This window comes from Jiangella endophytica, from assembly GCF_003427025.1.
GTDB lineage: Bacteria > Actinomycetota > Actinomycetes > Jiangellales > Jiangellaceae > Jiangella > Jiangella endophytica.
Map to the genome: position 1 here is coordinate 55559 of NZ_QVAI01000007.1, position 115343 is coordinate 170901.

Annotated in this window: 91 protein-coding genes and 1 pseudogene (2 of these 92 running past the window's edge); 49 read left to right on the plus strand and 43 right to left on the minus strand. The window is 73.2% G+C overall.

The window, feature by feature from the left end; genetic code table 11:
* From DZA62_RS16015 to yczE, 3 genes are all read right to left on the minus strand, one after another.
* Nucleotides 1-458, minus strand: the beginning of a protein-coding gene (locus tag DZA62_RS16015) for a DUF4328 domain-containing protein (protein ID WP_116949920.1). The gene continues 577 nt to the left of window position 1, outside the view; 458 of the gene's 1035 nt are visible here — the first part of the coding sequence; the start codon lies at nt 456-458; the stop codon falls past the left edge of the window.
* Between the two features lie 62 nt (nt 459-520).
* Nucleotides 521-1657, minus strand: a complete 1137-nt coding sequence (locus DZA62_RS16020; protein WP_116949921.1) for a cystathionine gamma-synthase — start codon at nt 1655-1657, stop codon at nt 521-523.
* Nucleotides 1658-1668: 11 nt separating this feature from the next.
* On the minus strand, nt 1669-2277 hold the full coding sequence (gene yczE, locus DZA62_RS16025) for a membrane protein YczE (RefSeq protein WP_116949922.1): 609 nt from the start codon (nt 2275-2277) through the stop codon (nt 1669-1671).
* 64 nt (nt 2278-2341) lie between these two features.
* Between yczE and yczR the strand changes: the two genes are divergently transcribed.
* Both yczR and msrA read left to right on the plus strand, forming a co-directional pair.
* Nucleotides 2342-3802: a MocR-like transcription factor YczR gene (gene yczR, locus DZA62_RS16030; RefSeq protein WP_198663833.1), complete on the plus strand. Its 1461-nt coding sequence runs from the start codon at nt 2342-2344 to the stop codon at nt 3800-3802.
* 60 nt (nt 3803-3862) lie between these two features.
* Nucleotides 3863-4531 (plus strand): peptide-methionine (S)-S-oxide reductase MsrA, encoded by a 669-nt coding sequence (gene msrA, locus DZA62_RS16035; RefSeq protein WP_116949924.1) that lies wholly within the window; start codon nt 3863-3865, stop codon nt 4529-4531.
* A 7-nt stretch (nt 4532-4538) separates the two neighbouring features.
* Here the strand turns inward: msrA and DZA62_RS16040 are convergent, their stop codons facing one another.
* The 5 genes and pseudogenes from DZA62_RS16040 to DZA62_RS37590 form a co-directional block, all read right to left on the minus strand.
* On the minus strand, nt 4539-5357 hold the full coding sequence (locus tag DZA62_RS16040) for a DUF3152 domain-containing protein (RefSeq protein ID WP_116950122.1): 819 nt from the start codon (nt 5355-5357) through the stop codon (nt 4539-4541).
* A 64-nt stretch (nt 5358-5421) separates the two neighbouring features.
* Complete coding sequence (locus DZA62_RS16045) at nt 5422-6207, minus strand: hypothetical protein (protein ID WP_116949925.1); 786 nt, start codon at nt 6205-6207, stop codon at nt 5422-5424.
* The gene (locus tag DZA62_RS16050; protein ID WP_116949926.1) at nt 6204-6722 is read right to left on the minus strand and encodes a SigE family RNA polymerase sigma factor; all 519 of its coding nucleotides are present in this window, start codon (nt 6720-6722) and stop codon (nt 6204-6206) included. The genes DZA62_RS16045 and DZA62_RS16050 overlap by 4 nt, the downstream gene beginning before the upstream one ends.
* 156 nt (nt 6723-6878) lie before the next feature.
* A complete protein-coding gene (locus DZA62_RS37585; protein ID WP_408618989.1) occupies nt 6879-7382 on the minus strand; it encodes an Ig-like domain-containing protein in 504 nt (167 codons plus the stop codon).
* A gap of 21 nt (nt 7383-7403) precedes the next feature.
* A pseudogene (locus tag DZA62_RS37590) lies at nt 7404-8192 on the minus strand (S1 family peptidase); the annotation flags it as partial.
* Nucleotides 8193-8528: 336 nt separating this feature from the next.
* Between DZA62_RS37590 and DZA62_RS16060 the strand changes: the two are divergent.
* Entirely contained in the window at nt 8529-8990 is a 462-nt protein-coding gene (locus tag DZA62_RS16060; RefSeq protein WP_198663836.1) for an NfeD family protein, read from the plus strand.
* Nucleotides 8991-9017: 27 nt separating this feature from the next.
* Here DZA62_RS16060 and DZA62_RS16065 read toward each other — a convergent pair whose 3' ends face one another.
* Nucleotides 9018-10385, minus strand: a complete 1368-nt coding sequence (locus DZA62_RS16065) for a cystathionine beta-synthase (protein WP_116949927.1) — start codon at nt 10383-10385, stop codon at nt 9018-9020.
* A 52-nt stretch (nt 10386-10437) separates the two neighbouring features.
* Between DZA62_RS16065 and DZA62_RS16070 the strand changes: the two genes are divergently transcribed.
* From DZA62_RS16070 to DZA62_RS16080, 3 genes are all read left to right on the plus strand, one after another.
* A complete protein-coding gene (locus DZA62_RS16070) occupies nt 10438-11430 on the plus strand; it encodes an SGNH/GDSL hydrolase family protein (protein ID WP_116950124.1) in 993 nt (330 codons plus the stop codon).
* Between the two features lie 137 nt (nt 11431-11567).
* On the plus strand, nt 11568-12791 hold the full coding sequence (locus DZA62_RS16075) for an acetyl-CoA C-acetyltransferase (RefSeq protein WP_116949928.1): 1224 nt from the start codon (nt 11568-11570) through the stop codon (nt 12789-12791).
* A gap of 108 nt (nt 12792-12899) precedes the next feature.
* Entirely contained in the window at nt 12900-13130 is a 231-nt protein-coding gene (locus DZA62_RS16080; RefSeq protein ID WP_069115362.1) for a DUF4287 domain-containing protein, read from the plus strand.
* Nucleotides 13131-13278: 148 nt separating this feature from the next.
* Here DZA62_RS16080 and DZA62_RS16085 read toward each other — a convergent pair whose 3' ends face one another.
* Nucleotides 13279-14079, minus strand: coding sequence for a Bax inhibitor-1/YccA family protein (locus DZA62_RS16085; RefSeq protein WP_116949929.1), 801 nt, complete (start codon nt 14077-14079; stop codon nt 13279-13281).
* A gap of 274 nt (nt 14080-14353) precedes the next feature.
* On the opposite strand from DZA62_RS16085, the gene DZA62_RS16090 reads away from it, so the two are divergent.
* The gene (locus DZA62_RS16090) at nt 14354-16042 is read left to right on the plus strand and encodes a DUF3352 domain-containing protein (RefSeq protein ID WP_116949930.1); all 1689 of its coding nucleotides are present in this window, start codon (nt 14354-14356) and stop codon (nt 16040-16042) included.
* Between the two features lie 15 nt (nt 16043-16057).
* Here DZA62_RS16090 and DZA62_RS16095 read toward each other — a convergent pair whose 3' ends face one another.
* From DZA62_RS16095 to DZA62_RS16110, 4 genes are all read right to left on the minus strand, one after another.
* Nucleotides 16058-20716 carry a DUF5724 domain-containing protein gene (locus tag DZA62_RS16095; protein ID WP_116949931.1) on the minus strand — a complete coding sequence of 1553 codons (4659 nt, stop codon included), beginning with the start codon at nt 20714-20716 and terminating at the stop codon, nt 16058-16060.
* Between the two features lie 2 nt (nt 20717-20718).
* Entirely contained in the window at nt 20719-21123 is a 405-nt protein-coding gene (locus DZA62_RS16100) for a hypothetical protein (protein WP_116949932.1), read from the minus strand.
* 179 nt (nt 21124-21302) lie between these two features.
* The gene (locus DZA62_RS16105; protein WP_198663837.1) at nt 21303-25043 is read right to left on the minus strand and encodes a S8 family serine peptidase; all 3741 of its coding nucleotides are present in this window, start codon (nt 25041-25043) and stop codon (nt 21303-21305) included.
* Nucleotides 25044-25430: 387 nt separating this feature from the next.
* Nucleotides 25431-28331, minus strand: coding sequence for an ATP-binding protein (locus DZA62_RS16110; RefSeq protein WP_198663838.1), 2901 nt, complete (start codon nt 28329-28331; stop codon nt 25431-25433).
* Nucleotides 28332-28485: 154 nt separating this feature from the next.
* On the opposite strand from DZA62_RS16110, the gene DZA62_RS16115 reads away from it, so the two are divergent.
* The 3 genes from DZA62_RS16115 (at nt 28486) to DZA62_RS16125 (ending at nt 30165) form a co-directional block, all read left to right on the plus strand.
* Nucleotides 28486-28980 carry a MarR family winged helix-turn-helix transcriptional regulator gene (locus DZA62_RS16115; RefSeq protein WP_116949935.1) on the plus strand — a complete coding sequence of 165 codons (495 nt, stop codon included), beginning with the start codon at nt 28486-28488 and terminating at the stop codon, nt 28978-28980.
* Between the two features lie 126 nt (nt 28981-29106).
* Nucleotides 29107-29409, plus strand: coding sequence for a hypothetical protein (locus DZA62_RS16120; protein WP_157987710.1), 303 nt, complete (start codon nt 29107-29109; stop codon nt 29407-29409).
* Between the two features lie 15 nt (nt 29410-29424).
* Nucleotides 29425-30165 (plus strand): class I SAM-dependent methyltransferase, encoded by a 741-nt coding sequence (locus DZA62_RS16125; RefSeq protein ID WP_116949937.1) that lies wholly within the window; start codon nt 29425-29427, stop codon nt 30163-30165.
* On the opposite strand, the gene DZA62_RS16130 is transcribed toward DZA62_RS16125, so the two are convergent.
* Together DZA62_RS16130 and DZA62_RS16135 are read right to left on the minus strand one after the other, a co-directional pair.
* Nucleotides 30143-30805: a GntR family transcriptional regulator gene (locus DZA62_RS16130; protein ID WP_116949938.1), complete on the minus strand. Its 663-nt coding sequence runs from the start codon at nt 30803-30805 to the stop codon at nt 30143-30145. The genes DZA62_RS16125 and DZA62_RS16130 overlap by 23 nt on opposite strands.
* A 51-nt stretch (nt 30806-30856) precedes the next feature.
* Nucleotides 30857-32182 (minus strand): FAD-binding oxidoreductase, encoded by a 1326-nt coding sequence (locus DZA62_RS16135; RefSeq protein WP_116949939.1) that lies wholly within the window; start codon nt 32180-32182, stop codon nt 30857-30859.
* A gap of 47 nt (nt 32183-32229) precedes the next feature.
* Here DZA62_RS16135 and pdxR point away from each other — a divergent pair, with 47 nt between their 5' ends.
* From pdxR to DZA62_RS16150, 3 genes are all read left to right on the plus strand, one after another.
* Nucleotides 32230-33642, plus strand: a complete 1413-nt coding sequence (gene pdxR / locus DZA62_RS16140; RefSeq protein WP_116949940.1) for a MocR-like pyridoxine biosynthesis transcription factor PdxR — start codon at nt 32230-32232, stop codon at nt 33640-33642.
* Between the two features lie 365 nt (nt 33643-34007).
* Nucleotides 34008-34499 carry a MarR family winged helix-turn-helix transcriptional regulator gene (locus DZA62_RS16145; RefSeq protein ID WP_116949941.1) on the plus strand — a complete coding sequence of 164 codons (492 nt, stop codon included), beginning with the start codon at nt 34008-34010 and terminating at the stop codon, nt 34497-34499.
* Entirely contained in the window at nt 34496-35122 is a 627-nt protein-coding gene (locus tag DZA62_RS16150; protein ID WP_116949942.1) for a hypothetical protein, read from the plus strand. The genes DZA62_RS16145 and DZA62_RS16150 overlap by 4 nt, the downstream gene beginning before the upstream one ends.
* Here the strand turns inward: DZA62_RS16150 and DZA62_RS16155 are convergent.
* The 4 genes from DZA62_RS16155 to DZA62_RS16170 all read right to left on the minus strand — a co-directional run bounded on the left by DZA62_RS16155 (nt 35112) and on the right by DZA62_RS16170 (nt 42158).
* Nucleotides 35112-36098: an NAD(P)-dependent alcohol dehydrogenase gene (locus DZA62_RS16155; RefSeq protein WP_116949943.1), complete on the minus strand. Its 987-nt coding sequence runs from the start codon at nt 36096-36098 to the stop codon at nt 35112-35114. The two genes, DZA62_RS16150 and DZA62_RS16155, sit on opposite strands and share 11 nt — an antisense overlap.
* Before the next feature lie 99 nt (nt 36099-36197).
* Entirely contained in the window at nt 36198-36896 is a 699-nt protein-coding gene (locus DZA62_RS16160; protein ID WP_116949944.1) for a TetR/AcrR family transcriptional regulator C-terminal domain-containing protein, read from the minus strand.
* A 25-nt stretch (nt 36897-36921) separates the two neighbouring features.
* Nucleotides 36922-37278 carry a hypothetical protein gene (locus tag DZA62_RS16165; protein WP_116949945.1) on the minus strand — a complete coding sequence of 119 codons (357 nt, stop codon included), beginning with the start codon at nt 37276-37278 and terminating at the stop codon, nt 36922-36924.
* A 152-nt stretch (nt 37279-37430) separates the two neighbouring features.
* Complete coding sequence (locus DZA62_RS16170; RefSeq protein WP_116949946.1) at nt 37431-42158, minus strand: CehA/McbA family metallohydrolase; 4728 nt, start codon at nt 42156-42158, stop codon at nt 37431-37433.
* Nucleotides 42159-42567: 409 nt separating this feature from the next.
* Between DZA62_RS16170 and DZA62_RS16175 the strand changes: the two genes are divergently transcribed.
* The 11 genes from DZA62_RS16175 (at nt 42568) to DZA62_RS16225 (ending at nt 54280) form a co-directional block, all read left to right on the plus strand.
* Complete coding sequence (locus tag DZA62_RS16175) at nt 42568-43770, plus strand: dipeptidase (RefSeq protein ID WP_116950125.1); 1203 nt, start codon at nt 42568-42570, stop codon at nt 43768-43770.
* The gene (locus DZA62_RS16180; RefSeq protein ID WP_198663840.1) at nt 43767-45419 is read left to right on the plus strand and encodes an ABC transporter substrate-binding protein; all 1653 of its coding nucleotides are present in this window, start codon (nt 43767-43769) and stop codon (nt 45417-45419) included. Before DZA62_RS16175 ends, DZA62_RS16180 begins: the two co-directional genes overlap by 4 nt.
* 44 nt (nt 45420-45463) lie before the next feature.
* Nucleotides 45464-46417 (plus strand): ABC transporter permease, encoded by a 954-nt coding sequence (locus tag DZA62_RS16185; RefSeq protein ID WP_116949947.1) that lies wholly within the window; start codon nt 45464-45466, stop codon nt 46415-46417.
* Nucleotides 46414-47301 carry an ABC transporter permease gene (locus DZA62_RS16190; RefSeq protein ID WP_116949948.1) on the plus strand — a complete coding sequence of 296 codons (888 nt, stop codon included), beginning with the start codon at nt 46414-46416 and terminating at the stop codon, nt 47299-47301. The genes DZA62_RS16185 and DZA62_RS16190 overlap by 4 nt, the downstream gene beginning before the upstream one ends.
* 3 nt (nt 47302-47304) lie before the next feature.
* Complete coding sequence (locus DZA62_RS16195; RefSeq protein ID WP_116949949.1) at nt 47305-48480, plus strand: M24 family metallopeptidase; 1176 nt, start codon at nt 47305-47307, stop codon at nt 48478-48480.
* Nucleotides 48477-49343, plus strand: coding sequence for an alpha/beta fold hydrolase (locus tag DZA62_RS16200; protein WP_116949950.1), 867 nt, complete (start codon nt 48477-48479; stop codon nt 49341-49343). Before DZA62_RS16195 ends, DZA62_RS16200 begins: the two co-directional genes overlap by 4 nt.
* Nucleotides 49336-50364, plus strand: a complete 1029-nt coding sequence (locus tag DZA62_RS16205; RefSeq protein WP_198663841.1) for an ABC transporter ATP-binding protein — start codon at nt 49336-49338, stop codon at nt 50362-50364. Before DZA62_RS16200 ends, DZA62_RS16205 begins: the two co-directional genes overlap by 8 nt.
* On the plus strand, nt 50351-51367 hold the full coding sequence (locus tag DZA62_RS16210; RefSeq protein WP_116949951.1) for an ABC transporter ATP-binding protein: 1017 nt from the start codon (nt 50351-50353) through the stop codon (nt 51365-51367). Before DZA62_RS16205 ends, DZA62_RS16210 begins: the two co-directional genes overlap by 14 nt.
* Nucleotides 51368-51381: 14 nt before the next feature.
* On the plus strand, nt 51382-52605 hold the full coding sequence (locus DZA62_RS16215) for a dipeptidase (RefSeq protein WP_198663842.1): 1224 nt from the start codon (nt 51382-51384) through the stop codon (nt 52603-52605).
* A gap of 25 nt (nt 52606-52630) precedes the next feature.
* On the plus strand, nt 52631-53350 hold the full coding sequence (locus tag DZA62_RS16220; RefSeq protein ID WP_116949953.1) for a GntR family transcriptional regulator: 720 nt from the start codon (nt 52631-52633) through the stop codon (nt 53348-53350).
* Nucleotides 53351-53431: 81 nt separating this feature from the next.
* A complete protein-coding gene (locus DZA62_RS16225) occupies nt 53432-54280 on the plus strand; it encodes a hypothetical protein (protein WP_116949954.1) in 849 nt (282 codons plus the stop codon).
* Nucleotides 54281-54284: 4 nt separating this feature from the next.
* Here the strand turns inward: DZA62_RS16225 and DZA62_RS16230 are convergent, their stop codons facing one another.
* The 4 genes from DZA62_RS16230 to DZA62_RS16245 form a co-directional block, all read right to left on the minus strand.
* Nucleotides 54285-55595, minus strand: a complete 1311-nt coding sequence (locus DZA62_RS16230; protein WP_116949955.1) for an FAD-binding oxidoreductase — start codon at nt 55593-55595, stop codon at nt 54285-54287.
* A 41-nt stretch (nt 55596-55636) separates the two neighbouring features.
* Nucleotides 55637-56758 (minus strand): RNA polymerase sigma factor, encoded by a 1122-nt coding sequence (locus DZA62_RS16235; protein ID WP_116949956.1) that lies wholly within the window; start codon nt 56756-56758, stop codon nt 55637-55639.
* Between the two features lie 38 nt (nt 56759-56796).
* Nucleotides 56797-57138, minus strand: a complete 342-nt coding sequence (locus DZA62_RS16240) for a YciI family protein (protein WP_116949957.1) — start codon at nt 57136-57138, stop codon at nt 56797-56799.
* Between the two features lie 68 nt (nt 57139-57206).
* The gene (locus tag DZA62_RS16245; RefSeq protein ID WP_116949958.1) at nt 57207-59150 is read right to left on the minus strand and encodes a beta-galactosidase; all 1944 of its coding nucleotides are present in this window, start codon (nt 59148-59150) and stop codon (nt 57207-57209) included.
* Between the two features lie 78 nt (nt 59151-59228).
* Between DZA62_RS16245 and DZA62_RS16250 the strand changes: the two genes are divergently transcribed.
* Entirely contained in the window at nt 59229-60236 is a 1008-nt protein-coding gene (locus DZA62_RS16250) for a LacI family DNA-binding transcriptional regulator (protein WP_116949959.1), read from the plus strand.
* A gap of 6 nt (nt 60237-60242) precedes the next feature.
* Here the strand turns inward: DZA62_RS16250 and DZA62_RS16255 are convergent, their stop codons facing one another.
* On the minus strand, nt 60243-61232 hold the full coding sequence (locus tag DZA62_RS16255) for an aldo/keto reductase (protein ID WP_116949960.1): 990 nt from the start codon (nt 61230-61232) through the stop codon (nt 60243-60245).
* A 90-nt stretch (nt 61233-61322) separates the two neighbouring features.
* Here DZA62_RS16255 and DZA62_RS16260 point away from each other — a divergent pair, with 90 nt between their 5' ends.
* From DZA62_RS16260 to DZA62_RS16290, 7 genes are all read left to right on the plus strand, one after another.
* Complete coding sequence (locus tag DZA62_RS16260; RefSeq protein ID WP_198663843.1) at nt 61323-62354, plus strand: LacI family DNA-binding transcriptional regulator; 1032 nt, start codon at nt 61323-61325, stop codon at nt 62352-62354.
* A 265-nt stretch (nt 62355-62619) separates the two neighbouring features.
* Nucleotides 62620-63930, plus strand: coding sequence for an ABC transporter substrate-binding protein (locus DZA62_RS16265; protein WP_116949962.1), 1311 nt, complete (start codon nt 62620-62622; stop codon nt 63928-63930).
* A 2-nt stretch (nt 63931-63932) separates the two neighbouring features.
* Nucleotides 63933-64901, plus strand: coding sequence for a carbohydrate ABC transporter permease (locus DZA62_RS16270; protein WP_116949963.1), 969 nt, complete (start codon nt 63933-63935; stop codon nt 64899-64901).
* A gap of 1 nt (nt 64902) precedes the next feature.
* On the plus strand, nt 64903-65766 hold the full coding sequence (locus tag DZA62_RS16275) for a carbohydrate ABC transporter permease (RefSeq protein ID WP_116949964.1): 864 nt from the start codon (nt 64903-64905) through the stop codon (nt 65764-65766).
* 31 nt (nt 65767-65797) lie between these two features.
* Nucleotides 65798-66751 (plus strand): dihydrodipicolinate synthase family protein, encoded by a 954-nt coding sequence (locus tag DZA62_RS16280; RefSeq protein WP_157987712.1) that lies wholly within the window; start codon nt 65798-65800, stop codon nt 66749-66751.
* 2 nt (nt 66752-66753) lie between these two features.
* On the plus strand, nt 66754-67758 hold the full coding sequence (locus DZA62_RS16285; protein WP_116949966.1) for an NAD(P)-dependent alcohol dehydrogenase: 1005 nt from the start codon (nt 66754-66756) through the stop codon (nt 67756-67758).
* Between the two features lie 30 nt (nt 67759-67788).
* Nucleotides 67789-69021 (plus strand): MFS transporter, encoded by a 1233-nt coding sequence (locus DZA62_RS16290; RefSeq protein ID WP_116949967.1) that lies wholly within the window; start codon nt 67789-67791, stop codon nt 69019-69021.
* Here DZA62_RS16290 and DZA62_RS16295 read toward each other — a convergent pair.
* Nucleotides 68991-69770, minus strand: coding sequence for a GntR family transcriptional regulator (locus DZA62_RS16295; RefSeq protein ID WP_116949968.1), 780 nt, complete (start codon nt 69768-69770; stop codon nt 68991-68993). The genes DZA62_RS16290 and DZA62_RS16295 overlap by 31 nt on opposite strands.
* A gap of 194 nt (nt 69771-69964) precedes the next feature.
* Here DZA62_RS16295 and DZA62_RS16300 point away from each other — a divergent pair, with 194 nt between their 5' ends.
* The 4 genes from DZA62_RS16300 to betC are packed head-to-tail and all read left to right on the plus strand — an operon-like array spanning nt 69965 to nt 74130.
* Nucleotides 69965-70792 carry an ABC transporter permease gene (locus DZA62_RS16300; protein ID WP_198663845.1) on the plus strand — a complete coding sequence of 276 codons (828 nt, stop codon included), beginning with the start codon at nt 69965-69967 and terminating at the stop codon, nt 70790-70792.
* On the plus strand, nt 70789-71562 hold the full coding sequence (locus DZA62_RS16305; RefSeq protein ID WP_116949969.1) for an ABC transporter ATP-binding protein: 774 nt from the start codon (nt 70789-70791) through the stop codon (nt 71560-71562). The genes DZA62_RS16300 and DZA62_RS16305 overlap by 4 nt, the downstream gene beginning before the upstream one ends.
* Nucleotides 71563-71564: 2 nt before the next feature.
* Nucleotides 71565-72575, plus strand: a complete 1011-nt coding sequence (locus DZA62_RS16310) for an ABC transporter substrate-binding protein (RefSeq protein ID WP_157987713.1) — start codon at nt 71565-71567, stop codon at nt 72573-72575.
* Nucleotides 72576-72594: 19 nt separating this feature from the next.
* Nucleotides 72595-74130, plus strand: a complete 1536-nt coding sequence (gene betC, locus DZA62_RS16315; protein WP_116949971.1) for a choline-sulfatase — start codon at nt 72595-72597, stop codon at nt 74128-74130.
* Nucleotides 74131-74140: 10 nt separating this feature from the next.
* Here betC and DZA62_RS16320 read toward each other — a convergent pair whose 3' ends face one another.
* From DZA62_RS16320 to DZA62_RS16335, 4 genes are read right to left on the minus strand one after another with little or no spacing between them, the layout of a single operon-like run.
* On the minus strand, nt 74141-74962 hold the full coding sequence (locus DZA62_RS16320; protein WP_116949972.1) for a carbohydrate ABC transporter permease: 822 nt from the start codon (nt 74960-74962) through the stop codon (nt 74141-74143).
* On the minus strand, nt 74959-75888 hold the full coding sequence (locus DZA62_RS16325) for a carbohydrate ABC transporter permease (RefSeq protein WP_198663846.1): 930 nt from the start codon (nt 75886-75888) through the stop codon (nt 74959-74961). The genes DZA62_RS16320 and DZA62_RS16325 overlap by 4 nt, the downstream gene beginning before the upstream one ends.
* Nucleotides 75885-77195 carry an ABC transporter substrate-binding protein gene (locus DZA62_RS16330; protein ID WP_116949973.1) on the minus strand — a complete coding sequence of 437 codons (1311 nt, stop codon included), beginning with the start codon at nt 77193-77195 and terminating at the stop codon, nt 75885-75887. Before DZA62_RS16330 ends, DZA62_RS16325 begins: the two co-directional genes overlap by 4 nt.
* Before the next feature lie 27 nt (nt 77196-77222).
* Nucleotides 77223-78533, minus strand: a complete 1311-nt coding sequence (locus tag DZA62_RS16335; RefSeq protein ID WP_198663847.1) for an enolase C-terminal domain-like protein — start codon at nt 78531-78533, stop codon at nt 77223-77225.
* Nucleotides 78534-78680: 147 nt separating this feature from the next.
* Here DZA62_RS16335 and DZA62_RS16345 point away from each other — a divergent pair, with 147 nt between their 5' ends.
* The 8 genes from DZA62_RS16345 to DZA62_RS16380 all read left to right on the plus strand — a co-directional run bounded on the left by DZA62_RS16345 (nt 78681) and on the right by DZA62_RS16380 (nt 87923).
* Nucleotides 78681-80612, plus strand: coding sequence for a DUF6259 domain-containing protein (locus tag DZA62_RS16345; protein ID WP_157987714.1), 1932 nt, complete (start codon nt 78681-78683; stop codon nt 80610-80612).
* Nucleotides 80609-81445, plus strand: coding sequence for an NAD-dependent epimerase/dehydratase family protein (locus DZA62_RS16350; protein ID WP_157987715.1), 837 nt, complete (start codon nt 80609-80611; stop codon nt 81443-81445). The genes DZA62_RS16345 and DZA62_RS16350 overlap by 4 nt, the downstream gene beginning before the upstream one ends.
* 2 nt (nt 81446-81447) lie before the next feature.
* A complete protein-coding gene (locus DZA62_RS16355; protein WP_198663848.1) occupies nt 81448-82224 on the plus strand; it encodes an IclR family transcriptional regulator in 777 nt (258 codons plus the stop codon).
* Nucleotides 82221-83144, plus strand: a complete 924-nt coding sequence (locus DZA62_RS16360) for an aldose epimerase family protein (RefSeq protein WP_116949978.1) — start codon at nt 82221-82223, stop codon at nt 83142-83144. Before DZA62_RS16355 ends, DZA62_RS16360 begins: the two co-directional genes overlap by 4 nt.
* A 98-nt stretch (nt 83145-83242) precedes the next feature.
* Nucleotides 83243-84250 (plus strand): glycosyltransferase family 2 protein, encoded by a 1008-nt coding sequence (locus tag DZA62_RS16365; RefSeq protein WP_116949979.1) that lies wholly within the window; start codon nt 83243-83245, stop codon nt 84248-84250.
* Nucleotides 84247-85386, plus strand: coding sequence for a glycosyltransferase (locus tag DZA62_RS16370; protein ID WP_116949980.1), 1140 nt, complete (start codon nt 84247-84249; stop codon nt 85384-85386). Before DZA62_RS16365 ends, DZA62_RS16370 begins: the two co-directional genes overlap by 4 nt.
* A complete protein-coding gene (locus DZA62_RS16375) occupies nt 85383-86291 on the plus strand; it encodes a lysylphosphatidylglycerol synthase domain-containing protein (protein WP_116949981.1) in 909 nt (302 codons plus the stop codon). Before DZA62_RS16370 ends, DZA62_RS16375 begins: the two co-directional genes overlap by 4 nt.
* A gap of 3 nt (nt 86292-86294) precedes the next feature.
* Complete coding sequence (locus tag DZA62_RS16380; protein ID WP_116949982.1) at nt 86295-87923, plus strand: DUF2142 domain-containing protein; 1629 nt, start codon at nt 86295-86297, stop codon at nt 87921-87923.
* A gap of 1426 nt (nt 87924-89349) precedes the next feature.
* Here DZA62_RS16380 and DZA62_RS16395 read toward each other — a convergent pair.
* Complete coding sequence (locus DZA62_RS16395) at nt 89350-90957, minus strand: ArnT family glycosyltransferase (RefSeq protein ID WP_198663849.1); 1608 nt, start codon at nt 90955-90957, stop codon at nt 89350-89352.
* A gap of 104 nt (nt 90958-91061) precedes the next feature.
* Between DZA62_RS16395 and DZA62_RS16400 the strand changes: the two genes are divergently transcribed.
* Entirely contained in the window at nt 91062-91430 is a 369-nt protein-coding gene (locus DZA62_RS16400; RefSeq protein WP_116949985.1) for a J domain-containing protein, read from the plus strand.
* 274 nt (nt 91431-91704) lie between these two features.
* On the opposite strand, the gene DZA62_RS16405 is transcribed toward DZA62_RS16400, so the two are convergent.
* Nucleotides 91705-93459 carry an AfsR/SARP family transcriptional regulator gene (locus DZA62_RS16405; RefSeq protein ID WP_157987716.1) on the minus strand — a complete coding sequence of 585 codons (1755 nt, stop codon included), beginning with the start codon at nt 93457-93459 and terminating at the stop codon, nt 91705-91707.
* 16 nt (nt 93460-93475) lie between these two features.
* Nucleotides 93476-96499, minus strand: coding sequence for an AfsR/SARP family transcriptional regulator (locus tag DZA62_RS16410; RefSeq protein ID WP_198663850.1), 3024 nt, complete (start codon nt 96497-96499; stop codon nt 93476-93478).
* A 163-nt stretch (nt 96500-96662) separates the two neighbouring features.
* On the opposite strand from DZA62_RS16410, the gene DZA62_RS16415 reads away from it, so the two are divergent.
* Together DZA62_RS16415 and DZA62_RS16420 are read left to right on the plus strand one after the other, a co-directional pair.
* A complete protein-coding gene (locus DZA62_RS16415; protein ID WP_157987717.1) occupies nt 96663-98009 on the plus strand; it encodes an MFS transporter in 1347 nt (448 codons plus the stop codon).
* A complete protein-coding gene (locus DZA62_RS16420; protein ID WP_198663851.1) occupies nt 98006-98797 on the plus strand; it encodes an HAD family hydrolase in 792 nt (263 codons plus the stop codon). The genes DZA62_RS16415 and DZA62_RS16420 overlap by 4 nt, the downstream gene beginning before the upstream one ends.
* Here the strand turns inward: DZA62_RS16420 and DZA62_RS16425 are convergent.
* From DZA62_RS16425 to DZA62_RS16475, 9 genes are all read right to left on the minus strand, one after another.
* Entirely contained in the window at nt 98778-100550 is a 1773-nt protein-coding gene (locus DZA62_RS16425; RefSeq protein ID WP_157987718.1) for a CapA family protein, read from the minus strand. The genes DZA62_RS16420 and DZA62_RS16425 overlap by 20 nt on opposite strands.
* 124 nt (nt 100551-100674) lie before the next feature.
* Nucleotides 100675-102234 (minus strand): right-handed parallel beta-helix repeat-containing protein, encoded by a 1560-nt coding sequence (locus DZA62_RS36400; protein WP_198663852.1) that lies wholly within the window; start codon nt 102232-102234, stop codon nt 100675-100677.
* Nucleotides 102235-102272: 38 nt separating this feature from the next.
* The gene (locus DZA62_RS16445; protein WP_116949993.1) at nt 102273-103088 is read right to left on the minus strand and encodes a carbohydrate ABC transporter permease; all 816 of its coding nucleotides are present in this window, start codon (nt 103086-103088) and stop codon (nt 102273-102275) included.
* Nucleotides 103085-104035 (minus strand): carbohydrate ABC transporter permease, encoded by a 951-nt coding sequence (locus DZA62_RS16450; RefSeq protein ID WP_116949994.1) that lies wholly within the window; start codon nt 104033-104035, stop codon nt 103085-103087. Before DZA62_RS16450 ends, DZA62_RS16445 begins: the two co-directional genes overlap by 4 nt.
* The gene (locus DZA62_RS16455; protein WP_116949995.1) at nt 104032-104865 is read right to left on the minus strand and encodes an inositol monophosphatase family protein; all 834 of its coding nucleotides are present in this window, start codon (nt 104863-104865) and stop codon (nt 104032-104034) included. Before DZA62_RS16455 ends, DZA62_RS16450 begins: the two co-directional genes overlap by 4 nt.
* Entirely contained in the window at nt 104862-105530 is a 669-nt protein-coding gene (locus DZA62_RS16460; protein WP_116949996.1) for a glycerophosphodiester phosphodiesterase, read from the minus strand. The genes DZA62_RS16455 and DZA62_RS16460 overlap by 4 nt, the downstream gene beginning before the upstream one ends.
* Nucleotides 105531-105548: 18 nt before the next feature.
* Nucleotides 105549-106898: an ABC transporter substrate-binding protein gene (locus tag DZA62_RS16465; RefSeq protein ID WP_116949997.1), complete on the minus strand. Its 1350-nt coding sequence runs from the start codon at nt 106896-106898 to the stop codon at nt 105549-105551.
* Between the two features lie 263 nt (nt 106899-107161).
* Nucleotides 107162-107962 carry a DeoR/GlpR family DNA-binding transcription regulator gene (locus DZA62_RS16470; RefSeq protein WP_116949998.1) on the minus strand — a complete coding sequence of 267 codons (801 nt, stop codon included), beginning with the start codon at nt 107960-107962 and terminating at the stop codon, nt 107162-107164.
* A gap of 116 nt (nt 107963-108078) precedes the next feature.
* The gene (locus tag DZA62_RS16475) at nt 108079-109650 is read right to left on the minus strand and encodes a TIGR03767 family metallophosphoesterase (RefSeq protein ID WP_157987721.1); all 1572 of its coding nucleotides are present in this window, start codon (nt 109648-109650) and stop codon (nt 108079-108081) included.
* Between the two features lie 263 nt (nt 109651-109913).
* Between DZA62_RS16475 and DZA62_RS16480 the strand changes: the two genes are divergently transcribed.
* Nucleotides 109914-110498 carry a DUF47 domain-containing protein gene (locus DZA62_RS16480; protein WP_116950000.1) on the plus strand — a complete coding sequence of 195 codons (585 nt, stop codon included), beginning with the start codon at nt 109914-109916 and terminating at the stop codon, nt 110496-110498.
* Between the two features lie 11 nt (nt 110499-110509).
* Nucleotides 110510-111457, plus strand: a complete 948-nt coding sequence (locus DZA62_RS16485; RefSeq protein ID WP_116950001.1) for an inorganic phosphate transporter — start codon at nt 110510-110512, stop codon at nt 111455-111457.
* 57 nt (nt 111458-111514) lie between these two features.
* On the opposite strand, the gene DZA62_RS16490 is transcribed toward DZA62_RS16485, so the two are convergent.
* Nucleotides 111515-115343, minus strand: partial view of an ATP-binding protein gene (locus DZA62_RS16490; protein ID WP_116950002.1) — the 3' portion only. The gene runs 1754 nt beyond the window's last position; 3829 of the gene's 5583 nt are visible here — the last part of the coding sequence; its start codon lies off the right edge, out of view; its stop codon occupies nt 111515-111517.

Sequence of the window (115343 nt, forward strand, 5' to 3'; positions counted from 1 at the left end):
TCGATGTCGGACGCGCGGCCGTTGCCATAGAGGTTGAGCGCCGGGATGACGAGATTCGCCAGCGGGATGAACCAGCCGCCGATCGCCCAGCCGGGTCGGCGCACGCCGTCCTGAGCGCCGAGCAGGCGGGCGTTCTTCGCGTGCCGGTACTGCCACACGATGAACACCACGGCGATCGCGAGGAACACCAGGACCCACAGGAGGCCGGCACCGCCCACGAACGCGTCGGCGTCCTCGGCCCGCCCGCGGTCGATGCTGCCGGACTCCTGGACCTCGTTCACATAGCCGATGCGCCCGGCGTACGCCCCGATGGACAGCACGCTGGCCACCGAGATGACCACGAACAGCACCGTCAGCGCGGTGCGCAGGCCGCCCAGGCTGGACGGCTCACCGGCCGGCGGCGGGGGTGCCCACTGGGCGTCGCCCCACCGCTGGTCCGGGTGGTCGTTGAAGCTCATGCATCTCCCCGATCCGTGCGGCGTCGGCTCAACCTAGCGGTACGGGGCAGTGGGGGGAAGGGTCAGCCCAGGGCCTGGCCGAGGTCGGCCAGGAGGTCCTCGACGGTCTCGATGCCGACGGACAGCCGGACGAGGTCGCCGGGCACCTCGAGCACGCTGCCGGCCGTGCTGGCGTGCGTCATGCGGCCCGGGTGCTCGATCAGCGACTCGATGCCGCCCAGCGACTCGCCCAGCGTGAACAGCTTCGTCCGGTTGCAGACGTCGACGGCGGCCTGCTCGCCGTCGGCGAGGCGGAACGAGACCATGCCGCCGAACCGGCTCATCTGCTTGACGGCGACGTCGTGACCGGGGTGGCCGGGCAGGCCCGGGTAGAGCACCTGCGAGACCCGCGGGTGCCGTTCGAGCAGCTGGACGACGCGTTCGGCGTTGTCGCTGTGGCGGTCCATCCGCACGGCGAGGGTCTTGAGGCCGCGCAGCACCAGCCAGGCGTCGAACGGCCCGGCGACCGCCCCGATCGCGTTCTGGTGGTAGGCCAGTTCGTCGCCGAGGGCGGAGTCGGCGACCACCAGCACACCGCCGACGACGTCGGAGTGGCCGCCGCAGTACTTGGTGGTCGAGTGGACGACGACGTCGGCGCCCAGCGCCAGCGGCTGCTGCAGGTACGGAGTCGCGAACGTGTTGTCGACGACGAGCAGCGCGCCGGCGTCGCGCGCCACGGCCGCGAGGGCGGCGATGTCGGCGACGCTGAGCAGCGGGTTGGTCGGGGTCTCGACCCAGATGACCTTGGTCTCGGGACGGACGGCGGCGCGCACGGCCGCGGCGTCGGTGACCGGCGCCGCGCTCCAGCTGACGCCCCACGGCTCGGCGATCTTGCTGACCAGACGGAACGTGCCGCCGTAGGCGTCGTTGGGGATGACGATGTGGTCGCCGGGCTTCAGGACGGCCCGCAGCAGGGTGTCCTCGGCGGCCATGCCGCTGGCGAACGCGAGGCCCCGGACGCCGCCCTCGAGCGCGGCGATGCACTCCTCGAGCGCGGTGCGCGTCGGGTTGGCGGTGCGGCTGTACTCGTACCCCTCGCGCAGACCGCCGACGCCGTCCTGGGCGTAGGTGCTGGTGGCGTAGATGGGCGTGATGACCGCACCGGTCCGGGGGTCGGGGTCCTGGCCCGCGTGGATGGCTCGCGTCTCGAATCCGTGCACGAGATGCGACTCTACGTCGCCGAGGTCGCCACGGCGACGCGAACCGGCTCACGGACCTGCAACTTCGGCAGCAGCAGATGCACCAGCGGGCCGATCGACAGCGCATAGACCACGGTCCCGACGCCGACGGTGCCGCCGAGCAGCCAGCCGGTGGCCAGTACGACCACCTCGATCGAGGTCCGGACCAGTCGCACCGAGCGGCCGGTCCGCCCGACCAGCCCGGTCATCAGGCCGTCGCGCGGGCCGGGGCCGAGCCGGGCGCCGATGTAGGCCGCGGTGGCGACGGCGTTCAGCAGGACGCCGGAGACCATGAACACGATCCGAACCGCCAGCGGCTCCGGCGCCGGCAGCAACCAGATCGACGCGTCGGCGGCCAGCCCGATCAGCAGCGCGTTGGCGATGGTGCCGATGCCGGGCTTCTGTCGCAGCGGGATCCAGAACAGCAGCACCACGACGCCGACCGCGATGACGACGGTGCCGATGGTGAGGCCGGTGCGCTCGGCGATGCCCTGGTGCAGCACGTCCCACGGGTCGAGGCCCAGCCCGGCCTCGACGAGCAGGGCCATGCTGAAGCCGTAGAGGAGCAGGCCGGCGAAGAGCTGGGACAGGCGGCGGGTCATCACGTGGACATAATCACCGACAAGTGGCCTGTCCTTCCATAGCCAATCGTGACAGAGTGGACTGGTGCGCACGGTCACAGGACCCCAACTGGCGGCGTTGATCGGCGACCGGTCCGAGGCCGGTGGACCGGCCTACGCCCGCGTCGCGGAGGCGATCCGGCGGCTCGTCCTCGACGGCCGGCTGCCGTTGGAGACCCGGCTGCCCGGAGAACGGGAGCTGGCGGCGGCACTCGGCGTCAGCCGGACGACGGTCACCGCGGCCTACGACGAGCTGCGCGGCGGCGGCTACGCCGTCAGCCGGCAGGGCTCGGGCACCCGGACCGCGCTGCCGCCGTCGCGCGTCGTCGACCCGCGCGGCGGCACGAGCGGGGCCGCACCGTGGTGGACGCCGTGGGCGGCCGACGGCTCGGACCTGCTCGACCTCGCGCACGCCGCCCCCGAGGCCCCCGCCGAGGTGCGCCGGGCCTACGACGCCGCGCTCGAGCAGCTACCACGACACCTGCCGGGCTCGGGCTACCACCTGTTCGGGCTGCCGGAGCTGCGCGCGGCCGTCGCGGACCGGCTGACGGCGCGCGGCCTGCCCACGCTGCCCGAGCAGGTGCTCGTCACGTCCGGCGCCCAGCACGCGTTCACTCTGGCACTGCAGCTGGTCACGGGGTCGGGCGACCGCGTGCTGGTCGAACAGCCGACGTACCCGAACGCGCTGGACGCGATCGGCCGGCACGGAGCCACGGCCGTACCCGTCCCGCTGGCCGCCGACGGCTGGGACCTCGGCGCCGTCGCGGCCGCCGTGCGCCAGACCGCGCCCCGCCTGGCCTACCTGATGCCCGACTTCCACAACCCCACCGGGCTGCTGGCCACCGACGCCGAGCGGCGTGAGCTGGGCGCCGTCCTGACCCGCAGTCGCACGCTCACGGTCGTCGACGAGACGCTGGTCGATCTGGCGCTGGACCAGCCGGTGCCGCCGCCGCTGGCGACCTATCTGCCCGACGACCTGACGGTGACGGTCGGCAGCGCGAGCAAGACGCTGTGGGGCGGATTGCGGATCGGCTGGGCCCGGGCCGGCACCCCGATGATCCGCCGGCTGGCCGCCGTCCGCGCCTGCGTCGACATGGCCTCGCCGGTGGTCGAGCAGCTGGCGGTGGCGGAGCTGCTCGGCGGGCTCGACGCGGCCCTGCCGGCACGGCGGGCGGAGCTGCGCGCTCGCCGCGACGCTCTGGTGACGACGCTGGCCGAGCGGCTGCCGTCGTGGCGGGCGCGGGTGCCGTCCGGCGGGCTGGTGCTGTGGTGCGACCTCGGCACACCGGTGTCGAGCCGGCTCGTGGTGGCGGCGGAGCGGCACGGTGTCCGGCTCGCGGCCGGCCCGCGCTTCGGTGTCGACGGCGCGTTCGAGCGGTGGCTGCGGCTGCCGTACACCCATCCCGCCGACGTGCTCGGCTCCGCCGTCGAGGCGCTGGAGCAGGCCTTCCGGGCGGTGACGGACGGCGGCGGGGCCGCCCCGGACCCCGTCGACGCCGTCGCCTGACGAGCAACCGGGAACGCCGCGGCCCTCCCGGTTGTTCGACTGAACGGAGGTGTTGTGCGAATGTCGCTGTTCGATCGCTTGGTCAAGACGAGGAAGGTCGGTCCCGAGGAGGCGCTTCCCGGCCGCGACGCCCGCCCGTTCGGGCTGTCCGGCACGCACACCGTCCTCGGCACACCGATCGAGGCCGAGCCGCCGACCGGCTACCAGGAGGCCGTCTTCGGCATGGGCTGTTTCTGGGGCGCGGAGCGGATCTTCTGGCGGCTGCCGGGCGTGTGGAGCACGGCGGTGGGTTACGCCGGCGGGTACACGCCGAACCCGTCCTACGAGGAGGTGTGCACCGGCCGCACCGGTCACGCCGAGGTGGTGCGGGTCGTCTTCGACCCCGCCGTCATCAGCTTCGAGGGACTGCTCAAGGCGTTCTGGGAGGAGCACGACCCCACCCAGGGCATGCGGCAGGGCAACGACATCGGGTCGCAGTACCGCTCGACCGTCCACACGACGTCGCCGGAGCAGCTGCAGACCGCGCTCGCCTCACGCGACGCGTATGCGGCCAAGCTGCGGGCGGCCGGCCACGGCGACATCACCACCGAGATCGAGCCGCTGGACACGTTCTACTACGCCGAGGACTACCACCAGCAGTACCTGAGCGACGCGAAGAACCCGAACGGCTACTGCGGGCTCGCCGGCACGGGCGTGTCCTGCCCCATCGGCACCGGCACGTCGCTCTGACCGGTGCTCAGGGGAACGGCCAGCTGTTGGCCACGCAGCCGTCCAGACCGTAGGTCTGCTGCAGCATGACCGGCGCGACCTGGCCGGGGCCCGGGCACTCGACGTGGCCCTCGCCCAGGGCGTGGCCGACCTCGTGGTTGACGACGTACTGGCGGTAGCCGGCGACGTCGCCGTCGTAGTGCGGGACGGCGGCCGCCCAGCGCAGCCCGTTCAGCACGACGTTGTCGCCGTTGCGGCAGGACACCTCGCCGCGCGTGCGCAACGGAGCGCACAGCTGGTCGGTGGTGCCCGGGCTGGCGACCAGGATCCGCAGGTCGCCACCCGCCGGCACCCGCTGGAACGAGAAGTGGCCGTCGGCGATCCAGCTGCGTGGGTCGGCCAGCGTGGTGTCGACCACGGCGGCCACCTCGATCGGGTCGAACGGCAGCCCCGTCTCGACCTCGACGGTGTAGGTGAGCAGCGTGCCCACGGTGCCGGCCCGGCCGCTCTGGCCGGGCGTGACGACGAACGTGCCGGGCCCGGTGGCCGGGACCTGCGGCGTGGCCGGGACCTCCGGCGCGGGCGGCGACGGCGTGGTCGACGGCGCCGGGCGGGCGGCCGCGAGGACCACGAAGGTCTTGGGTGCGTGCGGCTCCGGCGGCGGAGTGGCCGCGTTGCCCGCCATGGGCTCGCCGTCGGGCATCAGCACCCAACCGGCGAAGCCCAGCGCGACCAACGAGACGGCCAGACCGGTGAGACGGCGGCCCCGGCGCCGGCGCGGAGGAGATTCCGGCGCCCGGCGACGCCCCCGGTCGCGATGACCGGCGCGACGCACTCGGGAGGCCATGCGGATCATGCTCTCACACGGTTCTCGGACCGATCTCAGAGCCGCCGGACCCGTTCGGACCGGATCACGGCAGACACGTGGCGGCGGGCGTCGGCCCGGCCCCGACGCCGAAGCCCTCCTCCCCGACGTGGAACGTCGCCCCGGTCACGGCTCGGCCAGCCTCGTCGTATCCACGCACGACATACGGCAAGGGCCCGTCGCAGGAACCGTGCTCGCCGCGCAGCCGGGCGTGGTCCAGCGGATCGAACCAGAGCCCGTCCCACACCACCGCCTCCTGCTCCGGCCGGTCCCCGTACTGAACGGTCACCCGCGTGACCGGATCGGCATAGCGGCCGGCACCCAGGCCGTCGTCGGCCACCAACCACGCCCCTTCCCGATCCGCCCCGGGGGCCCGCAACAGCGGGACACCGTCTCCGCCGGCCGGGAGTGTGCACTCGACCCAGCGCTCGCCACCGGACTCGGAGACCACCCAGGTGGGCGACGCCGGCTCGGTGAGCTGGATCCCGCGTACCGAATCCCAGTCGGCGGCGAAGGCCGGATGCGCCGGGCCGGGATAGCAGGCGTCGACGGCGGCTGCCACCTCGTCGCCGGTCAGCTCGCGCCACCCGGGCGCCGGCGTGACGCCGGCCCCGGCGACCGCGATGCCGGGCGAGTCGTCGCCGTCGCGGCCGAGCCCGAGGACGCCGACGGGCACGGCGACGGCGGCCAGCGCGCCGGCGGCCACCGCGCTGCGGGCGGCGGTGCGGCGCCGGCGGGCCCGGCGCACCGCGACGGCGGCCAGGCCGCGCACCGGCAGGGCGTCGTCGGCGATGTCCTCGAGGGCGGCTCGCAGGGTCGTCTCGATGCTCATCGGTGCAACTCCTCCACGTCGTCGGTCCGTTCGTCGAGCTCCGGCACGAGGGAGCGCAACCGGGCCAGCGCCCGGTGCGCCTGACTGCGCACCGTCCCGACCGAGCAGCCCAGGATCTGCGCGACCTCGGCCTCGGGCAGGTCCTCCAGGTACCGGAGCACCAGCACCGCCCGCTGCCGCGGCCCGAGCAGCCGCAGCGCGGAACGCAGGTCCAGGCGCCGGACGGCGTCGGGGGCGCGGTCCGCTTCCGGCCGCTCCGGCACCACCGGGCCGAGCACCTCGGCCCGGGCGGACCGGCGCCGCCACCAGCGGGCATGGTCGTGGTAGATGATGCGGCGGACGTACGCCTCCGGCTCGTCGACCTTCCGCCAGTGCCCGGCCAGTTTGGCCAACGCACCCTGCACGAGGTCCTCGGCCCGGTGCCGGTCGCCGGTGAGCACCACGGCGGCCCGCAGCAGCGCCATCGATCGCGCCGCCACGAACTCCGTGAACTCGCGTTCCGCCGTTGGGTCCACACTCACCTCTCGCGCAGTCGTCTCTCCCTCAGCGGGTGCCTGACACCCCTAAGACGACGCGGCTGCCTCTCCACTATGCATGCCAGCAGACGACGACGGCGGCGCCGCCCGCGAAGGGCGGCGCCGCCGTCGATCAGGAAAGCGCTGGGCGGGGCGTCAGCTCCGCGCCGCCAGCCGCTGCCGGGCGACGAACGCCACGACCGCGCCGCCGGCCAGCAGCAGCGCCAGCGCGGCGCCGGTGCCGGCACCGGCGCCGGTGTCAGGCAGCTCCTCGCCGTCACCCGGGTCCTCGCTCGGGGTGGACGTCGGCTGCTCGGTCGGCTCCTGCGTGGGCTCCGCCGTCGGCTCCTGGGTCGGCTCCTCGGTGGGCGTCGCGGTGGGCGACGGGGTGGGCGTCGGCGCCTCGCCCTCGACGGTCACCGTCACGACGGCCGCGGCGGAGTCGATCTTGCCATCGTTGGCGATGACGTAGAACGTGTCCTCGCCCTCGAAGCCCGCCGCCGGGGTGTAGGTGAGCGTGCTCGGGTCGTCCTCGAAGGTCAGCTCGCCGAACTCGGGCGCGTAGACCTTGAACTCCAGCTCGTCGCCCTCGGGGTCGCTGCCGGCCAGCTCGATCGTCACCGGGGTGTCGATGGTCGTCTCGGCCGCGGTGGTCTCCACGACCGGCTCGGTGCGGACGTCGGCTGTCTCGGCGATCGCCGCGGCGACGGCGCTCACCTGCGTGTAGACGCCCGGGTAGTTCGGCCGGGCGCAGCCGTTGCCCCAGCTGACGATGCCGACCTGCACCTCCTCGCCGTTCTCGTCCTCACGGAACAGCGGGCCGCCGGAGTCGCCCTGGCAGCTGTCGATGCCGCCCTCGGCGTAGCCGGCGCACAGCTCGACGTCCGCGGAGAAGCCCCAGCCCTCGTCGTCCGGGTAGGCGGCCAGGCACTCGTCGTCCGACACGAACGGCACCTCGGCCTCGAGCAGGAACTGCTGCTGGTCGCCGCCCTCGCTGTCGGCGCCCCAGCCGGCCACGGTGAACGTGCCCTCGTCGTACTCGTCGCTGGTGGCCAGGTCGAGCGTCGGGACGTCCTCGACCGGCTCCTCCAGCTGGATCAGCGCCCAGTCGGGGTACCCGCCGCCGATGCCCTCGGCGTTGGCCGACCAGACGTACTCGCCGCCGACCTCGATGATGTTCTCGCTGGCGAGGTCGACCGAGCCGATCTGCGCGGTGATGTCGGTGTTCGGACCGGTGCCGGGCGAGACGCAGTGCGCCGCCGTCAGCACCAGGTCCGGCGCGTACAGGGCGCCGCCGCACAGACCGCCGCCGATGTCGAGACGGACCATCCACGGGTAGTCGCCCTCGGCGGCCGGGTCACCGCCGACGATGCGCGGCAGGACGTCGAGCGTCTCGAAGGCCTGGTCGAGCAGGGTGACCGCGGACTCCGGCGTCTCCTCGGACGACGCGACTCCGGCGGTGCCGAGCAGGCCGGCCCCGGCCAGTGCGGTGGCCAGCAGCGCGCCCGCGACGCGGACACGGTGACGCAAGTGGTAACGCAACGATTCTCTCCGATTCGGCACGTGGATTCACATTCGATGATCAATGTTCACCGGAGCGGGGCGGAATTCACCCGACCCCGGAACGCGGGGAACGGTACCGGAAGCCGGCCCTGTCGCGGACCCGACATCACCGTTCCGACCTGGAATTTCACCGAGCCGGACCGGCTCGTGGGACATTGCCCCGATTCGTCCGCGACTGGGCTCGCGACACCGCGCCATCGCGTCAATAGACACAAATGCGGCGTTGGTCAATAAACTTCGGCCATGCAGTCGATGTGGGACTGGTTCAGCGAGCATGCCTGGGTGCTGGGGTGGGCCGGCACCGCCCTCGTCCTGGGCACGATCGAACTCACGACGCTCGACTTCTTCTTCCTGATGCTGGCCATCGGCGCGGCCAGCGGTGCCATCGCCGCCGGCATGGGCGCGGAGTTCATCGTCCAGCTCCTGGTGGCGGTCGGCGTCAGCGTCGCACTTCTCGGCGTCGTCCGGCCGATCGCCAAGAAGCGGCTGCTGAAGCCCACGCCGTCCTCGTTCGGCGTCGCGGCGCTGGTCGGGCAGACCGGCGTGGTCCTCGAGCGCGTCACCGCACACAACGGGCTGATCAAACTGGCCGGCGAGGTGTGGTCGGCGCGCAGCTACGACGGCCGGTCCACGTTCGAGGAGGGCGTCACGGTCGGCGTCGTCGAGATCCGCGGCGCCACCGCGCTGGTGCTCGACGAGACCTGAGGTCCTCGACGGGCGCGGCGGTGCCGGTCAGCTCGTGGCGGCGTAGCCGAGGAGGTCGGTGCGGGTCAGCACGCCGACCGGCTTGCCGTCGTCGACCACCAGGAGGGCATCGGCCGAGCGCAGCGCCTCGACGGCGGCGGTGACCGCCTCGCCCGCGCCGACCATCGGCAGCGCCTTGGACATGTGCTGCTCGACCCGGTCGGTCAGGTGCGCGGCGCCGGTGAAGAGAGCGTCGAGCAGGTCGCGCTCGACGACGGCGCCGGCCACCTCGGCGGCCATGACCGGCGGCTCGGCCCGCACGACCGGCATCTGCGACACGTTGTACTCGCGCAGGATGTGGACGGCGTCGGCGACGCTCTCGGCGGGGTGGGTGTGGACGAGCGCCGGCATCTCGCCGGACTTGCCGCGCAGGACGTCGCCGACGGTGACGCCCTCGACCGGCGGCAGGAAGCCGTACGACGTCATCCAGCCGTCGTCGAAGACCTTGGACAGGTAACCGCGGCCGCCGTCGGGCAGCAGCACGACGACGACGTCGTCGGGGCCGGCCCGCTCGGCCACCCGCAGCGCCGCCACGACGGCCAGCCCGCAGGAGCCACCCACCAGCAGGCCCTCCTCGCGAGCCAGCCGGCGGGTCATGTCGAAGGAGTCCTTGTCCGACACCGCGACGATCTCGTCGCACAGGTCGGTGTCGTACGTGGTCGGCCAGAAGTCTTCACCGACGCCCTCGACGAGGTACGGCCGGCCGGTGCCGCCGGAGTAGACGGACCCCTCCGGGTCGGCGCCGATGACCTTCACCCGGCCGCCGGACACCTCCTTGAGGTAGCGGCCGACGCCGGTGATGGTGCCGCCGGTGCCGATGCCCGCGACGAAGTGGGTGATGCGGCCGTCGGTCTGCTTCCACAGCTCCGGGCCGGTGGTCTCGTAGTGCGACCGCGGGTTGGCCGGGTTGGAGTACTGATCGGGCTTCCAGGCGCCGGGGGTCTCGCGGACCAGCCGGTCGGACACCGAGTAGTAGGAGTCGGGGTCCTCGGGCGCGACCGCCGTCGGGCAGACGACGACCTCGGCGCCGTACGCCTTGAGCACGTTGCGCTTGTCCTCGCTCACCTTGTCGGGGCAGACGAAGATGCAGCGGTAGCCCTTGCGCTGCGCGACCAGCGCCAGGCCAACGCCGGTGTTGCCGCTCGTCGGCTCGACGATGGTGCCGCCGGGGCCGATGAGGCCGGCTTCCTCGGCGTCCTCGATCATGCGCGAGGCGATGCGGTCCTTCACCGAGCCGCCCGGGTTCAGGTACTCGACCTTGGCGAGGACGGTGGCCGGCAGGCCCTCGGCGACGGTGCCCAGCCGGACCAGCGGGGTGTTGCCGATGAGGTCCAGCACGCTCTCGTAGTACTCCACGGTGCTGACCTTAGCCGAGCGTCCGGTTCGCTAGAGTCGAACGGTGGTCGGCATGGTCAGCGCTCGGACGGCACGTCGTCTCGCCGCGGCCGCCGCGTACGGGGGTGGCGGACTCAGCCTGCTGGGCGCCGCCGGCTACGGACTGCTGCGGCTGCAGGCGAAGCTGGCCCGCCGCACCATCACCGGCCGCCCGCTCGGCGGCCCGCCGGACCCCGACGGCGTCTACGGCAGCGGCGACGGCCCGCCACTCTCGTTCATCGTCGCCGGCGACTCCGCGGCGGCCGGCTACGGCGTCGAGAGCGCCGAGGAGACGCCCGGCGCGCTGCTCGCCTCCGGGCTGGCCGAGGTGGCGCACCGCCCGGTCGCCCTCACCACCGTCGCGCAGGTCGGCGCGCAGACGGCCGACCTCGCCGACCAGCTCGACCGCGCGAAGGCCGCCGCACCCGACGTCGCACTGCTGATCATCGGCGGCAACGACATCACCCATCAGGTGAAGCTGGTCGAGTCCGTCCGGCTGCTCGACGAAGCCGTGCTGCGGCTGCGCGCCGCCGGCTGCCAGGTCGTGGTCGGCACCTGCCCCGATCTCGGCACGATCCGCCCTATCCGGCCGCCGCTGCGCTGGCTGGCCCGGCGCGCGAGCCGTCAACTGGCCGCCGCCCAGACCATGGCGGTCATCGAGGGCGGCGGCCGCACGGTGTCACTCGGCTCCATCCTGGGGCCGGAGTTCGATGCGGCGCCCGGCGAGCTGTTCAGCGAGGACCAGTTCCACCCGTCGTCGGCCGGCTACGCGCACGCGGCCGCCGCGATCCTCCCGTCGCTGGTCGGCGCGCTCGGCCTCTGGGCGCCGGGCGACGAGGCTCCGGAGCTGGGCCGCGGCGACAGCGTCCTGCCGGTGTCGATCGCCGCGGTCGCGGCGGCCGACCACGCCGGCACCGAGGTCGCGGCGGCGACGCTCGGCGGCCGGGCCCGCGGGCCGCGCGGGCCGTGGGCGCAACTGCGCAACCGCCGCAGGCGACCGCTGCCGGAGACGCCCGAACGCGTGTGACCGGCGGGACCCGGCGGTCATCCCGCGCAGCAGTGGGCCCGCCCGTCAGGGTGGGCACCCACCTGAGAGGCGGGCACCGACAGCCGGCGGGTATCCTCGGGTTACCAGCGAGTAACCCACGGTCGAAGGAGCCCGCCATGCCCGAGGCAGTCATCGTCGCCACCGCGCGGTCGCCGATCGGGCGGGCCTACAAGGGGTCGCTGATCGACGTGCGGCCCGACGATCTCGCCGTCGCGACGATCCGGGGCGCGCTCGACCAGATCCCGGCGCTGGATCCGGCCACCATCGACGATCTCTACGTGGGGTGTGCCGAGCCGCGCGACGAGCAGGGCGGCAACGTCGCCCGCCGCATCGCCGTCCAGCTCGGGCTCGACACACTGCCGGCGGCGACGATCAACCGGTTCTGCGCCTCGTCGGTGCAGACGGCGCGCATGGCCTTCCACGCCATCAGGGCCGGCGAGGGCGACGTGTTCGTGTCGGCCGGTGTCGAGTGCGTGTCGCGCTACGCCGGCTTCGGCGGCGCCGGCGTCGACCCCGTCGAGACGCAGAACCCGGTGTTCGCCGGCGCGCAGGCGCGCACGGCCCGGTACGCCGAGACCAACGAGACGTGGCACGACCCGCGCGCCGACGCCCTGCTGCCCGACATCTACATCCAGATGGGCCAGACCGCCGAGAACGTCGCGACCTACGCCGGCGTCACCCGCGCCGACCAGGACGAGTTCGCCGTCCTCTCGCAGTCGCGAGCCGAGCACGCGGTGAAGGACGGGTTCTTCGCGCGCGAGATCACCCCCGTCACGCGACCCGACGGCACGGTCGTCGACACCGACGACAGCCCGCGGCCGGGCACCACGCTGGAGAAGCTGGCCGCGCTCGCCCCGGTGTTCCGGCCGGACGGCACGGTGACGGCGGGCAACTGCACACCGCTCAACGACGGCGCCGCCGCCGTCGTCATCATGTCCGACACCCGCGCCCGGGAGCTGGGCCTGACGCCACTGGCCCGCATCGTCGCGACGGCCACGTCGGCGCTCTCGCCGGAGATCATGGGCCTCGGTCCGGTCGAGTCGTCCCAGCGGGCGCTGCGGCGGGCCGGCATGACCATCGACGACGTCGACCTGGTCGAGATCAACGAGGCGTTCGCCGCCCAGGTCATTCCGAGCGCCCGGCAGCTCGGCATCGACGTCGACAAGCTCAACGTCCACGGCGGCGCCATCGCGCTCGGCCACCCGTTCGGCTCCACCGGTGCGCGCATCATGACGACGCTGGTGAACGGACTGCGGACCCGCGATGCGTCGATCGGGCTGGAGACGATGTGCGTCGGCGGCGGCCAGGGGATGGCGATCATCCTCGAGCGCCTCGGCTGACCCCGCGAGGGCCGCCCGGGAGGGGATGGTCTTGGGGTAAGGGGTTGTGCCGTCCGGAGTCCTGCGGCACAGTCGATATACGGAGACCTCGACACCCCGGAGGCAGCCATGAGCCTGAATCACTCCGACGAGACCCATCGCAATCTTCTCGCCCGCGTCCCCGGCGTCACCGGGCGAGAGCTCCCGGAGTGGTTCGCGGCCCTGGAGGCCGGACCGTCCTTCCTGCGGTTCGACGACCGCGTGAGGTGGCTCCGCGACGAGCACGGCCTGGCGCACGGCCACGCGACGGCCATCGTGCACGAGGCCGACCTGCGCCGCGCCGCCCGCAACTTCGGCTGAGCGCCAGCACCCGCCCGGCCGGGCGGACGCCCACGGTGTCCGCCCGCGGCTGACCACGGCCCGGCGGCGACGCCCGGAGACGACGAACGGCCCGCCCCGTGAATCCACGGGACGGGCCGTTGGTGTGTCAGGTGCTGCCTACGAGCGCTCATTCACCCCGGAGGATGGCGAGCAGCCGCAGGATCTCGAGGTAGAGCCAGACCAGCGTGACGGTGAGACCGAACGCCGCCGTCCAGGCGAACTTGGCCGGCAGGCCCTGCTTGACGCCCTGCTCGATGAAGTCGAAGTCGAGGATCAGGCAGAACGCCGCCAGACCGACCGCGAACACGCCGATCAGCATGCCGAACACGCCGTCGCGGAAGCCGAACGCGCTGTCGGACGAGCCGAACCACATGAACAGCAGGTTGACCAGGCTGAAGATGCCGTAGCCGATCAGCGCGATCATGACGCCGCGGCGGAACTTCGGCGTCACCCGGACCTTGCCGCTGCGGTAGACGAACAGCGTGGCCGCGAACACGCCGAGCGTGCCGAGCACGGCCTGCGCGACGATGCCGTCGAGCGGACGTCCCGAGATGGCGTAGTTCTCGAAGTACTGGCTGATGCCACCGACGAAGATGCCCTCGAAGCCGGCGTAGAGCAGGATGAGGACCGGCGACGGGTTGCGCTTGAACGCGTTGACCAGACCGAGCACCAGGCCGACGATCAGGCCGACGAAGGTCAGGCTCGGGTTCGTCCAGCCGACGACGGCACCGGCGAGCAGCACCGCGAAGGTGATGCCGGTCTTCATGATGACGTCGTCGTACGTCATCCGCCCGGTCTGCACGGGCGTCGCCGACGGAGCGGCGTACATGTTCTGCAGTTCTTCAGCGCTCGGCGCGGCGGCGTCATAGGTCGCGTGCCGTCCGTTGAAGCCCTCAGCCCGGCTGAAGATCGGGTTGTTTCCCTGCATCGTTCTCCTCCAACGCCCCACGGCGGGGCGAATCAGATTCGTTCGACAAGTCTACTGATCACCTGCGGTGTGGACGACCCCTGGGCGCATTGCCGCAACGGTTCTCATCTTCGGCTGGGCGGGATCGGGACGACACGTCCGGCGCAGGCACCATATCTCCGCATCCGTGACATCTCACGTACACGTTGGCACAACCCATGAATCAGGACTTTCCGCTACCCTGGGCCGCGCGTCCGGCACGGTCCGGCGCCTACGGGGGAAAGCGGAGGTCAGCATGGTGTTTCCAGGGTCGCCCACAGGTCCGGACGATCAGCATCCCGGGCCGGTCCCGCCCCCTCCCCCGCCCGGCACGCCGGCCGGTGAGCCGGTCGCGTCCGCCCCCGATCCGGCCACCCGGCCGCTCGCCTACCCCGACGCCGCCGACGCCGAGCCGGCCATCGTGCCGCGCAGACGTCGCGGGCTGATCGCCGGCGGCATCGCCGCGGCCGTCCTGCTGGTCGTGCCCGGCGCGGTGTTCGCGTGGCAGGCCCTCGACGGCGGCGGCGCGCAGCCGCACGACGTGCTCCCCGCCGACGCCATCGGCTACGTCCGGCTCGACCTCGACCCGTCGGCCGGGCAGAAGATCGAGGCGTTCCGGTTCCTGCAGAGCTTCCCGCTGTTCACCGAGGCCACCGGCATCACCGACGAGGACGTCGACCTGCGCGAGCGGTTCGTCGACGAGCTGGCCGCGGCCACCGGCTGCGACATCGACTTCGGCACCGACGTCGAGCCGTGGGTCGGCGAGCGCATCGGCGCCGCCATGCTCCCGCCGGCGGGCGACGGCGACGAGCCGGGCTACGTCATCGCGCTGCAGGCCGGCGACGAGGACGCCGCCACCGAGGCGATCGACCGGATCCTCGGCTGCGGCGGCGCCGAGGCTGAGGCCGACGGCCTCGGCCGCGCCTACGTCGACGGCTACCTGCTGGTCACCGACACCCAGGAGAACGCCGACGCCTACGCGGACGCCGCGGCCGACTCCTCGCTGGCCGACAACCCCGAGTTCGTCGAGGCCATGGACCTGCTCGGCGAGCAGGGCATCGCGTCGGCGTGGCTGTCCGGCAGTGCCATGGTCGACGTGTTCGACAGCTCGGCCGGCTCCTTCGGCATCGGTGCCGGCGCGTCGTCCAGCGACCTGCCGTCGCTGGACGAGGCCCGCGAGGTCATCGACGAGACCTACCGGAGCGTGGCGCTGTCGGTCCGCTTCGACGACCGGTACGCCGAGCTGGCCACCATCGTCACCGGCAGCGCGTACCGCGCCCTCGACGGCGGCGGCGTCGACGCCTCGGTTCCCGACGACACCGCGCTCTTCCTCGGTGCGCACGACGCCGGCCAGTACCTGCGCGACAACTGGGACGCGTCGCTGGAGTCGATCCCCGAGGGTGCGGAGATGCTCGACGAGCTGGAGGCGCAGACCGGGCTCGTCCTGCCCGACGACCTCGCCACCCTGCTCGGCGAGGACCTCGTCGTCGCGGCCGACGCGAGCGACTTCGCCCCCGGCGAAGACGCCTTCTTCGGCCTGGAGTTCGGCGCCCGCGTGGTCACCGACCCCGACGCGTTCGCCGATCTGTGGGACCGCGTCCAGGGTCTGGCCGACGACGCCGGAGCCTCGCTGGACGACCTGCCGCTGCAGACCACCGACGACGGCTTCGTGCTGGCCACTTCGGAGGACTACGCGGCCGAGCTGCTCGACGGCGGCGGCCTGGCCGACACCGACGCCTACCGCACGGCGGTGGCCGACGCCGACGAGGCCGACTCCGTGTTCTTCGTCAACGTCGGCACCGTCTCGGATCAGCTCCTGGCGACGATCGGCGACTCGCTCACGGACGCCGAGCGGCAGTCGATCGAGGCGCTGCAGGCCATCGGCATGGCCGCGCACCTCGACGACGGCCACCTGGAGTTCAGCCTGCGCGTCACCACCGGCTGACGACCGCGGCCCGGCTCAGAGCAGCTGCTCCAGGATCGACGGGTCCTGGATCCGCTCGTCGCGGGCCAGCAGGACGACCTTCGAGATCACCTCGGCGGTGCGCGGGTCGTCGTCGGCGAACGGCAGGAAGATCCGGCCGCGGTGCTGTGCGCCGACCGGGATGATGCACACGGCGTTGCCGGGTGTCCGGTGCACCTGACCCGACCCGAGATGGACGGAGTAGCTGCCCAGCGCGCCCCGGATCCGGGCGTGGCGGCCGATGAGATCGACGTTGTCCAGCCCGAGCAGGGCTGCGGTCTCTTCGACCAGGCGGGCACGCATCTGCACCGAGGACTCCGTCGACTCGGGGTCGGCGCCGCCGGCGTGCGCGACCGAGACCACGAGGTCGAGGTCGCGCATGGTCTCGCTGAACACCCGATGCGGCACGTCGTCCGGTGACACCGGCTCCCACCGTCCCGGCCGGACGAACGTGACGTCCTCGATGGTCGTGTCCTCGACCTCGGCCGCCGTCCCGAACCCGTCGAGGACGGAGCACCAGGCGGTGAGCTTCTCGGCGTGGAACGTGCGCGAGAAGCCGGTCCCGAAGTCGGCCACCCAGCCGCGGCTGGTGAACAGGCCGGCAGCCCGCCGTGCCTGGACCTGGTGGCCGGCGTAGCGGCGGGAGAACGGGCCGTCGGCGTACTCGTGCGCCGTCGGCAGGTACAGCTCGCGGAACAGCTGCCGGAACGGCTGTTGGCGCCGCCCGGTGAAGGCGGCGTGCTGCAGCTCCGCCCACTCGCCGGACTCGAGCAGGTCGACCGGGTGCGCCACTCGGAGCCGGGACCCGTCGGCCGGTCGCGGCTCGCCGTCCGAGCCGACCAGCGTCCATGCGTCCGGCCCGGCGAAGCCCAGGACTCCCTCCTCGGTCACCAGGACGAGGTCGCGCAGCAGCGTTGCGAGCACCGGGTGCCGGAGCAGGTCGTCCAGCTCCGCCGGCTCGAACGCCTCGCCGTCGGCGCAGGCCTGCTCCAGCGATCGGCGCATCCGGCCGATCCGCTTGCGCCGGGCGGCAGGCCGCTCGTCGTCGGCGACGTGGTCGCCGGCCTCCATGGCCCACGTCAGCCGTTGCGGATCGCGGTACCCGGCCGACCGGGCGAGGTTCTCCAGTGCGACGGTGACCGCGGTCGTCTCCGACGCACGGCGCTGCGAGCCGGACGTCCGGTCCGACCCGACGAATCCCCGCAGGAGCCCGTAGCGCGACACCACCGCGGGGTCGTCCGGGCCGGAGAGTGGCAGCAGGCCGAGCGCCCGGACCGAGTCCTGGTGCCGCTTGCCCTCGATGCGCTCGAGCAGCTCGGACTCGGCGAGGTGGCCGAGCAGCGCCCGGGCGAACAGCTCCGCGCGTTTGTGCCCGCCGGAGGACGACGCGTACTTCGCCGCCTTCAGCACGAGGGTGAAGCGCTCCTCGCCGAGCTCGCCGAGCGTCTCACGGAACCAGCCGACGTCGGCTGAACCGCGGACCAGGTCCACGGAGTCGAGCGGCGTGCGCTGGCTGACGGCCGAGGCCCACTCGTCCCTGATCTGCCGATCGACGGACCAGGAGTCGTCCTTCGTGTGCGCGTGCACCCACCAGACCGCCGACTCGAAGCCCGGCCAGTCGAGGTACTGCTCGATCAGCCCGGCCCACTGCGGTGCGTACACCCCGTACTCGACGACCCGCTTCGGTGCGATGCCTGCGACGTCCAACGCCGCGCGAAGGTCGCTGACGGTGTCGTCCTCGCCTGGCAGGTGGATCCGCGCGAGGTGCGACAGCACGCTCTCGCGGCTGTCGGTCCAGACGTAGCCGCGGGTCAGCGGGCGCTTCCCGAGCGCCGCGAGGACGCCCGCCAGGCTTGCGGCGCCCGTGGCGGAACGCAACCGCTGCGCCACATGTGACAGTGGGCCGGCCAGGTCGCCGCGACGCAGCTCACCGGCGATGGCGGCCGCCCGCACCTCCTCGACGACGTCGCGCACGACCGGCGCGGCCGCCCGCTCGGGCGGCCGCCTGGCGCTCAGCTCGGCGACGGCGTCGCGGCGCACGTAGTGACCTCCCAGCCGCCAGGCGCCGGTCTCGTCACCGTCCACGAGCGCGTCGAGCAGGTCGGCGCGGGTCGCCGCGCCGGCGGTGACGGCGCGCGCGAGCAACGCCGGGGCCGGTCGCCAGCGCGTGGGCTGGTCGAGGACGCTCTCCGGCGCGTCGGCCCGCCCGGCGAAGGTCCGCGGCGGGCGCACCATGACTCGCGGGCCGTCGAACACGTCGATCGTCCCCTCCGGCTCGTCGACGAACCGGGCCAGCCGCCAGAGCCGGCCCGCCTGCTCGTCAGTGAGCGTCCGCAACGGCACCGCCCCCAGCGCCTCGTGGAGCCCGGACCGAGCGTCGCGCTCGCGGACGTGGCCCCACTGGTCGACGGTGAGGCGACGGCCACGCCGGGCCACCACCTCGGGCGGGCCCACGAGCTCGCCGGTGGGCAGGTCGTGGCACAGCTCGGCGAGTGCGTCGAGGAGCGGATCGGTCCAGGACGGCCGGAACATCGACCGGCCGAGGTCGTGGACCAGCTGCCAGAGCAGTGCGTCGTCACGGTGGCGTGCCGGCAGCCGCCCTGCGATGCGGGCCTGGGCGGGGCCGGCCCAGCGCACGTCGCCGGATGTCGTCCCGAGCTGAACCAGGAGCAGTTCGACGCCGCCGTCGGTCAGCGCGGGCCCGACCCGCTCCCACCACGGACCCACGATCTCCGGCAGTGGCGGCGCCCCGCTCGGGGTGGCGGACCCCAGCCACCGCACGTTCCGCAGCAGCTGCACCCCCTGGAGCGTGCGCACCTCGGTGTCGGCATGTTCGCCGAGCCAGGCGCGCAGCGACGTCACCAGCTGCCGGCAGCCGGAGTGGAAGCGGTCGAAGTGGCCGCTCGGCAGCCGATCCGGGCGCACAGCCGGCGTCCGGTCGGCCGGCCGGTACCGCAGCGCCACCGGGATCGCGTCGCCGGCCTCCGCCACCGGCGCTGGGACCGACGCCGCCGGCACCGCGACGCCGGCGGACGCCGCCAGCTCCGCGGCGGCCCGGCGCTGCTCGGCGGTACCGGCGCCCAGCCGCTCGACCGAGGCGAGCAGGCCGGACCGCGGCTGGTGCCGCAGCAGGGTGAGGGCTATGGTGCGCAGGTCGGCGGCCTTGCGGCGCAGCGCGTCCTCGAGTGCGCGCGCCTCGGTCTCGGACCGCAGCGGCAGGTCGCGCAGCGCCTCGAACGCCCGCGCCCGGACGCTCGACGAGGCGTCGGTGAGGAACGCGAACAGCGCCGCCCGGTTGGCGGAGCGGTCGCCCGCCAACAGGTCGGCGGCCCGCCGGCGGCCGTTGGCCGAGGCGGCCCGGAAGGCCTCCGGCGGTGCTGCGGTCAGGAGGTTCGCCAACAGGACGTCGGCGGCGCGCGCCGAGCCGATCTCGACCGGCCGCGAGCCGATCCGCCCGGTCTCGACCTTGTGCGCCCTGCCGAGCGTGCGCACCCGTTCGAGCAGAGCGGCGGCCGCGGCGCGGCCGAGGGCGGCGACCGGCTCGCCCTCCAGCACGTTCGTGGGCCAGGCGGAGACCGCGGTCGCGTACACGGCGGCGTCCGGCTCGGTGAGGAGCGGAACCAGCGCGGCCCGGGATTCCGGCAGCCCGAGCTCGGCGAGGACCCGGGCGGCCGCCTGGCGCACCGCCGGCTCCGGGTCGGCGAGGTACGGGCCGGCCTGGGCGACGGCGGTGTGCGCGTCGGTGCGGGCCGCCGCCCAGAGCGTCAGGAACACCTGGTCGGGGGTCTGCGGTGGCGCCGGCGCGCCGCCGAGCCGGCTGGACAGCTCGGTCAGCATCGGGCCGGCCCGACCGCCCGTCCGCACGTCGAGCGCTTCGCCGAACCACACGCCGACGGCGCGGACGGTGCCGGCGAACCGGAGGAGGTTCTCGTCGACGACGGCGTCGAGGATGCGCCGGTACGCCTCCGGGTGGGCGAGGTCGGCGGCCTCGAGGACGGCGGACCGGGCGCCCTCCTGCCGGCCGGCGCCCCGCAGCAGCGCGGTGGCGGTCTCCCAATCGGCCGGGCGGTCCGACCCGAGCAGGCCCTGGATGCCCTCGGTGGTCACGCCGCCGACGGGGTTCCGGCCGAAGGCGCAGGCCGCCAGGACGTCGGCGACCTCGGTGCGCCCTCGGGCGATCTCCGCCGCGAACAGTCCACCGAGATGGGAGGTGAGCGTCGGCACCCGCTGGCGCAGATGGATCGACCAGGCCGCGAACCAGGTGACGTCCTGCGGCCATTCGTGGCCGAGCCGGAGCAGCGAGCCGAGGTGGTCCATCCGGGCCGGCCGGGTGTCGGCGGGCCGGCTGCTCCGGAACCCGCGGCGCAGCCAGTGCCGCTGGTACGGCATCCGCCGCGCCCGGACCCACCAGTGCGCCAGCGGCGTCGCCAGCGTCGGCGCGATGGGCGCGAACGTCCGGGCCAGGTCGGGCTCGGCCAGATCGTCCAGCCGCGCGGCGAGGGACAGCGGGTCGTGACTGCGGCGGTCGTCGAGCCAGGTCACGAGGTCACGCGACACCTCACCGGCGAAGGCGCGGCGGACCAGCTGCCGCGGCCCACGTCGCCCGCCGTGGAAGCGCTCGAGCTGCTCCTGCGCCGCCTCCCGCGAGAGCGCCACGCTCAGCCGCCCGCGAGCGCGACGAGGCGGACCAGGAGCAGCCGCGACTCCGGCGCCGGGGAGACGGGCGCGTCGAGGTCGTCGAGTGGGACGCCGTCGAGGAAGACGAAGTAGAGGCCGTCGGCGAACGCCGTCAGCGCGCGCTCGACCGCTTCGGCCAGCGGCGGCGCCGCCGGCACCGTCCGGCCGCCGCTCGCGACCCGGCCCGCTGTCAGCCCGCGGGCGAGGTCGGCCGGCGTCAGCACCCGCAGGACGCGGTCGTCCGCGCGACGGCGCGTGTAGCCGTCGACCTCGACGCGGACCAGCTCGGCGAGCAGCATGCCCAGGGTCATGGCGCCCGACGGCAGCGTCAGCTGCCGCTCGACGAGCTCCGTGGGCCGGCCCACCACCTTCGTCTCGACGATCACGTGTCCCCCCTCGATCCGGACATTGCAGCGCATCACACCACAGAGCCCGGACACCAACCGCGGATCAGGTCGTCGAGGCCGCGGGGGAACCGGCCTGACGCGTTGCCTGTGCCCGGCAATGGGGGCCTGGGAGGGACTACGTGGCACACCCCATTGCCGGGCACGACCAGAGGACGCGGCTACGACACCGCGCCGACCCGCCAGGCGCGGTCGATCTCCTGCTCGACGGTGTTCCCGCCGGCGTCGGTGACCGTCACCCGCAGCGACACGAACCCGTCACCGGCGGCCGGGACGCTCGCCACCAGCACCCCGTCACCCGACGGCGTCACCGGCGCCGGCTGCCAGGTGGCGCCGTCGTCGACGGACACCTCGGCGGTGGCGGTGAACCCGCCCGGACCCTCGGTGCCCGCCGGGTAGGACGCACGCAGCTCCAGCGGGTACGACGCGTCGGCCGGGACCTCGTTGTACAGCCCCGTCTCCAGCCCGTAGGTCAGCTGGATCAGCGGGAGCACCTCGCGGTCGGCCGACGGCCGGTCGGACCGGAAACCCCACGTCGTCGCGGTGTGCGTCCACAGGTCGGAGAAGTTGCCCCGCCCGGCGGTCGTCTCCAGCGACAGCTCGAAGTCCGCCGCCGCTCCCGGCACGGTGAACTGCGCCTCCGGCCACGACGCCCGGCCGACCTCGGCGCCGTCGCGGCTCAGCACCAGCTCCGTCGAGTCGCCCAGCTGCTGCTGGTTGAAGCCGTACGTCGACGGCCCGTAGAGGTACTGCGGCAGCGACACCCGGATCGCGTCGCGGAAGCGGGCCGCCGGCAGGCCGTACTCCTCCGACCCGGTCAGAGCCGGTGTGCCCGGCGCGACCAGCGGGCCCCACCACACCTGCTCGGCGCTGCTGCCCGCGGCGTACGGCTCGACGCCCGACCACGTCCAGTACATGTTGGCGAACTCCTGGTGCGGCTGGGCGAACCGCTGCCACTCGACGCCGTCGGTGCTGAGGTACTCGGTGCGGTGCACCGGCCCGTTGCGGGAGATCAACATGCTCGACCCCAGGCTGGACGCCCCGGTGTAGGGGATCCACGCCTCGCGCCGGCCCATCCGCTCCGACGCCTGCCGGTAGTCGGACTCGACGACGGCGAGCTCGTCAGGGTCGGCGGTGTACGTGACACCGCCGGGCAGGCCGTCCTCGGTGAACGCGAGGTTGTAGGTGTACTCGGCGTCGCGGCGGCTGGTGAGTTCCAGCTCCAGCTCCGGGTCGGCCGCCAGCGCCGCGCGCAGCCCTTCGCCGAACGCCCGGTCGACGGTGTACGAGGGCAGCGTGGCGCCCCAGAAGAACTCCGACCACTCCTCGTCGACGTCGTTGGCCAGGACCAGCAGGGCGGCGCCGGCCTCCGTCGCCAACCGCAGCTGCTCCTCCGGAATCGCCCAGTCGCCGTACCGGCTCACCAGCACCGCCTTGCCGGCGACGTCGGCGGCGGCGAACTCCGCGGCGGTGCCGGTGCCGACGTCGACCAGCGGCAGCGCGTCCGCCCCCTTGTACACCTTCGGCGGCGTGGCCAGGCGCGGCGACGGCAGCAGCCGCTCACCGGCGGCGCTCAGCTCGAGCAGCGGCTGGTTCAGCTGCCACGTGGTGGAGAACTCGAACGTGCCGGTCTTCGCGCGGCGGCTGGGCAGCGTGTAGAGGTCGGCGCCGTCGTAGCCCTGCGCGACGATCATCCGCATCGACTGGTCGCCGACCGTGCGCTCCCACACGGCGTCGAACCCGATCTCGTCGGTCTCACGCGGCGTCGTCACCTCGACCCGTTCGGCGTCGCGCGCGTCGTAGGCCAGCGTCACGTCGTCACGCACCCGCAGGTCCGGCTCGGCGGCCAGCGCGAAGCTCGCGGTGGTGTCGCGGCCCTCGGTCTCGATCGTGGTGACGACCGTATAGGTGCCCTCGGGGACCTCGGCGGTCGCGACGCCGCCGCGGGCGAACGCCCGGCTCCACTCACCGGTCTCGGTGTTCCAGAAGTCGACCGGGCCGCTGGCGGGCCGCCCGTCACGGCCGACGGTGTTGACGGTGACGGTGTGCACCGGGCGCTCGACGGTGAACGTCGCCACGCTGTGGATGGCGCCGTCGCGGTCGCGCGGGTCCTGCGCCGTGATGCGGCCGCTGTAGCTGCCGCCGGTGCTCGCCTCGGCCGACACCTCGACCGTGGTGCTGGCGCTGCCGCCCGCCGGGATGGACAGGACGGGGTTGCGCACCCGCAGCACCGGCCGGCCGCGCTCGGAGCCCGGCCGGGCGACGTCGGCGCTGATCCGCAGCGTGACGCGGCGATCGGTCGGGTTGTGGTAGGTCAGCGTGCGGCTGACGACGGGCGCGTCCTCGGCCAGCTGCCCGAAGTCGACCACGCCCTGGTCGACCGAGACCGACTCGTCGACGGCGGCGGCGACGTCGACCCGACCGGCGCCCTGGAACGACACCGGCTCGTCCAGCGGCGTGCTCGACGTGATGAGCCGCTGCTTGAGCTGCTCGTCGGTCCAGTCCGGGTGCTGCTGGGCCAGGATCGCGGCCGCACCGGCGACGTGCGGCGTCGCCATCGAGGTGCCGTTGAGCGAGGTGTAGTGCTCGTCGAGCAGGTTGCCCAGCGACGTGCCGGCCGCGCGCGCCGCGACGATGCCGACGCCGGGCGCGACCACCTCGGGCTTCACCGCGCCGTCGCCGAGCCGCGGGCCACGCGACGAGAACGCCGCCGCGCGGTCCTGCTTGTCGACGGCGCCGACGGTGAGCGCCGACGTCGCGGCGCCCGGGGAGCCGACGCTGGTCTCGCGCGGGCCCGTGTTGCCGGCGGCGACGACGAACAGCGTGTCCGACTCGGCACTGAGGCGATCGACCGCCTGGCTCATCGGGTCGGTGCCGTCGCTGGCCCAGTCGGTGCCCAGGCTCATGCTGACGACATCCGCGCCCTGCGCGACCGCCCACTCCATGCCGGCGATGATCCAGTCCTCGTAGCCGGAGCCGTCGTCGCCCAGCACCTTGCCGATCAGCAGGTCGGCGCCCGGCGCGACGCCGCGGTGCGTGCCGCCGGACGCGGCGCCGCTGCCGGCGACCGTCGCCGCGACGTGTGTGCCGTGGCCCTGGCGGTCGATCGCGGCCAAGCCCTCGGGATCGGCGTCCTCGGTGAAGTTGCGCGCGTCGCTCACCTGACCGGCGAGGTCGGGGTGGGTGGGGTCCCAGCCGGTGTCGAGGACGGCGACCGTGCTGCCGGTGCCGTCGAGACCCTGCTCCCACGCCTCCGGCGCACCGATCTGCGGCACCGACTCGGCCAGTGTCGCCTCGACGCGGCCGTTGAGCCAGACCCGCCCGATCGTGCCGTCGCGCACGTCGTCCCAGACGGAGCTCAGCTCCTCCTTCGCGGCTGAGACGGACAGCGCGCCGATGCTCGGCAACGCCCGTTCGGCCCGGGTGCCCGAGGGAGCCTCGGGCACGCTGCGGATCCCGGGACCGTCGGGCGCGGACACCAGCAACGGCAGGTCGGCGCGGGCGAGGTCGTGGTAGCCGGACTCGGCGAGGTACGTGAGGTCGAACAGCCGCTCGTCCAGCACGCCTGACTGCACGAACGGGACCGCATCGTCCGGCAGCGCCAGCACATGCCCGTCGCGCTCGACGAACGCCGGCGGCCGGCCGCTCGGTGTCGTCTCGGACCACGCCGCCTGCCGGCCGTCCGGCGCGACGTGCAGGATCACGACGTCGCCGGTGAGCAGCGTCAGCTGGTACGAGTGCCCGGTCGCGGCCGAGCCGGTGGCCGGGACCGTCGCGGCCGGACCACCCGCGGGGCCGGCTGCGGGCGCCGTCGCACCGGCGCCGATCACCAGCGCGGTGACCGCGGCCGGGACCAGCAGCCGGGCGCGGGCGCGCCGCCAGGACAGGATCGTGCGGGGCATGGGACCTCGTCTCCTCGGGCCGCGGCCCCACCGCCCGACGGGGGTTGGCGGGCGGCGGGGGATCCGCGGCGGGGGATCGCCGTCTGCCCACCGTCCCGTACCGCGCCGTCCGTTGCGATTGGGCGAATCACCCATTTATGTCCGCCGCACCCCTCCCCCACCCCAAGTTGATCTTGGAGTTGTTCGCCCATCTATCGGACATTTCGGACCGCAAAGCCGAACAACTCCAAGATCAACTTGGCTGGGGGTGAGCGGGGGTCAGAGGGGTTCCCAGTGCTCGTCGTCGGCGGGTTCGGGCTCGGCGTCGTCCGGGTCGGGGTCGGGCGGGTCGGTCGCGTGCATGAGGCCACGGTCGGGCAGCGGGCCGCCGGTTCGCGAGTGGGCAGATCACCCAATCTTCTCGGTGCCGGCCGCGTCGGGCTCCGCGGAGACGGCCACCGCGAGCGCCGTCCGCGACGCCACGCCGAGCTTGCGCATCGCGGCGCTGAGGTGCCGGTCGACGGTGCGCGGAGAGAGGAACAGCGCCTCGGCGACCTGCCGGTTGGTCAGGCCTTGCGCGACGAGCCCGGCGACCTCCAGTTCGCGCGGCGACAGCTGGTCGCCATAGCCGCGCCGGCCGCCGCGCCAGGCCCGGGCGACGTCGACGCCGTGCGCACGCAGCACCTGGGCGACGCGGTCCGCGTCCCAGCGGGCACCGAGGTCGCGCAGCCGCCGCTGCACCGTGCCGAGCAGCTCCAGCGCGGCGGCGTCCGGCAGCAGCGCCAGCGCCTGCCGCTCCAGCGCGAGCAACTCCTGGTAAGGACGGGGCAGCTCGGCCCATGCCGCGGCGGCCGCGCCGAACAGCTGCGCGGCCGCGGCACCGGACCCGGCCACGATCCCCCGGCAGACCAGCAGCGCCGCCTGCGGCGCCGGCGCCGCGCGGTCACCGAGACCCGCCGCGAACAGCTCGGTCAACCGCGCCGCCTCGTCGCCTCTGCCGGCCCGCACCAGCGCGTCGGCGTGCACCGGCGCCAGCTCGGTGGCCCACAGCCAGATCCCCTTGCGCACCACCATCGCCATGGCGGGCTCGGTGACCCGCAGCGCGTTGGCGACGGCGTCGTCGGCGAGCGACAGCCGCCCGAGCGCGCCCGCCGGGCCCGTCTGCACGTCGACCAGCCCGCGCCGCACCGCCTCGGCGACGACCACCCGGAACTGGTCGGCGGCGTCGTCGCGGCGGCCGCCGGCGAGATCCAGCAGACCGAGGATCATCCGGGCCTCGAGCAGCGCCTCCGGCAGCGTGTCGGCGGACCCGGCAAGCTCCGTGACCCGCGCCGCCAGCCCGTCCCACGCGCCGCCGTGCCAGTCCAGGTTGGCCCGGGTGATCAGCGCCGAGTTCACCAGCCGCTGATACCCGGTCGCGGCGAGCAGGTCGACGGCGCCGTCCAGCTGCCGCCCGGCGACCGCGTCGCGACCCCAGCCGATCGCGGTGTGCCCGACGTTCATGCGGCACCGGCCCAGCTGGCGACGCTCGAACAGGCTGTCCGCGGCGGCCGCGTCGACCTCCTCGGCGGCGGCCCAGCCGGCTTCGTCGCCCATCATCAGCAGAGCGCTGGCGCGGTCGACCGCGAGCCACGTCTGTTCCTCGGCCGGGACCTGCGGGAACAGCGCCGTCGCGCGGTCGAGCCAGTCGCGGTGCCGGGTGACCGGCCAGACCTGCCCGCGCGGGTGCGACAGCGAGATCATCGCCCGCACCGCCAGTTCCGGGCGGGCCGCCAGCTCCCCCACGGCCGTCTCGACCTGCTCGATGCCATGGTCGAAGTCGCCCAGCTGCAGCCACAGCCGGCCCAGCAGCAGCCGGATCTCGCCGCGCCGACCGGCCGGCAGCTCCGGGCGGTCCAGGGCGGCGGCCAGCGTCGCGGCGACCACCAGCGCCAGCTCGCCGAGCGCAGCGACGCCCCAGGTGGCGGCCTGGCCGAGCTTGTGCGCCAGCCGCGCCTCCCGGTCCGGCGGGTGGGCCGCGGCGGTGAGCAGGTCGTTGAGCAGGACGACGGCGGCGCGGTCCTCGCCGGACCCCAGCGCGAGGTCGGCGGCGGCCTCGGCGTGCCGGCTCCACGCGGCGACGTCGCCGGCCTCGCGGAAGTGCCGGCTCAGCCGCAGCACCGGCGGCGTCGGCAGCTCCTGCAGCGCGGCGGCGGCCTGGCCGTGCAGCAGCCGCCGCTCCGACACCGGCAGCGCCTCCTCCACCGCCCGCGACGCCAGCACGTGGCGGCAGACGAACCGGCCCGGCGCCGCCTCGCGCAGCAACCCCGACGTCAGCGCCGCGGCCAGCCCGGGCCGGGCGTCGTCGTCGCTCAGCCCGGCGACCCGCGCGAGCAGGACCCCGCCGGCCGGCTCGGCGAGGACGGCTGCGGCCTCGAGGACGCGGCGGGCCGGCGGCGGCAGCCGGTCGACCCGTTCGAGCACGGAGTCGCGCACCGTCGGCGGCACCTGCAGGTCGTCGACGGCGCGGCGGGACCATTCGCCGCCGCGCCGGACGATGTCGCCGCGCTCGCGCAGCAGCGACAGACTCTCCTCCAGCGCGAGCGGCACGCCCTCGGTGCGGCGGTGCAGGAACGAGACGAACTCCGCCGAGACGTCGTCTGTGGCGAACATCGACGCGACGAGCGCGGTGGTCTCGCCGACCGTCAGCGGCTCCAGCGCCAGCTCCACGCGGCGCAACCCGGCCGGCGGCCGCGCCGTCAGCCGCAGCAGCGGCGACGCGGCCGGCACATCGGTGCCGCGGTAGGTGACGACCAGGGTGAGGTCGTGTGCCGTGGCCCCCACCAGCAGCGGCAGGAACTCCAGCGTCGCGGCGTCGGCCCAGTGCGCGTCCTCCAGCACCAGCACCTCGACGCCGGACCGCTCGACCAGTTCGGCCAGCGCGCGGAACAGCCGGTGGCGCGTCGAGCTGGGATCCTCCAGCGGCTCCAGCGCGGCCGGGAGGTGCTCGGCCCACTCCGGGAACAGCGGCCGCAGCGCACCGGCCAGCGGGCTCAGCGCCACCCCGTCGACCGGCAGTCGATGCAGCGCGTCGACCAGCGGCCCCAGCGGGAACGGCTCGGCCAGCGGCGGGCAGGCCGCCACCAGTGTCGTCGCGGGATCGAGGGAGCCCAGCGCCTCCTGCACCAGCCGGGTCTTGCCGATGCCCGCCTCACCCTCGACCAGGACGAACGACGGCCCGCCGGCGCCGGACAGCGCGGCGGCGACGGCGGAGAGCTCGCTCTCGCGGCCGACGAAGGAGGAACCGGGTGACGTGTGCTGCCGGTCCACCCGCACCTCCCGTCGCGCCGCAGCATCGTGGTCTGCCGGCCGGTCCGCCCGCCGGGTCGGCGTCCAGCCAGCCTAGAGCAGTTGCGGTCCGGGCCGATGCCGGGCGGCGACACCCAGGAGTAGGTTCGGATCACGAGGACACGGGGGAGGTGCGGTGGACGACCACGCCCACACCAGCGGCGCGCTGGGCCGCAGCGTCGGCGCCGACGAGCCGGCCGGCCCGCAAGCAAGGGAGTTCGCCGACGCGCTCATGGCGTTCCTGTCGGCGTCGCGGCGTACCCGGGGGCGGCTGCAGCCGTTGTTCGACGACATCACCGTGCCGCAACTGGTGCTGCTCGACGCCATCGAGGAGTGCGGCCACGACGGTGTGAGCGCTGTCGCGGAGCTGACCGGCCTCAGCCAGCCGACGGTCACCCGCAGCGCCGGCGCCCTGGTCCGCGACGGCCTCGTCCGTGACGGGCAGGTCGGCGGCGACGGCCGGCGGCGGGTGCTGGAACTGACCGAGCGGGGCAGCACCCTGCTCACCGCCAAACGCGCCGTCGTCGCCGGTCATCTGGCCGGCGCCTGGGACAACCTCGCCCCCGCCGAGCAGGCACTGGTGGTGCCGTTGCTGCGCCACCTCACCGAACTGGTCGACAAGCTGTTCTGACGAGAGCCTGGCGCGCCACCCTGTTCCTGCTATATAAATCGGCGTAACCTTGAAAGTGACGAGCTGTTGGGTCTGGGTAAGACCAGCAGTGAGTACCGCAGCCGCAATGACGCGGAGGTGAGCAACGTGAGCTACGGTTCGGCACACCTCATGCATGCGATGCTCGACGGCTTGCGCTATGTCCTGTGGGTCGTCGTCAGCGGGTTCGCCGTGGTCGGCGCCGCGTTCTACGGCGGGTCCGGAGTGGCCGCCGTCTGGCAGAAGGCGGGTCCACCGGCACGCCGTCGCAGCGACGAGATCGCCCGCGAGGCCGCCGAGGGCATCGCCGAGATCGAGGCCTTCCTGGCAGCGCAGCAGCCCAGCGAGCCGCCGGAACCACCGCCGGCGCCACGACCGAAGCGCCCGCCCACGTCCGGCGAGGCGGTCTGATGCGACGATGCGGCCATGACCGAGGAATACCGGTTCTACGGTGACCTCGCCGGCTGGTGGCCACTGATCTCACCGCCGGACGAGTACGCCGAGGAGGCCGCGATCGCCGCCACGGCGCTGGAGTCCGCCGGCGTCCCCGTCCGCGACGTGCTCGAGCTGGGCAGCGGTGGCGGGCACAACGCCGTCCACCTGAAGCGGCGGTTCACGCTGACGCTGGTCGACCTGTCGCCGCGGATGCTCGAGGTGTCGCGCCGGCTCAACCCGGAGTGCGAGCACGTCGAGGGCGACATGCGCGAGCTGCGCCTGGGCCGCGCGTTCGACGCGGTGTTCGTGCACGACGCGGTCGACTACATGGTCACCGAGGACGACCTGCGCCGGACGGTGGAGACGGCGTTCGCGCACTGCCGGCCGGGCGGCGCGGCGGTGTTCGTCCCGGACCACACGGCGGAGACGTTCGAGGAGAGCACCGAGCACGGCGGGGCCGACGACGCCGACGGGCGCGGCGCGCGGTTCCTCGGCTGGACGTGGGATCCGGACCCGGACGACACCTGGGTGCGCACGGAGTACGTGCTGCTGCTGCGCGAGAGGGACGGCAGCACCGAGACCGTGCACGAGACGCACCGCACGGGCTGCTTCAGCCGCGACGTCTGGCACCGGCTGCTCGGCGGCGCCGGGTTCGAGCCGCTGCTGCTGACCCGCAGCGACGGCCCGGACGACCCGCCGCGCGACCTGTTCATCGGGCACCGTCCGGCCTGACCAGCGCCCGCTGGTACGCCACGGCAGAGCGGCGGACGTGCGCCCGCGACGCGCGTTCTGCCCGCACCGCGTCGCCGGTCGCGATGGCGGCCGTGATGGCCTCGTGCTCGCGCAGGGTCCGGGTGACCCCGCCGGACGGCCGGCCCGACCACGCGAGCCGGATCTGGCCGCTGAGGTTGTCCGTCACCCGGGCCAGCCGCTCGTTGCCGGACGCGTGCCAGATGGCCCGGTGGAACTCGACGTCGAGGTCGCGCAGGCCGGCGAGATCGCCGTCGATGCCGTGCTCGCGCTGCTTGACCAGCAGCGGGTGGAGGACGGTCCGGACGAACTCCCGGGCGGACGGCGACCGTGCCACCCGCCGCGCGGCGACGCCGTCGAGCATCTCGCGCAGTTCGTAGATCTCCAGCATCTCCCGCAGGCCGATCTCGGGCACGCGGAAACCGCGGTGCGGGATCGCGACGAGGAAGCCGTCGCGCTCCAGAGCGGCGAGCGCGGACTTGATCGGCGTGGCGGACAGCCCGAGCCGCTCGGACAGCAACCGCACGATCAGCTTCGTCCCGGGGGGCAGCTCACCGCCGACGATCATGGCGCGGATGTCGCTGTAGGCGGACTGCGCCAGGGTCCGCTCGTCGTTGGGCACAGGGCATCATGGCACCGGGTCCGGGCGCTGTGAACCCCTCGCCGCCGCCGTTCACGACGCCACGGCCGGCGCGATGTTGTGGTTGAGGTGGAAGACGTTCTCCGCGTCGTAGGCCGTCTTGACCGCGGTCAGCCGGTCCAGCTTCGCCGGACGGTACGCGCGGCGCACGCCGGCGGCGCCCTCGTCGCTGAGCGCGTTGACGTACGCGCCGCTGGAGAACGGCTCGACCGCGGCGGCGGTCCGGCGTGCGACGGCCATCCGCTCGGCGTCCTCGGCGGCGTCGCTCCACCGGGCGGCGGCGACGTACTCGAAGGCGGCGTCGCGCTGGCTGAACGCGGCGTCGTCGTCGGGGACGTCGGCGATGGCGCCGCCGTAGGCCTGCAGGCTGATCCCCATGTCGGCCGCGCCGTGCTCGACCATCGCGTCGATCGCCTCGTCCGGCAGGCCGCGCACGTAGTGGCCCTTCCAGTAGCGGCGGTACGCGTGCCCCTCCGGCGAGTCCTCGCGGGTCTGCAGGTCGACGTAGGACAGCTCGCCGACGTTCTCCGTCACGGGCACGCCCAGCGAACGCAGCCGCGGCAGCAGGTCCGCCGCGTGCTCCGTCGGGCCGGCCCACACGTACCCGACGGTGACCAGCCCGCGGCCCATCGACGCGGCGAAGGTGGCCTGACGGGGCGCGTCGGCGCTGAGGTCGCGCCAGCCGCGCAGCACCGCGGCGGCCTGGTCGAGCGGATAGGTCAGCTCGGCGACGTAGGCGCGGGTGCCGGTGGCGTGCAGCCGGAACTCGAACTCGGTGACGATGCCGAAGTTGCCGCCGCCGCCACGCAACGCCCAGAACAGCTCCGGGTGCTCGTCGCGCGTGACCCGCAGCCGCTCGCCGTCCGCTGTCACCAGCTCGTAGGAGACGACGTTGTCGCAGGTCAAGCCGTACTGACGGGCCAGCCAGCCCATACCGCCACCGAGAGTGAGGCCGCCGACGCCGGTGTGCGAGACGTTGCCGGCGGTGGTCGCCAGGCCGTGCCGCTGCGCCGCGACGTCCAGCGCGCCGAGCAGCGCGCCGCCCTGCACCCGGGCCCGCCGGGTGGCCGGGTCGACGGTGACCGCGGCCATCGGAGTGAGGTCGATCATCAGGCCGTCCTCGGGCACCGACATCCCCAGCACGCTGTGACCGCCGCACCGGACGCCGATCTCCAGGCCCAGGTCGCGGGCCAGGCGCACCGCGGCGGTGACGTCGTCCGAGCTCGCGCAGCGGACGATCATCCGCGGCCGGCGGTCCACCATGGCGTTCCAGACCGAGCGGGTGCGGTCGTAACCCTGGTCGCCCGGCAGGACCAGCCGGTCGCCGAGCCGCTCGCGAAGGTGTGCTGTCGTCGTCATGTGCCGAGCATCACAGTCCGGTGGACCGCGCGATAAGGTCCAATGACATGGCGGGACCCCGGACCAATTCCACCGGCGAGAGCCTGCTGGTCACGCTGGACCGCGGCAGCGGCGAGCCGCTGCACCGGCAGCTCGCGGCGGCCGTGCGCGACGGCGTCCGGTCCGGCCGGCTGCGCCGTGGCACCACTCTCCCGCCCACCCGCCGCCTCGCCGGCGAGCTGGGCGTGTCCCGCGGCGTCGTCGTCGAGGCGTACCAGCAACTGGTCGCCGAGGGCTATCTGACCAGCAGGACCGGCGGCTACACCGAGGTCGTGGCCGCGCCGGCGGCCCAGCGCGCGGCGGCCGCGCCGGCCACACAGCCGGCGCCCGCCGTCGACTTCGGCTACGGCCGCTACGACGTCGCGAACTTCCCGCGCGCCGCGTGGCTGCGGTCGATCCGCCGGGCCTACGCGCAGGCGCCGAACGAGCGGTTCGGGTACCTGTCCGGCCGCGGCGTGCCGGAGCTGCACGAGGCGCTGGCCGACTACCTCAACCGGGTCCGCGGCACGGCGGCGTTCCCGGACACCATCGTCATCAGCAACGGGTACGCGCAGGGCATCGCGCTGCTGGCCCAGGTGCTGGCCGCCCGCGGCGCCCGCCGCGTCGCCGTCGAGGACCCGTCAGCCGACGACGACCTGCGGCCGATGGCCCGCACCCTGGGCCTGGAGATCACGGGCGTGCCCGTCGACGACGACGGCATCCGCACCGACGCGTTCGACGGCCTCGACGCCGACGCACTGGTGCTGACCCCGACGCATCAGTGGCCCACGGGCGCCGTGCTGTCCGCACAGCGCCGGGCCGCCGTCCTGCGGTGGGCGGCCGAGCGGGGCGCGCTGGTGGTCGAGGACGACTACGACGCCGAGTACCGCTACGACCGCTCGCCGGTGGGCGCGATGCAGGGCCTGGCCCCGGACCTCGTCGCCTACTCGGGCACGGCCAGCAAGACGCTGGCGCCGGGGCTGCGTCTGGGCTGGCTGGTGCTGCCCCGGTCGTGGGTCGACGAGGTCGCCGAGGCGAAGCTGCTGGCCGACCGGGGCTCGCCGGTGCTCGACCAGCTGGCGTTCGCCGACTTCCTGGCGCACGGCGAGTTCGACCGGCACCTGCGCCGGATGCGGCCGGTGTACCGTCGCCGGCGCGACGTGCTGCTGGCGGCGCTCGCCGCCCAGCTGCCCGAACTGGAGCCGGCCGGCATCTCGGCCGGGTTGCACCTCGTCACCTGGCTGCCCGCCGACGTCGACGAGACGGCGCTGGTGGCGGCCGCTGCCCACCGTGGCGTGCGCGTGAATGGTGTCACACCGTACCGCCTTTCTCGGGCCGGACGAGGCGGTTTGATCTTCGGCTATTCGGCCCTGAACGAACGCGCAGTCGCGGACGGAGTCGCAAGGCTGGCCGCCGCGTTTGCGGAGCTGCGCCGGAGTTGATCTCCGCACCGCCCGCCCGTCGGCCACGGCGACCGGTCGTGATCACGGCCGGACCGAGATCCGCTGGTCGGGGACCCATCAGCGAGATTTTCTGGATCCAGATGCGCAAGACGGGGTCAATGGGTTAGTGTTGTTTGACGAGCCGCCCTGCCGTTTTGCCCCCCAAATTGGCAGGGTGGCCCTTTTTTGCCCGGAGTGCTTTCTCCGCGCCTCAAACCGCATCTCGCGGTGACTTCTGCCACACATTTTCCGGAGATTTCTCCCGGGCCCTCTTTTGGTCGTTTTGGTCACGCGCCGACCCGGCCGGGGGGCCACTTGCCGTGCGCTACCCTTGAAGCACCGACATAGTGAAGGTGCATCACGAAATGACGAGTCCGCAGAAACACACCGAGGCGCTCGGACGCATCCTCGAACTGGTGGTCGTCCTCAGCGACGACATGACCCGCTCGCTGGCGGCCCAGGGCCTCACCGACGCCCGTGCGCACCTGCTCTGGGAACTGCACCACCGCGGGCCGTCGACCCAGCGGGTGCTCGCCGACGCGCTGCGGGTCAGCCCGCGCAACATCACCGGGCTGGTCGACGCGCTGGTCGCCACGGACTTCGTCACCCGCGAACCGCACCCCACCGACCGCAGGGCCACGCTGGTCACGTTCACCGAGCACGGCGCCGCCATCACCACCGCCATGGAGCGCGACCAGCACGAGTTCGCCCGCATCCTCTTCGCCGACATGCCCGACGACCGCCTGGCCGCGCTGGTCGACGGGCTCGACGACGTGCTGGCGCGGCTGCGGGCGCACGGCGTCTCGATCGACGCCGCCCGCGACGACACCGACCCCGAGAGCGAGGCCGGACGATGACCGACACGACCAGGACCGGTGGCGCCACCCTCTTCCAGAAGGCCGCCGCCTTCGAGTCGGGCGTGTGGCGCAGCCTCTACATCTGGCTGGCCCGGCGCCCGCGGGTGCCCGAGCCGGGCGCGAGGCCGTTCGGCTACTACGAACCGGTGTCGCTGATCATCTGGGTGTTCATCATCGGGTCGGCGATCGAGGTGGTGGTCGTCCACTTCATCATCCCGTGGCCGGTCGTGCAGATCATCGCGCTGGTCCTCGGCCTGTGGGGGCTGATCTGGATGATCGGCTACGCCGCCGCGCTGCGCGTACACCCGCACGCCGTCGGCCCGACCGGCCTGTGGGTACGCAACGGGTCCACGGTCGACGTCGCGCTGCGCTGGTCCGACATCGACGCGATCCGCATCCAGAAGCGCACGCTGCCGGAGTCGAGAACCGTGCAGGTGGCCGACGGCGACGACGGCGCCGTCCTGCAGGTCGCGGTGTCCAGCCAGCTCAACGTGCACCTCGTGCTGTTCGAGGCGGTGACCGTCGAGCTGCTGGACGGCCCGGTGACCTTCACCGAGCTGCGCTTCTACGCCGACGACCCGAAGGGGCTGGTCGTCCTGGCGCGCGAGCAGCTCAGAGCGTGACCACGATCTTCCCGCGGGCGCGGCCCTCCTCGGAGTACCGCAGCGCCTCCGGGAGCTCGGCGAACGGGTAGCCGCGGTCGATGACGGGGACCACCCGGCCGTCGTCGAGGTACTCCGTCAGCGTCAGCAGGTCGGCCCGCCGGTTTCCGCTGCCGACGACGTCGGTCATCGTCATCCGCTGCGACACGAACGGGTTCAGCGCCAGGGCGCCGAACGCGTGCCCGGCCGGCTGCACCCAGCGCCCGGCCGGCCCGCCCACGACGACCAGCGTGCCGTCATGCGTGAGGATCCGCCGGAACGCCCACGCCGAGTGCCCGCCGGCGGCGTCGACGACGAGGTCGAAGCTGCGCTCGTCACGCGTGACGTCGGCGCCGGTGCGATCGACGACGTCGGTGGCGCCGATGCCCCGGACCAGATCGGCGTTCCGGCCGCTGCACACGCCGGTGACTTCGGCGCCCATCGCCACGGCCAACTGGACGGCGAAGGTGCCCACCCCGCCGGAGGCGCCGTTGACCAGCACCCGCTGCCCGGACCGCACCCGGCCGTCGTCGCGGACCGCCAGCAGCGCCGTGATGCCCGCCAGCGGGACCGCGGCCGCCTGCTCGAACGACAGCGTGCGCGGCAGCGGCGCGAGATCGGCCGCCTTCACGCAGGTGTACTCGGCGAAGCCGCCGCCGGCGACCAGCGCGAACACCCCGTCACCGGGCGCGAAGCCGGTGACGTCGCGGCCGACGGCGGCCACCTCGCCGGCGACGTCGGCGCCGAGGATCTCGATGCCCGGCCGGCGCAGCCCGAGCGTGCCCGGCATCACCCGCGACAGCCGTGGCTCGCCGCGGACGTGGTGCCAGTCGTAGGGCTGCGCCGACGTGGCGCGGACCCGGACCAGCACCTCGTCGTCGCCCGGGACCGGCGTCGGGACGTCGGCCAGCTCGAGGTCGGCGGGTGAACCGTACGAACGCATGACGAACGCCTTCATCGCACTCTCTCCTGACCTGGGATTCTTACGATGTAAGGTAACCGTACGTCGTAAGGTAGCGGCGCACCGCACGGCTGTAAAGACCCCGCGGGGCGGTTGTCAGGAGGAGCGTTCGCGCAGCCGGTCGAGGCCGTCGAGGAGGAGGTCGAGTCCGAACTCGAACTCCGACTGGTCGTCGCACCAGCCCAGGGTGGAGTCGGGGTCGTCGTGCGCGATCTCCGACAGCATGCCGACCAGGTGCGGCAGGCGGTCGGCGAACCCGGCCAGCTCCTCGGGCGAGCCGGAGCCGTCGCCCGGGTCGAACAGCTCCTGGCTGAAGCCGAGCGCCCGGCTGCCCAGCGCGTGCAGCGCATGGTGGGCGAGGTCGTAGGAGAAGCCGCCGTCGCGCATCAGGCCGAGCAGGCGGTCGTGATAGCGCAGGATCTCCGGGCTCATCGCGGCGCGTGTCTCGAGGACGGACGGCGCCCAGGGGTGGCGCAGCAGCACCTCGCGGGCGGCGAGGATGCGGCGGCGGACGGCGTTCTTCCACCGTGCGCCCGCCGACGGCACGTCCAGCGCGTCGACCACCTCGTTGATCTCGCGCGCGACGACGTCGGCGATGCCCTCGAGGACCTCGTCCTTGTTGGCCACGTGGTAGTAGAGCGACATGGCCTCGGCCCCGAGCTCCTCGGCCAGCCGGCGCATGGTCAGCGCTCCGATGCCGCCGTCGTCGGCGATGCGGACGGCAGCCCTCAGCACCCGGTCGCGGCTCAGCGGGGCTCGGACCGGACCCGCCTCGGCATCGGCCGCCACGTGCATCACCTCGGCTGGCCATCGTACAAGGTCAGGCCCGCTCCTCGTCGGCCGCCGCGGGCCGCACGACGGCGACGGAGATGGCGCGGCAGCCACCGGCCAGCGCCAGCCCGAGCCCGGCCGCGAGCAGCGGCAGCCCGACGCCGAACGGCATGCCGGCCAGGTAGTTGATCGCCGACCCCTCACTGACGTGGGAGAAGCTCGCCGCGACGACGGCCAGGGCGAGGACACCCGCGCCCACCACGCCGACGAGCGCCCACGTGGCGGCGGACACGCTGCGCCCCGCCCACGGGCCGCCCACGACCGCGACCGCCAGGAAGCCTGGCGTCAGCAGTGTCCAGCCGCCGCCGCTGCTGAGGCTGGCGTAGGCCCACCCCGAGTAGACCACGAGTACCCGTCCTGGCGGAATCAGGGCAGCAGGTACCCGGCGACGGCGACCAGCGAACCGGCCAGCACCGCGGCGTCGGGCACCGGGCGCAGACTCTCCTCGGACTCCATGGAGCCGCAGCGTAGCCGCGCCCGGCGAACACCAGGTGAGCGTTACCCGGCGTCCACCACCGCGAGCACGGGCCGGCCCTTGGCGGCGTCGAACCGCCAGACGGAGGCGAAGTCCCAGCCCATGGCCTCGTATGTCGCCTGGCCGGCGGCCTGCGCGGCGGTCACGGTCGCGCCGTTCAGGGTGTCCGGGCCGGTCGCGGGCACCGACTGGGTCTGCGCGGCCACCGTCTCCGACGCGGCGTTGCCGATCAGCGTCGCCGTGTTGCCGGCCAGCACGCGGGCGACGACGCGGTGGGCGTAGCCGGAGGCGACGACCCGCGAGTTGAGCGCCATGCTGTCCCGCAGCGTCGTGCCGGTGTAGGCGTAGCCGCTGACGCCGCCCGCGTTGGCGTCGCCGACCACTTCGACGTGGCCGGTGGCGTAGGTGCGCTCGGTCAGCGAGCCGACGCCGGTGATGCCTGCGACCCCGCCGGCCTGACGCCCCGCGACGGCGTAGACGGAGGCGGTCGAGTAGCTGTCGCGCAGCTGCCCGTACGAGTACCCGACGACGCCGCCGACGGTGGAGCCGCCGACCACCAGGCCGGACGTCGTGACCCGCTCGACGACGCCGTGGCTGGTGTTGGCCAGAATGCCGACGTTCGCCGCGACGGTCTCGACCGCCGCACCGTCCACGGCCAGGTCGTGCACCCGCCCACCCACCGCCACCAGCGGGAACAACCCACCCGACGGTGAGGTGAAGCCGGCCAGCCGGTGCCCCGCCCCGTCGAGTTCGCCGGAGAACCCGGTCCGCGCGACGGTGAGCCCGGGGTGCCCGCTCAGATCGAGGTCCGCCGTCAGCCGGAACCGCTGGTCCGGGAACACGGTGAGCTGCGCGAGGTCGGCGGCGGACGACACCAGGTACGCGCCGTCGGCGTCCCGGGGCAGCGACGGCGCGCCCGGCTCCCCGGTGCCGGGCGGCACGTCCTCCGGGACGGCACGCAGCACCGGGCGACGCCCGTCGGTGGACCAGGTCCAGACGGTGTCGAGGTCCCAGCCGAGCGTGTCGCGGTAGAACGCCGGGTCCTGGGCTTGCACGGCCGTCGCCGTGGCGCCCGCGAGGTTGTCCGCGGCCGGCGGATCGAGGACCGCCGGCACCTGCGCGACCAGGCCCTCGGCCGCCCAGTTGTTCGACAGGCTCGCGGTGTTGCCGGCCAGCACGCGGCCGAGCACACGGTGCGCGTAGCTCGGCGCCGTGACCGAGGCGTTCAGCGCGACCGAATCGCGCAGCACCGTGCCGGTGTAGCCGTAGCCCGCGACGCCGCCGGCGTTCCGGGTCGTCGCACCCACCGGCCCGGACGCGTAGACCCGCTCCGTCGTCGACCCGGCCAGCACGACGCCCGCCACGCCGCCGGCCTCGGTGCCGTAGCTCTGCACGCGCGCCGTGGAGTACGCGTCGCGCAGCACCCCCGCGTTGTCGCCGACGACGCCGCCGGCCCGCGAGCCGGCCGTCACCAGGCCGGTCGTGTAGACCCGCTCGACGGTCCCGGTGTTCGTGTCGGCCAGGATGCCGGCCCGCGCGGTCGCGGTGGCGACGTCGGCGCCCACGATCGCGAGGTCGTGCACGGTGCCCGTGTTGACGCCGATCAGCCCGCCGGTCACGCTGGTGAACCCGCTCAGCGTGTGCCCGGCGCCGTCCAGCGCCCCGCTGAAGGCCTCGATCCGCGAGACCGCGGCGCCGGCCAGGTCGAGGTCGGCGGCCAGCCGGTACGAGGCGGCCGGGGCGGTCGCCACCTTGCCGAGGTCGTCGGCGGAGTCCAGCAGGTACGGGTCGTCGGTGGTGCCGGAGCCGGCGAGGCCCTCCTGCAGGACCAGCGCCGGCCGCAGCTCCTCGCGCTTGCGCGGACTGTCCCAGAAGTGCACCTTCACGGTGTCGCGCGGGCCGGCCGTCAGCGGCGGGTCGAACGCCACCCACTGCTCCGCGCCACGCTCGTCCAGGTCCACCTCGACGAGGCGCGTGCCGGTCACCTCGCCGGTGGCGTCCGCGCGGACCGCCTCGACGGTGACCGAGCGCGGCGCGCCCGGGTGGCTGATCAGCCCGACCCCGTCGAGGCCGGCGTGGCTCACGTCCCACGAGCCCGACGGCCGCGCCAGCACGGCCTCGTCGACCAGCCGGCCGTCGACGGTGTACGTCGCCAGCTCGAGGCCGCGGCGGGTCACCCGCAGCGCCGTGCCCATCTGGGTGTCCTCGTCGTCGACGACACCGGTCCACGGCTTCTCGGTCGCGGCGCCGAACGACGGGCCGGCCGGGCCGAGCGTCAGGAACGTCGTCCCGCCCACGACGGTGCGCGCGTAGACGTCGTCGTGGCCGCCGACGTACACGTCGATACCGAGCCGCTGGAACAGCGCGGCGACCTCCTGCCGCCGCTCGTTCTGGCCGGGACGGTCCGCACCGGCCGTGCCGAAGAACGACTCGTGCCCGACGACGACGTTCCACGGCCGGCCGGCGGCGTGGATGTCGTCGACCAGCCAGTCCAGCTGGGCGTCCAGGTCGTGGACGGTGTTCAGCACGACCACGTGCACGTCGCCGCGGTCGAACGAGTAGGCCGTCTCGCCGATCGGGCCGCCGCCGGGCAGGGCGTACATGCTGGACGTGATGGCGTTGCGGTCCGGCGAGACCAGGTTGTACTCCAGGTCGCCGTCGCTCTCGGTGTCGCCGACGACCGGCGCGACCTGCAGGTCCAGGCCGGCGTAGACGTGGTCGAAGACGTCCTCCCAGTACTCGCGGTGGACGCCGCGGGCCACCAGGTCTCCGGTCTGCACGACGGTGTCGCCGCCCGGCACCTGCTCGCGGACGGCGTCCAGCGCGCCGCGCCACAGCCCCAGGTCCTCCGGCGACCGGGACGTCGCGGCGAGGTCGCCGAGCAGGTAGATCGGCCGGTTCTGCCCGCCGCCGGCCAGGAACGACCCCTGCACCTCCGACCAGGCCGCCTCGTCCTGGGCCCGCGGGGCGGCGCCGTCGACCGCGACGCCGAGGCGGTATTCGTAGCGGGTGGTGTCGCGCAGCCCGGTCAGCTCGAACTCGTGGCTGCGCAGCGGCTGCCCGGTCACGGTGTCCTGGTAGACGTCGCCCGGCTTGCCGATCGTGTTCAGCTCGTACGTCGTGTCGTCGGTGGACGTCAGCACCGGGGCGCTGCGCCAGGTGCGGTGGCCGGCCGGGCGGACCTGGGCGTACACCGTGGCGACGGTCGCGTCGGTGGAGACGGCGAGGCCGGCGGTCCCGGGCTCTGCGCCGACCGTGGCGACGCTGCCGAAGTACCGGAACACGCCGCTCGGGTCGGCGCCGTTCTGGTCGACCGGCAGGCGGATCAGTTCCGCGCCGACGTTGCCGGCGCCGTCGGTCGCCTTCACGACGACGACGTGGTCGGAGTAGGACCGGACGGCGAAGGCGCCACCGGAGACCGGCACCAGGCCGTTGTCGTCCCACACCTCGTAGGTGACGGCGGGCGCCTCACCGCTGTCGTCGGTCGTGGTCACCGCGGGCAGCGTGACGGTGTCGCCATAGGCCACCGTCGTGGGCGCGGCCGGGTCGATCTCGATCACCGGCGCGTAGTCGGCGCCGCGGGTGGTCTCGCCCACCCAGACCGGCGCGGACACGACGACGTCGCCGTCGGCCTGGGTGGCCACGACGTAGAAGTAGTCGCCGTCGGCGGCCGGCAGCTCCCGCGTCACGCGGACCGAGCGGCCGGACACCGCGGGCGCCTCGTAGGCCAAGGCACCGCCGTTGGTGCGGACGAGCACCGACGTGAACGCGTCGCCGCCGTCGGGGTCGGCGAGCCCGATGTCCAGCGCGACGCTGGAGGTGCCGGCCGGCAGGATCGAGCCCATCAGCTGCCCGTCGGCGCCGAACTCGAGGACGGTGTTCTGGTCCTGGGTCGAGTACAGGCTGCGCTCGCGCATCGCCCGGTAGACGCCGTCGCGGCTCTTCTCCGCGGCCCAGACGCCGGTGATCGACTCGTCGCCGGTCACCCAGTTCGCGCCGTGCTCGTCGCCGTTCCACACCGGCGCCAGATGCCAGCCCTTGTCCAGGGCGATCTGGAACTGGGCCAGGTTGGTCGCGTTCTTCACCTCGATCAGGTCGATGCGATCGTCGACCTCCGGGTCCAGGTGGGCGAACGCGGCGAAGTCACCCTTCCCTGCCGGGTCCGGGTGGTTGAACTGCGCGATCGCCTCGGCGTCCTGCTTCAGCCGCGCGTAGAACGTCGGCAGGTCGTACTTGAGGTCGCCGGTGGCCGCGCCGAAGGACAGCGAGTCGCCTTCGCTTCGCGCAGTCGTGAACCAGTCGGTGTTGAACAGGTTCATGTGGCCGGAGGTGTCGTACCAGGTGATCTCCTCGGCCGGGAGCGTCACCAGGTCGTCCTGCTCGGCGTTGAAGGCGTCGGACTCCTCGTGCAGGTAGCGCCACTCCTCGGACACGGCGTCTCGCCAGTCGGTGGTGAAGTCGTCGCTGTTGCGCCGGTCGTAGAGAACGTCGTGCTCGGACACCGTGAAGAAGTCGGCGTCACTGTTCGCGGCGACGTGCTCGAACGCGTCGCGCGGGGTCTCGACGCCGTCGCTGACCTCGGTGTGCGCATGGAACTCGCCCGTGTACCAGGTGCGGCCGAGGTAGGTCGGACGGTCCTCCGCCGCGGCCGCCGGACCCGGTGGCAGCACCGGCAGAGCCGCCGCCGAGACGGCGAGGACGGCGAGCGCGGGAGCCAACCGGACATGGACGGATCGGGCGGTGAGCGACACCTGCGACTCCTCTGGACGGACGGCGCGAATCGGCGCGAAGCCGTCAGCCACCGTGCCCAGCCCACATGACCGGCGCCCGGTGCCCGAGGCGACGGGAGGTGACGACGCGGTGAACTACCGGCCGGTAGACCTCCCGGCCGACAGTGATCAAACACGCCTCACACGTGACCGAATTGTGGACTCACGTTTCCTTCTCGTAACGATTCCGCCATGTCGAGCGCCGGCCGGAACACGATCATCGACCACTCGTCCTCCGACGAAACCCCAGCTCAGGCGGTACGAATCAGTCGAAACAGCGCACCGGAAATCATCACCGAGATCTTTTTCGATCGCCTCGTGCGCAACTCAAGAGGTCCAACCTCTCGTTATGGTGTGCCATCAATAGAGGTTGGACCACTTGGAGATGCCGATGCAGAAACCGAGCGCGCGCTACCGGGGCTACCGCAGCTTCGACTACCTCGAGCCGCACACCGACTACCGCGTGTTCGACCTCGCCCAGGAGATCGGCCGCGTGCCGGCGTACGACGTCGGGCTGGACGAGGAGCAGGCGCGACGCGTGACCGAGATCCTCGGCCGCGAGCACGTCATCTCCCTGCACGAGCACCCGAAGATCCTCACCACCGACCCGTCGCTGCTGAAGGAGTACAACGGCACCGGCCGCAACGCGTTCGGGTTCGAGGGGATCGCCCGGTCGGGCATGACCGCGTTCTTCGACAACTTCATGAACGGCACCAACACCGTGACGTCGGAGCACGGCTGGAAGTGGAACGACGTCATCTTCGACCTCGGTCTGCGCTTCGCCGACGTCGCGCAGCAGAACCACGTCGTCCTCGCGCGCACCGTCGCCGACCTGGAGAAGGCCAAGGCCGACGGGCGCATCGCGCTGGTCGCCGGCCTCGAGGCGGCGACGATGATCGAGAACGAGCTGGACCGGCTCGACGTCCTCTACGGCCTCGGCGTACGACAGATGGGCATCGCCTACTCGATGGCCAACCAGCTCGGGGCCGGCCTGGCCGAGCCGCAGGACGGCGGGCTGACGTTGTTCGGCGGCCGCGCGGTCGAGCGGATGAACAAGCTCGGCATCGCCATCGACGTCTCGCACTCGTCGGACCGCACCAGCCGCGACGTCATCGACCGCTCATCGGTGCCGGTGTTCATCACGCACGCCGGTGCGCGGACGGTCTGGCCGACCAACCGGATGAAGCCCGACGACGTCATCGTCGCCTGCGCCGAGCGCGGCGGGGTCATCGGCATCGAGGCGGCGCCGCACACGACGCTGTCCGAGCAGCATCCGGAGCACTCGCTGGAGTCGGTCATGGACCACTTCCAGTACTGCGTCGACCTGGTCGGCATCGACCACGTCGCGTTCGGGCCCGACACCAACTTCGGCGACCACGTCGGGCTGCACGACTCCTTCACCGGGCACCTCAGCATCGCCGGCGCGCACGGGCACGTGGACCACCCGCGGGTCCCGTACGTCGCCGGCGTCGAGAACCCGGCGGAGAACTTCACCAACATCGTCGGCTGGCTGGTCAAGCACGGCTGGTCCGACGACGACATCAGCAAGGTCATCGGTCTGAACATCCTGCGTGTACTCAAGGAGGTCTGGTGAAGGGCACGATCGGACGCATCCGCAAGGCCGGCGCGGCACTCGCCGTCGCGGCACTCGTCGCGACCGCGGGCTGCTCGCTCAACGAGGGTGGTGATTCCACCAGCGGCTCGGGCAGCACGGACGGCTCGGGCGAGCAGGCCGGCGGCGCGACGCTGCGCATCGGCACGACGACGGACATGGAGAACTTCAACCCGCTGCAGTCGCTGTCGAAGACGGACAGCTGGATCCTCAACGCGACCTACCCGACGCTCCTGCGCATCGACGGCAACGCGCAGAAGGTGCCGGAGCTGGCCGAGGAGTACACCACCGAGGCCGACGGCAGTGTCGTCGTGTTCCACCTGCGCGACGACTTCGAGTGGTCCGACGGCACCCCGGTGACCGCGAACGACGTCGCGTTCACCGCCCAGGCGATCATGGACTACCAGCTGGGCAACGTCGCGGCGAAGCTCACCTGGGTCACCGACATCGAGGTCCGCGACGACCAGACCGTCGCGTTCACGCTGAGCGAGCCGTACGCGCCGTTCGCCGAGGGTCTCGGGTTCTGGATGCGGATCGTGCCCGAGCACATCTTCGGCGAGGCCGGCGACCTCTCGCAGTTCGCCAACGACTCCGACTGGGTCGGCGCCGGCGCGTACATCCTCGACTCCGCCACCAAGGGCCAGCGGTACACCCTGAAGGCGAACGAGAACTACCCGTACGCCCCCGAGGGCGGCGCCGCCGTCGAGACCGTCGAGTACGTCGTCTACCCCGACGTCAACACGATGATCCTGGCGCTGCGCAACGGCGACATCGACCTCATGGGCACGCCGGTCCCGGTGTCCGCGGTGGCGTCGCTGGAGAGCGAGGACAACATCGAGGTCGAGACCGTCGGGTCGCTCGGCTTCGCGCACCTCACCTACAACATGCAGAACCCGGTGCTGGCCGACCAGACGGTCCGGCAGGCGCTGTCGATGGTCGTCGACACGGAGTCGATCATCGAGACGATCCTGCAGGGCGACGGCCAGCAGATGGTCGGCCCGATCTCGCCGACCTTCGCCGACTACGACAACACCGACCTGGAGCCGTACCCGTTCGACCCGGCCGGCGCCCGCGCGCTGCTGGAGGGCGCCGGCTACGCCGACGCCAACGGCGACGGCATCCTGGACGACCTGTCCTTCGAGATGGTCTGCGACCAGTCCAACGCCAACCTCACCCGGGTGGCCGAGGTGGTCCGCGACAACGCGGCCGAGGCCGGCATCCAGATCGACCTGGCCTGCATCGAGCGCAACACCTTCCTCAGCCGGACCCGCGGCGGCGAGTACGACATCGACCTGTCGCAGTGGGGCGTCTTCGACAACCCGATGGACCAGCTGCGCAGCACCTACCTGTCGTCCAACCCGGGCGGGATCAACTACAACCTGGTCGCCGACCCGGAGCTCGACGCCCTGGTGAACGACGCCGCGGTGACGGCCGACACCGAGCAGTTCGTGGAGAAGATCAAGGGCATCGACGCCTACGTGCACGACCAGGCGCTGCTGACCCCGCTGTACGTGGAGAACTTCCGCTTCGCGTACCGCGCCGACCGGTTCACCGGCTTCGACCCGTCGCCGTCGGACCTGCTCGGCATGGTCACCGGCTACTCGTTGTCCCAGGTCACGACGGTCGACTGACCGACCGGCCCAGTCCACACATCCGGGAGGGTGGGTAGCACACCGTGTTGAGGTATGCCGCGAGTCGGCTGTTCCGCGCGATCCTGACCATCTGGATCGCCGTGACGGTGACGTTCTTCCTGCTGCGGCTGCTGCCGGCGGACCCCACCCTCCTGGTGGTGGAGGGCGACATGACTCCGGAGATGCAGGACGCGCTCCGGAGTCAGTACGGCCTGGACAAGCCGATCCTCCAGCAGTACGTGCTCTACCTGGGCCAGCTGGTCCAGGGCAACCTCGGCGTCTCGTTCCGGCAGCTGATCCCGGTCAGCGACCTCCTGCTGAACCGGCTGCCGTGGACCCTGCTCCTCGCCGGCTCGGCGTTCGTCCTGACGCTGCTGATCGGCATCCCGCTGGGCGTCAAGGCCGCCGTCGGGCGCGGCGGCATGGTCGACCGCGCCGTGCAGTTCTTCGGCATCACGTCGAACGCGCTGTTCATCCCCAGCGTCGCGATCCTGCTGCTGGTCGTGTTCGGGTCGAACCTCGGCTGGTTCCCGATCGGTCAGGCCATCGACCCGGACACGCGCGGGCTCGCGGCGTACGGCTCGCTGCTGCACCATCTGGCGCTGCCGCTGTTCTCACTGGTGCTGGTCCAGCTCGGACCGTACGCGCTGACGCTGAGGACGAACATGGTCGAGGTGCTCGGCGAGGACTACATCACCAGCGCCCGGTCCCGCGGGCTCACCCACCGCCGGGTGGTGTGGCGCCACGCGCTGCGCAACGCGGTGCTGCCGGCACTGATGCTGATGGGCCTGCAGCTCGGGACCCTGATCGGCGGCGCCGTGCTGACCGAGACGGTGTTCGCCTACCCGGGCGTCGGCCGGCTGATCTTCGAGTCGGTGCAGCAGCTGGACTTCCCGGTGCTGCAGGGCGCCTTCGTCATCCTCGCGGTGACCGTCGTGCTGGCCAATCTGCTCACCGACCTGCTCTCGATGGTTCTCAACCCAAGGATCCGCACATGAGCACCGAGCCGCAGCCCCTCAAGGTCGATACCCCCGCGGCGGCGCTGACCAGCGCCAGGCGCCGTCGCTCGGGAGGGTTCTTCTCCGCGCCGTCGGGATGGCTGTCCGTCGGCGTGCTGGGCCTGTTCGCGGTCGTCGCGATCTTCGGGCCGATGGTCGTGGACTCCCCCAGCGGCCTGGGCACCGACATCCTGCAGTCACCGTCCGGCGCCCACTGGTTCGGCACCGACGACCTCGGCCAGGACGTCTTCGCCCAGGTCGTCTGGGGCACCCGCATCAGCCTCCTGGTCGGCGCCGTCGCGTCGCTGATCGCGATCTGCATCGGCACCCTGCTGGGCCTGGCCGCGGCCTACGTGAAGCGGCTGGACCCGGTGGTCACCACGGCCACCGACGTCATGCTGTCGCTGCCGATGCTGCCGCTGATGATCCTGGTGACCGCGCTGGCCGGGCCGAGCGTCCTCACGCTGATCACCGTCATCGGGCTGCTGTCCTGGCCCGAGGTGACCCGGATGATCCGGGCGAACGGCCTGGTCGTGGCCGCGATGCCCTACATCGACGGCGCCCGGGTGCTCGGCGCCGGCGCGACCCGGATCATCTCCCGCGAGATCCTGCCCGCGGTCATGCCGCTGGTCGTGGTCAACGTGCTGCTCACCGCCGCCCGCGCCGTCATCGCCGAGGCGGGCCTGTCGTTCCTCGGCATGGGCGATCCCTCGTCGTGGTCGTGGGGTCGCATCCTGCTCAACGCGCAGCGCTCCGGCACCATCGCGTCGGCCTGGTGGCAGACGCTGTTCCCGTCGCTGGCGATCCTGCTGCTCGTACTGGCCGCGACCATCGCCGGCATCCGCTACAACGACTCGCGCGACCCGCGCACCCGAGGAGTGTGACCCGTGCACCTGCCCGACTCGTTCTACCTCGGTGCCCTCGACCGCGTGGTCGAGCGGCTCGGCGCCGACGGCCACGACGGCCTGCTGGTCACCCACCCCGCCGACGTCGCCTACCTCGTCGGTTTCTGCTACGCGGTCACCGAGCGCCCGGTGTACCTGTGGATCGGCGCCGACCACGACCGGTTCGTCCTCGTCCCCGAACTGGACCGCGAGTACGCCGAGCAGCAGCGCATCCACGCCCCCGTCCAGACCTACTTCGAGTACCCCGGCGTCACCAGCCCCGAGGAGCACCTGGGGCGGCTGCTGAAGCACCGCGGCCTCGGCTCCGCCCGCATCGCCTACACGTCGTCGATCTCGGTCGGGACGTTCGACCGGCTGCGCGCGGTGCTGCCGGACGCCACCTGGGCGACGTCGAACGTCGTCGCCGGGCTGCGGCTGACCAAGGCGCCGGAGGAGATCGAGCTGCACCGGCAGGCCGCGGACATCTGCGACTCGATGCTGGCGGCCGGCCGCGCGTACATCGAGGACGCCATCGCCGCCGGCGGCGAGCTGCCGCGCGAGGGCGAGATCGCCCGGCACGTCATCGGCCACGGCACCGACCTCGTCTACCAGCGCTACGACCACGTCGTGTTCACGACCAAACTGGCCGGCGGCCTGGTCTACGCCGGGCCGAACGCCGCCAACCCGCACGGACTGCCCAGCAGCCGCCGGGTCCAGCGAGGCGACACGCTGATCCTGTCGCTCGGCGCGGCCGTGCTGAGCCGGTTCGTGGAGAGCGAGCGCACGTTCGTCATCGGCGAGCCGAGCGCGGACCAGCGCCGCTACTTCGAGACCGCGCGCACCGCGCAGCACGTCGGCACCGAGGCCATGCGCGTGGGCCGCACGTGCGCCGACGTCAACGCCGAGTGCCTCGACGTCATCCGCGACGGCGGCATGGGCGAGTACCTGCGGCACCGTCAGGGCCACGGCATCGGCGTGCAGCAGCACGAGGCGCCGTGGGTCGAGGACGGCGACCCGACCCCGCTGGCCGCCGGCATGGTGCTGTCCAGCGAGCCGGGCGTCTACGTCCCCGGGCACGGCGGCTACCGGATCTCCGACACGGTGCTTGTCACCGCCGACGGCCCCGAGCGGCTCACCACCTACCCGCGCACCCTCGAGGAGAACGTGATCCTGGCATGACGACCACTCGCACGCACACCGAGACCATCAACGGCGCGCGCCTCGTCATCGAGGAACTCGGCCCGCAGGACGCGCCCGCGATCGTCGTCCACCACGGCGCGCCGGGCCTGGGCTCGCGGGCGGAGCCGCTGCGCTCGTTCGGCCCGTTCGCCGACGCCTACCGGATCGTGACGTTCGACGCCCGCGGCTCCGGCTCGTCCTCCGACGACGGCCCGTTCAGCCACGAGCAGTGGGTGGCCGACATCGAGGAGATCCGCCTCAGGTTCGACCTCGGCGACATCGTCATGGCCGGCGGATCCTACGGCGGCTTCCTCGCGATGGAGTACACGCTGGCGCATCCCGAGCGGGTCCGGGCGCTGGTGCTGCGCGACACCGCCGCCGACACGTCGCACGACCACCTCGCCGTCGAGCGGGCCCGCGACTTCGACATCGTCCCGATCGACCCGTGGGCCATCGACCGCATCGGCACCGGCAACTTCGCCGGCAACACCGAGTTCGAGCGGTACTGGCGGGCCATCCTCCCGCTCTACGACCACCACTACGACCCCGCGGCGGTCGAGCGGAAGGCCGCGAACACCCAGTACCACTACGCCACGCACAACGCGGCGTTCGGTGTGAACATGCCGAAGTACGACCTCACGGGCCGGCTGCCGGAGATCACCTGCCCGGTGCTCGTCACCGTCGGACGGCACGACTGGCGCACGCCGGTGCCGGCGTCGGAGCTGATCGCCGGCCGCGTCGCCGACGGCCGGCTGGTCGTGTTCGAGCACTCCGGCCACTCGCCGCAGCTGGAGGAGCCGGAGCTGTTCCAGGCGACGGTGCGCGGGTTCCTGCGCGACGTGGGAGTAATGCCGCATGGCTGAGACGATGGTCGCCGCGCCGCGCAAGCCCGCCGAGGGCGCGCCGGTCCTCAGCGTGCGCGACCTGTGCGTCGAGTTCGACACCCGCGACGGCGTCCGGCCGGTGGTCCAGAGCGTCAGCCTCGACGTCTACGCGGGACGGACGCTGGCGGTGCTCGGCGAGTCCGGCTCGGGCAAGTCGGTCACCGCGCGCTCGGTCATGGGGCTGATCGATCCGCCCGGCCGCATCACCGGCGGCCAGGTGCTGTTCGAGGGCACCGACCTCGTCCAGGTCTCCGCCGAGGAGCGGCGGCTGGTCAGCGGCGAGAAGGTCGCGATCGTCTTCCAGGACGCGCTCTCCGCGCTCAACCCGGTCTTCTCCGTCGGGGAGCAGATCGCGGAGCTGCTGCGCACGCGGCGCGGCCTGAGCCGGCGCGAGGCCGCCGCCGGCGCCGTCGACCTGATGGCGCGGGTGCGCATTCCGGCGGCGAAGCGACGGGCCAAGGAGTACCCGCACCAGTTCTCCGGCGGCATGCGCCAGCGCGCGATGATCGCGATGGCGCTGGCCCTCGAGCCGACCGTCCTCATCGCCGACGAGCCGACGACGGCGCTCGACGTCACCGTCCAGGCGCAGATCATGGACCTGCTGCTGGACCTGCAGGACGAGACCGGCATGGGGATGATCCTCATCACCCACGACCTCGGCGTCGTCGCCGAGACCGCGGACACGCTGGCGGTCATGTACGCCGGGCGGATCGTCGAGCGCGGCCGCGTCGACGACGTCTTCGCCCGGCCCGCGCATCCGTACACCCGAGGCCTGCTGCACTCCATCCCGCGCCTGGATCGCGAGGAGGAGTCGCTGTGGGCGATCCCCGGCTCACCGCCCACCGTGCTCAACCGGGTGACCGGGTGCGCGTTCGCCACCCGCTGCGACGTCGCGATCGACCTGTGCACGACGTCGCGCCCGGACCTGACGGAGCTGCGCCCGGCCGGCCGGGCCAGCGCCTGCCACCGTCACGAGGAGGTGCTCCATGACCGCGTCTGAGCCGGTGCTCTCGGTCGAGAACCTGACCCGGCACTTCGCGGGTCGCCGTTCCGTCCTGCCCGGACGCCCGGCGACCGCCGTCCGCGCCGTCGACGGCGTCAGCTTCGAGCTGCATGCCGGCGAGACCCTCGGCATCGTCGGCGAGTCCGGCTGCGGCAAGTCCACGCTCGCCCGGATGATCGTCGGGCTGGAGACGCCGACGTCCGGCGCCGTACGGTTCCGCGGCACCGACGTGCACTCCGTCCGCGGCCGCCAGGCCCGCGACCTGCGCCGGCGTGTGCAGATCGTGCTGCAGGACCCGTACACGTCGCTGAACCCGCGCCGGACCGTGCGTGAACTGCTGCGCCAGCCGTTCGAGATCCACCGCGACCTGCTGCCGCGCAAGCAGCAGGCGGCGCGGGTCGCCGAGCTGGTGGAGCTGGTCGGTCTCGACCCGGACCACCTCGACCGGTACCCGTTCCAGTTCTCCGGCGGCCAGCGCCAGCGCATCGGCATCGCCCGCGCGCTCGCGCTCTCCCCCGACGTCATCGTCTGCGACGAGCCGGTGTCCGCGCTCGACGTGTCGATCCAGGCGCAGGTCGTGAACCTGTTCCAGCGGCTGCAGCGCGAGCTGGGGCTGGCGTACGTGTTCATCGCGCACGACCTGTCCGTCGTCCGGCACATCTCCGACCGCGTCGGCGTGATGTACCTCGGCAAGCTGGCCGAGCTGGGCTCGCGCCGCGACGTCTACGACAGCCCGCGGCACCCGTACACGTCGGCGCTGCTGTCCGCCGTGCCGATGCCCGACCCGAAGGTGCGGGGACGGCGCACCCGCCGGCTGCTCGAGGGCGACCCCCCGAGCCCGGTGGACCCGCCGTCGGGCTGCCGGTTCCGCACGCGCTGCTGGAAGGCGACCGACGAGTGCGCGACGGTCGAGCCGCTGCTCGCCGGCGACGACCGGCATCGTCAGGCCTTCGCCTGCCACCACCCCATGCCCAGCACGAACGGTCCCGCGACCGCATGATCACGAGGAGCACAGTGACCACGTCCCCCGCCCCCGCGTACGACGGCTACCGTGCGTACTCGTACCTCCAGGCCGGCACCGACTACCAGGACTTCCGGCTGGCCGCCGAGATCGGCCGCGTCCCCGCGTACGACGGCGGGCTGAGTGACGACGAGCAGGCCCGGGTGGCCCGGCTGCTGGCCGAGAACGTCGTGATCTCGCTGCACGAGCACGCCGTCGTCCTGCCGGAGGACGCCGACCAGATCCGCCGCTACAACCGCACCGGCCGGCAGCGCACCGCCTACGAGGGCCTGGCCCACTCCGGGCTGACCGCGGTGGTCGACAACTTCATGGCCGGCGCGTCGTGTGTCACCAGCCAGCACGGCTGGAAGTGGGACGACATGATCTACGCGCTCGGCTTCCGGCTGGCCGACCTCGCCAAGCAGGACTTCGTCGTGCACGCCACCACCGTGCAGGACATCCGCGACGCCAAGGCCGCCGGGAAGATCGCGCTGATCGCCGGGCTCGAGTGCGCCACGATGATCGAGAACGAGCTGGACCGCATCGACATGCTCTACGGGTTCGGCGTGCGGCAGCTCGGCATCGCCTACTCGCAGGCCAACCTGCTGGGCTCCGGGCTCTCCGAGCGCTCCGACGCCGGCCTGACGCACTTCGGCCGGCGCGCCGTCCAGCGGATGAACAAGCTCGGCATGGCCATCGACATCTCGCACTGCGGCGACCGCACCAGCCTCGACGTCATCGAGGCGTCGTCGGCGCCGGTGATGATCACCCACGCCGGGGCCCGCGCCGTCTGGCCGATCCCGCGGCTCAAGCCGGACGACGTCATCCGCGCCTGCGCCGAGAGCGGCGGCGTCATCGGCATCGAGGCCGCCCCGCACACCACCCTCTCCGAGGCGCACCCGGAGCACTCGCTGGAGTCCTTCATGGACCACTTCCAGTACTGCGTCGACCTCGTCGGCATCGACCACGTGACGTTCGGCCCGGACACCATGTTCGGCGACCACGTGGCGGTGCACCGGACCTACGCGGGCAACTACGCGCACAAGGACGAGGGCCGCATCGAGCACCCGCTGGTCGACTACGTCGCCGGGGTGGAGAATCCGGGCGAAAGCTTCCATAACATCACCGGCTGGCTGGTCCAGCACGGTTACTCTGATGCAGACATCGCGAAGGTGCTCGGGGGCAACACGATGAGGGTGCTGGAGACGGTGTGGCGGTCCACCGATGACGACCGATGACCTCGCACAAGGGTGGTAGTCGACCATGAGGCGGGACTCCGCGGCGCAGAGCGCCCTGTTGCGGTTGCGTCACCTCGTCGCGACCGAGTTCGCGCCGGGTGACCGCCTGCCGCCGGAGAAGGAGCTCGCCGAGGCGCTGGAGGTGTCGCGGACGACGGTGCGCGAGGCGCTGGTCGTCCTGGCCGCCGAGGACATCGTCACCCGCCAGTGGGGCGCCGGCACGTTCGTCAGCGAGCCGCCGAAGGTGGCGTCGCTGAACATGTCGTCGATCGAGTCCTACCGCGACCGCGTCGGGTCCGGCGGGCGCACCGTCACGCTCCTGGACGCGTCCTGCGAGCTGGTGCCGCCGCCGGCCCTGGCAGCGGCGGCGCTGCAGCTCGACGCCGGCGCGAAGGCGTGGCACGTGCGCCGGGTGTTCGCCGTCGACGGCGAACCGTCGGCCCTGATGGACGAGATCGTCCCGGCCCAGTTGTTCGGCCGGCCGATCGACCCCAGCGCCATGCTGCGCATCGAGACGTCGCTGTACGAGTTGCTCAACCGGCACACCCCCGGCGCCGCCGCGCACGCGTCGACGGAGCTCGAAGCGGTCTGCGTCCACGGCGCCGACGCCCGCGCGCTCGCCCTCGACGACGGCGCCCCGGCGCTGCAGGCCACCCAGACGACGTTCGCCCGCCGCGGCGAGCCGGTCGCGCACGGCGTCTCGCTCCAGCGCACCGATCTGGTCCGCATGCGCATCACCAGGTGAGCACACTTTCCCGCTACGACAGGCGCGCATCGAGCCCTGCCCATATGCTCATGCCGCCGATCTCACCGCGGGAGGATCATCGTGGCCGGACGCAGCAGGAAGAAGAAGGAGGTCGTCCGGGTCGAGTCCGCCCCGGAAGCCACGACCGAGCGCACCGCCGACCAACCCACCTGGACGCCCACGCCCGAGGCGAAACGGCAGGCCACCAAGTTCCGGCTGATCGCCGCCGGGCTCTGGTTGCTGGCCATCGCCGGCGAGGCGTTCGCCATCTTCTGGGTGCTCCGCCAGGACCCCGTCAGCATGGTCCTGCTGATCGTCATGATCGTCGTCATCGGCGCGCTCGCCATCGGCGGATCGCTGCTGTGGAAACGGGCCAACCGCCTCGACCCCGCGTCGAAGAGTGAACCGACGCGGTTCTTCGTGCAGAACCAGCTCGGCGCGATCATCACCGTCATCGCGTTCCTGCCGCTGATCGTCCTGATCTTCGCCAACAAGGACATGGACGGCAAGCAGAAGGGCATCGCCGGCGGCATCGCGGTCGCCGTCGCCGCCGTCGCGGTCTACTTCGGCATCGACTTCGACTCGCCGTCGGTCGAGCAGTACACCGAGGAGTCCAACATCGTCGAGCAGCTGACCGGTGAGGACCTCGTCTACTGGACCCGGTCGGGCTCGGTCTTCCACGTCTGCGAAGAGGTGCCCGACGTCAACCGCGAGTCCCAGGACGGCCGCATCTACGAGGGCACCGTCGCCGACGCCCACGCCGCCGGCAAGGCCCGGCTGGTCAGCTACTGGCAGCGCGAGGCGGTCAACTACTGCGGCTACACCCAGGAGCAGGTCGACGCCGTCGAGGCCGGCACCTCCGGCTCCGGCGACGACGCGACGCCCCAGGACGGCGCGACGGCGCCCGCGGAGGACGCCGCCACGCCGTAGTGGCTCAGCCGACCGGGAAGGCCTGCCGGAACAACTGGTCCGGGTCGTAGCCGGCTTTGACGGCGGCCAGCCGGCGGCTGGTCTCCGGCGGGTACAGCTCGGCCACGTCAGCAGGGTCGAGCGAGCTCATCAGGTTGCCGTAGGCGCCGCGGGTGTGCGGGGCGAGCGTCGCCCAGTAGGCGTCGAACGCCGCTCGCGCCTCCGGCGCCGGTGACAGCGCGACGGCGGACAGGAACGCTTCGCTGTCGCGGTGGGCGAACGCCGTCTCGGTGCCGCGCACCCGGGCGACCGCGCCGCCCAGCGCGCGCACCTGGCCGACCACTGGCGGGCCGCCGGCCAGCCCGGCCAGGTAGGCGTCGATCAACTCGTCGCTGAGGTCGGTCGTCAGGCGGTTCCTCGCCAGCGGCGGCGCCCCGTTCGGCGGCACCGGAGGCGGCGGGGCGAGGATCTCGCCGTACGGCCGTACCCGCAGGTCGAGGACCGAGGCCTCACCGAGCCGGAGCAACGGCTCGACGACGTCCTCGGCCGCCGCGGCGTCGCCGTGCGCCACGCAGACCCCGACCACCAGCGCGTGCGGCGCGAACCCCTCCGGCAGCAGCACGACCATCGACGTCAGCTCGTCCGGCGCCGCCCGCATGGCGTCGCGCCAGCCACGCAGGACGGCGGCCGCGTCGCCACGCGGGTAGGCGATGTGCCCGAAGTACACCTCCGGCACCGGCTGGGCGATCACCTCGAAGGCGGTGACGACGGCGAAGGCGCCACCGCCGCCGCGCAGCGCCCAGAACAGATCGGCGTTCTCGGCCGCGCTGGCCCGCAGCACGCGGCCGTCGGCGGTGACGACCTCGGCCGCGACCACGGCGTCGATGGTGAGGCCGAACCGGCGCACCATCCAGCCGATGCCGCCGCCGAGGATCAGCCCGCCGACGCCGACGTCGGTGGTGTCGCCGGACGAGACCGCCCAGCCGTGCGGGGCCAGGGCCTCGGTGACGGCGGCCCAGCGCGCCCCGGCGCCGATGCGGACCAGGCGGCGATCCGGGTCGATGACCTCGACGCCGTCGAGCGGGCCGAGGTCGAGCACGATGCCGCCGTCGTTGGTGGCGAAGCCGGGGAACCCGTGCCCGCCGCTGCGCACCGAGAGCAGGAGGTCGTGCTCGCGGGCTGCGGCGATGGCACGGCGGACGTCGTCGACGCCGCGGGCCCGCACGATCAGGGCCGGGCTGCCGTGACGCTGGTAGGTGTTGCGGTGGGTGTCGTACGCGTCGTCGCCGGGGCGGATCAGCTCGCCGTCGACGACCAGTGTGGAAACGTCGCTCATACCGGGTCGACGAACGGGCGGCCGCCGAGGGGACAGCCGGGTCAGAGTTCTTCCAGCCTGCGGGTCAGGAACCGCCGCTCCGGCGTCGTCGTGGCCAGATCGAGCGCGCGCCGGTAGGCCGCCCCGGCCTCGGCGTCGCGACCCAGCCGGCGCAGCAGCTCGCCGCGGGTGGAGTGGAAGTACAGGTAACCGTCGAGGTCGAGGCGGTCGACGGCGCTCAGCGCGGCCGCGGGGTCGCCGGCCTGGGCGAGCGCCACGGCCCGGTTCAGCTCGACCACCGGCGAGCCGGTCAGCTCGGCCAGCCGGCGGTACAGCCCGGCCACCCGCGGCCAGTCGATCCGCTCACGCGTCTGCAGCGACGCGATGGCCGCCTGCAGCACGTACGGCCCGCCGCCGCCCAGCTCGACGGCTCGGTTCAGCTCCGCGCGCCCGGCCGCCAGCAGCGTCCGGTCCCACAGCGAGCGGTCCTGGTCCTCGAGCAGCACGAGGTCGTCGCCGTCGAACCGGGCCGCCTGACGGGCCTGGTGGATCAGCATCAGCGCGACCAGCCCGTGCGCCTCAGGCTGGCCGTCCAGCAGCGCGGCCAGCACCCGGCCCAGCCGGATGGCCTCGGCACCGAGGTCGACGCGGCCGCTGTAGCCCTCGTTGTAGATCAGGTAGATGATCGCCAGCACGGCGTCGAGGCGGTCCGGCAGCAGCCGCTCGTCCGGCACCGCGAACGGGATGCCGGCGGCCTTGATCTTGGCCTTGGCCCGGGTCAGCCGGCGCTTCATCGTCTCCTCGGACACCAGGAAGGCGCGCGCGATGTCCGCGGTCTCCAGACCGCCGAGCGCGCGCAGCGTCAGCGCCACCTGAGCCTCCAGCGCCAACGCCGGGTGGCAGCAGGTGAAGATCAGCTCGAGCCGCTCGTCCTTGATCGGGGAGTCGTCGAACTCGTCCACGGCGGCCTCCGGTGCCGGCAGGAGGTGCAGCTTCTCGGCCAGCGTCCGCTCGCGGCGGATACGGTCGATCGCCCGGTTGCGCGCCGTCGTCACCAGCCACGCGGCCGGGTTGTCCGGCACGCCGGTCTCGGGCCAGCGCGCGGCGGCGACGGCGAACGCCTCCTGCGCGGCCTCCTCCGCGCGATCGAGGTCGCCGAGGTACCCGGCGAGCGAGGCCAGCACCCGGCCCCACTCGTCGCGGAAGACGTCGTCGAGCGCCGTCAGCGCAGCCCCACCAGCGGCCGCACCTCGACGACGCCGCCGTGGCGTGCCACCGGGATGGCCGCGGCCAGTTCGATGGCGTCGTCGAGGTTCGCCGCCTCGATCAGGCAGATGCCGCCGAGCACCTCTTTGGTGTCGGCGAACGGCCCGTCGGTCAGCAGCGTCCGGCCGCCGGCCACCCGGACACTGGTCGCGGTCTCGGCCGGCTGCAACTGCGCGCCGCTGACGAATCGGGGATCGTCGCGCAGGGCCTCGTACTCGGCCTTCGCCGCCGCCCGCTCGGCGTCGGACAACTCGGCCTCCTCGCCGGGCTCGGCGTAGAACATCAGGGCGTACTGCATGGAAACCTCCGAAGGCGCGCTCTCACCACTATGACGAAGCAGCGGCCCGGAATGGGACAGCGCCGCGACTACTGCTTCAGAATGCGCACCTCGCGCGGGCCGAGCACCAGCTCCTCACCCCGCCAGACCACGCGGCGGTCGTCGCCGCGGTGGTTGAGGACGAAGGTCGCGTCGCCGCGGACGATCGCCTCGACGCCGTCGGCGCAGCGGTCCAGGACGCCGTCGACGCCGGCGGCGGTGAGCAGCGCGCCGGTCACCTGGGCGAGGCCGGCCGCGTCGGGGTGGGTGGCGACGTACCAGGCGCCGCCGGTGCGGACGGCGTTGCGGGTGATGGCCGGCCAGCCGGTGACGTCGCCGGCGGCGAAGGTGGCGACGACGTCGGCGCCGTCGGCGTGGGTGTACTCGCTCCACAGGCGCCCGGTGAGCGGGCCGAGGTCGCCCTCGACCGCGATGTCCGGCGGCTCGGTGCCGGCCGGACCGGCCAGCGGCGCGAACTCCTCGACCCGCACGCCCAGCGTGGCGCCCAGCCGGCCGAGGTAGCCCGAGGCGTGGACGTGCAGTGACTCGTCGAGGATGCCGGACTGGAAGGTGACCGCCAGGGTCCCGCCCGACGCGGCGAACGCGTGCAGGCCGTCGAGGGCGGCGTCGGCGGCGGCGAAGAGGACGGGCGCCACGACCAGTTGGTAGCCGGAGAGATCGGCGCCGGGCCGGACGAAGTCGACCGTGACGGAGCGGTCCCAGAACGCGCGGTACCAGTCGGTGACGATGCCGAGGTAGTTCAGCGACGTCGGCCGCGACGGCTGCTCCAGCGCCCACCAGGCGGCCCAGTCGAACACGATCGCGACACGGGCCGGCACCGGCTGCCGCTCGACCCAGCCGAGTTCGCCGAGCTCGGCGCCGAGCGCCTCGACCTCGCGGAACACCCGGGTCTCCGGTCCGCCGTGCGGCACCATCGCGGAGTGGAAGGTCTCCGCGCCGCTGGCCGCCTGACGCCACTGGAAGTACATGATCCCGTCCGCGCCGCGGGCCAGCGCCTGCAGGGACAGCACCCGGTTGCCGCCCGGCGGCTTCGGCGCGTTGCGGGGCCGCCAGTTCACCGCGCTCGGCGCCTGCTCCATCAGCACCCAGGGCCGGCCCCCCGCCAATGACCGCATGAGGTCGCGGCCCAGCGCGGCGGTCGCCGGCGAGTCCGGGTCGGCGGGGTCCGGGTAGCTGTCGTCGGAGACGAAGTCGACCTCCTCGGCCCACCGCCAGTAGTCCAGCGGCCGGAACGGGCCCATGAAGTTGGTGGTGATCGGGACGCCCGGGCTCACCTCACGCAGGATCGCCGCCTCGGCCCGGTGCAGCTCGAGCAGCGCGTCGGAGCTGAACCGGTCGAAGTCGAGCACCTGGGTCGGGTTGAGCAGCGTCGGCGCGGCACGCGGCGGCTCGACCTCGTCGAACGTGGCGTAGCGCTGCGACCAGAAGGCCGTCCCCCACGCCGAGTTCAGCGCGTCGACAGAGCCGTAGCGCTCGCGCAGCCACTCCCGGAACGCGACACCCGCATGCTCGCCGTAGCAGCGGCTCACGTGGCAGCCGAACTCGTTGTTGACGTGCCACGCGACCAGCGCCGGGTGCGAGCCGTACCGCTCGGCCAGCGCCCGGACCAGCCGCCCGGCTAGCCGCCGATAGCTGGGCGAGTGCGGGCTGTAGTGCTGCCGGCTGCCGCCGCCGAGCCGCACGCCGTCGGCCGTCACGGGCGCGACGTCCGGGTACCCGCGCAGCACCCACGGCGGCGGCGACGCGGTGGCGGTGGCGAGGTCGACGCCGATGCCGCCGGCGTGCAGCCGGCCGAGCACGTCGTCGAGCCATTCGAACTCGAAGCGGCCGTCCTCGGGCTCCAGCTGTGCCCAGGAGAACACCCCGACGGTGGCGACGGTGACGCCCGCGCGGCGCATCAGCCGGACGTCCTCGTCCCAGACCTCGCGAGGCCACTGCTCCGGGTTGTAGTCGCCGCCGAACCAGAGCGTCATCGCCGCACTTCCCTTCGTCCCGTGAACGTTCACGGAGACGCTACGCTGGCCCTCGAACGCGGGTCAAGGGAGGGACGCATGGGCGTCGGCCGCATCACCATCGAGGACGTCGCGGCCGCGGCCGGCGTCTCCCGGCAGACCGTCACCCGGGCGATGAACGGCATGCCCGAGATCAGCGCGCGGACCCGCGAGCTGGTGCTGCGCACCGCCGCCGAGCTGGGCTACCGGCCCAGCCGGTTCGCCAGCAACCTGGCCGCCCGGCGCAAGAGCCGCTCGGTCGGGCTGGTACTCGGCTCGCTGCGCAACCCCTACTACACCGAGCTGGCCGCCGAGCTGCTCGACGTCGTCGCGCCGCGCGGCTGGCACGTCCTGATGGCCTCGCGAGAGCAGGGCGACGACGTCGAGCTGGTCGCCGCGCTGAGCGGCCAGGCCGACGCGATCGTCGGCTACTTCACCGGCGACGAGACCGCCCTGGTGACCGCGGCGCGCGGCGTCCCGTTGATCCAGGTGGAGCGGGCGGCCACCGTGCCCGGCCTGCACGCCGTCGTCCTCGACTTCGACGCCGCGATCGAGGCGCTGCTGGGCGAGTTGCGCGACCGCGGTGCGCGGCGATTCGGCCTCATCGAGTCCGGCGGGCCGCCGGGCGAGGAAGGCGCCGGCGCGTACCGGCCGACCCGCCGGCGGCGGGCGTACGAGCGGTTCGCCGACTCGGACTCCGCCGGCCGCGTCGTCGTCGCCGACGAGTCGATCAGGGGCGGCGCCGACGGCCTCGCCCGGCTCCGGGCGGCGCACCCCGGCGTCGACACCGTGCTGGTGTTCAACGACCTCATGGCCATGGGCGCCATGCAGCAGGCCCAGCTCGACGGCGTCGCCGTCCCCGGCGACCTGCGCGTCGTCGGCGTCGACGGCCTCTCGCTCGGCGCCGTCATGACGCCGCCGCTGTCGACACTGTCGATCGACCGGCGCGCGGTCGCGACCGAGGCCGCCGACATCGTCGGCACACTGCTCGACCGCGCCGAGCCGCCTCCGCACCCGCCCGTCGTCCGGACGGTGACGCCGCGGCCGCTCTGGCGCGAGTCGGCCTGACAGAGGTCAGCCGGTGAGCCGGTCGATCGCCGCCAGCTCGTCCGCCGCGAAGTCGAGCCGGCCCAGCGTCGCGTGGTTCTGCTCCAGCTGGGCCACCGAGCTGGCACCGATGATGGCCGACGCCACGGTCGGGCGGCGCAGCACCCAGGCCAGCGCCAACTGCGCCAGCGACTGCCCACGAGCGGCGGCGATGCCGGCCAGCGCCCGGGCCCGGTCCAGGTAGTCGCCACCGATGGCGGTCGCGTCGAGGAACCGGCTGGTCGCGGCCCGGGAGTCCGGCGGCACGGAGCCGTCGAGGTAGCGGTCGGTGAGCAGGCCCTGCGCCAGCGGGCTGTAGACGACGGCGCCGACACCCAGCTCGTCGAGCGTGTCGGCCAGCCCGTCCTCCAGCCGCCGGTCGAGCATCGAGTAGCGCGGCTGGTGCAGGAGCAGCGGCACGCCCAGGTCGCGCAGGATGGCGGCCGCCTGTGCGGTCTGCTCGGGCGAGTAGTTCGACACCGCGGCGTACAGCGCCTTGCCCTGCTGGACGGCGCTGGCCAGCGCGCCCATGGTCTCCTCGAGCGGCGTGTCCGGGTCGAACCGGTGCGAGTAGAAGACGTCGACGTACTCCAGGCCCATGCGGGCGAGGCTCTGGTCGAGCGAGGCGAGCAGGTACTTGCGGGAGCCGCCGTCACCGTAGGGACCCGGCCACATGTCGTACCCGGCCTTCGTCGACACGACGATCTCGTCGCGGAACGGCCGCAGGTCGGCGTGGAAGATCCGGCCGAACGACAGCTCGGCCGAGCCGTACGGCGGCCCGTAGTTGTTGGCCAGGTCGAAGTGGGTGATGCCGAGGTCGAAGGCGCGGCGGACGATGTCGCGCTGCGTGGCCGGCGCAGTGGTGTCGCCGAAGTTGTGCCACAGCCCCAGCGACAACGCGGGCAGCCGCAGGCCACTGCGTCCGGCGCGCCGGTAGGTCATCCGGTCGTAGCGGTCCTGGTCCGGGACATGGATCATGGGCTCCTACTTCGCGTCGAGGCACGGCGGGGCGATTTCGTTACCGGTCACGTTCTACCATGGGCGCACGCCTGCGGAAGGAGAGGTCCGATGAGCGGCGGCACCGGCACGGCCGACAAGCGGGGCGCGACCATCTACGACGTCGCCCGCATGGCGGGCGTCTCGCACCAGACGGTGTCGCGCTACCTCGCCGGCAAGGGCGGGCTGCGGCCCCGCAACCGCGAACGCGTCGAGGCCGCGCTCAAGGAGCTGAACTACCGGCGCAGCCACATCGCGCGGTCGCTGGCCACCAGCCGCACCTACCGGCTGGCCGCCCTCGGCTACGAGCTGTCCGGCACCGGACCAGGCAAGATGATGCAGGGCGCCAGCGAGGTGGCCCGCGCCGCCGGCTACTCGCTGGACATCATCAGCCTCGACCCGGTCAGCGACAGCGAGCTGAGCGACGCTCTGGACCTGCTGGGCAATCGCGACATCGAAGGCGTCCTCGCCACCGCGCCCACCGAGGCGCTGGACCGCGCGCTCAAGGGCCTGACCACGGACGCGCCGGTCGTCGTGGTCCGCGACGCCGACCTGCCCGAGCGCCCCTACGCCGACGGCGTCGACCCGCTCGGCGTGCACGCCCTGGTGCAGCACCTGACCACCCTCGGACACCGGCGCATCGCCCACCTCGGCGGCCCGCCGGCCTGGGTCGCCGCACGTCAGCGCATCGACGCCTACGAGCACGCGATGCACGCCGCCGGGCTCGAGCCGCTGCCCGTCGTCGCCACGGGCGACTGGTCGGCCCAGTCCGGGTACGCCGCGGCACCCGAGGTCCTGGCGCCCGGCGGCATCACCGCGGTCGTCGCGGCGAACGACCGCATGGCGCTCGGACTCATGCTCTGGCTGCACGAGCAGGGCATCGCGATCCCCCGCGACGTCAGCGTCGTCGGCTACGACGACGTACCCGAGGCCGCCTTCTTCCACCCGCCGCTCACTACCGTCCACCTGGACTTCCAGGCCATCGGAGCTGCGGCGATGCGCTCGCTGATCACGATGATCGAGCAGCCCGACGTCGACGCCCGGCCGCGCTTCCCCAGCCCCGAGCTGGTGCTGCGCGCGTCCAGCGGCCCGCCCCCTCAGTGACCGGCCGCCGCGGCGGCCGGACGTCACCAGGCATGCTCCCGCTTGACCAGGCATGCATGCCTGGTCAAGCGGGAGCACCCCTGCTCAACGTGATCATTTCGGGGCCGTCACTCGAAACGTGACCGGTAACGAATTCTGCCGGAAACCTTGCGCCGCGTCGCCGCCCTCGCCTAGCATCGCCGCCATCCCCAATCGTTACCGGTAACGATTTGACCGTCTCGACGCCGCCCCCGCCGGCGGTGCGCACAGAGAGCTGGTGTCAAAGATGACCCGATCCCGTGGCCTCGCGGCCGCCCGGCTCGTGTCCGGGCTGCTCGCGGCCTCGATGCTGGTGGTCGCCTGCTCGTCCGAGGACGACGGCGGCGAATCGGCCGGCGAGCCGATCACGCTGACCTACTGGTCGTGGGCGCCCAACATCGAGAAGATCGTCGACGTCTGGAACGAGTCGCACCCGGACATCCAGGTGCGCGTCAACACCTCCACCGGTGGCGACGAGATCGTCGCCAAGCTCACCGCCGCCAACCAGGCCGGTGACCTCCCCGACCTGTCGAACACCACGTACCAGGACCTGCCCGCGCTGATCATCGCCGACATCGCCGCCGACCTCACCGACGTGATGGGCGACCGCGAGGACGAGACCGCCGCGCCGGCCTGGACCATGACCACGTTCGACGACGTCAACTACGCGGTGCCGCAGGGCACTTCGCCGATGTTCCTCTTCTACCGCACCGACGTGTTCGCCGAGCACGGCCTGCCGGTGCCCACGACGTGGGAGCAGTACGCCCAGGTCGCTCGCGATCTGCACGCGGCCGACCCGTCCACCTACCTCGCGACCTTCCCGGCCAACGACGCGCAGCTGTTCGCCGGCCTCTCGCAGCAGGCCGGGTCGTCGTGGTGGTCGGTCGACGGCGAGGGCGGCTGGTCCGTGGACATCGACGACGACGCCAGCCGTCAGGTCGCCGACTTCTGGGAGGGACTGGTCGCCGAGGACGTCGTGTCGACCATGAAGACCTACACGCCCGAGTGGCAGGCCGCGCTCGCCGACGGCACGCTGGCCAGCCTGATCGGCGCCGTCTGGACGCCGCCGATCCTGGCGAACAACGCACCGGACACCGTCGGCTCGTGGGCCGCCGTCCCGCTGCCGCAGTGGGACCCGGCCGAGCCGGCGTCGGGCGTGCTCGGCGGCAGCGCGACCATCGTCACCACGGGCACCGACCACCCGGAGGAGGCCCGCGAGTTCGCGCTCTGGCTGAACACCTCCGACGAGGCGCTGAACGCCTACATCGAGCACGCGAGCATCTGGCCCGCCGCGCTGTCCGGCCGAGAGCTGCCGGAGCTGCAGGGCGCCACGGCGCTGATGCCGGAGCAGACTGACTTCTACCAGCTGGCCGCGGAGATCGACGAGATCACCGTCCCGGTCACCTGGGGCCCGAACGTCCCGGCGGCCTTCGACTCGTTCACCAACCACTTCAGCGCCGCGGTCACGGCCCGGTCCGGCTTCGCCGACGCGCTCGCGCAGGTGCAGTCCGACACCGTCGCCGACCTCGAACGGGCCGGCTACGAGGTGTCCGAGTAGCCGTGCCGACCACGACGTCCCGCCGGTCCTCGGCGCCCCGTCGGTCCGCGGCGTCCTCGGCGCCGCGCCGGTCCTCGGCGTCCCTGGCGCCGAGGACCGCACCGTGGCTGTTCGTCGCGCCGGCCGTGCTGCTGGCCACCGGCCTGATCGCGCTGCCGCTGGTCTACACGCTGTGGCTGAGCCTGCGCGGCACCCAGGTCAGCGGCTCCGGGCTCGGCGTGCGCCGCGAGGTCTTCGTCGGCCTGGACAACTACGCCGACGTGCTCGGCGACTCGGCGCTGCTGGCCGGGCTGGGCCGGATGCTGGTCTACGCGCTGATCACGGTGCCGGTGACGATGGTCCTCGCGCTGGTGTTCGCGCTGCTGCTCGACAACGTGACCACCCGGCTGAAGCGGTTCTCCCGCATCGCGATCTTCGTGCCGTACGCCGTGCCCGGTGTCATCGCGGCGCTGATGTGGGGGTTCATGTACCTGCCGGGGGTGAGCCCGTTCACCGACGCGGCCGGCGCGCTCGGGCTGCCCGAGCCGTCGTTCCTGGGCCCGCTCTCGGTCTACTTCTCGGTCGCCAACGTCTCGGTGTGGGGAGCGGTGGGCTTCAACATGATCATCCTCTACACGTCGCTGCGCGGGCTGCCGCAGGAGATCTACGACGCGGCGCGCATCGACGGCTGCTCCGAGGTGCAGCTGGCGCTGCGGGTCAAGGTGCCGCTGATCGTGCCCGGCCTGGTCATGACCGGCCTGTTCACGATCATCGGCGCGCTGCAGGTGTTCAACGAGCCGAACACGTTGCTGACGCTGACGACGTCGATCAGCACCGACTGGGTGCCGATGATGCAGGTGTACCGCGACGCGTTCGTCACCAACGACCTGTTCTCGGCCGCCGCGTCGTCGATGGTCATCACCGGCATCACGCTGGTCGCGTCCCTCGGGCTGCTCCGCGTGCTGCAGCGCCGTGCGTTCGGGGAGGGCTGAGATGGCCGCTGCGACATCCGTGGCGACCGCGAAGCGCGGCGCCTTCTGGCCGACGTTCGTCCTGCTGGCCGGGGCCGCGTACTGCCTGCTCCCGGTGGTCTGGCTGGTCACGGCATCGACGAAGAACGCCGGCGAGCTGTTCACGACGTTCTCGCTGTGGCCCAGCTTCTCCGGCGGCCTCACCAGCAACCTGGAGCAGCTGGCGTCGATCCGCGGCGGCGCGTTCTGGACCTGGTGCCTCAACAGCCTGATCTTCGCCGGCGGCGGCGCCGTGCTGGCCACGGCGGTCTCGGCGCTGGCCGGGTACGGACTGGCGAAGTACCGGTTCCGCGGCCGGCAGCTGGTGTTCAACTTCCTGCTGATCGGCGTGCTGATCCCGGGCGTGATCCTGGCCATCCCGCAGTACCTGCTGCTGTCGAAGATCGGCATGGCCGGCACCTACTGGTCGGTGCTGCTGCCCAGCATCATCAGCCCGTTCAGCATCTACCTCTGCCGCATCTACGCCACCGCCGTGGTGCCGGACGAGGTGCTGGAGGCGGGCCGGCTCGACGGCGCGAGCGAGTGGCGGATCTTCCGCTCGGTGGCGCTGGCACCGATGGTGCCCGGGCTGATCACCGTGTTCCTGCTGCAGTTCGTCGGCATCTGGAACAACTTCCTGCTGCCGTTCATCATGCTCTCGCGCACCGAGATGTTCCCGCTCACCGTCGGCTTCTACTCGCTGATGAGCCAGGGCAACGACCAGGTCAACGTGTACAACGTCGTGATCACCGGCTGCCTGGTCTCCGTGCTCCCCCTGCTCGCGCTCTTCCTGTCCCTCCAGCGCTACTGGCGGCTGGATCTGGTCTCCGGCGCGCTCAAGGGCTGAGCCGCCACCCCTCCCGACGATGAGGAGTTCCATGCACGACACAGCTTCGGCGACGCTTCCCCGCGGCGCCTGGCCGGTGATGCTGACCCCGTTCCACGACGACCGCTCCGTCGACTGGGAGCAGGTCGACGCGATGACCGACTGGCTGGTGGACGGGGGCGCGGCGGGCATCTTCACGGTCGCGCTCTCCGGCGAGATGTACGACCTCACCGAGGACGAGCGCCGCGCCCTGGCCCGCCGGGTGGTGGACCGGGCCGCCGGTCGCGTGCCGGTCGTGGCCTCGGCCGTCGCCAGCGGTCCGGTGCAGGCGCAGAGCGACTCGGTGAAGGCGATGGCCGACACCGGCGTCGACGCCGTCGTGCTCATCTCGTCGCTGGTCGCCGGCCCGGCCGACACCGAGGAGCGCTGGCGCGACACCGTCGCGACGATCCTCGACGCCAACCCGGGCGTCGACTTCGGGATCTACGAGTGCCCGCTGCCGTACAAGCGGCTGTGCCCGCTGCCGACGGTCCAGTGGCTGGCGCAGACCGGGCGGTTCGTGTTCTTCAAGGACACCAGCCACTCGACCGACGTCATGCGCGAGCGGCTGGAGGTCATGTCCGGCACCCGGATGGGCCTGTACAACGCGCAGATCTCGTCGCTGACGGCGTCACTGCGGCTCGGCGCGGCCGGGCTCAGCGGCTACGCGGCCAGCATCTACCCGGAGCTGGTGGCGTGGCTGTGCGAGCACGTCGGCGACGCTCCCGAGGGCGACGTGCTCGCCGTCCAGCGGCTGCTCACCGTCGCCGAGCACGCGATCAACAGCCGCTATCCGGCGTCGGCGAAGTACCTGCTCGCGCACAGCTCCCGGTTGCGGATCCGGCCGATCAGCCGGTGGCGGCCGAGCGACATCAGCGACCATGAGGGCCGGCCGCTGATCGACCTGGCCGAGTACATCGACAGCCTCGGACTGGCCTCCGGCGCCCGCGCCGAGGGCGGGCGGTGACGATGCGGGCCGCGGTCCTGCTCGAGCCGCGGCGGCTGGCCGTCGTGGAACGGCCGGTGCCGCGGCCCGGTCCGCACGACGTGCTGGTGCGGCTCACCGCGGTCGGGCTGTGCGGCTCGGACGTGCATTTCTACGAACACGGGCGGGTCGGCGACCTCGTCGTCACCGAGCCGCTGGTGCTCGGACACGAGGCCGCGGGCGTCGTCGCCGCCGTCGGTGACGCCGTCGACGCGGCGCGTGTCGGGCAGCGCGTCGCCGTCGAGCCGCAGCGCCCGTGCCGGCGCTGCCGGTACTGCCTGACCGGCGCGTACAACCGGTGCCGGAGCATGGAGTTCTGCTCCGCGCCCCCGGTCGACGGGGCGTTCGCCGAGTACCTGGTGGTGCCGGCCGACTTCGCCCACCCGATCCCGGACCCGATGTCCGATGCGGCCGCCGCCCTGCTCGAACCGCTGTGCGTCGGCATCGCAGCCGTGCGCAAGGCCGGCGTGACAGCAGGATCGACGGTTCTGGTGGCCGGCGCCGGCCCGATCGGGATCCTGACCGCGGCCGCGGCCCGCGCGTTCGGCGCCACCGCCGTCGTCGTCGCCGACCCGCTGGCCGAGCGCCGCGCCGTCGCGGCCCGGCACGGCGCCACCCGGACGATCGACCCGGCCACCGACCGGCTCGCCGACGAGGCGGTGGACGCGTTCGTCGACGCCTCCGGCGCGCCGGCGGCCATCGATGCCGGCCTGCACGCGCTGAAGGCGGGCGGTGCCGCCGTCCTGGTCGGCATGGGCGCGCCGCGCATCGACCTCGACCTGTTCCTGGTGCAGAGCCGCGAGCTGCGCCTGGAGGGCCTGTTCCGCTACGTCGACACCTGGCCGGCCGCGATCGCCCTGGTCGGGGCCGGCATGGTCGAGTTGGACTCGCTGGTCAGCGACACCTTCGGCCTGGACGGGCTGGACGAGGCGATGCGCCGCAACGGCGACGCCGACGTCGTGAAGCTCGTCATCGACCCCCGCCGCTGACCACACCTCGCGGTACGAGACCGTAGGTCGGTGCGCCACGCCGACAGGGCCGACGGCCGCCGGGCCGCCGGCCGGGTCGTGGTCGTCGCCGCCATTCTGCTGATCGCGCTCGACCTGCGCAGCGGCATCGCCGCCGTCCCGCCACTGCTCACCGAGATCCGGACCGACCTGGGCATGTCGGCGGCCGCGGCCGGTCTGGTCACCGCGATCCCGGTGCTCTGCTTCGCACTGCTCGCACCGGCGGTGACGCTGGCCGGACGGCGGGTCGGCGTCGACGCGGTCGTGCTGGCCGGTTGCCTCCTCGTCTGCGCGGGCTCGCTGCTACGCGTCCTCGACGGGACCGCCGTGCTGCTCGCGGGCACCGTCCTCGTCGGCGCGGGCATCACCACCGGCAACGTCCTGGTGCCGGTGGTGGTCCGGCGCGACGTCCCGCACCGCACCGGCCCGGTGACCGGCCTCTACATCGCGACCATGTCCGGCGGCGCCATGCTGGCGGCCGCGGCCGCGGTGCCGTTCGCCGACGCGTGGGGCTGGCGGCCGGCCGTCGCCGTGTGGGCGGCGCCGGCGCTGGTCGCCGCCGCCGTGTGGGCGGTGCGGGGGCGGCGTCCGGCGCCCGCCCTGATCGGCCCCACTCCGGCCGCCGGGGACGACGACAGCCCGCTGCGGCTGCGCGGCTCGCCGGTCGCCTGGGGCATGGCGCTGTTCCTCGGCGCCCAGGCGGCCGCGTACTACACGATGACGACCTGGCTGCCGACCCTGCTGACCGACGAGGCGGGTGTCTCGGCCGGGACCGCCGGCGCGGCGATGTCCGCGTTCCAGGCGCTCGGCATCGCCGGCTCCCTGACGGTGCCGCTGCTGGCGGCGGCACCGCACCGGCGTGGGTGGCTGGCCCTGCTGGTCGCGGCCGGGTGGCTGGTGACGTCGGCCGGCCTGCTGCTGTGGCCGGAGGCCTGGCCGGTCTGGATCGCGACCGGCGGCCTCGCGCAGGGCGGCGGCATCGGGCTGGCCATGGCCCTGATCGCACTCGGCGCCACCGACGTCGCCACCACCCGGCGGCTGTCGGGCATGGTCCAGGGCATCGGCTACCTGATCGCCGCGGCGGCGCCGGTGGGCATCGGCGCCGCCTACCAGGCCACCGGCGGCTGGACCCTCCCGCTGCTCGTGCTGGTGGCCGCCTCGTTCGTCATGGCCGGCGCGGGCTGGACCGGCGGACGCGAACTGCGTCGCGGGACCTACGCCGGACCATCCGGATCGACCGGGTAGGCGCTGGCGGTGACGTAGAGGGCGTCGGGGCGGAAGACCAGGCGGCCGAGGGCGATGATGCGCTCGTCGTCGCCGAACAGCCGGCAGTACACCACCAGCAGCGGCGCGCCGGGCGCGACCTCGAGCTCGGCGGCCAGCTCACCCGTGGCGGCGATGGCGGTGACGGCGTGGTCGCTTCGCGCCAGCGGAATGTGTTCGACGTCGCGGAAGAACGTGGTGACGCCGTCTGTCAGCGAGTTGATGCGCACCTCGTGGCCGTTCAGCGTGGCCGGCAGCGTGTGCTCGACCAGCGCCGTGGCACCGCCGTCGACCTCGTAGGACCGGCTGACCCGGAACACCGGTGCTCCGGCGGCGAGGCCCAGCAGCGGGCCACTCTCGTCGTCGGCGGCCTCGCGGTGCACGCTGACCCTGCGCACCGTGTGCGCCGAGCTGGCGCCACCGAGGACGCTCGACACCGAGCGGATGTGGTCGATCGGGTAGGCGATGGCGCGGTCGAGCGTGAAGCGCTGTGGCGCCGTGATCAGCGTGCCGACCCGCCGGCGGCGCTCGATCTCGCCGGCCGCCTCGAGCGTGGCCAGCGCCTCGCGCAGCGTGCCGCGTGACGTCCCGAGCTGTTCGCTCAGCTCCTTCTCGGGCGGCAGGCGATCACCTCCACGTGCGCGCTCCTCGGCGATCAGGGCGCGCAGTCTCGACGTGACGGTGTCGACACGCGGCCGCCGAACCGCGTCGGACGTGCTCGGAAGAGTCATCGAACCAAGATCCTCTCATCAATGGTTCGACCATATAACCACGATCGATCCGCACACAAGCCCATTGCTGCGGCTTGACGCCCAGATCAAGGCGGCGTAAAAAGGTCCACAACTTTCCCCGGTCTTAATCGCCTTATTGGTTCAACCAAAGGAGCGTTCATGATCGCCATCGCGCACGGGCCGCGGAGGGCGTCGTGACGGGAGTCGGCACCGGCCTCGGCCGGTACGGCCTCGCGGTGCGGGTCCGCCGGTTCGACGTCGGCGCGCGCCTGGGCCGCCTGGGGCTCGGCGCCGCCGGGTTCGCCGTCGTCGTCGTGGCGTGGCACCTGATGGCCGTCGGCGAGATCTTCGGCACCGGGCTGCTGCCCAGGCCGCTCGAGGTCGGCCGGGTCATCGTCGACGGGCTCGGCAACGGGCTGCTCGACGACCTACTGATCAGCTTCCGCCGGGTCCTGGTCGGCGTCGGGCTGGGCCTGGCCATCGCCGCGCCGATCGGCTTCGTACTCGGCTGGTTCGGCATCGCCCGGGCGATGTTCAACCCGCTGGTGAACTTCCTCCGGGCGCTGCCGCCGATCGCGTTGGTGCCGCTGGTCATCGTCTACTTCGGCATCGGCGAGCTGTCGCGCGGCATCGTGCTGGTCTGGGCCGCCTTCTTCGCGACCATCGTCATCGTCTACGAAGGCGTGGCCGCCATGGAGGAGAAGTACGTGCGCGCCGCCCAGACACTGGGCGCCACCCGGTTCGAGATCCTCACCAAGGTCGTCTTCCCGCTCTCGGTGCCGCACATCATGACGGCGGCCCGTGTCTCGCTCGGCATCGGCTGGGCGTCGCTGGTGGCGGCCGAACTGGTCGCCGCCCAGCAGGGCCTCGGCGCCGTCATCCAGAACGCGAGCAACTTCCTCGACATCCCGACCGTCTACGCCGGGATCATCCTCATCGGCGTCTGTGCGCTGGTCATGGACACGGGGATCCGGATGCTCTCGGCCTACGTCGTTCGCTGGCAGGACAGGGGAAGCCGATGACCCAGCCCACCACCGCCACCCGCGGGCTGACCGTCCGCGGCGTCAGCAAGGACTTCGGCAACGTCAACGTCCTGCGCGATGTCGACCTCGACATCGCCGACGGCGAGTTCGTCGCCGTCGTCGGGCCCAGCGGCTCCGGCAAGAGCACCCTGCTCAACGCCATCGCCGGTTTCGTCACCCCGGACCGCGGCGAGCTGCTGGTGAACGGCGCGCCGGTGCGCGGGCCGGGTCCGTCGCGGTGCGTCGTGTTCCAGGAGTACGCGATCTTCCCGTGGCTGACCGTGCGCCGGAACATCGACTTCGGCACCCGGCTGCGCGCGTGGAAGGGCACCCGGCAGGAGCGGGCCCGCGTCACGCAGCGCTACCTCGACATGATGGGGCTCACCGACTTCGCCGACGCGCTGCCGAAGACGCTGTCCGGCGGCATGCGCCAGCGGGTCGCCATCGCCCGCGCGTACGCCGTCGACCCCGAGATCCTGCTCATGGACGAGCCGTTCGCCGCGCTCGACGCGCAGACCCGCGAACAGATGCAGGAGGCGCTGGTCGACATCAACCAGCGCGAGCGGCGCACCGTCCTGTTCGTCACCCACCAGGTGGAAGAGGCGATCTTCCTCGCCGACCGCGTCGTCGTCATGAGCGCACGACCGGCGACCGTGCAGGAGATCGTCGACGTCCCGTGGGGCGACCGGCGCACCCACGAGATCAAGACCGAGCCGGAGTTCGTCCGGCTGCGCCGGCACATCGAGACCCTACTGCGTTCGAGGAGATGACTATGCGGACGACGACGTCTGCGGCGGCCGGCCTGGTCGCGCTCGGCCTGCTGCTCACCGCGTGCGGCGACGGCGGCGGCGACACCGGCGCCGAGGGTGGTCCGGACACCGTCCGGATCGGCTACATCCCCGGCCCTGCGCCGGCCATGAACCTGCTGCTGGCCGACGAGCGCGACTACTTCGCCGAACAGGACATCGAGGTCGAGCTGACCCCGTTCCAGACCGGCATCTCGCTGTCCAACGCCCTCACCGGTGGCAGCATCGACGTCGGCGTCATGGGCGCGGTCGTCGCGAACTTCCCCGCCCGCGGACAGGGCAAGCTGTTCCTGCTGAACAACCTCGAGGCCGACATCCAGCAGATCTGGGCGGCGCCGGACTCCGGCGTCGAGTCGGTGGCCGACCTCGCCGGCACCCAGGTGGCCACGACGACCGGGTCGGCGGCGCACCTGCTGCTGCACGTCGCGCTCGAGGCCGAGGGTGTGCCGGCCGACGAGGTCGAGATCGTCAACCTGGACATGCCCGCCGTCGCCAACACCTTCGTCACCGGCGGGGTGCCGGCCGCCGCGCTGTGGGCGCCGTTCGACGCGCAGGTCGAGGAGCAGCTGTCCGGTGCGAAGCTGATCGCCACGTCCGCCGACTACGAGGACGCGGCCATCGCCGGCGGCTGGGTCGCGAACAACGACTTCTACGCCGATCACCGGGACACCCTCGCCCGGTTGGCCGAGGTGTGGCTGCGGTCCAACGAGGACCTCACCACCGATCGCGACGCCGCCGTCGCCGAGGCGTGCCCGCGGCTGGAGGAGTTCATGACCGCCGAGGACTGCGCCGAGATCTACGGCAAGACGCAGACGTACAGCAACGACGAGTGGACCGCCCTCTACGAGGACGGCACCGCGCTGGGCTGGGTCGGCCGCATGGAGCAGGTGTTCGTCGACATCGGAGCGCTGCCCGAGTTCGTGGAGCCGGACCGGTTCTTCGACACCTCCGTCTACGCCGACGCCGTCGCGTCCTGAACCGAAGGAGACTCCCGACGTGACCGGCCAGCCGCCGAACGTCCTCATCGTCATGGTCGACCAGCTGACGGCCTTCGGTCTCGGCGCGTACGGCAACGACGAGGTCCTCACCCCACACCTGGACGCGCTGGCGGGCCGCGGCGTGGTGTTCGAGAACGCCTACGCGAACTCGCCGCTGTGCGTGCCGTCGCGCGCGGCCATGATGACCGGACGGCTGCCCAGCGGCGTCCCGTGCAACGACAACGCCGAGGAGTTCCCGGCGTCGGTACCGACGTTCGCGCACACCCTGCGGCGGGCCGGCTACCGCACCATCCTCGCGGGCAAGATGCACTTCGTGGGGCCGGACCAGCTGCACGGGTTCGAAGAGCGGCTGACCACCGACATCTTCCCGGCCGATCTGACCTGGACCCGGCCGTGGGAGAGCCTCGGCGACCCGCCCCGGCTGTCCGGGCGGCAGCGCAGCGGCGGCCGCGAGTACGTCGACATCCTCAACCGGTCCGGCCCGCAGCCGTGGACGTACCAGATGCACTACGACGAGGAGGTGCGGTTCCGGACGCTGCAGCGGCTGCGCGAGCTCGCGCTGGACAGCGGGCCGCGGCGGGCCGAGCCGTGGCTGCTGGTCACGTCGATGACCCAGCCGCACGACCCGTACGCGGCGCCGGCGGAGTACTGGGACCGGTACGAGGGCCGGCCGATCCGGCTGCCCGACCGGTCGGTCGCCGCCGCCGACCGGCATCCGCTGGACGCCTGGGTGAACGCGTTCCACGGCCTCGACCGGCACGACGTCAGTGACGAGCAGGTGTATCGGGCGCGCCGCGGGTACTACGCGATGATCAGCTACGTCGACGACGTCGTGGGCCGGCTGGTGGCCGAGTTGGGTCGCCTCGGCCTCGCCGACGACACGGTCGTGATGTTCACCAGCGACCACGGCGACCAGCTCGGCGAGCACGACATGTTCTTCAAGCGCACGCTGCGGGAATGGTCGGTGCGGATCCCGCTGCTCGCCACCGGCCCCGGCATCGCCGCCGGGCACCGCGTCGCCACACCGGTCTCGCTGGCCGACCTGCACCCGACGCTCGCCGACCTGGCCGGCACCACCCTGCCGGCCTGCGTCACGGACCGGTTCGACGGCGCCAGCCTGGCGCCGCAGCTGGCCGGACGGGAGGCCGAGCACCCGGACGTGATCCTGGAGAACTACGCCGAGGGCACCATCGCCCCTGTGCGCGCCGTCGTCCGCGGGCCGAGCAAGCTGGTGCGCGCGCCGGGACTGCCCGACCAGCTCTACGACCTCGGCGCCGACCCCGCGGAGGAGCACGACGTCGTCGACGACCCGGCCTACGCCGAGGTGTCCGAGCGGATGCGTACCGACCTCTCCAAGACCTGGGACGCCGAGGAGGCCCGCCGGACGGTGGTCGCCAGCCAGCGGGTGCGGGCGTTCCTCGGCGAGGCGATGGCCCACGGCCGGCACCACGCCTGGGACCACCGGCCGGACCCGCCGCGCCAGTGGATCCGCGGCGCCGACGACGACCCCTGGGACCCGCTGTTCGGCTTCTGACCGGCGGACGTCAGCCCTTGATGGCGCCCTGAGTGATGCCGTTGACGAAGCTGCGCTGGAAGATCAGGTACACGACGACCACCGGCGCGATGACGATGAGCGACGCCGCCGACAACAGCGGCACGTCGGTGGAGAACTCGCCGACGAAGTAGCCGAGCCCGGCCGTCGCGGTGCGGCGACCGGGACTCTGCATCAGCACCAGCACGATGAGGAACTGGTTCCACGCCCAGACGAAGAACAGCACCGCCAGCGTGGTCGTCGCCGGGATCGAGATCGGCAGCAGCAGGTCCTTGAGCACCCGCAGGTCGCCGGCGCCGTCGATGCGGCCGGACTCGACGATCTCCCGCGGCACGTTGCCGAAGTGCGTGTGCATCCAGAAGACCCCGAACGGCAGGAACAGGGCGATCTCGGCGAGTGCGATGCCGGCGTAGTTGTTGGTGAGGCCGATGCCGTCGAGGTTGTAGTAGAGCGCGATGACCACGAGCTCGGTGGGCAGCGTGAGCCCGGCGACGAACGCGCCGGTGATGCGCCGGTGGCCGGCCGGACGCAGGATCGCCAGGCCGAACCCGGCGAGCGTGGCCAGCACGATCGTCGCCGGCACCACGAGCACGGCGATGATCAGGCTCGACGTGATGAGGTCACCGAAGCGGCCCTGCTCCCAGGCCGCGCTGAAGTTGTCGAACGTCCAGTGCTCGGGCAGCGCGAACCCGCCGGTGCCGGGGCCGTCCTGGAACGCGGCGAGGACGATGCCGGCGAACGGCGTCAGGAACACCACCGCGAACACGACGAGCACGGCATGGCGCGCGAGCAGCACGGGCAGCCGAGGCTTCATTCCTTCTCCCGGGTGAGACGGCGGATCGCGGTGACGAACGCCAGGATGAGGACGGTGAGGACGACGGCGAGCGCGGCGGCCCCGCCGACCTCGCCGTAGCTGAAGGCGAGCCGGTAGACCAGCAGCCCGGGCACCGTCGTGGCGTTCTCGGGGCCACCGCCCGTGGTGACGTATATGAGGTCGAAGCTCGCCAGCGCCGCGATGGTCGTGATGACCGCCGCGACGGAGATCTCGCCGCGCAGGCCCGGCAGGGTCACGCTGGTGAACCGGCGGAAGGCGCCGGCGCCGTCCATCGCCGCGGCCTCGTACAACGAGGCGTCGATCTTCTGTGCGCCGCTGACGAACAGCATCATGCACAGCCCGGTCATGCACCACGTCCCGACCAGGCCGATCGCGATCAGAGCCGTCGTGTGGCGGGCCAGCCAGGGCGACGTCAGCGCGTCGAGCCCGACCGCGCGCAGGGCCTGGTTGACCACGCCGTCCTCGGCGTAGATCCACCGCCAGGTCACGCCCACGGCCACCAGCGGGACCACCTGGGGCAGGAAGTAGATGACCCGGAAGGTGGTCATGCCCCGGGTGCCGCGGCCCATGAGCAGCCCGGTCAGCAGCAGCCCGACCGTGATCGGCGCCGCCGCGAAGAACAGCACCAGGACCAGGCTGTGCAGGATCGACCCGAACAGCTCCGCGTCGGTGAAGACCTCGGCGTAGTTGTCGAACCCGGTCCACTCGGCCGCGTTCAGACCGTCCCACCGGTGCAGCGAGTAGTAGACGGTGTTGAGGGCCGGCCAGAGCGAGAACGCCGCGTAGACGGCCGCGGCGGGCAGCACGTACAGGAAGGCGCGGTTCCGGCCCCGGCGCCGGGTCCGCGGAACGGACGGCCGGCGCCGGGCGACGTCGCGGCGCTCGTCGGTCAGCGCGGCGCTCACGAGTGGTTGCGCTCCCAGTCCGACTGCAGCGACGCGACGAAGTCCGCCGGGGTGACCGTCCCTCCGATCACGCCCTGCACACCCGCCGTCAGGGTGTCGAGCATCGAGCTGGTCGCCCAGTTGGCGAACGGTGCGACGCCTCCGGCGGCGACGACCTCCTCGTATGCGGTCTGGACGGCGCCGCCGAGCCCTGGCACGGCGTCCGGCGCGGCGGTCACCGGTACGAACCCGCTCTCCGACACACCCGGCGCCGCGTCGGCGCCGGAGATGTAGTCGAGGAAGGCGGCCGCGACGTCCTTGTGCTCCGACGCGGCGGAGATCGAGTACGGGAACGCCGACCCCATCGCGACGGCCGGCTGGCCGGCGGTCGTGCCGGGCAGCAGGAAGAAGCCGACGTCGTCGCCGAGCGCGTCGGCGAACGCCTTGGCGTTCCAGTTGCCGGTGACGAAGTAGGCGGTCTCGCCGGTGGTGAACTCGGCGATGGCGTCGGCGTCGGCCACGGCCGCGGCGCCGTCGGCGAAGTACCCGGCATCGGCCCACGCCTTCACCGTGGCCGCCGCCTCGACGAACCCGTCGTCGCCCACGAGCGTCGCGCCCGGCTCGCCGTACACCCAGGCGTTGAACGTCTCGAGATCGGCGAGGACGTTGGCCAGCGAGCTCCACAGCTGGAAGCCGCCGATCCCGAGCGCCGGCAGGCTCAGCGGCGTCACGCCGCCCGCCCGGACGGCCGCGAGGTCGTCCTCGAACTCGGCCAGCGTCGCCGGCTCGTCGGTGACGCCCGCCGCGGCGGTGACGCTCTTGTTGTAGAAGACGCCGACCAGCTGGATGGCGCCGGGCATCGCGTAGAGGTTTCCGGTGCCGTACCGCGTGGCCTCCTCGTTCGACGCCAGGATGTCGAGCACGGAGCTCGGGAGGCGGTCGCGCCAGCCGTAGGCCTCGGCGTACGCGTCGAGCGGCTCGACCAGCCCGGCCGGGACGATGGAGCGCATCGGCCCGGGGCTGTACTGCACGATGTCCGGCGCGTCGTTCGACGAGAGCGACAGCTTGAGGCTGGTCTGGTAGTCGGCGAACGGAGTCTGCACCAGCTCGATCGTCACGTTCGGATGCGCCTGCGTGAACCCGTCCACCAGCGGCGTGATGGGCGGGTCGCTGGCGTACGACACCGTGAGGGTGACGGGATCGCCGGTGATCTCCGTGCTCACGTCCTCCTGCTCGTCGGGCTGCTGCCGAGCCGTGCCGCCGGTCCCGCAGGCGGCCAGCAGGAGCACCGCCGTCACGGCGGCGGCCAAGGTGGTCGGACGCTTCATTGCGACACGTTCCTCTCTCACAGGGGTTCAGGGACGCTGCACGGCGCCGTCGCGACGACGCACGCGGCTGTAGTGCCAGTTCGCCGACGGCGACACGGGCGGATGCTCGCGCGCACGCGCGTCGTCGAGGTCGATGCCCAGCCCCGGCGCGTCGCTCGGCACGATGGCGCCGCCGGCCGACACGAGCGTCCCGGGGAAGATCTCGCGCGTCGCGTCGGAGAACTCGAAGTGCTCGTGGATGCCGAACGCCGGCGACGCGATGTCCATCGCCAGGTTGGCGGCGTGCCCGACCGGCGACACGTCGCGCGGGCCGTGCCAGGCCGTGCGCACGCCGTACAGCTCGGCGAGCCCGGCCAGCCGCCACGCGGGCGTGAGGCCGCCGAGGGCCGAGACATGACAGCGGACGTAGTCGACCAGCCGAGGCGCGACGATGTCGACGTAGTCGCGCATGCTGGTCAGCAGCTCGCCGAACGCGATCGGGGTGGTCGTGCTGCGGCGCACCTCGGGGAGCCAGCCGAGGTCCTCCGGCGCCACCGGATCCTCGACGAACAACAGGTCGTACGGCTCCAGCGTGCGCAGCAGGCGGATGGCGTCGCGGGGCGCGAGACGCTCGTGCACGTCGTGCAGGAATCGCACCCGGTCGCCGTAACGCGCGGTCAACGTCTCGACGACGCCGGGAAGGAAGCGCACGTAGGCGTCGGGGTCCCAGGAGGTGTGCCGCCGGTCCTGCTGAGCGGCGCCGTACGTCGAGGTGCCGGGCACGGTGACCTGGCAGCGCACGTACCGGTAGCCCGCTTCGAGGCAGTCCTCGACCTGGTCGGCCAACTCCTCGGCATCGCGGCCGGACGCGTGGGCGTACGCGTCGGCCGCCGTCCGCACCCGGCCGCCGAGCAACTGCCACACCGGCAGGCCCGCGAGCTTGCCCTTGATGTCCCAGAGCGCGAGGTCCAGACCGGCCAGCGCGCTGTGCAGCACCGGACCGCCGCGCCAGTAGGCGTCCACGGACGCGGTGTGCCAGAGGTCGGTGATGTCGTGCACCGAGCGGCCGGTGACCAGCGGGGCGAGGGACGTCTCGATCGCCGCGGCCACGACGAGCGCCCGTTGCGTGAACGTCGCGCACCCGAGCCCGACCAGGCCGTCGACGGTGGTGCGCACCCGCACGATCACGAGGTTGACGCCGTCGGGCGCCGTGACGACGACCTCGACGCCGGCGATCCGGACACCCGCGCCGTCGTCCCACGGCGCCGGCGCGGTGCGCTCGTCGGGCACGTAGCCCGGAGCGATGCGCCGGCGGCCGTCATGGACGGTGTCGCCGGCCGGCGTCGTGGCGTGGGTCACGTCGTCTCCTCCGCTGGGGTGGGCTCACCGTAGACAAACATTTCCAATGCGCCAAGCATGTTGCGAATAGCGCAACTCGCCTCCGCGCTGTTGCCGTGATGGCATCTCAATTGCTGCTGCCGCATCACGGCACCTAGCATCCGCGCCATGGCATCCACGGACAGCCACCACGTGGCCGGCGGGCTCCTCACCTTCCACATCGACGAGAACGGCGGCGGAGCGTCGTTCTCGGCCGGCGGCCTGCGCACCGCGCCCAGATCCCGTTTCTGGACGCTCTCCGTCCAGCACGGCGAGCACCGCGACTGTCCCGTCCACTCGGAGGAGCAGCGCGGGCACGTGGCCGCCACGGCCGAGGGCGTCCGGATCAGCTACTCCGCGCTGCGGGCGGCCTGCGGCGCGGACCTCGAGGTCGCCCTGGAGGTCCGGGTCACCGGGCGCGACGACGAGCTCGAGTTCGAGGCGCGGGGTCGCGCCAGCGGCGGTGTCCTCGTCCGCGAGACCGCCCTGCCGGTCATCGAGCTGGCCGCCGGCGGCGACGTGGACGAGGCCCTCTACCGCCCCGAGGGCCTCGGCCGTCGTGTTCCCGAGCCGCGCACGCGGCTGTACCGGGCGCACACCGAGTACATGACCGACGACAGCGCCGGAGTCTGGGAGTCCATCGCCTATCCCGGCGAGCTGAGCATGCCGTGGCAGGGCCTCGAGACCGGCGCGGGCTTCCTCTACCTGGGCAGGCACGACCCGGAGTTCAGCTCGGTGCTGCTCTGCGCCGGCGTCCCGCCGCGCGGCCAGGCGGGTGAGCTCTGGCTGAGCGCCGTCACCCCCTCCGGCCGCGACGAGTTCGGCGCCGGCCCCGTCGTGGTCGCGCTCCTGCCCGGCTGGCGCGACGGCGCCGCCCGCTACCGGGCCTGGGCGGACCGGTGGTACACCGGGCCGCACCCGGACACCGAGCCGCTCGAGGGCTGGCAGCGCATCATCATGCGCCACCAGTTCGGCGAGGTGTACTTCCGCTACACCGACCTCGTCGACGTCTTCGAGGAGGGCCGCCGGCACGGTCTCGACGGCATCCTCCTGTTCGGCTGGTGGCGCGGCGGCTTCGACCGCGGCTATCCGGTCTACGAGCCCGACGACGAGCTCGGCGGCCGGGCGGCGTTCGAGGAGGCGATCCGCGAGATCCGCGCCCGCGGCGGCTTCATCTCCCTCTACGCCAACGGCAACCTCGTCGACCGCACCACCGGTTACGCCGCCGAGCACGCGCAGGCGGTGGCCAAGAAGGACGAGCGCGGCCTGGAGCACGTGGCCGGCTACGCCTTCGCCGGCGAGTCGCGCACACTGCGCCACTTCTCCGCCGGGTCGTTCGTCATCGCCTGCCACGGCTCCCCCGAGTGGCGCCGGACCATGGCGGGGGTGGCGCGGACCCACGGATCGCTGGGCACCGCGTCGATCTTCTTCGACCAGACGGCGTACCACCTGGCCGCCTGGCCGTGCTTCGACGACAGCCACGAGCACGGCGCTCGCACCGGCGACGAAGCACGGTTCCGCCGGCGGACCCTCGAGGAGATCCGGACGGCGGCCGGCGCGGCCGGCGTGGGTTCGGAGGGGATGTCCGACTGCATGATCCCGGTGCTGAACTTCCACCACGGATGGGGCTTCGCCTTCCAGGACGAACCCGAGGCGTTCCCCGCCCTGTTCCGCACCGTGTTCCCCGAGCCCGTCGTCAGCAACCGGCTGCTGCACGACGAGCGCCCCGGCTGGGAGGACCAGCTGAACTACGCGTTCGTCCACAACCTGACCTTCGACGTCGCCATCCACCGCTGCCGGGCCACGGTCGGCGCCGTACCGGCGTACGCACGGCGGCTGGCCCGGCTGATCGCGCTGCGCCGGGCACACCGTCGCTTCTTCTCCGCCGGCGCCTTCGAGCTCGTCGCCGACGCCGGCCCCGTCCTGCACGCGCGCTACCACCTGGGCGACGCGGCACTGGACGTGCGGTGGAACCGTGGCGACGCCCCGGTCGACCAGGGCGACGGCGTCGTCGCGCCGCACGACGTCGCCGTGCTCGTGGCCGAGCGAGCCGCGCGGTGACCGAACAGCGCTCGGTCCTCGTCACCGGCGGCGCGGGCACGATCGGCTCCGGCTTCGCCTCCTGGGCGGCGGACGCCTACGACCTCACCCTCGTCGACCTGCCCGGACGGTTCTCCGACCGGCATGCGGACCTCGGGCGGATCGTCGAGGCCGACCTCACCGACCTCGCCGCGGTCAAGGAGGCTTTGGCCGGCATCGACACGGTCGTCCACCTCGGCGGGGAACGCAGCCCGTCCGCCCTCTGGTCGCAGCTGCTGCCGGCGAACATCGTCGGCACGTACAACGTCGTCGCCGCCGCGGTCGCGGCAGGCTGCCGGCGAGTCGTCTACGCGTCGTCGGTCCACGCGGTGTCCGGCTACCCGGCCGGCACGCAGGTCCGCGAGACCGATCCGGTGCGTCCCGGCGACCTGTACGGCGTGTCGAAATGCTTCGGAGAGGCACTCGGCAGCTTCGCCGCCGGCACCGAGGGACTGTCGTTCGTCGCCCTGCGCATCGGGGCGTTCAGGGAGCCGGCCGAGCTGGAGGAGCCGGACTCCGGCTGGAAGCTGCGCGACTTCTGCGCGCCCGCGGATCTGTACCGCCTGATGCGGCGGGTCATCGACGCCGAGGGCATCGGCTTCGAGATCTACAACGCCGTCAGCGGCAACGCCTTCACGCGACTGCCGATGCACAAGGCGAGTCATGACCTCGGCTTCGAGCCCGAGTACGATGCCTTCGAGCTGGCGACGCCCTTCCGCGACGCCGTCCACTCCGTCGGCGGGCTCGACGACAAGATCCCACTCTCCGGCCTGCGGGACGACGTCGCCGCGCCACAACCGACGCCGAGGAGATGACCATGGACGATGGCCGCCATCGCGCCCTCGTCCGCGGCGTGCGCATCCTCGAGTCGGTGGCCGAGAGCCGCAGCGGCCTCACCGTCACCGAGCTCGCGGAGCTGACCGGCGCCGACAAGAGCTCGGTGTCGCGGCTGGTCACCACACTCGTGGACCTCGGCTTCCTGGCCCGCCTCGAGAACCGCAAGATCGTGCTGACCGGTCGCATCCTGAGCCTGTCCAAGGGCTTCCGGCAGCAGTACAACCTCAGCGAGATCGCCCGGCCGCATCTCACCGAACTGCTCGACCGCGTCAACGAGACCGTCATCCTGACCATCCGCGAGGGCAACTTCACCGTCAGCATCGACCAACTCGACCCCGAGCACCCCTTCCGCATGGTCCCGCACGTCGGCAACGCGGCGCCGATGTACGCGACGGCGGCCGGGCGGGCGATCCTCTTCGCGCTCCCGGTCTCCGAACAGCACCGGATCATCGATGAGCTGCGCGATGCGCCGGTCGAGCACCCCGAGGTGCGTCTGGACCGCGACAGCTGGGCCCGCGAGCTCGAGCTCGCCCGGACGCGGGGGTTCGTGTGGATCCCGCGCAGCGACGACGTCGAACGCATCGCCGCGCTCGCACACGACCGCAACGGCGGGCCGCTGGCGGCCGTCTCCGTCTACGGGCCGAGGTACCGCATGCACGAGCGCATCGCCGACCTCGGCCGCGAGGCCCGCAGCACGGCCGGCCGCATCTCCCGGGCCGCCTACGGGATCCGCCCGGGCGAGGAGTTCATCGCGTGACCGGTGGCCGGTCCCTCCGGATCGGCCGCGGGCCGCTGCGTGCCACCGTCGCCACGACGGGCGCGACGCTGGTTCATGCCGAGTCCGGCGGGCACCCCGTCCTCAGCGGGCCCGGCCGCGTCGCACCGGAGCTGGGCCACCACGGCGCCGTGCTCGCGCCCTGGCCGAACCGGACCGGCCGGGGCCGCTACGAGTTCGACGGCGTCCGGCACCAGCTGCCGGTCGACGACGCGGCCTACGGCCACGCCATCCACGGCTTCGCGTACGCCCGCGAATGGCGCGTCGACCGGCACACGCCGGACGAGGTGTCGCTGAGCCTCGAGCTGCGCGACGAGCCGGGCTACCCGTTCCACATCGGGCTCTCGGTCGGCTACCGCGCGACGCCGGACACGCTGCGCTGCGAAGCACGGTGGAGCAACCTCGGACGCGGCGACGCACCGTTCGGCATCGGGTTCCATCCGTACCTGCTGCCCGGCCCGTCCGCCCTCGACCGCTGGCTGCTGGAGGTGCCGGCCGACACGGTCCTCGACGTCGACCCCGCCACGGCGCTGCCCACCCGCCTGCTGCAAGCGTCCGGTACGGAGTTCGACTTCCGGACGGCACGGCCCGTCGGGACGGCGGCGTTCAGCCGGGCTTTCGGCGCGCTGCGACGCACGGACGGCCACGCGACCGTCCGGGTGACCGACCCGGAACGGTTCACCCTGCAGATGGAGGTCTCGGCCGCGTTCGGCTGGGTGCAGGTCTTCACCGGAGACCTTCCCGATCCGCGCCACCGCCGCCGCGGGCTCGCCGTCGAGCCGCAGACCTGCCCACCGAACGCGCTCGCCACCGGCCAGGACCTCCTGCGCCTTCGTCCGGGCCGGGCCGGCACCGCCTGGTGGCGGCTGCGGGTGTCGCAGCCGTACGTATACCCCTCGTGAACCCTCGTGGAACAGTGGCCGTGAGGCCCGGCCGAACGCCGCTCACCGCGGTTAGCCTGCTCGCGACTTTGCCGCCCGCAGTCCCGCGCGAGGATGTCATGAAGCTGTTCGTCCAGATCCCGTGCCTCAACGAGGAGGACACCCTCCCGCTGGTGCTGGAGTCGATCCCCGGCACCATTCCCGGCGTGGACGAGATCCGCGTGCTGGTGATCGACGACGGCTCGAGCGACCGGACCGCGGAGGTGGCCCGCTCGTACGGCGCCGAGGTGCTGCGGCACCCCCGCACGATGGGGCTGGCCCGGTCGTTCCGCGACGGCGTCGACCACGCACTGGCGCACGGCGCCGACATCGTCGTGAACACCGACGGCGACAACCAGTACCCGCAGGAGCGCATCGCGGACCTCGTGTGGCCGGTGATCGCCAGCCAGGCGGACGTTGTCATCGGGGACCGGCAGACCAGCACGATCGCGCACTTCTCGCCGTTCAAGAAGGCGATGCAGCGGTTCGGCTCGCGGGTGGTGAGCTTCGCGGCGGGCACCGACCTGCCGGACGCGGCGAGCGGGTTCCGCGCCTACTCGCGGGCCGCGCTGCTGCGGCTCAACGTGGTCACGCAGTTCAGCTACTGCATGGAGACGATCATCCAGGCCGGCAACAAGCGCCTGGCGATCACGTCGCTGCAGATCGTCACGAACGCGAAGACCCGCGAGTCGCGGCTGTTCAAGAACCAGTGGCAGCACATGTACCTCTCCGGCCGGGCGATCTCGCGGTCGTACCTGATGTACCGGCCCAACGTGATCCTCGGCTGGATCGGCGTGCCGATGCTGGTCGCGGGCCTGGTGCCGTTCGCACGGTTCCTCGTCTACTGGTCCATGGGCGACGGCGGCGGCCATGTCCAGTCGCTCATCTTCGGCACGGCGATGCTGGTGGGTGCGTTGCTGACGTTCGCGCTGCTGGTGATCGTCGACCTGCAGCGGACGAACAGGATCCTGCTGGAGGAGACGCTCGAACGGATCAAGGCGCTGCAGTACGGGAACGCGCGGCGCGGCGATCCGGACGAGGAACTGGCCGAGGAGCTGGCCGCGGGCGAGACGGCGCTCGCGTCGTGAGGGTCGTGGCGTTCGGGACGTACGACGCCACCGCGCACCCCAGGATCCAGGTCCTCGTCGACGGCCTGCGCGAGCGCGGCGTCGACGTCCGGGAGATCGCCGAGCCGCTGGGGCTCGACACCGCCCAGCGGGTCGGGATGCTGCGCCGGCCGTGGCGGCTGCCGCTGCTGGCCGCTCGGCTGGGCCGGCGCTGGCTGACGCTGGCCCGGCGGGCTCGCCGGGTCGGCCGCGACGAGTGGCCGACCCACGTGCTCGTCGGGTACCTCGGTCACTTCGACGTGCTGCTGGCCCGGATCCTGTTCCCGTCCGCCACGGTCGTGCTGGACCACCTGGTCTTCGCCGCGGGCACCGCCCGCGACCGCGGCGTGCGCACCGGGGTCCGGACGGTGCTGTTGTCCGCCCTGGACCGGCTGGCGATCGCCGCGGCGGACGTCGTCGTCACCGACACCGCGGAGCACGCGGCGCAGGTGCCGCAGCGTCGGCGGCGCGACGCGGTCGTCGTCCCGGTCGGCGCGACCGGGGCCTGGTTCGACGCCGGAGCACGCGCCGCGGCCGCGCCGGCGGACGGCGGCCCGCTCCGCGTGGTCTTCTTCGGGCTGTTCACTCCGTTGCAGGGCGCCCCGGTGATCGCGGAGGCACTGCGCCTGCTCGATCGCCGCGGCGTCGAGGTCCGGGCGACGCTGGTGGGATCGGGGCAGGACGCCGTGGCGGTGCGGTCGATCCTGGCCGGGATCGGGTCCGGCGGCACCGCCGTGGTGACGTGGCTCGACTGGGTGGATTCCACGGAACTGCCGGACCTGGTCGCCGCGCACGACGTCTGCCTCGGCATCTTCGGCGCGACGAGCAAGGCGCTGGCCGTCGTCCCCAACAAGGTCTACCAGGGCGCCGCGGCCGGGTGCGCCGTCGTCACCAGCGACACCGGGCCGCAGCGGCGCGCGTTCGGCGACGCCGCGGTCTTCGTGCCGCCCGCCGACGCCGCCGCGCTCGCCGAGGCGATCGCGACCGTCGCGGACCCCGCCGTGCTCGCCCGGGCCCGGTCGGCGGCGCGCACGGCGGCGGACCGGTTCACCGCCCACGCCGTCGTCGCGCCGCTCGTCGACGCCATGGAACCGGCGCCGGCGACGCCCGGCCGATGACCCGGCTGCTCGCGCTCACCCGCCAGCCGTGGGTCCGGCGGGTGTTCCTCGCCCTGGCGCTGTCCGCCGCGGTGTGGGCGGTCGCCGGCCGGTGGGACGAGGTACGGGCGGCGTGGTCGGCGCTGCCCCCGCTGACGGTGCTGGCCGCGTTCGCCGTGGCGCTCGCCTACGTCCTCGCCACCATGGCGTCGTGGCGGGCGGTCCTGACCGATCTGGGCTCGGCGGTGCCGCTCGGCCCGGCGGCGCGGATGTTCCTGCTCTCCCAGCTCGGCAAGTACCTGCCCGGCGGGGTGTGGAACCTCGTCGCCGCGGCCGAGATCGGGGCGGACCTGCGGATCCCCCGGCGCCGGTCGGTGACGGTGATGGCCGTGGCGTTGCTGGTCTCGATCGTGACCGGGCTGCTGGTCGCCGCCGTCGCGGTGCTCGCCGGACCGTCCGACGTCCGGGACACCTACGGCGTGGCGCTGCTCGCGCTCCCCCTGCTGGCCGCGCTGCTGGCGCCGCCGGTACTGAACCGGCTGCTCGGGTTCCTGCTGCGCCGGCTCGGCCGGGCGCCCTTGGAGCACCCGCTCAGCGCCGCCGGCGTCGCCCGGGCGTCGGCTTGGGCGCTGCTGGCCTGGCTGCTGGCCGGCCTGCACGTCCATCTGCTGGTCACCGCGCTCGGCGCGGACGCGTCGCTCGCGACGGCCGCGCTCGCGACCGGGGCGTACGCACTGGCCTGGACGGTGGGCTTCCTCGTCGTGGTGGTGCCCGCCGGCGTGGGTGTGCGCGAGGCCGTGCTCGGGCTGGTCCTCGCCGGCCAGCTGTCCGGCGGCGCCGTCGTCATCGCCGTGCTCGCCTCCCGGTTGCTGCTGACCGTCGCTGATCTCGCGCTCGGCCTCGCCGCGGCCCGGCGAAGGCGGTAGCGGGTGTCTGACGCCACCGGCTACCGGGCCGCGCTCGCGGCGATCACCCTGCTGGTGGCGGCGGTCGCGACGTCCTGGGCGGTGCTCACGCCGGCGTTCCGCGCCCCGGACGAGCCGCAGCACGTCAACAGCGTGCTCCGGCTGGCCCACGGCGGCGGCTGGCCGGCGCCCGGGACGGCGCTGATGAGCCCCGCGCTGGACGTCGCCCGCGGGCAGGCCGCGCTGGACTCGGACATCCCGGGGCGGCACTGGAACCGGGACGACGTCGTCCAGTACACCGACGTCGAGCCGGTTCCGGACGACCGGCGCCAGGTGGTCACGGCCGACAATGCGCTTCCGGCGCCCGGGGCCGGCGGCGGGCGCCCCGACGCCGTCGACCAGATGACCCAGCACCCGCCGCTCTACTACGCAGCCGCGGCGATCTGGCTGCAGGCGACCGGGACGACGGACGCCCGCTGGGACCATGTGCTGCTGTCGCTGCGGCTGTTCGACGTGCTGCTGTTCGTGCCGCTGCCGCTGCTGGCCGCCGCGACGGTGCGTGCCCTCGGAGGTGGCCGCCCGGCCGCGCTCGTCGCCGCCGCGGGCGTGCTGTTCGTGCCGATGGCCGCGCACATCCTCACCGCGGTCACCAACGACGCGCTCGTCACGCTCTCGGGCGCGGTCGTCGCGTGGCTCGCGGCCCGGGTCCTCGGCGGCGACCCGAGGCGGCGAACGGCGGCCGGCCTCGGACTGGCGGTCGGCGTCGGGCTGCTCACCAAGGTGATGGCGGCGTTCGCCGTGCCCATGGTCGTCGCCGCGTACGTGCTGGCCGCACGGCCCGCGCTCGCCGAACCGCGGCGGACGTGGTGGCCCCGGGCGACGCGCGTGCTCGTCGCCGGGCTGGTCGCGTTCGCCGTGGGCGGGTGGTGGTGGCTGCGGAACCTGCTGGTGTTCGGCGCCGTCCAGCCGGTCGGGATCCCGGAGCGCTGGGAGCCGGTGCCGAACGCGGGCCTCGGCCATTTCGTCACGGCGGTCCTCCCCGCCTTCACCCGGTCCTTCTTCGGCGACTTCGGCTGGCTCGAGCTGCGCGTGCCGCCGGCCGTGTACTGGAGCGGCGCGACGATCGTGGCGGTGCTGTGCGCCGCCGCGCTGCTCCGGCCGGACTCCCGCCGCGGCGCCGCGGTGCTGCTGCTCCTGCCGGTCGCGCTCTGGTGCAGCGTCGTGGCCAACGCGTGGCAGCACTACGCGGCGACCGGCTGGATCACCGCGGTCCAGGGCCGGTACCTGTTCGCCGGGCTCACGGCCCTCGCCGCGGTGACGGCGCTCGGGATCCGCCCACGTGCGGTCTCGGTGCCGTGGATCGTCGCCGGTGGCGGCCTGGTCGCCGCGGCGTCGCTGGTCTTCGCGTTCCGCGGCATGTACTGGGGACGGCTGGAGGGCGCGGCCGACGCGGCCGGCCGGTTGGCTGCCTGGAGCCCGCTCTCGCCCGGTCAGCTGGTCGTCGTCGGCACGCTGACCTGCCTGGCCGGCGCGGCCGCCGTCGGCGCCTGCGTGCGGTTCGCCGTCGCGTCGAGCACGAGCCGGGCCGTCCCGATGACGGCGGCGCCGGCCAGCACCGCGGCCACCACGGACGGGACCGGCGCCTCCGTGTAGTACCAGGGCTCGGCCGGCGGCGTGCGCAGCTCCATCACCACCCAGCCGGCGAGATCGGCGAGCGTGACCGCCGTCCACACCGGGATCAGCAGCCGCGGGCGGGCGGCCAGCCCGGCGGCGATCGCGAGACACAGCGGCACGGCGACCGGCAGCAGGTAGCGCGGGTACACGCCGCCGCTGTTCGAGGCGAACACGACCTGCATCGCCACCAGCACCACGACCGGCAACACCAGCAGGACGAGCAGCATCACCCGGTCGGCGCCGGCCGGGCCCCTGCGGCGGTCGGCGCCCTCGACCCCGCGGGGGACGGCGCCCTCGACCCCGCGACGAAGGACCTTGTCGGCGCCCGCCCGTAGGGTGGGCCACCCACCCCACCGGGCGGGGTGTGCACCGGCGTCGTTCGTTGCGGCGGCGTCCCTCTCGGCGCCGTTCGTCCAGGCGCGAGCCGTCCGGGCCACCGCGAGCGCGATCGGCACCCAGACCAGCACGACACCGGTGACGATCATCGTGGCCAGCACGTACGTGGTCCGCGGCGGCTGCTGACCGGACCACCAGAACAGGTTCGGCAGCCGCAGCCAGGTGACGTACTCCACCAGCACCTGCCAGAGCGGCTTGGGCGACCGGCCCTGGTGCTCGACCGACCAGTCGAAGTGCGACCCGGTGACGGTGCCGGTCAGCTCGACGTTGCGGACGTAGAACCAACCGGCCGCGGCCAGGACGGTCGCCGGACCGCCGAGCACCAGCCCGGCCACCGGCGCCCACCCGCCCCGCCGTTGCCGCGCCCTGACGATCCCGGCCAGCCCGGCCACGCCCGCGAGGACGACCGCCACGACGCCCGCCGACAACCGCGTCAGCGCCGCGCCGCTCGTGAGCAGCGAGATCGCCAGGACCAGCCGGGCGTCGAGGCCGCGCCTGACCGCAGCGGCCGCGGCCCCGAACAGCGCCGTCACGAACGCGGCGGCGAGCAGGTCGTTGTAGCCGGAGCCGCCGACCAACGACTTCGCCGCCATCGCCGCGACGACGAACGCGACCACGGGCGCGACGGCGCTGCCGGGCCGGCAGATCCGCCGCGCGGCGCCGTGCGCGACCAGCACGAGCAGCCCGGACAGCAGCACGTTGACGGCGCGTGCGGCGTACACGGCCGCGACCGGGTGACCGGCTTCCGCCAACGGCCCGGCCACGGGCGCGACCAGCAGGTAGTACAGCGGCGGGTGCTGCGCCGTCCACTGGACCGGCGCGAGCCAGGCGCCGTCGGGGCGGTGCTCGAGGCCGTCCTCGAACACCGGCAGGTCGCCCTGCCACACCTGGTAGGCGTAGTCGAGGTGCGGTGCCTCGTCTCCGGTCACGTACGGCGCCTGGACCAGCATGGCGACGGTCGACAGCAGCATCGCGGTGAGCACGGCGAGCGGCAGCAGCCGCACCCGGGTCACGCCACCGCCTCCGGGGTCCGCTCGGCCGACGCGGGCGCGGCCGTGGCGGGCGCGGCCGTGGCGGGCGCGGCCGTCGCGCGCACCGTCCACCGGACGAGGAACCCCGCGGCGACCAGCCCCGCCACGAGCACCACGCCGAGCAGCACCGGTGGGACGGGGTACCAGAACGCCATGGCGCCGGCCGCGCGGCCGAGCCCGCCGAGCCGCTCCTCCGGCAGCCAGTAGAGCGTCCACACGTCGTGCCAGAACGCCGCGTGCATCGCGACCGCGAGCGCGAGCAGGCCCGGGAGCAGCCACCGCTGCCACGCCACCGGCAGCGCCGTCGCCCCCGCGACCGCCACCACCATGAGCCCGGCGATGCCGGGGAAGAGATAGCGGCCCTGCTGCGCCGCCGCGGTGTCGCCGAACGCCGCGAACTGCTCCCACGAGCCCCGCGCGACGATGGCGGCGAGCGCCGGGATCGGGAACAGCAGGACGAGCGCGACCGGCCGCGGGAGACCGCGGCGCACGACCGTGGCCACGATGCCGGTCAGGAGCACCGCGAGCGCGACCCGCGCCATCCACCAGGACGGGTCGAGCGAACGGGAGGAGTCGTGGTCGTTGACGAAGAACAGCGTCACCATCCGCTCGGTGAAGCGGGACAGCCAGTCCCAGCCGCCGTCGGACCAGCCGTGGACGGCGGTGAGGTCCGGCGGGTCGGTGTGCGTGCCGTGCGGCTGGATCGTCCCGTACACCACCCTGTTCCGCAGCCACCAGAGCGCGCCCGGCACGCAGGCCACGCCCGCCACCAGCAGCCCGCGGAGCGCGCCGGCCCGCCGTCCCTCCCGCACCCCCGCGACCACGTAGGCGAGCACGATCCACGCGGGCAGCAGCAGCGCGAAACCCTTGGTGAGCAGCGCCAGGCTGGTGACGGCGCCCAGCAAGGCGCCGGTCCGCCGGCGCAGGTCGCCGGTGAGCACCCGGGCCACCAGGTACGTGGCCGCCGCGAACAGCACGATCAGCAGGTTGTCGTTGTTCACCGACGACTCGATGTGCGTCAGCTCGGGCACGACGAGCGGCGTCGCGGCCACCACGACCGGCAGCGGCGCCGGCAGCCGGAGCCGTCGCGCGGTGAGGAAGAACAGCATCGGCAGCGCCGCGGTGAGCAGCGCGTTGCCCCAGCGCAGCAGCATCCAGACGGCGTCGAGCGGCTGGTCCGCCCAGCCGGGGATCACGGCCACGACGGCCCCGCCGAGCAGGTAGTAGAGCGGCGGGTGCTGGACGAGCTGGTTGTGCGCCGGCGCGCCGAGCGAGGTGCCGCCGCCGGCGTCTGCGTACGAGGGCCGCTCACCTCGCGGCGGAACGTCGTCGCGGTCGGCGAGGTGCTGGCGGCCGGGCAGCCGGTCCACCGGGACGAAGAACCCGGCGTCGGTGCCCTCCGTGACGAACGCGGTCCCGGGGTCCGGCCACGGCCACGCCGCACCCTGGGCGACCTGCAGCACGAGGTCCACCTGCTGGCGCTCGTCGGGCGAGCGCGCGTTCGGGAAGACGGCCGTCTGCGCCAGCGCGACGACGAGGTGCACCACGGCGATCAGCCACACGACCGTGGGCACCGCACGCCTCATGGCCAGGAGGGTAGACGCGCCGGTTCCACGGCGCGCCCGCATCCGGGCGCATGGCGGGTGAACACTCGATGTCACAGTTCGCCGCCGTCAGGCGTCGTAGAGGTATGGACCCGCACCAGGTGCTCGGCGTTCGGCCGGGCGCGACCCCGCACCAGGTCACCCGGGCGTTCCGCCGCGAGGTGCTCCGGGGCGGCCACCCCGACACCGGCGGCGACGCGCGCGCCTTCCGGCGGCTGGTCGCCGCCCGCGACGCGCTGCTCACCCCGCCCAGCGGCCCGGCCACGCCAGCGCCGCCGTCCCCGCAGCCGCGGCCGCAGCCGCAGCCGCCGCGGGCTCCCCACCCGGCCGGCCCGGCACGGCCGGCGCCGTCCTCGTCCGACGCGAGCGCGCTGCCGCTGATCGTCCTGCTGTTCCTCTTCTTCGTCGCGATGCCGCACGTCCTGCTCGCGATCGTGCTGGTCCTGGTGCCCTAGATGACGTGACGTTGTGACCCGGCCCTTCGTCCTTGATCATCAACCGTTGGCGACACCATGATGTCGCCAACGGTTGATGACGATTGACAGCGCCATGATCTGCCGTGCCCGGGGGCAGGTGATCATGCTCGAACCGGGTGGGCCGGGGGCTGAGGGGCGGCGATCCCACACCGCACGCCGGACCGGCCGACGCCACCGACGCGATCAGAACCGCGGAACCACCGAAGAACCCCTTCGGACTCACTCATCCAGGGCGAGTTCGCCGGGCGCGCATTCAGCGACCGTCGCGCTCGGCGACCTCCCGCGCGTAGTCGCGGACCAGGTCGTGCATGCCGTAGCGGTCCGGCGCCCGGCTCCGCACCAGGTGGACCTCGATGAGCCGGGCGAGCAACGCCTCGGTCTCCGGCCGGGCCGTGCCGAACAGCCGCTGGGCGGTGGCGGCCGAGACATCGGGGCCGTCCGGGAGCGCGAGCAGCCGGAACGCACGGGCCGCCCGCCGGTCCAGCTCGTCGCCGTCGGCGAGAGCGCGATACGCCGGCTCGAAGCAGGCCCGGACGCTGCGCTGCGCGGTGGCGAGCTCGTCGAGTCGCCGTCGCCCGTCGGCCAGCCGCTCGACGAACGTCGTCAGCGGCCGGGAAGGGTGGGCGGCCAGCCGCTCGCCCACGATGCTCAGTGCCAGCGGCAGCCGTCCGCACAGTGTGGCCAGCCGGGCCGTGGACGCGGCGTCCGCCGCGCACCGCCCGGTCGAGTCCAGCCGGCGCAGCAGCGCGGCCGACTCGTCCGGCGACAGCGGCCCGAGATCGACGTGGACGGCGTCGTCCAGGGCGCCGAGCACGGTCCGGCTGGTGATCAGCGCGGCACAGCCCGGGTGCGCCGGCACCAGGCTCGCCACCTGGGCCGAGTCCGCGGCGTTGTCGAGCAGGACGAGCACCCGCTTGCCGGCGGTGACGGTCCGGAAGAGGGCCGCCGCCTCGTCCACGTCGGACGGCGGCCCGCCGGGCGTCGCACGGAGGTCGTGGAGGAACCGGCCGAGGACGGCAGCCGGAGCGGGTCCGGCACGCAGATCGGCGTAGAGCCGGCCGTCCGGGAACTCGGGCGCGACGGCGTGCGCGGCCCACACCGCGAGTGTGGACGCACCGACGCCGCCGAGTCCGCAGATCGCGACCGTGGGCGGGCCGTCCGCCGGGCCGTTGCTCAGCCCGTCCACGACCACCTCCCGCTCGCGGGCCCGGCCGACGAACACCGGCGCCGGCGACGGCAGCCGACCCGGCCCGCGCCCGTCCGGCCCCGGCGTCTCGGGCGGCGCGTCGCGGGTCAGAACGCGCTGGTGCAGCCGGCTCAGGGCGGGACCGGGCTCCTCTCCCAGCACGTCGGCGAACCGCTCGCGGGTGCGCGCGTACACCTCGAGCGCCTCGGCGCGCCGGTCGGCCAGCGACAGCGCCCACATCAGCCGGCCGATCAGCGGCTCGGACAGCGGGTACAGCTCGACGCCGCCGAAGAGCTCGTCCGCGACGTCGGCGGGTCCGCCGAGGGCGACCCCGGCGTCGCCGAGCGCGCACAGCGCCTCCAGATGGACCTGGTCGAGCCCGGCTCGCACCCGGTCCGCCCACTCGCTCTCGACGTCGGCCAGCGGCCGGCCGCGCCACAGCGCGAGCGCACGTCGCAGCACCCGGGCGCCGCCCCGCGGATCGGCCTCGGCGGCCGCGCGGCCCGCGGCGACGAGCTCGCGGAACACCAGAGCGTCGACGGCGTCGCTGCCGACCTCGAGCGTGTAACCGCCGGGCCGCCGCGCGATCGGCGCGGAGCAGCCGCCGGCCTGACGCAGCCGGGCGATGTAGCTGTACACCGTCTCCCTGGCCCGGGCGGGCGGGCGCTCGCCCCAGACGCGGTCGATCACGACCTCGACCGGCACCGGCGTCCGCGGCGGCAGCGCGAGTGCGGCGAGCACGAGCCGCTGCTTGGCGGTGCCGATGTCGACGTGTCTGCCGTCGGCGTGGACCTCCATCGGACCGAGCAGGCGCAGTTCCATGCCGGCCACCGTCGTCTCACGCCGTCGTGGCGTCGTCGGCGTCGATGACCCGCCGGACGTCGTCCGCCTCACGGGTACCGAGCTCGCTGAAGCGCCGATGCGCCTCGTGCAGGAACCACATCCCGCGCCGCCGGTCGCCGGAGTCGCGCAACGCCTCGCCGAGGCGCCACATCGCCCGTGCCTCGTCGACGGGCCGGGCCGCCCGGCCCAGCGCGAGCGCCCGGCTGGCGTGGTCGACGGCCTCGGGCAACCGGCCGAGTCGGCGCAGCGCTCCGGACGCCTCGGCCAGCGCGATGCACCGGGCATAGCGCTCGTTGGTCTGGTCGAGCGTCTCCAGGGCGTCCTCGAAGTGGCGCAGTGCCAGGTCGAGCGAGGCGGTGCCGACGGCCGCCAGACCGAGGTTGGCCAGCGCGATCCCGATGCCCATCGGGTCGGCGAACTCCCGGAAGATGTCGAGCGCCTCGCGATACCGCTCCGTGGCCTGCGCGGCCTCGCCACGGGCCAGATGGATGTCGCCGATGGCGTTGAGGCAGACCGCCTCGGCGTGCCGGTTCCGCTGCGCCCGATCGAGATCGAGGGCGCGCGTCGCGCTGGCCAACGCCTCGTCGTCGCGGCCGAGCGCGACCTCGACATCGGATCGGGTCTGCAGCGCAGCGGCCTCGGCGGCGACGTCGCCGAGCCGGCGGGCCAGCTCGGCCCCTTCCCGGAGCCGCTCGATGCTGGCCGGATAGCGGCCGAGCTGCGCCTCGCAACGACCGAGGCTGATCAACACGTTGAGCCGCCTGCCATCGGCGGTCCGCTCGAACAGCTCCAGGGCCTGGCCGAGATGCTCCGCGGAGACCGCGAAGCGCGACTCACCGGCGGCGGCCAGCGCTGCGCCGAAATGCAGCCGGCCGAGCGCGGCGTCGTCGGCCTGTGCAGCCGCGAGCTCCGCCGCCTCGGTGCAGAGCTCCTCGAGCCGCCCGGTGTCGGAGCGCAACTGCAGCGGCCGGACCACGCTGAGCACCAGCGGGACCGCGAGGCGGCTCCCTGTGGCGACGGCCTGCGCCGCCGCGGCCACGAGCGACTCGGTCTCGTCGTTCAGCCAGGCGAGCGCGGTGCCCCGATCGTCGAACGGCAACGCATGCTCCGCCGGCAGGTCGATGTCGGCCCACGCCTGGTTGACCGTGGCCACCGCCTGCTGGGCCGTCGCGACCAGGAACGTCCACGCCCGGTCGAGGGCCGCGCCCCGCTCGCCGCTCGGTTCGTCGCGACCGGCCACCTCGCGGGCATAGTCGCGGACGAGGTCGTGCATGCGGTAGCGCCCGGGCACCGGGCTCTGCAGCAGCTGGGCGTCGCGGAGCCGGGCCAGCACCGCCTCGGAGTCCGCGACGGCGACGTCGAGCAGGCGCGCCGCGACATCGGCCGCGATGTCGGCGCCGTCGGGCAGGGCGAGCAGGCGGAAGGCACGGGCCGCGCGGCCGTCGTCCGGGTCCTGGCTGCCGGTGAGCGCGAGATAGCTGAGGTCGAAACAGGCCCGGACGCTGCGGTCGGCGTGGCCGAGCTGATCGAGCCGGCGGGTCTGATCGGCCAGCCGTTCGACGAAGGCGCTGAGCGGCCAGCTGGGCACGGCTGCGATGCGCGCGCTGAGGATGCGCAGGGCCAGCGGGAGCCGGCCACAGAGCTCGGCCAGCTTCCGGGTCGCGACGGCCTCGCGGACGCAGCGCCCGGTGCGGTCGAGGCGGGTCAGCAACTCGCCGGCGGCCTCCGCCGGCAGCAGGTCCAGGCGCACGTGTGCGGCGTCGTCGAGAGCGGCCAGCGGGCTGCGGCTGGTGATCAGGACGGCGCTGCCGGCCCCCGCGGGGAGCAGCGGACGCACCTGCTCCGCGTCGCCGGCGTTGTCGACGACGACCAGCAGCCGGCGCCGCGCCGTGACGGACCGGTACCGGGCGGCGGCCTCGTCGGGATCGGCCGGGACCTCCGGCGCCGGCACGCCGAGCGCACGGAGGAAGCGGCCCAGCACCTCGAGCGTCCGCGGCGGTGCGGCCTGGTCCGCGCCGCTGCGGACGTCCACATAGAGCTGGCCGCCCGGGAAGCGGTCGGCCGCGGCGCGGGCCACCTGCAGCGCGAGCGTCGACTTCCCGATCCCACCGGGACCGTAGATGGCGGCCACGCCGACCGCCGCTCCCCCGCTGCCCGCGACGATCGCGTCGTGGACCATCCGCTGCTCGGCGTCCCGGCCGACGAAGGTCGATGCGCTGCGTGGCAGCTGCCGCGGGACGGCCTGCACGGCGGCGCGCAGGACGGCCGCGGCCGGCTCGTCGGCGTCGAGTGTCGGATCGTGCCGCTGGATCCGCTCGTGCAGGCGCCGCAGCCCCGGCCCGGGTTCGCCGCCGACGGCCTCGGCGAACCGTTCGCGGGTGCGTGTGTAGGCGTCGACCGCCTCGTCGCGCCGGCCCGCCCGCATCAGCGTGCGCAGCTGAACGGCGATGAGCCGCTCGGCCAGCGGATACTGCTCGACCCAGGCGCCGATGTCCTCGAGCAGCTCGACGTGACGGCCGCGAGCCAGCTCGATCAGCGCGAGCTCGGTGAGCGCCTCCGAACGCTGCTGCGACAGCCGCCGCCGCGTCCGCCGCGCCCAGTCGCCCGTCAGGCCGGCCAGCACGGGGTCCCGCCAGAGCCGCTCGGACCGGCGGAACAGGTCGGCGGCGGCCTCGGGCTCGGCGTCGGCGAGCTCCCGCGCCCGCTCCAGCAGCTTCCGCCAGCGGATGACGTCGACGGCCTCCGGGTCGATACGCAGCGTGTAGCCGCCGTGCTCGTGCACGATGGCGGCGGGCGCGACGATGCGACGCAGCCGGGCCACGTAGCTGTACAGCGCGGCACGAGCGCCGGCCGGCGGGTCGTCGCTCCACACGCGGTCGACGAGGAGGTCGAACGGCAGCGGCCGGCCCGGCGCGACGGCGAGTGCGGCGAGGACCAGGCGCTGCTTGGCCGTGCCCACCTCGACGACGGCGGCGTCGCCGTCGAGGACGTCCACGGGCCCGAGCAGCCGGATCTGCACCGCGTCCTCCCCGCAGGTCGGCTCGTGAGCTGAACATCCCACCACACTCGCTGTCGAGTCGCGAGGTCATTTTTGCGCGGCAAGGTTCGTGCAAGGTCCTCCCCGCACGATGACCGCGTCGCCAGGTGACGGGGCCGGCGGCGCCACGGGGGAAGGAGCGGACGTGCATCGAACCGCCGACGCGGGGACTCTGACACGGGCCCGATCGGCCATCGTGTGCCTGGCGATGCTGCTGGAGGGGATGAGCTCGTCGAGCATCAACGTGCAGGTCGGGCCGATCGAGTCCGACCTCGCGCTGACGGGGACCCAGCTGCAGCTGGTGGCCAGCGCGTTCCTGCTCGCCTACGCCGGGCTGCTGCCCGTGGCCGGTCAGCTCGCCGACAACCGCGACCGGCGCGCGGTGTTCGTCACCGGGATCGCGTTGTTCGGCGCCGGTTGCCTGGCCTGTGCGGCCGCCGACGGCATCGTGCTGCTCCTCGCCGGGCGCCTCCTGCAGGGCGCCGGTGCCGCTCTCAGCGCACCGGCCGCGCTCGTGCTGATCACGGCGGGTCTGGACGACACACGTCGTGGCCGCGCCATCGCGGTCTACGCCGCCATGGGCGCCGCGGGCTTCTCGCTGGGCCTGGTCGTCCCGGGTGCGGTCGTGGAGTGGCTGGGCTGGCGCGCGGGCTTCCTCCTGTTCGTCCCGGTGGTCGTGGTGGTTCTGGCCGCGACCTGGACGATCCGGCCCACGCGCGGTGATCGCGCGCCGGTGGACCTGGTCGGCGCCGTGCTGTTCGCCGGCCTGCTCGTGACGGCGATGAGCGCGCTCGGCGGCGTCAAGGTCATGAGCGGGGCCGCGCTCGCCGCCCACGGCGCCGCCGCGGTGGCGCTCCTGCTGCTGCTCGCCCGGCGCCGCGGCATTCGCGGGTTCCCCGTCGCGCTGCTCCGGTTGCCCGTGGTCGCCGCCTCGTGCCTGGGGATCGCGGCCGTGTTCGCCGGCGTCCTCGGCTCGATGTACGTCCTCAGCCTCTGGCTGGCGACGCAGGCCGGCGCCTTCGCCGTCGGCCTGCTGATCCTGCCGCAGCCGCTGACCTTCACCCTGCTGAGCGGCCTGGGCGCCCTGCTGTGCCGCCGGATCGGCGCGGGCCGCACGTTCGCCCTCGGCGGTGTCTCGCTGATCGCCGGGCTCGTCTGGCTCGGCGCCACCGCGACCCGGCTGCCGCTGGCCGGGTGCGTCGTGCCGGCGATGGTCGCGGTCGGCGTCGCACTGGCGCTGTGTTACCCGTCGGCCTCCATCGCCGCGGTGGGCGCCGTCACGGAACGGTCACGCGCCACGGTCACCGGGGTCTTCGCCGCGGCCCAGAACGTCGGCGGCGCCACCGGGCTCGCCGTGGTGACACTGCTGACCACCCTGCCACGGCTGGGGTCGGCCGCCGGCCCGCTGCCCGGCATGACGGTGTCGGCCGCCGCGGTGCTGGCCGGCCTGCTCGCCGCCGCGGCCGTCCACCGCCGGCGGCCGGCGCCGTGACGCACGTCGTCGTGAGCGACCTCGACGGCACGGTCGCCTTCGCCGGCCGGCCCCCGTCGGCGATCGTCATGCACGCCTTCGACCGGATCGTCTCGGCCGCCGGCACCCGGCTGGTGATCGCCACGTCGAGGGCGCCCCGGTCGGTCGCGGCCTGGTTCGGCCCGCTCGTCGGCCGTGTCGACCTGATCTGCTGCAACGGCGCCCTGGTCCGCGGCCGGGACGGCACCGAGCGGCGCACCCCGCTCGGCGGCGACCTGGTCGCGGCCATGGTCGCCGATCTCGTCGCCGCCGATGCGGACTTCTGCCTGGACTACGGCGACCGGTTCGTCGCGAGCCGGCCACGCGCCCTTCCGTGGATGGGACGGTACCGCCGCCACGTGCTCGGCCCGGCCGAGCGGCCGTCCGTGCACGGCGTCCTCAAGCTCAGCGTCGCCCACGCCGACCCGTGGGCCTGGCGGCTGCACACCGCGGCGCCCGGCCGGAGCACCGTCTACGTCCACACGACAGGCGACGCCGACCTCGTCGCGCCCGGCGTCGGCAAGGCCGGCGCCCTGCGCGACCTGCTCGGCGACGATGCGCGCGCGGCCTTCGTCACCGCGTTCGGCAACGACGCGAACGACCTCGAGCTACTGCGCGCCGCGGATCGCGGGTTCGTCGTCGGCGCCGGCCTGCCCGTCGCCGACCGGCTCGCTCACCTGCGGCGGCTGCCCGCCGACGACGGCCAGGTCGCGGCCGCACTGCTCGCGAGCGTCGCCGTGCCTTCCGGGCTCACCCGCCCGGCGCGCTGAAGTGCTGGTAGTCGGGGTCGGAGAACTGGCCACCCCAGGTCCAGCCGATGCGCTCGAACTCGCGGCGCACGACGTCGCCGTCGCGGATGACGCCGGGGAGCGCCGCGGCGTCCGGTCCGCGGTCGACGTCCAGGAACGGAAGCGCGGCGGCCGGGCGCACGTCGCCGCCGACGACGTACGGGTTCTGGACCGGGTTGATGTCGATGGCCCGCCCGTAGGCGTGGTTGGACCAGGTGGTCTGACCGGCCACGCGGCGGCAGTTGTAGCCGGACGTGTTGTTGGCGGCCATCGAGCGGTCGTCGTCGCCGCCGTACTCGTCGACCAGCAACATCCGCTCGATCGGGAACCGGGCGGCGTAGAGCGCGGCGAACACGTCGACGACGTCGGCCGCGACGTCGGCGTGCACGACCAGTTCGCCGCGGCGGGCCCGGCCGTCGAACCCGACATGGGTGACGACGAGCAGCCGCAGGTCGGTGAGCGGCACCGGGCAGGTCGCGGGGTCGTGACTGCGCATGGCGAGGCTGACCGAGGGACCGATCGGCTGGATCGACGACGCGAAGTCGGGCAGGCCCGGCCCGCCGGCGGGATCGGCCGCCGCGGCCGCGGCACCGTCGGCCGCGCCGGCACCGGGACCGGGGTCGAGGTCGGTGCAGCCGCGCAGCTCGTGCCAGTCCCTGACCGCGGCGGTGCGGGCGCTGCCGGTGAGCGCGGCCGGCGCGCCGCCCTCGGGAGCGATGTGTCCCGGCACCCACTCGTCGCCGACGACCTCGCCGCCGCGGACCGAGAGCAGCAGTACGCCGGTGTCGGGCTCGCGGCCGTGGTACCAGTAGAAGTTCCCGAGGCCGTAGCTGACATACGTGCGGTCGCGCAGGCCGGCGCCGCCCGGCGTGTGCGCGTGCGTCCCGACCACGATGTCCGCGCCGGCCGCGGCGAGCGTCGCGGCCAGGTTCTGCTGCGTCTCGACCGGGCAGGCGTTGCCCTCCTCGCCCCAGTGCAGGTAGACGACGACCAGGTCGTCGGTGCGGGCCGACTCGCTGACGGCGGCCGCGAGCGTCGCGGCACCCGGGCCGCGGGCGGAGGCGAGGCCGAGCCCCGTCCCGGGAGCCGCCGCCCAGGTGGGGTCGGCGCTCTCGCCGCGCGAGGCGTCGGCGGCGTGGATGGCGACGTCGGTGCCCTTGACCTTCACCCGGTGCGGCGCGAACGCCTGCCGATCGGTCCGCCCTGCGCCGACGACGGCGACGCCACCCGTCTCGCCGGCCAGCACGGCGTCGCTCAGGCCGACGGCGCCGAAGTCGGCCCCGTGGTTGTTGGCGACCGACACGACGTCGATGCCGGACCGGCCGAGCAGGTCGAGCGCGGCCGGTCCGGTGCGGAACCAGTACCGATTCGCCGGCACCTCGAGCTCTTTGGCGGCCGGCTCGCCCCGCGTCGTCAGCGCCGACTCGAGGTTCACCATCGCGAGATCGGCGGCGCGCAGCACGTCGGACATCGGGCCGAGCGTGGACTCGGCATTCGCGGGCAGGTCGCGGTACGCGCCTTCGAAGTGGACGTCGCCGGCGAACGCCAGCCGCAGCGTGTCGGGGTCGGGCTCCGGCGCCGAGGTGACGCTGGGCGCCGGCTCGGCGGACGCGACGTCGGGCAGGCCGGTCGTCGGGACCGGCTCGACGTGAGCCTGCTCGGGCGGCGGGGCTCCGGCGATGGCCGCGGCCGCGACGACGCCCGCCACGAGAACGAGGCGGGGACGTCTCGGCATGATCACGATCCTAAAGGGGACATCTCAGAGAACTCTGAGATCTGCCCCGATCCTCGAGCCCGGCCGGGTGCGGGCCGCCGTGAGCGGCCGCCCGCACCCGGCCCGGCTGCGGCGGATCCGCCGGTCAGACGGGTCCGGCGGGGTCGGTCAGCGACCCCGTGCCCTGGTCGTCGACCGGGCCCGTCGTGTAGCCGCCGCGCAGGTCGTTGCCCGTGTGCCAGGTACCGGTCGCGCCGGACCCGATCGCGATGCCGTGTGGCGCGTCGCCGCGCACCACGTTGCCCCGGATGACCACCTCGGCGACGGTTCCGGTGACGCTCACGCCGGCCACCGTGGCGTCGTCGGCCCGGTTCTGCGCGACCAACGCGGCGTTGCTGCCGGCCGCGACGACGACGGACTCCGCGCCGGTGCGGGCCACCGCGTTCGACGTGACCACCGCCCGGGGCGCGTCGTGCAGCCGGATGCCGGCGCCCTCGCAGTCCTCGACCACGTTCCCGCTGACGACGCAGCCGTCGGTGCGGTAGACCGAGATCCCCTCCATCGCGACGTCCGCGACCACGTTGTCCGCGACGGTCAGCCGGTGCGTCCGCGCGTTGTTCAGCCGGCCCACGCAGATCGCGGCGTCCGGCGGCCGGCCGGCCGCCTCCTGCACCCCGGCCAGGCCGCGCAGGGTGTTGCCGGCGATCACGACGTTGCCGCCGGTCTGCACCCCTGCCGGGCCGACCTGGATGCCGCCACCGCCGCCGACGATCTGGTTGCCCTGCACGACGCCGTCGAGCCAGTCGTAGAGCCGGACCGCCCACTCGCTGCATTGGTCGGCGTAGTTGCTGACGACCCGCAGCCCGGTGTGTTGGTGACCGTCCGGGCCGCCGTGCGAGCCGACCAGGCGGGGAAAGGACGGGAAGTTGGCCGACGGCCCCGCGTAGCAGCCGCTGACCTCGATGTCCTTGCAGCCGTAGAAGTCCGGTGCGCCGAAGAGGGTGAAGTGCCCGGGCCCGCCGGCGTAGTCCATGTGCACCGCCTCGGAGTACTGGCGGTTGCCCTGCGGGTCGGAGAACCCCTCGAACCGGCAGTTCACGACGCGGACGGTCTCGACGGCGTTGAGCTCCATGGCGTGCCAGCCCTGCACGTCCACGACCCGGGCGTCGTACACCTTGATGTCGCGTCCGTGGCTGAAGGAGAAGGCGTTGGCGTTGAGTGCCACGTTCGAGGCGTTGACGTCCCAGACGCCGCCCTGGATGACGATGTTCGACTCGCCGTCGAAGCCGGTGGCCGTCATGTCGCCGAGCACGCCGTTGCCGACGATGCTCGGCCCGTCCAGGCGGCGGATCACGCTGGTCGCGGTGGCCAGCACGGTGGTGCCGCCGAAGACCGTCAGCATGGTCGACACCGGATACGTGCCCGGCGGGAGGTAGACGGTCCGGCCCCGGCCGGCGTCGAGCGCGTCCTGGATGGCCGCGGTGTCGTCGGTGAGGCCGTCGCCCACGGCGCCGTGGTCGCGGACGTCGACCACGAGGTCGCCGCGTTGCACGGGGTCGGACAAGCCGGGCGGCGGGGCCGGCGGGGCCGCCGCGGTCCGGCCCCAGGCCGGCGCCGCGGTGGCGATGCCGGCTGCCGAGACCGCGCCCGCGGCGGCGACGCGCAAGAGGTTCCTGCGAGCAGGGGTGTGCGGTGGTGTCGTCACGGTGTCGTTCTCCTCGCAGTAGGAAACGATGACGCGTGCTACTTGCCGGAACCCGTGGTGAGACCACGGATGATGTTGCGCTGGAAGAAATAGATGAGGATCAGCATCGGGATGATCGCGAGCGTGACGCCGGCCAGGATGAGCCCCGGCTCGCGCGCCTCCAGCGACTGCAGCTGGCTCAGGCCGATCTGCAACGTCTGCATCTCCGGCGTGCGCGTCACCAGCAGCGGCCAGAAGTACTTGTTGTAGGTGGCGATGAACGCGTAGATCGCCAGCGCGGCCAGGGCCGGCCGCGACAGCGGCGTCAGGATGGAGAACATGAACCGCAGATGCGTGCAGCCGTCCATCCGGGCCGCCTCGTAGATCTCGCGCGGGAACGCGGCGAAGAACTGCCGCAGCAGGAACGTCCCGAACCCCATCGCGATGAACGGCAGGGTGAGCGCCGGGAACGTGTCCAGCAGGCCCAGGTTGGAGATCGTCAGGTAGTTGGGGATGATCAACGACTCCCCCGGCACCATGATCGTCAGCAGGAACAACGCGAACAGCGTCCGTTTGAACGGGAACCGCAGGAAGACGAACGCGTACGCCGACAGCAGCGACGTCAGCAGGACCCCGGCGACCACCACCAGGGCCACGCCGATGCTGTTGGCGTACTGCCGCACCAGCGGAATCGCGTCGAGCACGTCGACGTAGTTCTGCATCGTGACGCCGCTGGGGAACAGCGCCGGCGGGAACGTCGTCAGCTCCCGGTCGGTCATCAGCGACCCGGCCACCGCGTAGTACAGCGGGAAGACGATGATCGCCGTCAGGACCGTCAGGCCGAGGTAGGCCGGGACACGCCGCAGTCCGCTCATCCGTAGAACACCTTGCGCTGAAGGACCCGGAACTGCGCCCAGGTCGCGGCGGTGACCACCAGCAGGAGGACCACGGCCTGCACCGACGCCAGCCCGTAGTTGCTGCCGCCGTAGGCGAACGCGCTCTGGTAGATGCCGTACACCAGCGTCGTCGTCGAGCCGTTCGGGCCGCCGCCGGTGAGGATGTGGATCTCACCGAAGGTCTGCAGCGAGTTGATGGTCATGATCACGGTCAGGAAGAACATGGTCGGCGTCAGCAGCGGGAGGACGATCTTCCGCACGACGGTCCAGCGGCCGGCGCCGTCGATGCGGGCGGCCTCGTAGAGCTCGTCGGGGATGCCCTGCAGACCGGCCGAGGCCACCAGGAGGGTGTAACCGATGTTGCTCCACACGCAGACCATGGCGAGGCTCGGCAGCGCGTACGTCGGATCGGTCAGCCAGTTGACGCTGTCGAGGCCGACCATCCGCAGGATGCCGTTGAACACGCCGACGGCCGGGTTGAAGAAGACCGCGAACACCACGGCGGTGGCCGCGGCCGAGAACCCGAACGGCGTCGACATCAGCGTGCGGAAGACGTTGATGCCGCGGATGCGGGCCTGCAGCGTCAGCGCCAGGAAGACCCCGATGACGACGCTCGGCAGCGCGGTCAGCACCACGAAGATCGCCGTGGTCAGCGTGATGCGCCGCAGCTCGGGGTCGGAGAAGAACTCGACGTACTGGTCGAGCCCGACGAACCGCGTCGGCAGGCCGAGCAGGTCGTTGGCGTGCACGCTCAGCCAGAATGTCCGGACCAGCGGATAGAAGGCGAACACCGCGAAGATCGCCATCGACGGCAGCAGCAGCAGCGCCGCCGTCAGCACCTCGCGCCGGTCGTAGCGACGCCGCTCCGGCGCGGCCGCGGGCCCGCCGCCGGTCGCGCGGCGGGCCGGCCTCACGGCGACGCTCATGGCGTCGGCTCCGCGTCCCGCGCCCTGGCCTCCTGCCAGGCCCGCCGGATCGCCTCGGCCACGTCCGGCCGGGCCACCCCGAGACCGTGCATCGGGACGTCGTCCGTCACGCCGTCGGCGTCGAAGACCACGCAGCCGGCCTCGACGGCGATGAGCGCGCCGGCCAGCACGTCCCACGGGTTGTAGTGGCCGCCGAGGACCGCGCCCGCGGCCCGGCCCGCACCCACCGACGCCAGGCTCAGCGCGCACGAGCCGAGGATGCGGGTGGCGGTGAACTGGTCCTGCAGGTCGGTGATCAGGCCGTACATGCCGGGCCACGGGCGCAGCCCGGACCACTCGGTGAGCAGCAGGCCGCCGCGCAGGCCGACCTGCTCGCCGCGCGAGGGCAGCGCGACGCCGTCGACGCGCGCTCCCTCGCCGCGGACCGCGCTGAACACCTCGTCGCGGTACACGTCGTGGACGACGCCCACGGCCGGGCCGGCGGCGTCGACCGCGGCGATGCTGACCGAGACACCCGGCAGACCGTGCACGAAGTTGGTCGTGCCGTCGATCGGATCGATGTACCAGGTCAGCTGGCCGTCCCCGGCCGGCGCGGCGCCCGCCGAGGCGCCGGCCTCCTCACCGATCACGACGTCGCCGGGGAACGCGGCGAGCAGCGCCGAGCGGATGTGGTCCTCGACGTCACGGTCGACCGACGTCACCCAGTCGCCGGGGCCGGCCTTCTCCTCCGGGTCGCCGGCACCGGGGCGGCGGGACGTGATGTGCCGCTGCGCCCAGCGAGCCGCCTCCTCGGCCACGCCGAGCGCCGCGCCGAGGTCGCGCCCCGTCATCGGCCCGCCGCCGTCGCCGCGGCCGCGCCGATCAGCGGCAGGTCGTTGGTGATGATGCCGGTGATGCCCAGCTCGAGCGCCCGCCCCAAGGCGTCGACGTCGTCGATCGTGTACGTCCACCAGGTGGTCAGCCCGGCCGCGCGGTACGTGTCGAGACTGGATGCGGCCAGGTCGGCCCAGCGGACGTTCATGATCTCCGGCCGCAGCCGGGCCAGCAGGTCCGGCGGCGGCGTGCTGTCGCCCGGCCACGACAGCGCGAGGCGGGCGTCGGGGAGCTCCGCCCGCACCTCCCGCAGCACGTCGGCCTGTCCGATGAACACGCACCGCGGCAGCGCACCGGCCGCCCGCAGCGCCGGCACCGCGCGGGCGACCGTCCCGGCGCCCTTGCAGTCGACGATCAGGGTGAGGGTGATCTCCTCGGCGACCTCCGACAACGTCGGGAGCACGTCGGCGACGTCGGCATGGTCGGTCTCCGCGAGCACGTCCGGCCGGCCCCAGATGCGGGTGAGGTCGGTGTCGTGCAGCAGGACCGGGACGCCGTCGCGGGTGGTCCGCACGTCGAACTCCACGGCGTCGGCGCCGAGCGCCTGTGCGTGCCGCAGGGAGGCGAGCGTGTTCTCGGGGTGTTCTCTGGGCGTGCCGCGATGGGCGATCAGGGTGAGCAAAGTGCTGCCTCGCTTTCGTCAGTTCGCACCGACGGAGTCGTTGTACTGCTCGATGACCGAGGTCAGAGAGGCCGCGCCGTCGACGAGCGCCTGACGGGGCTCCTTCACGCCGAGCAGCGCCGCCTCGATGGCGTCGTTCATCTTGTCCCGCGCCTGCGGCATGACCCCCATGAGGCAGCCGGTGGTGTTCAGGCCCTCCGGGGTGTTCGAGAGCTGCTCGCCGGCCAGCGTCAGGCCGGGGTACTGGTCGAGGACCTCGCTGTACTCGGGCAGCTCCACGGCCTTGGTGTTGACCGGGACGTAGCCCGTGCGGGTGGACCACATGGCCTGGCTCTCCGGCGACATCATGAACGCCATGAAGTCGAAGACGGCCTCCTTCGCGGCGTCCGGCTGGCCGGCGAGCGCCCACAGCGAGCCGCCGCCCAGGATGGGACCGCCGACGTCGCCGGCCCGCGGCATCGGGTAGGGCGCGACGCCGACCTCGAAGTCCGACCCGTCGACGATGTCGCGCAGGTTGGCCGAGGTGAACGTCATCATGGCCGCGTTGCCCGACTGGAAGGCCGCCGACGCGTTGTTGGCGTCGCGACCGACGTTGATGGCGAGACCGGAGTCGACCATGCCGGTCCACCAGGTCAGGATCGACTCGGTGACGTCGCTGTCCCACTCGACCGTCGTCGCCAGACCCTCCCGCCCGTTCCCGGCGTCGCAGTACGGCGTGTCCGCGACGGCCAGGTACTGCTCGACGAGGTAGCCGTCGATCGAGGAGACGAAGCCGTACTCGGTGCTGCCGCCCTGCAGCTGCTCGGCCGCGGCCCGGATGTCGTCGAGGGTGCGCGGCGGCGCCTCGGGGTCCAGGCCGGCGGCGGCGAACGCGTCCTTGTTGTAGTAGAGCGTCGGCGCCGACACGTTGAACGGCATGGACTGCACCACGCCGTCGACGGTGTAGTAGCCGACCACGCGCTCGTTGAGGTCGTCGAAGGAGTAGCCGGCCGTCTCGGCCAGCTCCTGCACCGGCGTGGCCAGCCCGGAGTCGTACATGAACCGGGTGCTCAGCTCGTTGACCTGGACCATGCTCGGCAGGTCGCCGGACTGCGCCGACGCCCGCAGCTTCGTCAGGGTGTCGTTGTAGTTGCCCTGGTAGATGGCCTCGACCGTCACCCCGGCGTCGTTCTCCTCGTTGTACCGGTCGACCAGTTCGGTGATCGCCTCGCCGTTGCGGCCGGCCATCGCGTACCAGAACGTGATCGTTCCGTCGAAGTCGTCGCCGCTCCCGCCGGCCGCTCCACCGTCGTCACCGCCGCTGCAGGCGGTGGTGAGTGCCAGCGCGGTCAGGACGGCGCCGGCGGCGGTGAACACTCTGCGCTGCATGTGATCCTCCGCTACTTCCTGTTAGGACATGCCCGATTTGGTGTGAGGACCGTAACAGAATTAACGCGAACTTCGATAGACTTAACGCCAACGAAATCATGAACACGGCCTGACGCCGCCGCGACGCGGTGGCGAACGGCGCCCGCCGGGCCCGTTCGGAGGGTGCTCAGCTGCGCGGATACCGGCGGTGGCCGGGCCGGGGCGCGGTGGGAGCACTCATGGCAGGCCGATCTCCGTCGGCCTGCCAGCCATCGACGCGCCGGTCAGGCCAGCGTCACGTCGACGTGCTCGCGTATGCGGTCCACGTCGGCCGACTCGCCGTCGCCGTCGATGATGAGACGGTCGAACTCGGCGGTCGCGGCCAGGCGGTGCAGCGCCGTGCGGCCCAGCTTCGTCCGGTCCATCAGCAGCACCCTGCTCTGGCCGGACGCCATCATCGCCCGCTTGACCATGACGATGTCGGGCTCCTGGTGGTACGTGGTGTCGGCCGTCATCGCCGACGTGCTGAGGAAGGCGACGTCGACGCTGAGGGCCTGGATCGTCTCGATGGCGGCCATGCCCAGGAACGCGTCGTGGGTGGCGTTGTAGTCGCCGCCGACCCCGATCAGGTGAACGTCGCGGACCGGCCGCAGCGTCTGCATGATCGGCAGGTAGTTCGTGACCACGGTCAGCGGGCCGAGGTCGCCCAGCCGCCGGGCGAGGAAGAGGTTGGTCGTCGAGGTGTCCAGCATGATCGACATGCCCGGCTCGATCAGGCTCAGCGCCGACGCGGCCAGAGCCTCCTTCTCCCGCCCCTGGACCCGGATCCGGTAGGCCGAGCTGCTCTCGAACGCCGTGGACGGCTGCGCCGACACCCCGCCGTGGAACTTGCGCACCAACGACCTGCGGGCGAGTTCGTCGAGGTCACGGTGGACGGTCATCAGACTCGCGCCCGTGAGCGTGCTCAGCTCGCCGGCCGTCGCGACCCCGTTGGCCACGACGTGGTCGATGATCAGCTGCTGCCGGGCCTCTCGCGCCTGCGACCGCTTGGGCGACGCACTGCGCGGCGCCTCGGGAGGTGTCATCCGGGCTCGTCTCCTCGCGCATAGCCGGCCCAGCGGCATGTCGGCACCGCACCCAGCCGGTACCGGAGAATAACACCGGACGCGCGATTTTTATCAGAAGCCATCACAGCACCGGCTCAGCGGACCGGCCGCACGGGCGGGACCAGCAGATGGACGTTGCGGTCCGGCGGCGTTCCGGTCAGGCCCTGCCGCGCGCCCCCGCGCCAGACGTCGTTCGCGGCCAGCCGGCGGTGCAGCGACGCCAGCTCGCCCGGCGACCGCGGGTCGGGCCCCGGGTCCAGCGGCGCGTCGTGGTCGACGATCGTGGAGGTCATCCGCAGCACCCCGTCCGGCTGCCGGACCAGCTCGATCACCCGCGCCTGCGTCGGCCAGTCGATCATCGACGCCGTCGTCACCTCGTACAGCCCGCCGCCCCGTGGCCGGTGGTGCGCCACCACCCGGTTCGCGTGATGGTGCCCGTTCAGCCACAGCACCACGTTGGGACACGAGAGCGCGACCTCGAGCAGCTCTGCGGCGAAGGCCACCGCGGCGTGGTCGTCCGGGCACACCCCGTAGGCGTTGCCGAGCGACGGCGTGGCGTGGTGCGACGCGATGACCACGAGGGGGTCGTCGGGGCCGTCCAGCCCACGCAGCTCGTCGGCCAGCCACTCCAGCTGCGCGCGGTCGACGTTGCCGTCCCACATGCCCTGCCGGTGGTTGGTGTCGAGCACCAGGACCCGCACGCCGGGGACGGGGTCGTAGCGGTAGTACGCGGTGCCGGCCCGGAGGTTGTCCGCGGTGTAGCCGCGTCCGGCCGGCCCCGGCGCGCCCCCGCGGCCGAGATGCGCTCGGACGATGTCGCGGGTACGCAGCAGCCGGCGCTCGGGGTCGGCCGGCACGTCCACACCGGGACCGGAGAACAAGCGCACGGGGTCGCGCAGATAGAGCTCGAGCTCCCGCTCGTCGCCGAGGCCGGCCGGCAGGCCCACCGCCTTGCGGCCGCCGACGGCGATCGCGTCGAGCTCGTCACTGACCGCCGTCGTGCCGCCGACCAGCACGTCGTGGTTGCCCAGGCAGCCGATCCAGGGCGTACCGGCACCGGCCGCCCGGAACGGCGCCGCGGCCGCCGCCGTCAGCCCGGGGATCCGCGGATACCCCCACCGGCGCTGGTAGCGGTCGCCGGGGACGTCCGGCACCCAGTACCACGGATCACCCCACTCCGCGCTCTGCGGACCGCGGTAGACGCCGCCGGCGGAGACCGGCGCGACCTCGCCGCCGTCCATCAGCGCCAGGTAGGTCGCCAGCTCGTTCGCCTGGGCGTTGTCGGTGCTGTCGCCGGTGACGACGCACAGGTCGAGGTCGAGCCCGCGAAGCGTCCGCAGCATGGCGTCGACCGCGTGGGCGGTCATCAGCTCGTGCGGCCGGAACGTGTAGGTGACCGCGCCGCCCCAGCCCGGGCTGCGCTCGCCCACCTGCATGGCGAAGTCCAGGCGCAGCGGCGACTGCGTGTCGGCGAGGTGCATGTCGGTGAGGTGCGCAAGCCGCAGGATCGGCCGGCCCGGCCCGACGTCGCCCGGGTGCATCGCGCACAGGTCAGCGCGGATCGCATGCGCCTCACCGGGCGCCGCCGCCAGCGCGCGGTACGCCGTCTCCGTGCCGGACGCGACGGCGTCACCGGCGAGCAGGACCCGATCCCTGGTGGTTCGCACGCCGCATCCACTCCTCACTCCGTCGACCACTTGATGTTAAAAACACATCACAGTCATGATAGATTAACCAAAGTTCGTGATACATCCGGTAGCAACGTGCGGGGTACCAGTGACAGGGTGGTGGACTTGACGACGGATCGCGGGCATCGCCCCAGGCCGGTCGGCGCCAGCCCGCTCGTCCCCGCCGGAAGCCGGGGCCGGCGATGAAGGCCGCCCGGTTACGTCCCCGCTGGCCACGCCGGTTCCGCGGCAGCGGGCACCACATGTCCGAGGCGCTGACCGGGCAGGTGCACGCCGCACGCGACGGTGCCGAGCTGGCCCAGGCCATGGTCAACAAGAAGGTGTCGCCGGCACAGGCCCGCGAGCGCATCGCCGACATCGAGCACCGCGGCGACGCGATGCGCGCGGCCCTGGTCGACCGGCTGTCCCGCACCCTGGTCGCGCCGCTGGACCGCGAGGACCTGTTCCGGCTGTCCCGCTCCATCGACGACGTCCTCGACACGATCCGCGAGTTCGTCCGCGAGGCCGACCTCTACCAGATCCAGCGGCGCAAGACCTACCGCCCGTTCCTCGACCACGTGGTCACCGCCGTGGAGTCCCTCGACGAGGCGGTCGGCACCCTGTGGAGCGCACCGCAGGAGGTGCCGCTCAAGGCGCTCGACGCGAAGAAGGCCGCACGCAGCATCAGCCGCGAGTACCAGCAGGAGTTCGCCCGCATCGTCGACGGTGACATGTCGCCCGAGGCGCTCAAGCACCGCGAGCTGATCAAGCGGCTCGACGGCGTGGGCGCCCGCATCTGCGACGCCGCCGACGTGCTGACCGACGGTGCCCTCAAGCGCGGCTACTGACGGGCCACCGCGTGCCCGAACTGATGATCGCGGTGGGGGTGGTCTTCGCCCTGATCACCGGCATGAACGACGGCGGCGCTCTGATCGCGCCCGGGTTGCGCATCCCCGGCATGTCCGTCGCGGCCGGCCTGGCCCTGCTCGTCGCGGCGCTCGTCGCCGTCCCGTTGCTGGTCACGACGGCGGTCGCGGAGACGCTCACCGGCTCGATCGTGCCGACCGACTCGGCGACGCTGGCCATCGGGTTCGTCGTGGCGATCGTGGTCGCCGCGGGACTGGCCCGGCGCGGGCTCCCGACCAGCCTCACGCTGGCCGTCATCGGCGGCGTCGCCGGTGCCGGCCTGGGTGCCGGTCTGGCCGTCGAGTGGGCCGCGGTGGTGCGGGTGCTCGCCATCGGCCTGGCCGCCCCGGCCGTCGGCATGCTGCTCGCACTCGCCGGCGCGGCCGTCTGGCGAACCGCCCGCACCGCCCGCTACCTGGCCACCGTCCGGCGCACCCATGTGGCGGCGTACCTCGCGCAGTGCGTCGCCTACGGCGCCAACGACGGGCAGAAGACGCTGGTCCTCTTCATCGCCGCGGGCACGGCCGGCGGCGGCCCGGCGACGCCGCGCTGGTGGGCCTACCCGGTCATCGGCGCCGTCTTCGCCACCGGCGCCGTGATCGGGCTGCCACGGGTCGCCCGGACCGTCGGCACCGGGATCGTCAACACCCGCGCGCCGCACGCCGTCACCGCCGAGTTCGCCTCGGCGGCCGCCGTTCTCGGCAGCGCCGCCGCGGGCGCACCCGTCAGCATGACCCAGGCGCTGACCGGCGGGCTGCTCGGCGCGGGCGTCCACGACAGCTACCGCAGGGTGCGCTGGCGCGTCGTCGCCAACCTGGCGCTCGCCTGGGCCGTCACGCTGCCGGCCGCCTTCGCCCTTGCCGGTGCCGCGGCCCTCGTCGTCGATGTCTGGACGGCCTGACCAGCGCCCGCGTGCTCCCGGCCGGTGACCGGAGCACGCGGGCTGCCGTCGACGGCCTCAGGCCAGCCCGCGGCGGATCGCGGCGATGACCTTCGGCCGCAGCTCGGCGACCGAGACGACCTCGTCGACCGAGCCGACCTCGACGGCGCGCCGGATGCTGTGGATGCGGTCGAACTCGGCCGCCACCTCGGAGATCTTCTCGGCCCGCAGTGCCGCTCGGAGGTCGGCCAGCTCGACCAGCAGCGGCCCGCGCTCGGCCGCCGAGGCGGCCTCGATCTTCCGCTCCAGCGCCGCCACCGCGGGGTCGGCGGCGGCCCGCTTGTCGACCTCGGCCGAGAACACCACGGCCGCGGCCGGGGCGCCGCCGAGCACCGAGGCGTAGGAGCCCTCCAGGGCCAGCACCGTCATCCGCGGGTTGAGCCTCTTGGAGAACACGACGAAGGCGCCGCCGTGGTAGCGGGAGATCACACAGAACACGATCGGGCCCTGGAAGTTGACCACCGCCCGGCCGATCTCCGCACCGTACTCCAGCTGCAGGTTCCGCATGGACTCCGGTGACCCGTCGAAGCCGGACAGGTTCGCCAGCACCACCAGCGGCCGGTTGCCGGACGCCGCGTTGATGGCGCGGGCGATCTTCTTCGACGACCGCGGGAACAGCGTGCCCGCGGTGTAGGTGTCCGGGCCGTCGGTGGGCGGGAAGCCTCGTCGCGGCACGGGCTTGGACTCGATACCGAGGAGGCTGACCGAATACCCGCCGAGCCGGGTGTCGGTGACGACGGCCGTCTCCGCGTCGGCCATGCCGGCCCACCGTTCGCGCAGCGGAGCGTCGGCGTCGGCCACGGCCCGCATGACCCTGCGGATGTCGAACGGCTTCTTCCGGTCCGGGTTCGCGGCGGCCGAGAACACGTCGCCGACGGTGGCGAACTCGCCGCCGTGGGGATGCGGCGAGATGTCCCGGTCGTCCGGGTCGGTGCTGACGGCGACCCGAGGCCCGCGCTCACCCGGCAGGATGTACGTCTGCTCGTAGTGCGCCATCAGCACGCCGAGCGCCTCGGCCAGGTTCGGCACCCAGTACTGGGCCTGCCCGTTCGGGCCCATCACGCGGTCGTAGCCGCCGATGCCGAAGTTGTCCTCGGCGGACACGCTGCCGGAGAAGTCCAGCGTCTGCTTGCCGGTGAGGACCATCGCCGAGTCCGGGGTCATGATCAACACGCCGCGGGTGTGCATCAGCATGGTCGCCTCGGCGTTCCAGTACGGCTGCGCGCCGACGTTGATGCCGGCCACCACGACGTTGATCTCGCCGCCGCGCTGGGTGAACTCGACGATGCGCCGCAGCGCCGCCGCCACCCAGTCCATGTTCTCGGTGCCGGAGTCCATCGCCACCCGGGCGCCGGCCGACAGCGCGAACCACTCCAGCGGCACCCCGAGCTCCTCGGCGAGGTCGAGCGCCGCGATCACCCGTGCGCACTCGGCCTCGGCCAGCGCGCCGAGCGACTTGGTGGGGTCGCCACAGAGCACGATCCGGGTCACGCCCTCGGGATAGAGCTTCGTCGGCGTCGTCACCTTGGCGACGATGATCCCGGCGCTGTTGCGGCCGCGCGGCCGGGTCACCTCGACCAGCGCGCCGTCGTCGTCGAGGTCGAACTCGGTCAGCTTGCCGCCGCCGGCCAGCACCGCCTCCAGCTCGTACGGATAGACCAGGCCGCGGCGACGGGCCCGCAGCACCTTGCCCGCGTAGTCGTCCAGCGGCGCCAGCGGCTGCGTCGGCGGCGGGATGATGTCGGCGACGGTGCCGGCGCCGGGCTGGGCGTGGAACCGGATGGAGATCGGGTGCACCTTGCCGTCCTGGTCGGCGATCTGGCCCTGGGCCAGCACCTCCTCGAGTCCGGCGCCCTCGCTGAGTGGCGTGATCTTCGCCTGGAGTGCGGCCAGCTGCTCGACGTCGGCCTCGACCACCGGCCAGACGGTGACCCAGACGTGGTTCTGGTCCAGCCGGGCGCCCGCGCGGCCGCGGGCGGTGCGGACCCGGCGGATCGCCTCCAGGCAGTGCTCGACCGCCCGTTCGGCGTGCGGCAGGCCGATCACCCGGCCGGCGTCGTCGCGGACCACCGCCAGCTGCCGGACCTGTGCGCAGGCGATCAGCCGCCGGTCGGCCGGGTTGGTCTTGGCGACGGCCTCGTACAGGATCACGTCGCCCGGCGCCTCCAGCCGGGTCACGTCGAAGTTGATCAGGCGCCACAGGTTGAGCCGGCGCCCCACCATCGGGTGCATCCCGCGAACGAGGTCGTCCTCGACCAGGGCCGGGTGCGCCGCGTCGGGATCCGGCCGGAAGGTGAAGTAGTCGACGGCGCGGTCCGGCTCCGGGCAGGTCGCGACGCAGATGCGGCGCGCGCGGGCGGCGAACGGCATGGCGCCGAGCAGCTCGTTCAGCCGCGCCGACGTGTCCTGCGGGTCGTCCGGCATGCCGCGCCAGCGCAGGTAGACCTCGACGACGTTCTCGTGGTCGGCGGCCAGCGCCGCGCCGATCGCCGCGTCCAGGCCGCCCGCCGACTGGTCGTCGGTCAGCTCGGCGATTTCGGCGATGTCGGCGATGGTCGAGATCACCCGGGTCGAGCCGTGCTCGTCGGAGTGGTACTCGGCCCACACCACCGGGCGGCCGGCCACCTCCGTCACCACGACGTCGTGCAGCGCGTACTCGCGGTAGTGCCGGCGGACCAGCACCTCCAGCAGCGGCTCCGTCGCCGGGAAGTCCTCGAACATCCGGTCGCGGAGGAAGCCGACCAGCTGCTCGGGGATCTGCGTCAGCGCCTCGATCCGCTGCTCCCGGCCGGGCGCGTCGGCGGAGGTCAGCGCCCGCACCTCGGCGGCGACGCCGTCCAGCACCTGACGCCGTTCCGCGTCGACGAGCGGCTGGTCGAACCAGCGGAACCGGATCGACCGGGCGAGGTCGCCGACCACCGGGAACCGCAGCTGCGTCGCCCGGACCAGCCGCTCCAGCTCACCTCGGGCGGCCCGGGCGAGACCCGTCGCCGGCCGCGGCTCGGCCAGCCAGCGCTGCAGGATCGACGTCGCGATCTCCACGTCGGTCTCGGCGTGCTGGTGCGCCAGGAAGATCCGGAACAGCGCCTCCCCCAGCTCCGGCGTGCGGTCCAGGTCGGTGACCCCGTAGTGCCGCAGCACGCGCAGCAGCCGCTCGCGGAACTGTTCCGGCAGCCCGCCGCGCTCGGGGTCGAGCGACTGGAGGAACGTGTGGAAGTGCTCGCGGGTGCTGTGCACGCGCAGCTCGGTGTTGCCCTCGTCGCGGGCCGGCCGGTTGCGGCTCAGCTCGGCGAAGTCGGTGATCAGCCAGAGCAGCCGCATCTCGGCGCGCAGCACGCCGGGGCGGTCGTCGGCGAGGTGATCGCGCAACCGCAGGTGGTCGGCGATGGCCTCGCGGCGCTGGTCCGGGTCGACGTCGTAGCCCATCACCAGGCCGCGCAGCCGGTCGATGGCCGCGATCGCCTGGGCCTGCTCGGTCCGCAGCGGACGGAGCGCGGCCACCTCGGCCGCCGGGTCGTCGCCGGTCCGTTGCGGGTCGAGCGGCGTCGCTGACGGGTCACCGATCGGCTCCAGCTTGGCCAGCGGCGCACCGGTCTCGACCTGGCTCCCGGCACGGACGACCAGTTCCCTGACCCGGCCGGCGAACGGCGCCGGCACCACCGTCTCCATTTTCATCGACTCGAGCACCAGCACCGGCGCGCCGGCCGCGACCTCGTCACCGACGGCGACGGGGGTGGCGACGACCAGCGCGGGCGCCGGGGCCCGCAACATGCCGCCCTCGTCGCGGCTGATCCGGTGGGTGACGCCGTCGACCTCGACCAGGTGCACCGGCGGATGAGTCGCCGTG

What these genes read in the sequence shown, in the direction of transcription:
- yczE (WP_116949922.1), bottom strand. Translation starts at nt 2,277, where the DNA reads ATGACCCGCCGCCTGTCCCAGCTCTTCGCCGGCCTGCTCCTCTACGGC.
- msrA (WP_116949924.1), top strand. Translation starts at nt 3,863, where the DNA reads ATGTCGCTGTTCGATCGCTTGGTCAAGACGAGGAAGGTCGGTCCCGAG.
- DZA62_RS16040 (WP_116950122.1), bottom strand. Translation starts at nt 5,357, where the DNA reads ATGGCCTCCCGAGTGCGTCGCGCCGGTCATCGCGACCGGGGGCGTCGC.
- DZA62_RS16045 (WP_116949925.1), bottom strand. Translation starts at nt 6,207, where the DNA reads ATGAGCATCGAGACGACCCTGCGAGCCGCCCTCGAGGACATCGCCGAC.
- DZA62_RS16060 (WP_198663836.1), top strand. Translation starts at nt 8,529, where the DNA reads ATGCAGTCGATGTGGGACTGGTTCAGCGAGCATGCCTGGGTGCTGGGG.
- DZA62_RS16070 (WP_116950124.1), top strand. Translation starts at nt 10,438, where the DNA reads ATGGTCAGCGCTCGGACGGCACGTCGTCTCGCCGCGGCCGCCGCGTAC.
- DZA62_RS16075 (WP_116949928.1), top strand. Translation starts at nt 11,568, where the DNA reads ATGCCCGAGGCAGTCATCGTCGCCACCGCGCGGTCGCCGATCGGGCGG.
- DZA62_RS16080 (WP_069115362.1), top strand. Translation starts at nt 12,900, where the DNA reads ATGAGCCTGAATCACTCCGACGAGACCCATCGCAATCTTCTCGCCCGC.
- DZA62_RS16085 (WP_116949929.1), bottom strand. Translation starts at nt 14,079, where the DNA reads ATGCAGGGAAACAACCCGATCTTCAGCCGGGCTGAGGGCTTCAACGGA.
- DZA62_RS16090 (WP_116949930.1), top strand. Translation starts at nt 14,354, where the DNA reads ATGGTGTTTCCAGGGTCGCCCACAGGTCCGGACGATCAGCATCCCGGG.
- DZA62_RS16105 (WP_198663837.1), bottom strand. Translation starts at nt 25,043, where the DNA reads ATGCCCCGCACGATCCTGTCCTGGCGGCGCGCCCGCGCCCGGCTGCTG.
- DZA62_RS16125 (WP_116949937.1), top strand. Translation starts at nt 29,425, where the DNA reads ATGACCGAGGAATACCGGTTCTACGGTGACCTCGCCGGCTGGTGGCCA.
- DZA62_RS16135 (WP_116949939.1), bottom strand. Translation starts at nt 32,182, where the DNA reads ATGACGACGACAGCACACCTTCGCGAGCGGCTCGGCGACCGGCTGGTC.
- pdxR (WP_116949940.1), top strand. Translation starts at nt 32,230, where the DNA reads ATGGCGGGACCCCGGACCAATTCCACCGGCGAGAGCCTGCTGGTCACG.
- DZA62_RS16145 (WP_116949941.1), top strand. Translation starts at nt 34,008, where the DNA reads ATGACGAGTCCGCAGAAACACACCGAGGCGCTCGGACGCATCCTCGAA.
- DZA62_RS16150 (WP_116949942.1), top strand. Translation starts at nt 34,496, where the DNA reads ATGACCGACACGACCAGGACCGGTGGCGCCACCCTCTTCCAGAAGGCC.
- DZA62_RS16155 (WP_116949943.1), bottom strand. Translation starts at nt 36,098, where the DNA reads ATGAAGGCGTTCGTCATGCGTTCGTACGGTTCACCCGCCGACCTCGAG.
- DZA62_RS16160 (WP_116949944.1), bottom strand. Translation starts at nt 36,896, where the DNA reads ATGCACGTGGCGGCCGATGCCGAGGCGGGTCCGGTCCGAGCCCCGCTG.
- DZA62_RS16175 (WP_116950125.1), top strand. Translation starts at nt 42,568, where the DNA reads ATGCAGAAACCGAGCGCGCGCTACCGGGGCTACCGCAGCTTCGACTAC.
- DZA62_RS16190 (WP_116949948.1), top strand. Translation starts at nt 46,414, where the DNA reads ATGAGCACCGAGCCGCAGCCCCTCAAGGTCGATACCCCCGCGGCGGCG.
- DZA62_RS16200 (WP_116949950.1), top strand. Translation starts at nt 48,477, where the DNA reads ATGACGACCACTCGCACGCACACCGAGACCATCAACGGCGCGCGCCTC.
- DZA62_RS16205 (WP_198663841.1), top strand. Translation starts at nt 49,336, where the DNA reads ATGGCTGAGACGATGGTCGCCGCGCCGCGCAAGCCCGCCGAGGGCGCG.
- DZA62_RS16210 (WP_116949951.1), top strand. Translation starts at nt 50,351, where the DNA reads ATGACCGCGTCTGAGCCGGTGCTCTCGGTCGAGAACCTGACCCGGCAC.
- DZA62_RS16220 (WP_116949953.1), top strand. Translation starts at nt 52,631, where the DNA reads ATGAGGCGGGACTCCGCGGCGCAGAGCGCCCTGTTGCGGTTGCGTCAC.
- DZA62_RS16230 (WP_116949955.1), bottom strand. Translation starts at nt 55,595, where the DNA reads ATGAGCGACGTTTCCACACTGGTCGTCGACGGCGAGCTGATCCGCCCC.
- DZA62_RS16240 (WP_116949957.1), bottom strand. Translation starts at nt 57,138, where the DNA reads ATGCAGTACGCCCTGATGTTCTACGCCGAGCCCGGCGAGGAGGCCGAG.
- DZA62_RS16245 (WP_116949958.1), bottom strand. Translation starts at nt 59,150, where the DNA reads ATGACGCTCTGGTTCGGCGGCGACTACAACCCGGAGCAGTGGCCTCGC.
- DZA62_RS16250 (WP_116949959.1), top strand. Translation starts at nt 59,229, where the DNA reads ATGGGCGTCGGCCGCATCACCATCGAGGACGTCGCGGCCGCGGCCGGC.
- DZA62_RS16255 (WP_116949960.1), bottom strand. Translation starts at nt 61,232, where the DNA reads ATGATCCATGTCCCGGACCAGGACCGCTACGACCGGATGACCTACCGG.
- DZA62_RS16260 (WP_198663843.1), top strand. Translation starts at nt 61,323, where the DNA reads ATGAGCGGCGGCACCGGCACGGCCGACAAGCGGGGCGCGACCATCTAC.
- DZA62_RS16265 (WP_116949962.1), top strand. Translation starts at nt 62,620, where the DNA reads ATGACCCGATCCCGTGGCCTCGCGGCCGCCCGGCTCGTGTCCGGGCTG.
- DZA62_RS16275 (WP_116949964.1), top strand. Translation starts at nt 64,903, where the DNA reads ATGGCCGCTGCGACATCCGTGGCGACCGCGAAGCGCGGCGCCTTCTGG.
- DZA62_RS16280 (WP_157987712.1), top strand. Translation starts at nt 65,798, where the DNA reads ATGCACGACACAGCTTCGGCGACGCTTCCCCGCGGCGCCTGGCCGGTG.
- DZA62_RS16285 (WP_116949966.1), top strand. Translation starts at nt 66,754, where the DNA reads ATGCGGGCCGCGGTCCTGCTCGAGCCGCGGCGGCTGGCCGTCGTGGAA.
- DZA62_RS16295 (WP_116949968.1), bottom strand. Translation starts at nt 69,770, where the DNA reads ATGACTCTTCCGAGCACGTCCGACGCGGTTCGGCGGCCGCGTGTCGAC.
- DZA62_RS16305 (WP_116949969.1), top strand. Translation starts at nt 70,789, where the DNA reads ATGACCCAGCCCACCACCGCCACCCGCGGGCTGACCGTCCGCGGCGTC.
- DZA62_RS16310 (WP_157987713.1), top strand. Translation starts at nt 71,565, where the DNA reads ATGCGGACGACGACGTCTGCGGCGGCCGGCCTGGTCGCGCTCGGCCTG.
- DZA62_RS16320 (WP_116949972.1), bottom strand. Translation starts at nt 74,962, where the DNA reads ATGAAGCCTCGGCTGCCCGTGCTGCTCGCGCGCCATGCCGTGCTCGTC.
- DZA62_RS16330 (WP_116949973.1), bottom strand. Translation starts at nt 77,195, where the DNA reads ATGAAGCGTCCGACCACCTTGGCCGCCGCCGTGACGGCGGTGCTCCTG.
- DZA62_RS16345 (WP_157987714.1), top strand. Translation starts at nt 78,681, where the DNA reads ATGGCATCCACGGACAGCCACCACGTGGCCGGCGGGCTCCTCACCTTC.
- DZA62_RS16355 (WP_198663848.1), top strand. Translation starts at nt 81,448, where the DNA reads ATGGACGATGGCCGCCATCGCGCCCTCGTCCGCGGCGTGCGCATCCTC.
- DZA62_RS16365 (WP_116949979.1), top strand. Translation starts at nt 83,243, where the DNA reads ATGAAGCTGTTCGTCCAGATCCCGTGCCTCAACGAGGAGGACACCCTC.
- DZA62_RS16375 (WP_116949981.1), top strand. Translation starts at nt 85,383, where the DNA reads ATGACCCGGCTGCTCGCGCTCACCCGCCAGCCGTGGGTCCGGCGGGTG.
- DZA62_RS16395 (WP_198663849.1), bottom strand. Translation starts at nt 90,957, where the DNA reads ATGAGGCGTGCGGTGCCCACGGTCGTGTGGCTGATCGCCGTGGTGCAC.
- DZA62_RS16400 (WP_116949985.1), top strand. Translation starts at nt 91,062, where the DNA reads ATGGACCCGCACCAGGTGCTCGGCGTTCGGCCGGGCGCGACCCCGCAC.
- DZA62_RS16405 (WP_157987716.1), bottom strand. Translation starts at nt 93,459, where the DNA reads ATGGAACTGCGCCTGCTCGGTCCGATGGAGGTCCACGCCGACGGCAGA.
- DZA62_RS16425 (WP_157987718.1), bottom strand. Translation starts at nt 100,550, where the DNA reads ATGCCGAGACGTCCCCGCCTCGTTCTCGTGGCGGGCGTCGTCGCGGCC.
- DZA62_RS16445 (WP_116949993.1), bottom strand. Translation starts at nt 103,088, where the DNA reads ATGAGCGGACTGCGGCGTGTCCCGGCCTACCTCGGCCTGACGGTCCTG.
- DZA62_RS16450 (WP_116949994.1), bottom strand. Translation starts at nt 104,035, where the DNA reads ATGAGCGTCGCCGTGAGGCCGGCCCGCCGCGCGACCGGCGGCGGGCCC.
- DZA62_RS16455 (WP_116949995.1), bottom strand. Translation starts at nt 104,865, where the DNA reads ATGACGGGGCGCGACCTCGGCGCGGCGCTCGGCGTGGCCGAGGAGGCG.
- DZA62_RS16465 (WP_116949997.1), bottom strand. Translation starts at nt 106,898, where the DNA reads ATGCAGCGCAGAGTGTTCACCGCCGCCGGCGCCGTCCTGACCGCGCTG.
- DZA62_RS16470 (WP_116949998.1), bottom strand. Translation starts at nt 107,962, where the DNA reads ATGACACCTCCCGAGGCGCCGCGCAGTGCGTCGCCCAAGCGGTCGCAG.
- DZA62_RS16480 (WP_116950000.1), top strand. Translation starts at nt 109,914, where the DNA reads ATGTCCGAGGCGCTGACCGGGCAGGTGCACGCCGCACGCGACGGTGCC.